Consider the following 115,343-nt stretch of genomic DNA (forward strand, 5'->3'; position numbering starts at 1 on the left):
GGGCACGAAGGCGCCACCAACCAAACACCGCATGTGTCTTGTTGCGCAGCAAAAAGACCCGCCGATTATGGGGCATGTGGGTACGCAAAAACACGGACTTTGCAGCGCAGGTGCTACAGTTTTTCCTGGGGTTTGCCCGTAGGAGCGGGCGTCGGGTGGTGTTTTCGAGGCTGCAAACTGATCCATAATGGCCGTTGATGCGCCGATTTGCCACCGCTTGCGGGCGCTTTATAAATCCAGCTAAAGACCCGTCCGCTGGCATGACACCACGCCCGGCCTCGTTTTTAGCGATGCCGGGTTTTTTCATGTCCATGCTTGCCACACCCCAATCCATGACGTTCGCTGCGCCCCTGGCCCTGCAGGGCGGGGGCAGCATCCGCGACTATCACCTGAGCTACGAAACCTACGGCCAGCTCAACGCCGACAAGAGCAACGCCGTGCTCATCTGCCACGCGCTCAACGCCTCGCACCATGTGGCGGGCCGCTACGCCGGGCAGGACAAGAGCGAGGGTTGGTGGGACAACATGATCGGCCCGGGAAAGCCCGTTGATACGGAGCGCTTTTTCGTCATCGGCATCAACAACCTGGGCTCGTGCTTTGGCTCGACCGGGCCTATGCATACCAACCCGGACACGGGCCGCATCTATGGCGCGGATTTTCCGGTGGTCACGGTCGAGGACTGGGTCAACGCGCAGGCGCGGCTGCTCGACGCCTTGGGCATCGCGCAGCTGGCGGCGGTGATGGGTGGCAGCCTGGGCGGAATGCAGGCGCTGTCCTGGACGCTGCAGTACCCGCAGCGTATGCGCCACGCCGTGGTGATTGCCAGCGCGCCCAACCTGACGGCGGAGAACATCGCCTTCAACGAGGTGGCGCGCCGCGCCATCGTCACCGACCCGGATTTTCACGGCGGCCACTTCTACCAGCATGGCGTGGTCCCCAAGCGCGGGCTGCGCATTGCACGCATGATTGGCCACATCACGTACCTGAGCGACGACGTGATGAACGAAAAATTTGGCCGCCAGCTGCGCGACGGGCTCGAACCCAAGTACAGCACCCAGGAGATTGAATTCCAGATCGAGAGCTACCTGCGCTACCAGGGCGACAAATTCAGCGACTACTTCGACGCCAACACCTACCTGCTCATCACCCGTGCCCTGGATTATTTCGACCCCGCCCGCCGCCACGGCGCCAGCCTGACGCAGGCGCTGGCGCAAGCGCAGGCCAAGTTCCTGCTGGTGAGCTTTTCCACCGACTGGCGCTTTGCGCCGCAGCGCTCGCGCGAGATCGTCAAGGCGCTGCTCGACAACCGCCGCAGCGTGGCCTACGCCGAGATCGACGCCCCCCACGGCCACGATGCGTTTTTGCTCGAAGACCCGCGCTACATGGGCGTGGTGCGCTCCTATTTTGAGAACATTGCGAAGGAACTGGCATGAGCGACAGCCCCCTCTTGCACGCCATTGCACGCCTGGTGCCCGAGGGCAGCCGGGTGCTCGACCTCGGTTGTGGCGACGGCGCCCTGTTGGCGCATCTGCAGCAGGCGCGCGGCTGCAGCGGTTACGGCGTGGAAATTGACGACGCCAAGGTGCTCGCCTGCGTGCGCCGGGGCGTGAACGTGCTGCAGCTCAACCTTGAAGATGGTCTGGCCATTTTTGAGGACAACAGCTTTGACGTCGTGCTGCAGATCGACACCCTGCAGCACCTGCGCAACGCCGAAGTCATGCTGCGGGAGACGGCGCGCATTGGCCGCGCCGGCATCGTCGCCTTTCCCAACTTTGCGCATTGGCCCAACCGCCTGTCCATCCTGCGCGGACGGATGCCGGTCACGCGCCGCCTGCCCTACCAGTGGTACGACACGCCCAATATCCGCGTCGGCACATTCAAAGATTTTGAAGTGCTCGCCGGCAAAAACCAGCTGCGCCTGCGCGACGCCTTTGGCCTGCAAAACGGGCGCGAAGTGCGCTGGCTGCCCAACGCCCGCGCGGGCACGGCGGTGTTCCACTTCGAGCACGGTTAATGCAGGCGGGCTCCAGGGCCGCAGATGCGGCAAGAAAGTCTGTCCTGGGGCATACTTGAAACGGATTGTTGCTTGTTTTTGGAGGCCGCTTGCAGCTTGATATCGCCACCATGCTGTGGATGATCACCGCGCATTCGGTGGTCATGGCACTGGCCCTGGCCATCGTAGGTTGGGGGCAGCGCCGTGACGGTGTGGCCTGGTGGGGTGCGGGGCTGCTGCTGCACGCGCTGGCTTATGCGCTGTACCTGCAGCGCGGGCGTATGCACGACGCCTGGTCGATTGGCCTGGCCAACGTGCTGCTCGCCAGCACCTTTGTGGCCCTGCTGGCGGCCATCAACCAATTCACCAAACGCCCCGTGCGCAGCCTGGAGATGGCGCTGCCGGTGCTGGCCATGGCGCTCGTCACCTCGATCTGGATCGACAACTACGTGGCCCGGGCGACGACTACCAGTCTGTGCCTGGCATTGCAAATCGGACTGCTGCTGCGCGCCCTGCAATCGCCGGTGCAGCCCATTGGCGGGCGGGGTGTGCGGCTGCTGCGCCTGGCGCTGTGGGGCGAGATGCTGGCGCTGCTCGGGCGCGTGGCCAGCGGCCTGTGGGGGCTGATGCACCCCAGCGGGCTGATGTACAGCGACAGCGGCCAGGCGCTGACCTTTTTCTTCGTCTTCATCACCGTGCTGCTGGCTTCGCTGGGCTTTGTCGTCATGACCAAAGACCGGCTCGACGCCAGCAACCGCCGCCTGGCAACCACCGACGCCCTGACCGGCGTCGCCAACCGGCGCTCCATCATCTTTGCCCTGGACCGGGACGCGGCGCGGGCCAAGCGCGTGGGCGAGCCGCTGGCGGTGATGGTGCTCGACATCGACCATTTCAAGCGCGTGAACGACGAGCATGGCCACCTCGGGGGCGACCAGGTGCTGCGCCACGTCGTCAACGTGCTGTGCGACCGCGTGCGCGCGCAAGACATGGTGGGCCGCTACGGCGGTGAAGAATTTTTGATTTTGCTGCCCGACACCGACCTTGCCGGCGCCCTGGTGCTGGCCGAGCAACTGCGCCAGAGCGTGCAAGACTCGGTCTGCCACTGGCAGGGGCAGGCGCTCTCGGTCACGATCAGCATAGGGGTATTTGCGGGCTTGCTCGAACCGCATGACCGCTGGGATATGCTGATCGACGCTGCCGACCGCGCCATGTACCGGGCCAAGCAAAACGGCCGCAACCGCGTTGAAGTCGAAACGCAGCTGCGCATCCCGGTCGTGGCGCCGCAGGCCATCGACGATCCGCACACCTTCCCCATGTCGCTGCAGTGACCGCCGTGGCGGCGAGCGCCGCCGCGCAGTGCCATGCCACACGCTGCCCAGAGAAACCGTTATGAACCGCCCCCCCGCCGCCCCCTTCACCGTCCCCGCGCTGCACAGCGCCGACGCCCTGGCGCACCTCAGCCGCCGCTGGGACGAGGACATCGTGCCCCAGCTGCACGACTACATCCGCATCCCCGCCAAATCGCCCCTGTTCGCACCCGACTGGCAGCAGCAGGGCCTGCTCGATACCGTGCTGCGCAACGCCGCCGACTGGGTGCAGGCGCAAAAAGTCGCCGGCCTGCAGCTCGAAATCGTGCGCCTGCCCGGGCGCACGCCGGTGCTGTTTTTTGAAATTGCGGCGCACAACCACCCCGGTAGCCAAACCGTGCTCATGTACGGCCACCTGGACAAGCAACCCGAGTTTGACGGCTGGCGCGCAGGGCTGGGCCCCTGGACGCCGCACTACGAAGACGGCAAGCTCTACGGTCGGGGCGGCGCCGACGACGGCTACGCGGTGTACGCCAGCATCGCCGCCGTGCAAGAGCTGCAGCGCCAGGGCGTGGCGCACCCGCGCATCGTCGGCCTCATCGAAACCGGCGAGGAAAGCGGCTCGCAAGACCTGCTGCCCTACATCGACGCCTTGAAGAGCCGCCTGGGCGACGTCGGCCTGGTCGTCTGCCTGGACTCGGGCGCGGGCAACTACGACCAGCTGTGGCTCACCACCAGCCTGCGCGGCATGGCCAGCGGCACGCTCAAGGTGCAAATCCTGACCGAAGGCATCCACTCGGGCGACGCCTCGGGCCTGGTGCCGTCGAGCTTTCGCATCATGCGCCAGGTGCTCGACCGGCTCGAAGACGCGGCCACGGGCCGCCTGCTGCCGGCGAGCTTTCATTGCTCCGTGCCACCCGAGCGCGCAGCGCAGGCGCGGGCCACGGCCGCCATCCTCGGGCGCGATCTGTTCAAAAGCTATCCCTGGGCGCACAGCGACTGCGGCGGCGCCAGCACCCTGGCCCTGCCCACCACCGACGACCCGGCGCAGGCGCTCTTGCGCCGCACCTGGGAGCCGACCCTGTCGGTCACCGGCGCCGAGGGCCTGCCCGCGCTGCGCGACGCGGGCAACGTGCTGCGCCCCTACACCGCCTTCAAGCTCAGCCTGCGCCTGCCGCCGTTGGTGGACGCCGCCGCCGCCGTGCAAGAGCTCAAAACCCTGCTCGAAGACAACGCCCCCTACCAGGCGCGCGTCACCTGGGAGAGCGAAGGCGCGGCCAACGGCTGGAACGCCCCCGCCGAAGCCCCCTGGTTCGAGCAGGCGCTGCAAAGCGCCAGCCAGGCGCAGTTTGGCGCCGGCCTGGGCTACATCGGCCAGGGCGGCACCATCCCGCTCATGAACATGCTCAGCCAGGGCTTTCCCAAGGCGCAAATGATGGTCTGCGGCGTGCTCGGCCCCAAGAGCAACGCCCACGGCCCGAATGAATTCCTGCACGTGCCCTACGCCAAGCGCCTGACCGCCGCCGTCGCCCAGGTCATCGCCGCCATGCCGTAATTTGCATGTTTTATGCCGCTAGCCCTTTGTGGGCAAGCGCAAGCAGCTCCTTTTTTGATAGTAAATCGTTTCCCGTTCCTGCGCCCGGCTGGCCACTGGCTGCTGCTGTGTGCCGGCAGCGGCGCGCTCGCCGTGCTGCTGCAGGCGCTGCACCTGCCCGCCGCCGTGCTGCTGGCCTGCATGGTCTGTGCCGTGCTGCTGGCCGTGCGCGGCGCGCAGCTGGCGCTACCGGCCTGGGGTTTTAACGCCGGGCAGGCGCTGCTCGGCTGCCTCATGGCGCAAAGCCTGCAGCCGCGCCAGCTCGCTGCCGTGTGGGCCCACGCGCCGCTGTTCCTGGGCGCCACCCTGCTGCTGATTGGCGCCAGCACCCTGCTGGGCTGGTGGCTCATGCGCCGCCAGGTCATGCCCGGCAGCACCGCGCTGTGGGGCATGACGCCCGGCGCCTCCGCTGCCATGGTGGTGCTCGCCGGCCAGTACGGCGCCGATATGCGCCTGGTGGCCTTCATGCAGTACACGCGGCTGCTGCTCATCACCCTGGTGGCGGCGCTGGTCAGCCGCGCCGTGCTGGGCGAGGCGCCCACTGCCGCGCCCGCCGCCATCGCCTGGTGGGGCCAGCCCAGTGCCGCTGGCCTGGGCTGGACGGCGGCGCTGGTGCTGCTGGGCACGCTGCTGGCGCCGCGCCTGCGCCTGGCCGGTGGCGCCATGGTGCTGCCGCTGCTGGGCGCCGTGCTGCTGCAAAACCTGTGGGGCCAGGCGCCCGCGCTGCCGCCGGCGCTGATGCTGCTGTCCTACGCCAGCCTGGGCTGGAGCGTGGGCCTGCGCTTTACGCGCGCCATCCTGCGGCACGCGCTGCGCACCCTGCCGCAGGTGCTGCTGTGCACGCTGCTGCTGATGCTCGTCGGCCTGGCGACGGGCGCGGTGCTGCACTGGGCCACGGGCCTGGATGCGCTCAGCGCCTTCCTCGCCACCTGCCCCGGCGGTGCGGACTCGATGGCCGTGATCGTTGCCGGCAGCGCGGTCGATACCGGCTTCGTCATGGCCATGCAGCTGGCGCGTTTTCTGCTCGTGCTGCTCATCGGCCCGGCGCTGACGCAGCGCGTGGCCAGGGCGTGCGGGCTGTAGCGCGGTCGGCCCACGCCCACAAGCACAATAGCGGGCCTGTGACCGGCCCCGCGCCCCTTTTTGTCTGTTTGTTATGCCCACCCTCGACTGGCTCAACCGCCCTGCTGCCTTTGCCACCGCCGCCCAGGTGCCTTACCGCCTGCTCGAACCCGTATCCACCCATGGCGACGCGGCGGCGGCCCAAGACAACCTGCTGATCCAGGGCGACAACCTGGAGGCCCTCAAAGCCCTGCTGCCGTTCTACCGGGGCCAGGTCAAGTGCATCTTCATCGACCCGCCGTACAACACCAAGAGCGCCTTCGAGCACTACGACGACAACCTGGAGCACAGCCAATGGCTGTCGATGATGCTGCCGCGCCTGCAGCTGCTGCGGGAGTTGCTGAGCGAGGACGGCTCGATTTGGGTGACCATCGACGACAACGAAGGGCATTACCTCAAGGTGCTGATGGATGAGGTGTTTGGGCGGGGGAATTTTGTGGCGGATATTTCCTGGCACAAGCGTGTCAGCCCCGCTAATGACGCACGCTATTTCAGCGGTGACCATGACCATGTGCTGGTGTACGCCAAGAGCAAATCACAATGGCAGCCCCGCCGGTTGCCGCGCAGCCAGGAGCAGACGCGGTACTACACCAACCCTGACAACGACCCGCGAGGCGACTGGAACTCCGCCGCCTACACCTGTGCGAAAACCGCCGATGAACGCCCCAATCTGTACTACCCCCTGATTCACCCGCGAACCGGCCAGGAGGTATGGCCCAAGCGCACCCGCGTCTGGGCCTATTCGCAAGAAGCGCATGCACAACATCTGCGCGACGGGATGCTGTACTGGGGTGTAGATGGCAATGCCAACACTCCCCGGATCAAAAAATTTCTCACCGATTCCGGCGATGTAGTGCCCCGATCCATTTGGGCGCATAGCGAATCCGGGCACAACCAAGAGGCCATGCTAGAAGGGCTGGCGTTGTTTGCCGAAGACCGTTTCGGCACACCAAAACCCGAACGCTTGCTCCAACGCATCCTGCACATCGCCACCCACCCTGGCGACCTCGTCCTCGACAGCTTCCTCGGCTCCGGCACCACCGCCGCCGTCGCGCACAAGATGGGCCGCCGCTGGATCGGCATCGAAATGGGCGAACACGCCGCCACGCACTGCCTGCCGCGCCTGCAAAAAGTCATTGCGGGCGAGCCGGGTGGCATCAGTCAGGCCGTGGGCTGGCAGGGCGGCGGCGGCTTTCGCTTCTGCGCCCTGGGCGCGCCCATCTTCGACGCGCACGGCTGCATCCACCCGCAAGTGCGCTTCGCCACCCTGGCGGCCTTCGTCTGGCAGCAGGAAACCGGCCAGGCATTTGACCCCGCCCAGGGCCGACCGGGCACGCCCTGGCTGGGCACGCACTCCGTTTTTGATAGCTGCTCGCGCTTGCCAGATGAGGGCCAGCAGCCCATTTCATCAGAAATTCCACCGCAGCCCATCCTGCGCAGCCGCAGCGCCTACTACCTGCTGTTCAACGGCATCCTGGGCGACAAGCGCCCGGCCAGCGGCAACGTGCTCACGCGCGCCGTGCTCGAAACCCTGCTGGAGCTGCACGCCCGCACGCCGCACCCGCAGGCCCCGCTGGTGGTCTATGGCGAGGCCAACCGCCTCGGCCCCGAGACGCTGGCGCGTGCGCGGGTGACCTTCAAGCACATTCCGTACGACGTGAAGGCGAGGTGAGGCCATGGACGATTTCGCCACGGCAGCCGATCTCCAGCAGTGGCTGCGCGCGCACTTTCCGAGGGAAAACGAGCGCCACGAGTGGAAGGAATGGCGCGCGCTCAAGTCCAACATCTCGGGCCGCAAGGGTGACGACCTGGTGTCTTATGTGAGTGCCCTGGCCAACATGGAGGGCGGCTGCGTGGTGATCGGCGCCCAGGACAAGACCTTGGCGCCCACGGGCATCCAGGACTTTGCCGACTACACGCTGGAAAACGTGGTGCACCGCGTGCTGGGCAAGACGCCGGGCCTGCCCTCCATGGGGCTGCACGTGCAGGAGCTGCGCGCCACTGACACCGGCGCCGTGGTGTGGCTGGTGCATGTGCCGCGCCACGCGCCGCGCGAGCTGGTGCTGGCGCACGACCAGGCCTGGCAGCGCGATGGCGACAGCCTGGTGCCGCTGCGCGAGGATCGGCGCCGCGCCATTCTGGCCGAACACCTGCAGGGTGAGGACTGGAGCGCCGCCGTGGTGCCCGGTGCTACGCTGGCCGACCTCGATGAAGCCGCGATTGCCAAGGCGCGTGAAAAATATTTTGAAAAGCACCAACGCGAACCCTGGGCAGCGCAGATACCGCAGTGGAGCACCGAAAAGCTGCTGGACAAGATCGGCCTGACGATTCACGGGCGCATCACCCGCGCCTGCCTGTTGCTGCTGGGCCTGCCCGAGCGCGCCACGGCGCTGCTGTCGCCGCACCCGGCGGAAATCACCTGGAAGGTGGCGGCGGAGCGGGTGGCGGAGCACTTTCACCCGCCTTTCCTGCTCACCACCACCGATGTGGCGCAGCGCGTGCGCAACCCCAACATCAAGCTGTTCCCGGCCAATGAGCTGCTGGCCGTGACCTTGCCGCGCTACGACACCCACACGGTGCTGCTCGAAGGCCTGCACAACTGCCTGGCGCACCAGGACTATGCCCAGGGTGGGCGCGTCGTGGTGGAGGAGTCCACCGGGTTGGTGCGCATGATCAACCTGGGGGGCTTCTTCGATGGCCAGCCCGACGAGTACGCCAGCGGTGCGCGCACGCCCGAGCGCTACCGCAACGAGCGCCTGGCCAAGGTCATGGCCGAGGTGGGCATGATCGACAAGGTGGGTTTCGGCATCCATGACATGGTGCTGGCGCAGCGGCGGCGCTTTTTGCCGCTGCCGGATTACGAGGGCTCGTCCCCGTTGCGCACGGTGTTCAACGTCTACGGGCAGCAGATCGACGAGAACTACAGCCATTGGCTGATGGAGCGCACCGACCTGCCCATCGAACAGGTGTTGTGGCTCGACCGGGTGCAAAAAAAGCACAAGCTGGATGCAGCCCAGGTGGCGCAATTGCGGCGGGCGGGTTTGATCGAGGGGCGCAGCCCCCACCTGAACATCTCGGCCCAATTGGCGGTTGCCACGGGGCAGGAGGTGGCGTACCTGAACCAGCGCCGCCCGGATGCGCAGGACTACCAGGCTGCCTTGTGCAAGCTGCTGGCCCTGGGGCCGCAACCGCGCGCCAAGATCGATGAACTGCTGCTGCCCAAGCTGCAACTGTGGATTCCAGAGCTGGCCCAGCGCAAGGAATACGTCCGAACCCTCCTCAAGGACATGTCCAAGGAAGGGCGTATCCAGAACATTGGCGGCAAAACCAAGGCGGCCCGGTGGGCGCTGGCGCCGGGCGGCACCACACCCAATGACCACCAATGACCACCCATCGCCACCCAATCAAACCCAGGTTTCTCCCAATGAAATTCTGAAAAATCATTTCATATCAATGGGTTGCATTTGGGAAAGTCTTTGCTCTTGTTCCAATCTTCCCTAATCTTTCCCTAATCCATGACCTTCCTCACCCTCAAAACCTACCAGGAACAGGCGCTTGCCACCCTGTCCACCTACGCCCAGGCCGCGCGCCTGCAGGGTGCGGCGCAGGCGTTCGCGCAGCCAGCGGGGCGGCCCTACCAGGCGGGGGCCTTTGGCCGCGTGCCCTGCGTGTGTCTGCGCATTCCCACGGGCGGCGGCAAAACGGTGCTGGCCGCGCACGCCGTGCCGCTCTTGGCGCGCGACTGGGCGGCGGTGGATGCGCCGGTGGCGCTGTGGCTGGTGCCCAGCGACGCGATTCGCACGCAAACCTTGAAGAGCCTGCAAACGCCCGGCCACCCCTACCGCGCGGCGCTGGTCGAAGCCTATGGCGAGGGGCTGCAGGTGTGCACGCTCGATGAGGTGGCGCAGATTGCCCCGCCCGACTGGGGCCGGCGCGCCGTGGTGGTGGTGGCCACCATCCAGAGCTTTCGCGTGGAGGACGCGGGGCAGCGCAATGTCTACAGCTTCTCTGAAGCGTTCGAGCGCCACTTCAAGGGCGTGGAGGAGCGCGCCCTTGCTGCCTTGCGCGATCTGCCCGATGCCCTGGTCACGCCCGAGGACGTGGCGCGCGATACCACTGGCGTGCTGGCGGGCTTTGCGGGCCAGCCGCGCTGGAGCCTGGCCAACTGGCTGGCGCTGCACGCGCCCCTGGTCATCGTGGACGAGGCGCACAACACCAAGACGGACAAGAGCTTCACCGCCCTGCAGCGCCTGAACCCCGCGTTCATCCTGGAGCTGACGGCCACGCCCCTGCCCGCGCAGACCAATGTGCTCTACCACGTGAGCGCGCAGCAGCTCGCCGCCGAGGACATGATCAAGCTGCCCATCGTGCTTGCCGAGCACCGCGAGGGCTGGCCCGCCGCCGTGTTTTCCGCCGTGCAGACGCAGCGCCAGCTGGAGGCCGAGGCGCTCAAGGACGAGGCCGCCGGTGCCGGTTATGTGCGCCCCATCGTGCTCTTTCAGGCGCAAAACGCGGGCGAGGAAATGCCGCCCGAGCAGCTGCGCGACTATCTGGTGGGTGAACTGAAATTGCCCGCCAACCAGATCGTGGTGGCCACGGGCACGCAGCGCGGGCTCGACGACGTTCATCTTGCCGCACGCGACTGCCCGGTGCGCTACGTCATCACCGTGCAGGCGCTGCGCGAGGGCTGGGACTGCCCCTTTGCCTACGTGCTGTGCAGCCTGCAAAAACTCAGCAGCGCCACGGCGGTGGAGCAGCTTTTGGGCCGGGTGCTGCGTATGCCCTACGCGGCGCAGCGTGGGCGCGCGGCGCTCAACCACGCCTACGCCCACGTGTGCGCAGCGGAGTTCTCGCAGGCGGCGCACGCGTTGGCGGATCGGCTGATCGAGCACATGGGTTTTGAGGCGCTGGACGTGGCCAGCATGGTGGCGCCGCTAGGCAGCCTGCCGCTGTGGGATGGATTGGATGAAAATTCCGCTCCAGCGCCCGCACAGCAAGCGCCAATAGCTACTCATTTTGTAGCAATTGAACCCACGCCGCAGCTGCTCGCCCAGCCTGGCGTGCAAGCCCTGCCCGATGGTGCGGGCCTGCGCGCCGTGGCGCACATCGGCGCCGATACCGAAGCCCTGCTGCTGGCCCAGGTGCGTGGCGCCAAAAAGCAGGAACAACTGCGCCAGCAGGTGGCGCAGCACAACGCGCTGCTGGCGGCGCAAAACGCGCCCGCCACCCACGGCCAGCCGTTTGCACCCCTGCCGCGCCTGGCCTACCGCCTGGACGCCCAGGCGCCGCTGTGGCCGCTGGAGCGCGAAGCCGTGCTGGAGGCGGTGGAGGTCGATTGGCTCGCGCCCGCTGCCGTGCAACTGCCCAGCCAGCAGTTGGTGCAGGAGCCCGATCTGTTCGAGATTGGCATGGACGGCCAGCGATTGAGCCTGCGCCTGGCCGACGGCGCGCAAATGCCCATGGACTGGCACACGAGCAGCATCGACGCCCAGACACTGGTGGGCTGGCTGGACCAATCCTTGTTCAAGGCGCTGGCCGACCTGACCCAGGCCCAGCGCCGCGCCTGGCTGGCGGCGGTGGTGAACCACCAATTGCACGCCTGCGGCGTACCGCTGGTGGCGCTGGCGCAGGGGCGCTTTCGGCTGGCACGGGCCATCGAGCACCACGCCGCCGATCTGCGCCAAAGCGCGGCGCAGCGCGCCTTCCGGCAAAAGGTATTGGGCGAAGGGGATGCCGCAGGCACCTGGCTGGTGGAGCCCGATTGGGCGCAGCCCCATGTCTTCGAGCTCAGCCGCTACCCCGCACCGGCGGCCACGCGCTACACCGGGCGCTACCGCTTTGCCAAACATTACTTTCCGGTGCTGGCGGATTTGAAGGACGGCGGCGAGGAGTTTGCCTGCGCCCAGCTCATCGACCGCCACCCGCGCGTGCGCCACTGGGTGCGTAACCTGGATACTGCCCCCTGCGGTTTTGCCCTGCCCACCTCGCGCGGGCGCTTTTTTGCCGACTTTGTGGCCGAGCTGGTCGATGGCCGGGTGGCGCTGCTCGAATACAAGGGCGCGCATTTGCAAAACGACCCGTATGAAATCGAAAAAAGCCAGGTGGGTGCGCTGTGGGCGCGCAAGAGCGGCGGGCGCGCACTGTTTGGCTGGCTGACCCAGCAGGCGCTGGCGCAGCAGCTGGACGCGGTGCTGGCGCCGGGCGCCGGCTAAAAAACCGTACGATGGTCCCCTTTTCTTTTCGCTTCCATTCCCATGTCCGCCTCCCAACTGACGACTTTCACCGCCAGCGATGGTGAGAACCTGGCCCTGCAGGACTGGCCCGGCGAGGGCGCGCCGCGCGCCACCGTGCTGCTGGTGCATGGCCTGGGCGAGCACGCCGGGCGCTACGACGCGCTGGCGCAGCAGCTCAACGCCTGGGGCTACGCGGTGCGCGGCTACGACCAGTACGGCCATGGTGAATCGAGCGGGCCGCGCGGCGCTCTGAACCACCCGCAGCGCCTGCTGGCCGATCTGGCCGATGTGGTCGATGCCACCCGGGCGCGCATGGCCGAGGGCGAAAAACTCGTGCTGCTCGGGCACAGCATGGGCGGCCTGGTGGCGGCGGCCTTCGTCGCCCAGGGGCTGCGCGCGGTCGATGCGCTGGTGCTGTCGTCCCCGGCCTTCGATCCCCGTCTGAGCGCCTGGCAGCGCTGGCTGCTCGGCTGGTTGCCGCAGCTGCTGCCGCAGTTGCGCCTGGGCAATGGGCTGGCGGCGCGCTACCTCTCGCACGACGCGGCGGTGGTGGCGCGCTACGAGAGCGACCGCCTGTGCCACGACCGCATCAGCACGCGCCTGGCGCAGTTCATCGCCCAAACCGGGCCGGCCACCGTGGCCGCCGCGCACCGCTGGCAGGTGCCCACGCTGCTGCTGTGGGCTGGGGACGACCGCATGGTCAACCCCGCCGGCAGCCGCGCCTTTGCCGCTGCCGCCCCGCGCGGCGTGGTGCAGGCGCATGAATTTGCGCCGCTGTACCACGAGTTGTTCAATGAAAGCCCGGAGCTGGCCGAGCCCGTGCTGGAAATGCTGCAGCGCTGGCTGCAAAAAACCATCAAATCAGCCGCAAACGATTGATGGATAAGCGTGAGTAGCTATCAAATTAATAGCGTTTTGGCGCATAGCTGAAGCCCAAAATCCCAGGGGCGGCGTGGGGTATTGTGGTGCGCCGTTGACCCACATCATGGCGTGCCAGCGTCCATCTGGCTAAGGTGCGCCCCCATGCGCGGCGCGTGGACGCCGCGCCGAGGAAACCACGTGACCGACACCGCTACCACCCTGGAGCGCCCCGCAGCGGGCGCCTCCAGCGCCAGCGCCCCCGCACCCGGCGCTGCGCAACGCTCCCCCGAACTCGTGTGCCCCGCTGGCAGCCTGCCGGCGCTGAAAAACGCCATCGACGGCGGCGCTGATTGCGTCTATCTGGGCCTGCGCGACGCGACCAATGCGCGCAACTTCGCCGGCCTGAATTTTGACGAAAAAGCCATCCAGGAAGGCATTGCCTACGCCCATGCGCGTGGCCGCAAGGTGCTGCTGGCGCTCAACACCTACCCGCAGGCGGGCAACCCCGCGCCCTGGCGCGCTGCCGTCGATCGCGCCCATGCCTGGGGCATTGACGCCATCATCCTGGCCGACCCGGGGCTGATGCGCTACGCCTGCGACAAGTACCCCGACCTGCGCCTGCACCTGTCGGTGCAAGGCTCGGCCACCAACCACGACGCCATCAACCTGTACCACCAGCAGTTCAACATCCAGCGCGCGGTGCTGCCGCGTGTGCTCTCGCTCGAGCAGGTCAAGCAGGTGGTGCAGCGCACGCCCGTTGAGATCGAAGTGTTTGGCTTTGGCAGCCTGTGCGTGATGGTCGAGGGGCGCTGCGCGCTCTCCTCGTACGCCACGGGCGAGTCGCCCAACACGCACGGCGTGTGCTCGCCGGCCAAGTTCGTGCGCTGGAAAGAGACGCCGAGCGGCGTCGAATCGCGCCTGAACGGCGTGCTCATCGACAAGTACGGCCAGGGCGAGAACGCCGGCTACCCCACGCTGTGCAAAGGCCGCTTTGACGTGGGGGACGAGAGCAACTACTACGCGCTCGAAGAGCCCACCAGCCTGAACACGCTCGAACTCTTGCCGCAGCTGGTGAAGATGGGCGTGTGCGCCTTCAAGATCGAAGGCCGCCAGAGGAGTCCGGCCTACGTCGCGCAGGTCACCAAGGTGTGGCGCGAGGCGATTGACCACTGCATGGCGCAGGGCCATTTGTACGCGCCCAAGACGGCCTGGATGGCCAGCCTCGACCAAGTGGCCGAAGGCCAGCAGCACACCCTGGGGGCCTACCACCGGCCCTGGAAGTGAAGCCTCCAATGCCTCTTTGCTCCCCTCCTCCTCTGGGGGAGAGCACCTTCTTGCTCCCTCCCCCTCTGGGGGAGGGTTGGGGTGGGGGCCAGCGGAGCAAGCCTCACCGCTGCGCTGCAACGAGCCGCCCCCATCCCAACCTTCCCCCAAGGGGGGAAGGAGCCATACCCCGAATACCGAAAGCCTTGCCATGAAACTCGCCCTGGGCCCGCTGCAGTACTACTGGCCGCGCAGCACCGTTTTTGATTTTTACCAAGCCATGGCCGAAACCGCCGTGGACATCGTTTACCTGGGCGAAGCCGTGTGCTCGCGCCGCAAGGAGCTGCGCCAAAGCGACTGGATCGACATCGCCCGCATGTTGCGTGACGCGGGCAAGGAGCCGGTGATGTCCACCATGGTGCTGCTCGAATCGACCAGCGACGTGGCCGACATGCACAAAATCGTGCGCGACGAGGCGTTTTTGATTGAAGCGGGCGACATGGGTGCGGTGCAAAACCTGGCGGGCAAGCGTGCTTTCGTCGCCGGGCCGCAGCTCAACATCTTCAACGCCGACACCCTGGCCTGGATGGCCGGCCTGGGCGCCACGCGCTGGGTCATGCCGCTGGAGATGAAGCACAGCGACCTCGCCGCCATCCTGGCGCACAAGCCCGCCGGCCTGCAGACCGAAGTCTTTGCCTATGGCCGGATGCCGCTGGCGTTCTCGGCACGCTGCTTTACGGCGCGCCACTACAACCTGCCCAAGGACGACTGCGGTTTTCGCTGCATCGAGCACCCCGACGGCCAGCTGCTGCAAACGCGCGAAAAAGAAAGCTTTTTGGTCATTAACGGCATCCAGACGCAGTCGGCCAAGGTACACAACCTGCTGGGCGACGTGCCCCAGCTCGCCGCCCTGGGCGTGGACGTGCTGCGCCTGTCGCCGCAGTCGCAGCACATGGACAAAATCGTTGCCGCCTTCGATGCTGCGCGCCACCACCAGGCCCCGGCCCTGTCCACGCTGCGCCCCTTCATGCCCGAAGAACCCTGCAACGGGTATTGGCATGGAAAACCCGGCCTCGATCTGGTAGAACCCGCCTTGTCCTGACGTTTTTTGCAAGGATTGCCCATGATGGCTTCCCCCGCCCCCTTCACCCTGCCCACGCCCGTGGGCGCTGTGCTGGCGCGCCTGCCCGCCTACCCGGGCTCCGTGCTGCTGGTCACAGCGATCAACTTTGCGCTCGCGCGCCAGCTGCCGCAGGACGTCAAAGACCTGCTGCAAGGCAAGCACCTGGCCATTCGCGTGCGCGATGCGCGCCTGGCGTTTGACTTCTCCTGGAACGGCCAGCGCTTCGTGCCCAGCAGCGCGCAGGCCGAGCCCGACCTGACCATCAGCGCCAACGCGCAAGACTTCATGCTGCTGGCGCAGCGCCGCCAGGACCCCGACACCCTGTTCTTCAACCGCCGCCTGGTGATGGAAGGCGACACCGAACTGGGCCTGGTGGTGAAAAACGCCCTCGATGCGCTGGAGCTGCCCGTGCTCGACCCCAGCCACTGGAGCCCGCGCGCCGTGCTCGCGCGCCGCGCGCCGCACCTGGCACGCCAGCTGCCGCCGCTGCCCACGTTCTCATCCCTGTTTGGAGGCCGGCCATGAGTGACGACCCTGCCACTTCCAGCGCGCACCTGCCGCTGGTGTATTCCTGCTCGGGCTGCTCCAGCGCGGCGCAGTTGGCCAACCATGTCGCGGTGCAAATGGACCGGCGCGGCGTGGCCGAGATGTCGTGCATCGCCGGCGTTGGCGGCGACGTGCCGCAGCTGGTCAAGCTCGCCAAATCGGGGCGCCCCATCATCGCCCTCGACGGCTGCCCGCTCGAATGCGTCAACCACAGCCTGGCGCGCCACGGCGTGCAGCCCGCGCGCCACTACCAGCTGCACAAATACGGCGTGAAAAAACGCAACCACCAGGACTTTGACGCCGAACAGGCCACACAGGTGCTGGGCCAGGTCGAGGCCGACCTGCTCGACAAACCCCTGCGCCAGGAGGCGGCATGAGCGCTGCGCGCGTCATCGTCGGCATCTCCGGCGCCAGCGGCGCGGTCTATGGCGCGCGCCTGTTGCAGATGCTGCGTGAAATTGGCGGCATCGAGTCGCACCTGGTCGTCTCCGACGCCGGCTGGCGCAACCTGCGCCACGAAATGGATCTGTCGCGCCCAGAGGTCGAGTCCCTGGCCGACGAGGTGCACGACATCGCCAACGTCGGCGCCAGCATCGCCAGCGGCTCGTTTGCCACGCTCGGCATGGTGGTTGCCCCCTGCTCCATGCGCACCCTGGCGGCCATCGCCCATGGCCTGGCCGACAACCTGCTGACGCGCGCCGCCGATGTCGTCTTGAAAGAGCGCCGCCGCCTGGTTCTGCTCACGCGCGAGTCGCCGCTGCACCTGGTGCACCTGCGCAACATGGCCACGGCCACCGAGCTGGGCGCCATCTGCTGCCCGCCCATGCCCGCCTTCTACCAGCGCCCGACCACGGTGGGCGAGATCGTCGATCACAGCGTGGCCCGCGCCCTGGACCTGCTGGGCATAGAGCACGACCTCGTCACCCGCTGGCCCGGCCTGCCGCTGGACGCTTGATTTTCGCTATTATTTTTATAGCTGCTAGCGCTTGATATACAAGCGCTAGCGCCATTTTTGACCCTGAAAATGCACTACCGCGATCTGCGCGACTTCATGGCCCAGCTCGAAGCCGCTGGCGAGCTGCGCCGCATCAGCGCCCCGGTCTCGCCGCACCTGGAGATGACGGCGCTGGCCGACCGCGTGCTGCGCGCCGGCGGCCCGGCGCTGCTGTTCGAGAATCCCACCGGTCACAAGATGCCCGTGCTGGCCAACCTGTTTGGCACGCCCGGCCGCGTGGCGCGCGCGCTGGGCGTGGCCGGATTGGGCGAAATTCGCGCCTTTGGCGAGGTGCTGGCGCAGCTCAAGGAACCCGAGCCGCCACGCGGCATGAAAGAGCTGTGGGGCAAGCGCGAGCTGCTCAAAACCCTGTGGAGCATGGCCCCCTCGGTCGTGCGCCGCCCGCCGTGCCAGCAAATCGTGTGGGAGGGCAGCGACGTGGACCTGGCCCGCCTGCCCATCCAGCACTGCTGGCCCGGCGACGTTGCGCCGCTGGTCACCTGGGGCCTGACCATCACGCGTGGGCCGAACAAACCGCGCCAGAACCTGGGCATCTACCGCCAGCAGGTGATCGGCAAAAACCAGCTCATCATGCGCTGGCTCTCGCACCGGGGCGGGGCGCTCGATTTTGCCGAGCACTGCCGCCAAAACCCCGGCCAACCCTACCCGGTGGCGGTGGCGATTGGCGCCGACCCGGCCACCATCCTCGGCGCCGTCACGCCCGTGCCTGATACGCTGTCGGAATACCAGTTCGCCGGCCTCTTGCGCGGCGCGCGCACCGAGGTTGCCCCCGCGCTGGGCGTGCCGCTGCAAGTGCCCGCCCAGGCCGAGATCGTGCTCGAAGGCCACATCCACCCCGACGCCAACCACAAAAGCGGCTGGCAGCACGCGCTCGAAGGGCCGTATGGCGACCACACCGGCTACTACAACGAATGCGCCGAGTTCCCGGTGTTCACCGTCGAGCGCATCACCCAGCGCCAGGACGCGCTCTACCACAGCACCTACACCGGCAAGCCGCCCGACGAGCCCGCCATGCTGGGCCTGGCGCTCAACGAACTCTTCGTGCCGCTGTTGCAGCGCGCCTTCCCCGAAATCATCGACTTCTACCTGCCACCCGAAGCCTGCAGCTACCGCATGGCCGTGGTGCGCATCAAAAAAGCCTACGCCGGCCACGCACGGCGCGTGATGATGGGCGTGTGGAGCCACCTGCGCCAGTTCCTGTACACCAAGTTCATCGTGGTGGTCGATGACGATATCGACGTGCGCGACTGGAAAGAAGTCATCTGGGCCATGAGCACGCGCATGGACCCAGCGCGCGACACGATGCTGATCGAGCACACGCCCATCGACTACCTGGACTTCGCCTCGCCCGTGGCCGGCCTGGGCAGCAAGATGGGGCTCGATGCCACCCACAAATGGCCCGGCGAAACCCAGCGCGAATGGGGCCGCACCATGGCCATGGACGCTGCCGTCAGTCAGCGCATGAACCAGCTGGCCGACGACCTGGGGCTGTAGCGCGAGCGCGGCAACGTTTACAGCGTATCGCGCTGCACAAAACCGGCCGCCGGCGCCGGCTCGGGCAGGTGGGCGCTGACCTCCACCCGCTCCACCCGCGCCGCCGACGGGCCCTGGTGCGCCCAGTCGATCAGCGCCTGCACCTGCGCCTGCGGGCCGCAGACCAGGGCCTCCACCGTGCCGTCGCTGCGGTTACGCACCCAACCGCGCAGCCCCCGCTGCAAGGCCTGGGCAATGGTCGATTGGCGGTAGTACACCCCTTGCACGTGGCCAAAAATGCGCAGGTGGCGGGCAGTGTCGAGAAGTTCGGCAGACATGGGTAAAGGCAAAGAAAAAATACGGGGGTGACACTGTACGCCTGCGGCGGCGCTCTGGCGGATGGAGGCTGCGTTGGCTGCTATGGTTTTTTCTTGGTGCTGCGGGAGCGCCTGGCGGGCGGCAGCGGGGAGGAGGACGCATCTGGGGGCGGCAGGTAGTTGGCGGCGGTGACCACGCTGTGCCCTGTTTGGTCTTCGAGCTGCTGGCGGGCGTTTTTGGCAATGCGGCCTCCGGCCTTGGCAGCGGTGGCGTTTTCTGCCATGCCGGTGGCCTGCTGGCGCTCGGCAATCTGGCGCGTAGAGAGCTCGGCCAGGGCGGTGAAGATGAGTTCCGCCTCGCTCATGTGGTCGCGCAGGTTGTGGCTGGACAGGCCCTTGGCCTCCTTGTGCTCGGCCACGGAGAGGCCCGACCAGGTTTGGTGGATGAGGTTGGTGAGGATGGCGTATTCGCGCCCCTTTTCCACACCGTGCTCGCTCCAGTAATCGGTGAGCTTGTTGCGCGTCTCCTGCCCGCCCATGCGCTGCTGTATCCATTTTTCGCTGCGCCCCTGCTGCTGCCAGGTCTGGCGGGCACGATCCAGCGCCTGGGCAGGGTCGGCAATCTCCTGCATACGCTCGTAACCCACCTTGGCCAGCCACCGCTTGATGGGCTCGGCCTTGGGGCTGGGGATGGATTGCACGATGCGCAACAGGCTTTCTGCCGTGGCGCAGTCGGTCAGCCGCTGCTTGCCGTCGGCGGCGGGTAGTTTGAACTGTCGACAATCTGTCGACAGTTCAGCCCCGTCCTCGGTTTTGACGCGCAGCTTCATCTTGAACCAGTAGTCGCGGGCGTTGTCACTGCCCGTCAGCACCTGAACGATGTCAATCACCGAAAACCACCAGGTCTCGGTGGCTTCGTCGTACAAGCGGCGGATGGCTTGGCCTTCGAATGCGCTGGGAAAAATTTTCATCAACAGCTCCTGTGGCGGGGGGCAGTACCCGATATTACTGTATGCATTACCAGTTGCGCGAGCCCGCCTATTTCCCCCAGCCAGGCCCCCCTGTGCCACACTCGCCCCCCTATGTCCCCCACCGAATGGGCCGAAGCGGCCCTGCAACAGTTTGACGCCGTGGTGCAGGCCGCCGACGGTTTTCGTCCCCGCGCCGGCCAGCGCAGCATGGCGGCGCAGGTGGCGCAGACCTGCAGCGCCGCGCAGCTGGGCAAGGTGGAAGAAGGCGAGGGCGAGGCGCCGCCGCAGCGCGCCCTGGCCGTGATCGAGGCGGGCACGGGCGTGGGCAAGTCGCTGGCCTACAGCGCGGCGGCCATCCATGTGGCGCTGGCGCGGGGCACGCGGGTGGTGATTTCGACCGCCACCGTGGCGCTGCAGGAGCAGCTCGTCCATAAAGATTTGCCGCAGCTGGCGGCGCGCATGGCGCAGCCCTTTGCCTTTGCCCTGGCCAAGGGGCGCGGGCGCTATGTGTGCAAGCTCAAGCTCGAACGCCTGGCCAGCGGCGTGGGCGAGGACGACGACGTGGTGCCCGACGACCTGCTGGCCGAGCAGGCCCAGGAGCAGCGCGCCGCCCTGCGCAGCAGCCGCGCCCACACTGAGCGCCAGCAGTTCTACACCCAGCTGGCCGACACCCTGGCCAGCAGCCAGTGGAATGGCGACCGCGACGAGTTGCCCACCCCGCCCGAGCCCGAGCTGTGGGCCAGCGTGGCCGCCGACGCGCACACCTGCACCAACAAGCACTGCCCGCTGTTTTCCAGCTGCAGCTACTTCGAGCGGCGCAAGGAGCTGGTGGCGGCGCAGGTGATCGTGGCCAACCACGATTTGCTGCTGTCCTCCATCGGCGCGCGGCTGCTGCCCGAGCTCGACAACTGCCTGCTCATCCTCGACGAAGCGCACCACCTGCCGGCCACGGCGCTGGCGCAGTTTGGCTCGGAGATGGACCTCTCGCGCCTGTCGTGGATCGACAAACTCGCCAGCCGGGCGCTGCGCATTGGCCAGCTCGTCGAGGTCGAAGAAATTGCCGACGTGCCCCAGCACGCCGCCCGCCTGCGCGCCGCGCTGCAAGAGGTGGCCCGCCTGGCGCTGGAGCTGCACGGCCACGCGCTGCAGGCGCCCGTGCCCGACAAAGGCCGGCGCTTTGCCAGCAGCCAGCCCACGCGCGCGCGCCTGCCCGGCGGCCTGCTGCCCGCCGCCCTGGCCGAGCCCCTGGGCCAGGCGGCGCACCATGCGGGCGGCTTTATCGACGCGCTGCGCGCCATCGCCAAGGCGCTGCGCAGCCAGCTGCGCGACAAGCCCGAGGACGCGCGCCGCCTGTCGCAGCTCTACGCCCAGGCCGGTGCGCTCGCGCCCCGGCTCGAAGGCGTGCACGCCTGCGCCCAGCTGCTGCTGCAAGAAGCCCCCGAGGGCGCCGTGCCCGCCGCCAAATGGTTCACCCTGGCGCAGGAGGGCGAGTTTTTGGTGCTGCGCGCCCACGCCAACCCGGTGCTGCCGGGCAACACCCTGCGCCAGCACCTGTGGTCGGGCGTGCGCGGCGCGGTGCTCACGTCGGCCACGCTCACGAGCTGCGGGCAGTTTGATTTCTTCCTGCGCGAAAGCGGCCTGCACGGCGACCCCGACGTGACCACGCTCACCGTGCCCAGCCCCTTCGACTACGCCCGCCAGGGCACGCTGGTCGCCCGCGAAACCCGCGCCGAGCCGCGCGACGCCGCCGCCTTCACCACCGAGATGGTGGATGCCCTGCTGTGCGACCTGGCGCAGGTGGCCTCGGGCGCGCTGGTGCTGTTCACCTCGCGCGAGCAGATGCGCCAGGCGGTGGAGGCCCTGCCCACCGCCCTGCGCGCCAGCGTGCTGGTGCAAAACCAGTGGCCGCGCCAGCAGCTCTTGCGCCAGCACCGCGAGCGCGTGGGCGCGGGCTTGCCGTCCATCATTTTTGGGATGCAATCCTTTGGCGAGGGGCTGGATTTGCCCGGCAGCCTGTGCGAGTCGCTCTTCATCACCAAGCTGCCCTTTGCCCCGCCCGACGACCCCGTGGGCGAGGCCCGGGCCGAATGGCTGCGCGCCAGCGGGCGCGACCCGTTCAGCGAACTGGTCGTGCCCGCCACCGCCATCCGCCTGGCGCAGTGGGTGGGCCGGGCGATTCGCACCGAAGACGACCAGGCCCATGTGTACTGCTACGACAAGCGCCTGGTGCGCACCAACTACGGCCAGCGTCTGCTCCAAGGGCTGCCACCGTTTGCGCTGCAGCGCAGCGAGGCGCTTGGCTAAACTATTGTTTTGATAGCTGCTTGCGCTTGTCTGGCAAGCCTTGCAGCCATTTTAACCCTTTTTTTCACCCCATGAGCACCACCATCCCCGCCTGCCCGCAATGCGGCCAGAACAACACCTACCCCGATGGCGCCCAGTACATCTGCCCCGACTGCGCGTTTGAATGGCCGCAGCAGGCCGAGGCGGGCACCGATGCCCCCGAGGCCGCCGCCGCCGTGCGCGACGCCCACGGCACCCCGCTGGCCGATGGCGACGCCGTCATCCTGGTCAAGGACCTGAAGGTCAAAGGATCGTCCTCGGTGCTGAAAAAAGGCAGCAAGATCAAGGGCATCCGCCTGGTCGATGGCGCCGACGGGCACAACGTGGACTGCAAGACCGAGCTTGGCCCGATGCTGCTCAAATCCGAATTCCTGAAAAAAGCCTGACCATGCCCGCGCCGATTGCCGTCATCGACTTTGAAACCACCGGCATGACCCCGGCGCAGGGCGCGCGCGCCACCGAAATCGCCATCGTGCTGCTCGAAGGCGCGCAGGTGGTCGATCGCTATGCCAGCCTGATGTACACCGGCGTGCCCATCCCGCCCTTCATCGAGCAGCTCACCGGCATCAGCAACGCCCTGCTCGAAAGCGCCCCGCCCGCCGCCGAGGTCATGCGCGCAGCGGCGCGCTTCGTCGGCAACGCGCCCATGGTGGCGCACAACGCAGCGTTCGACAGCAAGTTCTGGCAGGCCGAGCTGGGGCGCATTGGCCTCGAAGCCCCCCAGCCCTTTGCCTGCACCGTGCTGCTCTCGCGCCGCGTGTACCCCGACGCCCCCAGCCACAAGCTGGGCAATCTGGTGGCACACCTGGGTCTGCCGCGCGCGGCCCGGGCCCACCGCGCCCTGGCCGACGCCGAGATGACCGCCGCCCTGCTGGCGCGCCTGCAGGCCGACCTGGCGCAGCGCTACCAGGCCCTGTGGCCGGTGCACGCGCAGCTCATGCAGCTGCAGCGCTGCAAGCCCCAGGCCATGGCGCGGCATTTGCAGGCGGCGCTGCTTTAAGCGTCAGCATGTTCTAAGGAGTCTTCGCCCATGTCCGCCTCCGCCCTCGCGATCGGCCAGATCGACACCGTGCTCTGCGGCCGCGCCGTGCCCTGCCTGCGCCCCAACGGCAGCCCCGGCGGCCTGAGCGCCATCGCCAAGCAGCCCGTGGCCGGGCCGGTGGCGGTCGGGCCGCTGGGCCTGGCGGGCGATGAGCAGGGCGACACCCGCGTGCACGGCGGGCCGGACAAGGCCATCCACCACTACGCGCTCGAACATTACCCCGCCTGGCGCGCCGAGCTGGGGGCGCAGCCGGTGCTCGCTGCGCCCGGCGCCTTTGGCGAGAACCTGGCGAGCCGGGGCGTGACCGAGGCCAACCTGTGCTGGGGCGACCAGGTGCGCATCGGCAGCTGCCGGCTGGAGCTGGCGCAAAGCCGCCAGCCCTGCTGGAAGCTCAACACCCGCTTTGCCACCCCCGACATGGCGCTGCGCGTGCAGCGCACGGGCCGCACCGGCTGGTACTGGCGCGTGCTGCAAGAGGGCCAGCTGCAGGCGGGCGACGGCATTTACCTGCTGGCGCGCCCGCACCCCGAATGGCCGCTGGCGCGCGTGATTGCGCTGCTGTACGAGCGCGAGCTCGACCCCGCCGTGCTGCGCGCCTTTGCCCAGCTGGCGCTGCCGCCATCGTGGCAGCGCATCGTGCAGCGGCGCCTGGACAGCGGCCAGGTCGAGGACTGGAGCGCGCGCGTGCAGGGCGGCTAGCGCCGCCGCCTCACTTCCAGCGCAGCGGCTCCAGGTGCACGCTGCCGCGCTGGCTCGACAGCGTGAGCGCGCCCTCCTGAATGGTGGCCTGCAGCTGCATACTGCGCTCGGCCAGGCTGGCGAGCTGCTGCGCCTCTTCCGCTGGCAGGCGCCAGACCTGCAGCTTGTCGAGGCGCGAGAGTTTGTTCGTGATGCCCTTCCACCACACCTCGGCGGCGTGGTGGAAGGCGTATACCACCACCGCATCGGCACGGCTGCAGGCCTTGGTCAGGGGCTTGTCCTCGGGCTGGCCGACCTCGATCCACAGGCGCTTGCGGCCGGTGAAGTCGGTCAGCGAGGCGTCCGGATCGTCCGGGTCGGACAGGCCGGCGCCAAAGGCGAGCGTGCCGTCGCCCCGGCAGGTGTCTTGCAACGCGTGCGCCTGCAGCGCCAGCGCCACCAGGCGCACCATCATGCGCTCGTCGGTTTCGCTCGGGTGGCGCGCCAGGGTCAGCTGGTGGTCGGCGTAGTAGCCGTGGTCGATGTCGGCAATCTGCAGGTTGGCTTTGAAAATGGTGGATTTGATGGCCATGCGGCGCTCCAAAAAAGAGAGCTGCCAGCGCAAGCCTGGGCTTGTTTTGGCAGCTCTTTGTACTGCAAACGCTTTTTAGGCAACGCTAAAAAAGTCCCTCCCGCGCGTCGCATCCCCGGTTTGGGCGATCTGCGGCGTTGCAAATGCTCGCAATAGCTGCGGCTATTGCTGCGCTTTGCGCCTTGCAGCTCATCCCAAACCGGGGCGCATCGCATCGCGGGGACTTCTTCAGCGTCGCCTTAAATCAAGCGTGAGCAGCTATGGTTTTTATAGTTGGGTATTTACACCCGGCGCGCCAGCTCGGCGGCCTTGCCGATGTAGCTTGCGGGCGTCATGGCCAGGAGGCGCTCCTTGTCGGCCGCCGGAATGTCCAGGCTGGCGATGAGCTGGTGCAGCGCGGCGGCGGTGACGGTCTTGCCGCGCGTGACTTCCTTGAGCTTTTCGTACGCGCCCTGCACGCCGTAGCGGCGCATCACGGTCTGGATGGGCTCGGCCAGCACTTCCCAGGCGGCGTCCAGGTCGGCGGCCAGGGCTTCTTCGTTCAGTTCGAGCTTGTTCAGGCCCGTCATCAAGGCGCTGTAGGCCAGCGCGGTGTAGCCCCAGGCGACGCCGATGTTGCGCAGCACCGTGCTGTCCGTCAGGTCGCGCTGCCAGCGCGAGACGGGCAGCTTTTGCGCCAGGTGCGTGAGCAGGGCGTTGGCCAGGCCCAGGTTGCCTTCGGCGTTTTCAAAGTCGATGGGGTTGACCTTGTGCGGCATGGTGGACGAGCCGATCTCGCCGTCCTTGAGCTTTTGCTTGAAGTAGCCCAGGCTGACGTAGCCCCAGATGTCGCGTGCCAGGTCGATCAAGATGGTGTTGGCGCGCGTGGTGGCGTCGAACAGCTCGGCCATGTAGTCGTGCGGCTCGATCTGGATGGAGTAGGGCTGGAACGTCAGGCCCAGGCCCTGGGGCTCGGGCGTTTGCACCACTTTTTGGCTGAAGGCTTCCCAGTCAAAGTCGGGCCAGGCCGCCAGGTGGGCGTTGTAGTTGCCGACGGCGCCGTTCATTTTGGCGAGGATTTTGACCTCGGCGATGCGCGCGCGCGCCGCCTGCAGGCGCACGACGACGTTGGCCAGCTCCTTGCCCACGGTGGTCGGGCTGGCCGTTTGCCCGTGCGTGCGGCTGAGCATGGGCACGCCGGCGTGCTGGTGCGCCATGGTGCGCAGCTTGGCGATGATGGCATCGAGCTGCGGCAGCATGACCGCGTCGCGCCCGGCCTTGAGCTGCAGCGCGTGGCTGGTGTTGTTGATGTCCTCGCTGGTGCAGGCAAAGTGCACGAACTCGGCGGCTTTTTCGAGCGCCGGGTGGCCTTTGAACTGCTTCTTGATCCAGTACTCCACGGCCTTGACGTCGTGGTTGGTGACCTTTTCCTCGGCCTTGATGGCGGCGCAATCTTCCTCATCAAAATCGGTTACCAGGCTTTGCAGGTAAGCGCGATCAGCTATCGAAAGAGGAGCAAATTCAGCAAAGCCGGCATCCGACAGGGCGATGAACCAGGCGATTTCGACCTGCACGCGCCGGTGCATATAGCCGTACTCGCTCATGATCGGGCGCAGGTGGGAGAGTTTGGCGGCGTAGCGGCCGTCCAGCGGGGACAGGGCGGTGATTTCGGACATAGCCCGCCATTGTAGGTGGCGCCCCCAAGCCTGGTGCAAGCGTGGCTCGATAGAATCAGCCCCCATTCATTTGCAGGCCCATCCATGAAATTGATCGGTTCGCTCACCAGCCCCTACGTGCGCAAAGTGCGCGTGGTGCTGGCCGAAAAAAAGCTCGACTACCAATTCGTAGCCGAAAACGTCTGGGCCGCCGACACCCAGATTGCCCGCAGCAACCCCCTGGGCAAGGTGCCCTGCCTGCTGATGGAAGGCGGCGCGGCGCTGTTTGACTCGCGCGTTATCGTCGATTACCTCGACACCCTCTCGCCCGTGGGCAAGCTGCTGCCGGTGCCCGGGCGCGAACGCGCCGAGGTCAAGACCTGGGAGGCGCTGGCCGACGGCCTGCTCGACGCCGCCATCCTGGTGCGCCTGGAAAACACTTTTGAAGGCCGCAGCGCCGAGCAGCGCAGCCCCGCCTGGATCGCGCGCCAGATGGGCAAGGTGCACGCCAGCCTGCTGGCGCTGGCCCAGGGCCTGGGCGACAAACCTTACTACTGCGGCAACCACCTGAGCCTGGCCGACATCGCCGTCGGCTGCGCCCTGGCCTGGCTGGAGTTTCGCTTTCCTGAGCTGGCCTGGCGCAGCGAGCACCCGAACCTGGCGCGCCTGATCGACAAGCTCGCGCAGCGCGCCAGCTTTGCCGACACCCGCCCGCCGGCGTAAGCCCCCAGTTGCCTTGCCGGCAGATGCGCAAAAGGCCACCGAGGTGGCCTTTTTGCTGCAAGAAAAAAGTTGCGAAGCGTCCCGAAACGAAGAAAGAGAGGGAGGGAGGAGAAGCGTTCCAGGGTTGCAATCGATAAGTACCCGAAAGGCTTCGCAACGTCAAAACCGGTGCACTGTCAGGAGACTGTTTCTCTTGCGCCGTGCATGTTTCATAGAGTAGGGGCGCGCCACCAAAGTTCCAGCCCCTGATTGCAAGTAAATGTAAACAATTTCACACCAAGGCCAGAATGCGTTCGAGCGGCCAGCTCACGCGCACGTCTTTGTAGGCCATGGGGGCGGTGATTTTCCACTGCGCCAAAGTGGTGTCGCGCGGGATCATTTCCCCCGTCGGCGCGCCGCTGCGCGAGAGCACCACGGCGACGCGCGGCGTGGTTGCGCTCGCGCCCCGGCGCAGCACCACGGCCACCTCCTGGCTGGCCAGGCGTACCAGGGTGCCGGGCGGGTAAATGCCCAGGGTTTTGACCAGGGCGGCGCCGGCCTCATCGACCTGGCGCGTCTCGTCGTAGTAGCTGCCCTGCATGGCGGCGGTGGCCAGCATGGGGGTGCGCGAGGCGCGCGGCGCAATGCGGGCGCCAAACACGTCGGCGCGCTGGATCAGGCGCGCGAGCTGCTCGGCTGGGGTCTTGTCGGCCAGCGGGCCGGGCGTGCGCTCGTGGTGGCGGCGCACGGCTTCGAGCCACAGCGGGTCGGCCACGCCCAGGTGCTGCAGCTGCTGCGCCGACTGTGCGGCGTGGTTTTCAATCGCCATGATCTGCGGCCAGGACAGCGGATCGGTCTGCAGCGCCAGATGGTCTTGCAGCGCCGTCATGGCAATGTTCATGGACAGCGCCGCGCGCCCGACCTGCAGCGTGCGCTGTTCGTCCCAGTGCAGCGTCTCGCGCGCCGTCACCATGCAGGCTGCGGCCACCAGCACGGCGTGGGTGGCGCTGTACATCTGCGTCTCTTGCGCCGACAGCATGATCAGCGCCAGCAGCGTGGCGTCGGGCTGCTGCTGGCTGTGGCGTGCCAGCTCCTCGTGCAGCAGGTGAAAGCGCTCGCCAAAATCGTGCACCTGGGGCGCACGCAGCAGCTGGCTGGCCCGCATCTGCAGCTCCAGCCAGGCCGGCGGTCCCTGCTGGGCGCGCTCGCGTGCGCTGGCGCTGACGGTGTCGCGGGCGTTGATCTGCATCTTGGCGATCTGGCCCAGCGCCTTGTCCTCGCCCACCATCTGGTGCAGCTGGTGCAGGTAGGTGCGGTGGCTGTCGCCCGATTCATCGGTATCGACGCACAGATCAACGCCGCGCGCCTGCAGCGTTTCGAGCTCAGCACGGTTGCGGATGACGTAGCCGCGCTGCGCCAGCAGCGCCCCCTGGGCGCCGCGAAGGGCAAACGGCAGTGGCCGACCCAGCGGAATGGAGTCGATGTTGAGCGTAATCAGGTTCATGGCTGCGCCCGATTATCCCCGCTGGGGCTGTCTGTTACGAAATGTGCGTGAGGCCAAAAACCACGGCCCACAGCGCCAGGATGGCGTCGCGCTCGGCCTGCACGGGCGCCGGGTCAATTTGCAGCGAGGCTTCGTCCAGGCGCGCCTTGTGCTGCAGGCGGCGCAACTCGCGGTAGGCGTCGGCCGCCGTGCAGCCCACACCCAGGGGCAGCAGGCCGGCGCTTTCGGCGTGCTGCAGCAGGGCGATGTTGCCCCAGTTGCCCACCAGGCGCGGGTGCGCGCCCGAATGCGCCAGCACCAGGTATTGCAGGGCGAATTCCGCATCCACCATACCGCCCGCGCTGTGCTTGACGTCAAACGCGTCGGCGCGCACGGCGTGCGCGGCGCGCATACGCTCGCGCATGGCCATGATTTCCTGGCGCAGCGCCTGCGGGTCGCGCGGCGCGGTGATGACGGCCTCGCGCACGGCGTCAAAGCGTGCGCGCAGGTCTTCGCTGCCGAGCACGAAGCGTGCGCGCGTCATGGCCTGGTGCTCCCAGGTCCAGGCGGTGTTGCTGCCGCGCTGCTGCTGGTAGGCGGCGTAGGCGCCAAAGCGCGTGACCAGCAGGCCGGAGTTGCCGTTGGGGCGCAGGGCGGTGTCGATCTCGAACAGATCGCCCTCGCCGGTTTTCACGGTCAGCCAGTTGATGAGCTTGCGCACGAAGGCGGCGTAGATCTCGGGCGCGCGCTCGTCCTCGTCGTCGAAGACGAAAACAATGTCCAGGTCGCTGCCGTAGCCCAGCTCCTTGCCGCCGAGCTTGCCGTAGCCAATGATGGCGAATTGCGGCGCCTCGCGGTGGCGGCCCTTGAGGCGCTGCCAGCACCACTGCGCCGTCACGCGCAGCACGCTGTCGGCGAGCAGCGAGAGGTCGTCGGCCACCTGCTCGACGGTGATGCGCCCTTCCACGTCGCGCGCCAGGGTGCGAAAGACTTCGGCGTGGTGCGCGCGGCGCAGCAGGTCGAGCAGGTTCTCGTCGTCGTCCTCGCCGGTCGATTGCAGCGCCGCGCGGCGCAGCTCCAGCTCGTGTTCAAAATCCTGCGCCACAAAGCGCTCGGCCAGCAGTTATCACGCCCGGGTGTTGCTGCAGGTAGCGCGCCGGCCAGCGCGCCGCGCCCAGCAGGTGCAGCAGGCGCTCGTGCACCAGCGGGCGTTCGAGCAGCAGCGCCAGGTAGCTCTCGCGGCGCAGCAGCGATTCGAGCCAGTCGATCAGGCGCAGCGCAGCGGTTTCGCTCACGCGCGCCTCGGTCAGCCATTGGCCGGTGCGCTGTACCAGGCGCAGCAGGCGCTGGCGCGTTTCGTCGCGCAGCGCCTGCACGCGCGGGTGTTCGCGCCACTGCGCTACGCGGCTGCGCAGCTCGCCGTGCAGCTGCGCCAGCAGCGCATCGAGGTCGGGCGGGTTGGCGCTGCTGCGCTGGCCGTGGCAGCTGGGGCAGTCTTTGCGTTCGGCGCCGCCGAGCAGGGTGTCGAATTCTTGCGCCACCAGCTCGCGGTGCGCGTCGAGCTGCAGCAAGAAGGCGCTGGTGTCGAGTCCCAGGCTTTGTGCAATCCAGGCCAGGTCGTCGTCGCGCGTCGGCAGCACGTGGGTTTGCTGGTCGTCCAGGTACTGGATGCGGTGCTCGACGCGGCGCAAAAAGGTGTAGGCCGCGCCCAGCTGCTGCGCCGTCTCGGCCGGCATCAGGCCGGCGCGCACCAGGCGCGGCAGGGCTTCGAGCGTGGGCCGGCAGCGCAGCTCGGGGAACTGGCCGCCGCGCACCACCTGCAGCAGTTGCACGGTGAATTCAATCTCGCGGATACCGCCGCGCGAGAGCTTGACGTCGTTCGCGCGCTCGGGGCGCCCGGCGCTGCGCTGCACGGCGTGGTCGCGGATCTGGCGGTGCAGCGAACGCAGCGCATCGAACACGCTGTAGTCCAGGTAGCGGCGAAACACAAAGGGCAGCACGGCGCCGCGCAGGCCCTGCACCTCGTCGCTGCGGGTGCTCAAAAGCGGCGCGACGACGCGGCTCTTGAGCCAGGCAAAGCGCTCCCACTCGCGCCCCTGCACCTGCAGGTACTCCTCCAGCGCCGCCAGCGAGACGGCCGGTGGCCCCGAGTTGCCGTGCGGGCGCAGCGCCAGATCGACGCGAAAGACAAAGCCATGCTCGGTGGTGTCGCCGATCAGGCTGTAGATGGCCTTGACGGCGCGGGCGAAATACTCGTGGTTGGAAATTTTGCCGCGCCCGTCGCTCTGGCCGGCAGTCTCGCCGTCCTGGGCATAGACGTAGATCAGGTCGATGTCGCTCGATACGTTGAGCTCGCGTGCGCCCAGCTTGCCCATGCCGACGATCCACAGCGGCACCGCCTGGCCCTGCGGCCCCTGCGGCGCGCCGTGGCGCTCGTCGAGCTCGGCGCGCGCCTGCTGGCAGGCGCGGTCGAGCGCCAGCTCAGCGAGCTCGGTCATGCTGCGCGTGACCTCGGCCAGCGGCGCCTGCGCATCGCAATCGCACTCGACCAGGCGCGCGAGCACCAGCTGGCGCAGGATGCGCAGCCCCGCCCCCAGTGCGGCACTGGCGCCGGCACTCGTCTGGCGCGCTTGCAGCGTCGCCAGGGCCTGGGCCATGCCCTCGCGCGTGGGTGCACCCGGCGGCAGCAGCTGCAAATCGGCGCTGTAGCGGCGTTGTACGCGTTGGTAGAAGCGGGAATGGGCCGTCAGGGGCAGGTCAAAGAGGGCAGAGGACATGCGGTCACAGGGGTATCAAAACAGCAAAAATTCCCAGCAGGGGCGCCAGCGATAATCGCCGGTTCTCTGGCCCACCATGACCCAAGCCCCTACGACGCACCCGCCTTGTCTGCTGCGCTGGCTCGCAGGCCTGGCGCGTTGGTCGCTGGGCTTGCTGCTGGCGGCATGGTTGTTCCTCATCGTGGCCTGGGCCCTGCTGCACGGCGCGATTGTGCCGCGTGTGCAGGACTGGCGCCCGCAGCTGGAGCGATACGCCAGCGAGGCGCTCGGGGTTGCCGTGCGCGTGGGCGCGCTCAGCGCCCGCAGCGAGGGCTTGTTGCCCACGCTGGAGTTGCACGACGTTGCCCTGCTCAACCCCCAGGGCCAGGTGGCGCTGCAACTGCCGCGCGTGGTGCTGGCGCTGTCACCACGCGCGCTTTTGCAGCGGGGCTTTGCCCAGCTCTATATCGAGCGCCCGCAGCTCGACATCGAACGCGCTGCCGACGGCCAGGTTTTCATCGCCGGCCTGCCCTTCTCTCCCGGTGCCGAGGGCGATGGCGCCGCCGCCGACTGGCTGTTCTCGCAGGCCGAAGTCGTGGTGCGCGACGGCACCCTGCGCTGGCGCGACGCGCTGCGCCCGCAGGCGCCGCCGCTGGCGCTGCAGGCGGTCGATATCGTGCTGCGCAACCGCCCCTGGCGCCACGCCCTGCGCCTCGATGCCACGCCGCCGCCCGACTGGGGCCAGCGCTTTACGCTCATGGGCCAGCTGCACGAGCCCTTGCTCTCGGCCCACGCGGGCGCTTGGCAGCGCTGGAGCGGGCAGCTGTACGCCTGGTTCCCGCACGTCGATGTCGCCCAGCTGCACCAGTATTTGCACCTGCAAGATGCCGCCTTGACGCGTGGCCGGGGCGCGCTGCGCGCCTGGGTCGATCTGCACCAAGGCCAGGCCAGCGGCGGCGTGGCCGACCTGCGTCTGGCCGATGTGGACGCCCGCCTGGGCCCGGCGCTGGCGCCGCTGGCGCTGCGCCAGCTCAGCGCCCGCCTGCGCGCCAGCCGTTGGGAGCAGGGCTTTGAGCTGGCAACGCAAGATTTGCAGTTCGTCACCGCCGATGGCCTGCACTGGCCCGGCGGCAACCTGCGTCTGCGCCAGGAGCACCAAGGCAGCGCCCGCGCCCAGGGCACTTTGCAGGCCGAGCACCTGGACCTGGCCGCGCTGGCGCAAATTGCCAGCGCCTTGCCCCTGCCAGAGCCGGTGCACGCGGCCCTGCGCCGCTATACGCCGCAAGGCCAGGTGCCCAATTTGCAGCTGCAGTGGCAGGGCGAACTGGCGCAGTGGCGCAGCTACCGGGCCCAGGGGCGGGTGGAGCGCCTGGCCCTGGCCGCGCCGCCCGATGCCGGCGCCGACTGGGTGCCGCAGGACTTTGGCGTGCGCGGCGCCAGCGTCAGCTTTGACGCCAACGAGCAAGGCGGCAAGGCGCAGCTGGCGCTCAGCGATGGCGCGCTGCTGCTGCCGGGCGTGTTCGAGGAGCCCGTGCTGCCGCTGCAGCGCCTGAGCACCAACGTGCGCTGGACGCTCGACGGCGCGCAGATCGCCGTGCAGGCGAGCGACCTGCGCTTTGCCAACGCCGATGCCCAGGGCCAGGCGCAGCTGCGCTGGCGCACCAGCGACCCGGCGCAGGCCGCCAGCGGCGCGCGCTTTCCGGGTGTGCTCGATTTGCAGGGCCAACTCACGCGCGCCGACGGCACACGCGTGCACCGCTACCTGCCGCTGGCCATTGATGCCGAGGTGCGCCACTACGTGCGCGACGCCGTGCAGGCGGGCGAATCGCCCCTGGTGCGCTTCAAGGTGCGCGGTGATTTGCAGCAACTGCCGTTCGAGCGCCCGGAGCAGGGCGATTTCTACATCGCCGCCAAGATTCGGGGTGCGCGCTACGCCTACGTGCCGCCGCGCCTGCAGGCGGCGGGTGAGCCGCCCTGGCCGGTGCTCACCGACTTGAGCGGCGAGCTGGTGTTCGACCGCCACGGCATGGCCGTGCACCGTGCCAGCGCCCGTCTGCTGGGCAGCACGCAGCTGCAGCTCGGGAGCATCGCGGCGCAAATCCCCGACCTGCGCCACAGCGTCGTCGGCGTGCGCGCCCAGGGCAGCGGGCCGCTGGCCGATTGGCTGGCGCAGGTGCAGCATTCGCCCATCGCCGCCTTCACTGGTCAGGCGCTGGCACAGGCCCAGGGCAGCGGCAAGGCCGATTTGCAGCTGCAGCTGGCGCTGCCGCTGGCGGCGCTGGCGCAATCGCGCGTCAACGGTAGCCTGGCGCTGACGGGGGGCAACGAGCTGCAAATGGCGCCCGACATTCCCCGCCTGAGCAAGCTGCGCGGCAGCGTGCAGTTCAGCGAACAAGGGTTTTCTTTGCACGGCGTGCGCGCCCAGGCCCTGGGGGGTGAGCTGCGCCTCGAAGGCGGCCTGCGCAGCCCCGAGGCCCCGGTGCAGCTGCGCGCCCAGGGCCAGGCCAGCGCCGAGGGCTTGCGCCAAGCGCATGAACTGGGGCTGCTGGCGCAATGGGCGCAGCAAGCGAGCGGCAGCGCTCCCTACCAACTGGCGCTGACGGTGCGCCGGGGTGTGCCCGAGCTGCTCGTCAGCTCCAGCCTGCAGGGTCTGGCGCTGCAACTGCCCGCACCCTTGAATAAACCGGCCGATGCCAGCTGGCCGCTGCGCTTTGAGAAGCAACTCACGCCCGAGGCCGCCGCCAACAGCCAGGCGCCGCTGCAAGAGCGTCTGCATGTGAGCCTGGGCCCGGTGCTGCAGGCGCAGTTCCTGCGCGACCTGGGGACGGCCCAGCCCCAGGTGCTGCGCGGCAGCATTGCCCTGGGTCAGGGTAGCGACGAATTGCCGCCCTTGCCCGGTGCTGGCGTGGTGGCGCATGCGCGCCTCGATACGCTCGACCTCGACGTTTGGCGGCGCCTGCTGCAGGGCGAGACGGGCGCCGCTACGGCCGACAGTGCCATGACCGACTACCTGCCCACCCGCCTGGCCTTGCAGGCCGAGCAGCTGCAGCTGCAAGGGCGCAGCCTGCACGCGCTGGTGGCCGGCATCACGCGTGATGGCCCCATCTGGCAGGCCAGCCTGCAGGCGCGCGAGCTCGCTGGCCACGTGCAGTACCGCCAGGCCAGCACCAGCGAGCCCGCCGGGCGCCTGCAGGCGCGGCTGGCGCGGCTGGTGCTTGGGCCGAGCCAGGCGGCAAACGTCGAGCGCCTGCTCGACGCCCAGCCGGCGCAGCTGCCGGCGCTCGACATTGATGTGCAAAATTTTGAGCTCAACGGCCGCGCCCTGGGCCGGCTGCAGGTACAGGCGCAAAACCGGGGCGGCAGCGCGCAGCACCCGCGCGAGTGGCGCCTGTCGCAGTTCAACCTGAGCACGCCCGAGGCCGATTTCAGCGCCAGCGGCAACTGGGCCCAGCTTGCCACCCACACCCCCGGGGCGGCGGCAGCGCCCGAGCGGCGCACCGCCCTGACGCTGCGCCTGGAGCTGCGCGACGCCGGTGCCCTGCTCGCGCGCCTGGGGATGCCCGGCGTGCTGCGCCAGGGGCAGGGCCATCTGGAGGGGCAGCTCGCCTGGCGCGGCGCCCCCATCAGTCCCGACTACCAGAGCATGAGCGGGCAGCTGCACCTGGACATTGGCAAGGGCCAGTTCCTCAAGGCCGACCCCGGGCTGGCCAAGCTGCTGGGCGTGCTCAGCCTGCAGTCGCTGCCGCGCCGCCTGACGCTCGATTTCCGCGACGTTTTCAGCCAGGGCTTTGCCTTTGACTTCGTGCGCGGCGACCTGCGCGTGGACCGAGGCCTGGCGCAGACCAACAACCTGCAAATGAAGGGCGTGAACGCCGCCGTGCTGATGGAGGGCGAGGCCGACATCGTGCGCGAGACGCAGAACCTGCACGTGGTGGTGGTGCCCGAGATCAACGCCATGACGGCCTCGCTGGTGGCCACCGCCATCAACCCCATCATCGGCCTGGGCAGCTTTTTGGCCCAGGCAGTGCTGCGCGGGCCGTTGATTGCGGCGGCAACGCAGGAATTTCGCATCGAGGGCAGCTGGGCCGAGCCGCAGGTGGTGCGCCTGCAGCGGCACAACGAGCCCGCAGGAGAATCGCCATGAAAGTAGCCGCTATTCAGATGGTTTCTGGCCTGCAGCCCAATACCAATCAGCGTCAGGCGCTACAACTTTTAGAGCAAGCGCGGGACGCAGGCGCCGAGCTGGCGGTGCTGCCCGAGTACTTTGCCGAGATGGGCGCCGACGACGCGGCCCGTCTGCGCACAGCCGAGCCCCTGGGCTGCGGCCCGGTGCAGGACTTTCTGGCCGAGACGGCGCAGCGCCTGGGGCTGTGGCTGGTCGGCGGCACGCTGGCGCTGCAGACCGATTGCGCAGCGCAAGTGAGCAACAGCACCTTGGTGTTCGACCCCAGCGGCCAGCGCGTGGCGCGCTACGACAAGATGCACTGCTTTGCCTTTGACAATGGCCGCGAGCGCTACGACGAGGCCCGCGTGGTGCGCGCCGGGCGCCAGCCGGTGACGCTGGACATCACGGCGCGCAGCGGCCGGCGCTGGCGTCTGGGCCTGTCGGTGTGCTACGACCTGCGCTTTCCCGAGCTGTACCGGCAGCTGTCCCTGGCCGGGGCCGAGCTGCTGCTGGTGCCCAGCGCCTTCACCTACACCACGGGCCAGGCGCACTGGGATTGCCTGCTGCGCGCGCGGGCGATTGAAAACCAGGCCTACGTGCTGGCGCCGGCGCAGGGCGGGCAGCACGCCAATGGCCGGCGCACCTGGGGCCACAGCCTGTTGTGCGACCCCTGGGGTGAGGTGCTGGCGCAGCGGGTCGAGGGCGCGGGCCTGGTGCTGGGCACGCTCGATGCGCAGCTGCTGGCACGGGTGCGCCAGCAGCTGCCGGCGCTGGAGCACCGCGTCCTGTGAGCGCGCCCAGCCGTTGGCCCTGGCGTTCCTGGCGCCGCTGGTCTCTGTGGGGCCTGCTGGTGCTGCTGCTGGCGTGGATGTTGGCCACCCTGGTGTGGCTGGCGGCGCGCCATGAGAGCAACGAAATCCAGACCAGCCTCGAACGCGAGGCCGCCAGCGCCATCTCCGATCTGCGCTACGCCCTCGACCGCAACCAGCAAAGCCTGGAAGTGCTGGGCATGGGCGCGGCGCCGCTGGCGCTGTGGCAGAACCAGGCGACGGTGCTGCTGCGCGGCTCGCGCTCGCTGGTGCGCATCGAGGCGCGCGATACCCAGATGGGCCTGCTGGCGCAGGCGCAGTCGCCCTACCACCCGATTGATTGGGAGCCCAGCGCCCGGCTCGATCCGCACGGCGCCATGGCCCAGGCTTGCGCCAACGCCCGCCGCCAGGGAATGCCGGCCTACGGCGGTAGCTACTTTCAGCCCTACAGCGGCAGCCAGGGGGCCGAGTTGCTCGAGCTGTGCCTGCCGCAGGTCGTGGCCGGCCAGGTGCAGGGTTTTACGGTGGCCACCTACGCGCTGCAGGACATGCTGGCCGACACCGTCAGCCACAGCCTGGCGGGCAATCAGGAAGTGTCGTTCACCGACCCCGACGGCACGCGCCTGGCGGTGGTCGGCGCCGCCAAACGCGGCGCGCGCCTGTTCAGCACGCAGCAGCTGCTCACACTCAGCGGCGCCTCGCTGGTGCTGCGCATGGACAGCTGGCAAAGTGCGCCGCAGCTGTTTCCCAACCTGCTCACGGCCCTGGTGGCGGCCATGGGGCTGGCCTTGTCGGCGGTGGTGCTGCTGCTGGTGCGCGACAACCGCCGCCGCCTGCGCGCCGAGCAGGGCTTGGGCGAGGCGTTGGCTTTTCGCCAGGCGATGGAGGATTCGCTCGTTGCCGGCCTGCGCGCGCGCGACCTGCAGGGCCGCACCACCTACGTCAACCAGGCGTTTTGCGCCATGGTCGGCTACAGCGCGCAGGAGCTGATCGGGCACGATGGGCCGGCGCCCTATTGGCCACAGGAGCAGGCGCAGCGCTACTACCAGCGGCTGCAGGAGCCGCTGCGCGCCCGCAGTCTGCAAGAGGCGCGCGAGGGCTTTTCCGCCCAGTACCAGCACCGCGACGGGCGGCGCCTGGAGGTGCTGATTTTTGAAACCCCGCTGCGCAACGCCCAGGGCCAGCAGCAGGGTTGGATGAGCGCCATCCTCGACGTCAGCGAGCAGCGGCAAATGCAGGAGCAGTCGCGCGCGGCGCAGGAGCGGATGCAGGCCCAGGCGCACCTGGCCACATTGGGCGAAATGGCCTCGCTGCTCAGCCACGAGCTCAACCAGCCGCTGGCCGTGATCGCCAGCTACGCCACCGGCTCGCTCAACCTGCTCGCGCATGAGCCCCCGCCCGACGATTGCACCGCCCTGCGCCAGCAACTGCAGGATTTGCACGGCGCCATGCAGCGCATTGCCGACCAGGCCAGCCGCGCCGGGCGGGTGATGCTGGGCGTGCGCAACCTGGTGCGCCAGCGTGGTCAGGCGCGCGAGCGCGTGAGCGCTGCCGAACTGCTGGGGGCGGTGCTGCCGCTGATCCACCTGCAGGCGCGCGCCGGCGAGGTGCAACTTGTGAGCAGCGTCACCCCCGGCCTGGCGCCGGTGCTGTGCCAGCGCACCATGGTCGAGCAGGTGCTGCTGAACCTGGCGCGCAACGCCATCCAGGCGATGGAGGGTGTGCCGGCGGCGCAGCGCCAGCTGCAAATCCAGGTGCGCGCCATTCCCCGGGAAGATATGCTCGAATTTGCCGTCTGCGACAGCGGCCCGGGGATTGCCCCCGAGGTTGCCGCGCAGCTGTTCACGCCCTTTTTCACCACCCGCACCCAGGGCATGGGGCTGGGCCTGAACCTGTGCCGCACCGTGGTCGAGCAGCACGGTGGCACCATCGCTTTTACGGCCCGCCAGCCGCAAGGCAGTATCTTTACCTTTACCCTACCGACCGGCGGTGAGTTGCCGCCGTCCCATGAATAAAGTCCGCGTGAGAGAGCCCATGAACAATGCCACTGTTTTCATCGTCGATGACGACGCCGCCGTGCGCGAAGCCCTGGCTTGGCTGCTGCGTTCGCGCCGCCTGCACAGTGAAACCTTTGCCAGTGCCGAAGCCTTTGCCAGCGCCTTGCAAGAGCGCTGGCCGCTGGGGCACAGCGCCTGCCTGCTGCTCGACATCCGCATGGGCGGCATGAGCGGCCTGACGTTGTTTGACCAGCTGCTGGCGCAAGATCGTCTGGCGGGGCTGCCGGTGATTTTCCTCACCGGCCATGCCGACGTGCGCACGGCAGTCGATACCGTCAAGCGCGGCGCGTTTGATTTTTTTGAAAAGCCGTTCTCCGACAACGCCCTGGTCGATCGCATCGAGCAGGCGCTGGCGCTATCGTCCCAGGCCCTGGTGGCGCAGCAGGCCGAGGCGCAGCTGGAGCTGCGCCTGAAGGAGCTGACCGACCGCGAGCGCGACGTCATGGCGCTGGTGGTGGCCGCGCTGCCCAACAAGCTCATTGCCGACCAGCTGGGCATCAGCGTACGCACGGTGGAGGTGCACCGCGCGCGCGTGTTCGACAAGATGCAGGTCAAGTCGGCCGTGGAGCTGGCCAACTTGCTGCGCGGCGCCGAGGGCGCAGACGATCAGCCGCGCGGGCGCTCGCCGACGTAAATCTCCACGCGCCGGTTGCGCGCGCGCCCGTCGGCGCTGTCGTTGCTGGCGATGGGCTGGTGCGAGCCCCGGCCCTCCACCCAGATGCGCGCGCCGCTGACGCCGCGCATGGTCAGAAAATTGCGCGCACTCTCGGCGCGCGCCAGCGACAGCGGGTTGTTCACGGCGTCGCTGCCGGTGCTGTCGGTGTGGCCGACGATGCGCACCTCGGCGTTGGGGTTGTTGCGCAGGCCCTCGGCAAAGCGCTCCAGGATGGGGGCGAAGTTCGATTTGATGTCGGCGCGGCCGGTATCGAACGAAATATCGCTCGGAATATCGAGCCTGAGCTGGTTGTCTGCCGTCTGCATCACGCCCACGCCAGTGCCGCGCGTGGCCTGCTCCATGTCGCGGCGCTGCTGCTCCATGTGCTGCGACCAGATGTAGGTGCCCAGGGCGCCCACGCCCGCACCCAGTACCGCGCCGGTACCAACGCTGCCGCCCGTGGCGGCGCCGACCACGGCGCCAGCGACGGCGCCGACACCGGCGCCGGTGGCCGTGCGGCGTTGGGTGTCAGACATATTGGCGCAGCCCGCCAGCAGCAAGGCGGCGCCAGCCAGGGCCAGGGTAGAGCGGTGCAAAGTACGCATGGTCAATCTCCCGATGAAAAAAAGAGGGGGGGGTGAATGGCGCATTATTACGGCCAGCGCCCGGGGCTGCGGACGCTGCGTCCGTACCCATGAGGCTTGGCTGCCATCGCGCACAATCCGGGGCATGAAAACCGTCTCTGTGCGCCTGCTGTGCACGGCGCTGCTCGGCGCCTTGCTTGCCGCCTGCTCCACACCACCGTCGCCCCCCCCCGTTGTCAGCCCGCCGGCGCCGGTGGTTCCGTCGGCCGCAGCCTTGCCCACGCCGGGCCAGGGCAAGGCGCGCTGGGTGGCGGTGGGTTGGAGCGAGCTGCCCGGCTTTGCCAGCGACGATCTGCACGACGCCTGGAACGCCTGGCTCAAAAGCTGCGAGCGCCCGGCGCCGGCCTTCGCCCCGCTGTGCCCCGAGGTGCGCCGCCTATCCATCGCTGGCGACGCAGAGCAGCGCGCCTGGCTGCAGGCGCGCCTGCAGCCCTACCGCGTCGAGGCCGCCGACGGCAACCCCGACGGTCTGCTCACCAGCTACTACGAGCCGCTGCTGGACGCTGCACGCCAGCCCGGCAACGGCTTTGGCGTGCCCCTGTACCGCCCGCCTGCCATGGCGCGCAAGCCCTGGTACACGCGCCAGCAGATCGACACCCTGCCCGAGGCCCAGGCGCAGCTGGCCGGGCGCGCCATCGCCTGGCTGCGCGACCCGATCGACGCCCTGGTGCTGCACATCCAGGGCTCGGGGCGGCTGCGCATCACCGAGGCTGACGGCAGCCAGCGCCTGGTGCGCCTGGCCTTTGCCGGCACCAACGACCACCCCTACCAGAGCGTGGGCCGCTGGCTGCTCGACCAGGGGGCGACGCGCGATGCCTCCTGGCCCGGCATCAAGGCCTGGCTGGCGGCGAACCCGCAGCGGGTGAACGAGCTGCTGTGGAGCAACCCGCGCTATGTCTTCTTCCGCGAAGAGCCGCTCGATGGTCTGGATGCCGCCTTTGGCCCCAAGGGCGCGCAAGGCGTGGCGCTGACGCCGGGGCGCTCGATTGCGGTCGATCGCCACAGCATTCCGTACGGCACGCCGGTGTGGCTGGCATCGAGCGGGCCGCAGGTGCAGCTGGCGCGCCTGGTGCAGGCGCAGGATACCGGCAGCGCCATCGTCGGCGCGGTGCGCGCCGATTACTTCGCCGGCTGGGGGCCCGAGGCGGGTGAATTCGCCGGACGCCTCAAGCAGGGGCTGCGCCTGTGGGTGTTATGGCCACGGTAATGCTATAAAAAATATAGCTGTTCGCGCTTTGTGTGTAAGCCTTCGGGCCTGTTTCTATGCCTTAAATAGCCCTTGAAGATGGGCCTGGTACCGCTCCCGGACAGGGAACTGACGCCGCATACAATGCTCTGTTGTCCTGCCTGCAGCCTTGCTGGTTGCCGGCGGTTTTGCGAATTTTCACAACCGTTGTGGAGTTTTTCCCCGTGTTTATTTCTTCCGCTTTTGCCCAGACCGCCCCTGCAGCTGCCGCCGGCAGTGGCGACATGATGAGCCAGCTCACCGGCATGTTGCCGCTGGTGCTGATGTTCGTGGTGCTGTACTTCGTCATGATCCGTCCGCAGATGAAGCGCCAGAAAGAGCACAAGGCCATGATCGACGCCCTGGCCAAGGGCGACGAGGTGGCGACTGCCGGTGGCCTGCTGGGCACCGTCACGCGCATTGCCGAAGGCACGGTGCACGTGCAGGTCGCCCAGGGCGTCGAAGTGCAGCTGCAGCGCAGCGCCGTCACCCAGGTGTTGCCCAAAGGCAGCCTGAAGTAAGTCGTAAATTGTTTTTCCCGGGGCGGCCTGCCCGCCCCTGGCTACCTTGCCATTGTTGACACTGCTTGTTCAGTGAGCTGAGAGCGCCATCATGAACCGTTATCCGGTCTGGAAGTACGCGATCCTCGTCATCGCGCTGCTTGTGGGTGCGCTGTACACCCTGCCCAATTTCTTCGGCGAGGCACCGGCGGTGCAAGTCTCGTCGGCCAAAGCCACCATCAAGGTCGATCAGGCGCTGCTCGGGCGCGTCGAAGCCGCGCTGCAAGAGGCTGGTATCACGCCCGACGGCATCACGTTTGATGGCAACTCGGTGCGCGCGCGCTTTGCCACGCCCGACATCCAGCTCAAGGCCAAGGATGTGGTGCAAAAAGCCCTGGTGCCCGACGCCAGCGACCCGCCCTACATCGTCGCTCTGGGCCTGGTCTCGCGCTCGCCCGACTGGCTCAAGGCCATTCATGCACAGCCCATGTTCCTGGGCCTGGACCTGCGCGGCGGCGTGCACTTCATGCTGCAAGTCGATATGCAGGCGGCCTTGACCAAGAAGGCCGACTCCTATGCCGGCGATCTGCGTTCGAGCCTGCGCGAGAAGAACATCCGCCACGGCGGCATCAGCCGCGACGGCCAGGCAGTGGAAATCAAGCTGCGCGACGAAGCCCAGCTCACCGCCACGCGCAACCTGATCGCCGACCAGTTCCCCGATCTGCTGGCCACCAGCAGCCCCGACGGCGACGGCTTCAAGCTGCGCGCGGCCATCAAGCCCGAGGCCCTGCGCAAGGTGCAGGAGCAGGCGCTCAAGCAGAACATGGTGACGCTGCACAACCGCATCAACGAGCTGGGCGTGGCCGAACCCGTGATCCAGCAGCAGGGGCTTGACCGCATCGTCGTGCAGCTGCCGGGCGTGCAGGACACGGCCAAGGCCAAGGACATCCTGGGGCGCACGGCGACGCTGGAAGTGCGCATGGTCGATGAATCGACCGAGGCGCGCTCGGCCGAGCTCGGCAGCGGCCCGGTGCCGTTTGGCGATGAAAAATACCTCGACCGCAACGGCATGGCCGTGATCGTGAAAAAACAGGTCGTGCTCACGGGTGAGAACCTGACCGATGCCCAGCCCGGCTTTGACAGCCAGACGCAGGAGCCGACCGTGAACCTGGTGCTCGACGCCAAGGGCTCGCGCATCTTCAAGGACATCACGCGCGACAACATCGGCAAGCGCATGGCCATCGTGCTCTTTGAAAAGGGCAAGGGCGAGGTCGTGACGGCGCCGGTGATCCGCTCGGAAATCGGTGGTGGCCGCGTGCAAATCTCGGGCCGCATGACCACTGCCGAAGCCAACGATACGGCGCTGTTGCTGCGCGCCGGCTCACTCGCCGCGCCGATGGAGATCATCGAGGAATACACCATCGGCCCGAGCCTGGGCGCCGACAACATCCAACGCGGCATCCACTCCGTGGTCTGGGGCATGGTCGCCATTGCAGCCTTCATGTGCGTGTACTACATGCTGTTTGGCGTGTTTTCCACCATCGCCTTATCGGTCAACGTGCTGATGTTGCTGGCGATTTTGTCCATGCTGCAGGCGACGCTGACCCTGCCCGGCATCGCCGCCATGGCGCTGGCGCTGGGCGTGGCGATTGACTCGAACGTGCTCATCAACGAGCGCATCCGCGAGGAGCTGCGCGCCGGCGTCTCGCCGCAAGCGGCGATTGCCGCCGGCTACGAGCGTGCCTGGGCCACCATCCTGGACTCGAACGTGACCACGCTGATCGCCGGCCTGGCGCTGCTGGCCTTCGGCTCCGGCCCGGTGCGCGGCTTTGCCGTGGTGCACTGCATTGGCATTCTCACCAGCATGTTCTCGGCCGTGTTCTTCTCGCGCGGCCTGGTCAACCTCTGGTACGGCAGCCGCAAAAAGCTCAAGAGCCTGGCTATCGGCCAGGTCTGGAAGCCCGCAGAGGGCACGGGTGTGCGTTCGGTCGCTGCGCGTGGCGACAATCCATAAGGAGGAAAAGTCATGGAATTTTTCCGCATCAAAAAAGACATCCCGTTCATGAAATACGCGTTGGTGCTCAACGCGATTTCCTTCATCACCTTCGCCCTGGCGGTGTTTTTCCTGGTCACGCGTGGCTTGCACCTGTCGGTGGAGTTCACCGGTGGCACGGTGATGGAAGTGGCCTACCAGCAGACGGCCGACATTGGCAAGGTGCGCGAGACCGTCGCCGGCCTGGGCTATCAGGACGTGGTGGTGCAGAACTTCGGCACCTCGCGCGACGTCATGATCCGCCTGCCGGTGCAAAAAGGCGTGACCTCGGCGCAGCAAAGTGAGCAGGTGCTCTCGGCCCTCAAAAGCCAGGACGCCGAAGTTACCCTGCGGCGCACCGAGTTCGTCGGCCCGCAGGTGGGCGAGGAACTGGTGCACGGCGGCCTGATGGCGCTGGGCATGGTGGTGCTGGGCATCGTCATCTACCTGGCGCTGCGCTTTGAGTGGAAGTTCGGCGTCGCCGCCATCATCGCCAACCTGCACGACGTGGTCATCATCCTGGGCTTCTTCGCCTTCTTCCAGTGGGAGTTCTCGCTCTCGGTGCTGGCCGGCGTGCTGGCGGTGCTGGGATATTCGGTGAACGAATCGGTGGTGATTTTTGACCGGATCCGCGAGGCGTTCCGTAAATTCCGCAAGCTCTCCACTTCCGAGGTGATCGACCACGCCATCACCTCCACCATGAGCCGCACCATCATCACCCACGCCTCGACCGAGGCCATGGTGCTGTCCATGTTCTTTTTCGGTGGCCCGAGCCTGCACTACTTTGCGCTGGCGCTGACCATTGGCATTCTGTTCGGCATCTATTCCTCGGTGTTCGTGGCGGCGGCCATTGCCATGTGGCTGGGCGTCAAGCGTGAAGACCTGGTCAAGGTCAGCAAAAAGGAAGAGGGCGACCCGAACGATCCCAACAGCGGTGCCACGGTTTGAGCCGCTAAGATGACGGGCTATGCCCACTCCGCCCTCCGCACCCCACGCCCCTTTGGCCCGCATGGCGCGCCAGCGCTTTGTGCAGGGGCTGTGCACGGGCATCGTGCAGCTCGATAAGGCGCTGCTCGATTTTCTCAACCAGCTGATCGCGCAAACCGGCACGGCGCGCGAAATGCAGGAACGACGCGACAGCTGGCAGCGCTACCGCGATCAACGCCAGGCTTGGGCCCGGGCCCTGGCGCTTGCCTGGCAGGGCGCATTGGCGTCTGCGCCTACCGCGCGCAGCTCGGCGCCCGTGCCGCTGGACCTGGGGCTTTCTCTGCTGGGCGACGACGTGGTGGAGAACAAAATTCTCGCCTCGCGCATGGCGCTGCCGCTGATGGATGCGGCGGGTGCGGTGTTCGATCCCCTGCGCCAGCGCACGCAGCAGCTCGAGCAGCAGGATTTGCCCAGCAGCGACATCCTGCGCCCCGAAACCTGCTGCCTGTTGCTGGTCGAGCAATGGGTGGACAACGGTCTGCAACGCGGTGATTTGCACACCGTCATGGAGCCGCTGCAGCGCGCTTTGGGTGAATTGCTGCTGGCGCAGTACCAGGTGGTGGCGCAGCTCTACGACGAGCAAGGGGTGGTGCTCAATACCGACTTTCGCTCCCGCGTGCGCCGCGCTGCGGATGCTGGCCCGAGCAGCGCCCCGGCGGCGCCCCACAGCCGGCACAGCCATCTGGGCTCCGGGCCGGGTGGACTGGCATCGCAGGCATTGGTTCAGGCGCAGTCCACCGGACATGCTGCCTCAGGCATGGGCCGTCCGGCGGGTTATGCCATGTCGGCGCCAGCGGGCCTGCCCCTGGGGCCCACGCCCGTGGCGCGCGCGCGGATGCGGGCCCAGGGCGTGATGGCGCAGTTGCGGCGCCTGCTGTCGCAGCCGGTCACGGGTTTTGATTTGGTGCAGGCGCCACCCGCCACCCAGGCGTTGACGCAGGCCCTGGCGGCGCAGCGCCTGCAGGCGAGCGCGTTTTACAGCGGCCTCGATACCTTGCAACCCGTGCTGCCGCAAGGGCCACAGGTGGTGGTGCAGCTGGTAGGCCAGGCGCGCGAGCAGTCGAGCGAGCTGAAAAAAAAGGCCGCCAGTGCGAGCGAGAAAGCCATCATTGAGGTGGTGGCGCTGATGTTCCAGAGCATCCTGACCGAAGACCGCATCCCCTCGCAGGTGCGCGTGTGGTTTGCGCGCCTGCAGGTGCCGGTGCTGCGCGTGGCGCTGGCCGAGCCGGATTTTTTCAGCAACCTCGACCACCCGGCGCGGCGCCTGATTGACCGTATGGGCGCTTGCGTCATGGGCTTTGACGCCACTGCCATCGACGGTACAGCGCTTGAAGCCGAGGTGCGGCGCATCGTGCAGGTGATCGAGCAGTACCCCGAGACTGGCCAGCGCGTATTCCAGCTGGTGTACGACGAATTCGAGAAATTCCTCGCCAAATTCCTGACGGCGCGCCAATCCACCGCGCGCCTGGTGTCGGTGGCACAACAAGTCGAGCAGCGCGAGACGCTGGCCATCCAGTACACCATCGAGCTGCGCAGCCTGCTCAAAGATATTCCGGTGCGCGATGAAATCCGCGACTTTCTGTTCAAGACCTGGGCCGAGGTGCTGGCCCTGTCGGCCGTGCGCGACGGCGCCCAGCACGCCGACACCCTGCACTACAAGCGCACTGCCACCGATCTGGTGTGGGCTGCCAGCGCCAAACCCAATCGCAGCGAGCGCGCCCAGGTCATCCAGAGCCTGCCGGGCCTGCTCGCCCGCTTGCGCCAGGGCCTGGCGCTGATTGGCACCGAGGGCGAGGCGCAGGACGCGCAGATCAAGCAACTCACCGACACCCTGGCTGAGGCCTTCGTTGCCAAGACGGCGGCAATTCCAGCCGCGCAGATCGAGGCCATGGCCAAGCGCCTGGCCAACCTCGAAGACTTCATGGACGACGCCACGCTCGGCGACATGCCGCTGTCGGGCGACAACATCGAGATGATGCTGGGCATGGATGCAACGGGCCTGGTGGTCATTGCCGACACCGGCGCGCCGGTGGACGAGGCCATGCTCGCCTGGGCGCAGCAGCTGCCGCTGGGCGTGTGGTACCAGCTCGACCACAACGGCAGCACCGCCCAGGTGCAGTACGTGTGGCACAGCGCGCGCCAGCAGCTGCACCTGTTTGCGGCGGCGGTCGATGGCTCGTGCTACCTCATCCAGCTGCGCCGCCTGGCCGCTTATTTGCAGGCGGGGCTGTTGGTGCCCCAGGACGAAGAAGGTCTGACGGTGCGCGCCACACGCGACGCCCTGGCCAAGATCGACGCCAATCCCGAGCGCCTGCTCAGCTGAGCGCCAGACGCTGGAACAGCCCCCCGGGCAGGCGCGCGAGCTGCCCGTCAAGCTCTTGCTCGAGCAACCGCACCTGCAAGGTGGCGGTGTCGTAGCCCGTGCGCGCCAGCAGCGCATCGAGCCCGATCGGGTCCCAGCCCATGGCGGCGAGCAAGGGATCGTCGCTGGCGGCCCCGGGAGGCGGCGTTGCAGGCGCTGCTACTGCTGTAAGCGCTGCCGTTGTTGCTGCCAAGGTGGTAGGCGCCGGCAGTTCTTCGAGCACGTCCTGCGCCGTTTCCACCAGCTTGGCGCCCTGGCGCAGCAGGGCATGGCAGCCCCGGGATTGGGGCGCGTGGATGGAGCCTGGAATGGCAAACACCTCGCGCCCTTGTTCTGCCGCCAGGCGGGCGGTGATGAGCGAGCCCGACTGCAACGCGGCCTCCACCACCAGCGTGCCCTGCGCCAGGCCGGCAATGATGCGGTTGCGTTTGGGAAAATTTTGCGCCAGCGGCGGGGTGCCGAGCGGGTACTCACTGAGCAGCAGGCCCTGCTCTGCAATGCGGTGGGCCAGGGCGCGGTGGCGGCTGGGATAGACGCGGTCAAGCCCCGTGCCGACGACGGCAATCGTCGCCAGCTGGCCAGGGCTGGCGGCAGCCAGGGCGCCTTCGTGCGCCGCAGCATCAACCCCCAGTGCCAGGCCGGAGACGATGCACAGCCCCGCCTGGTGCAGGGCCTGGGCAAATTGCTGCGCCGTCTGCGCGCCTTGCGCCGTGGGGTTGCGGCTGCCGACCATGGCCAGGCAGCGCAGCCCCTGCAGCGGTGCGGGGGTTGCCAGCAGCGCCGCCGGCCCCAGGGCGTAGAGCAGCAGCGGTGGGTCTTCGGTGGCGAGCAAGGAGGCGGGGTAGGCGCTGTCGCCCAGGCTCCAGAGGCCGTGGGCGCGTCCTGGGGGCGGCTGCTGCAGCCATTGCCAGGTGGTGTCGAGCAGCGCGGCCAGCGCCGGCGGCTCTTGCGCCAGGGCCTGTGCCTGGGCGCTGGTGACGGCGCCGTGCCACAGCGCGGGCTGGGCAAACACCTGTTGCGGCAGGCCACACAGCGCCAGCAGGCGCCGCGCCGTGTGGTTGCCCACCCCCGGGGTGAGCGTCAGGCGCAGCCAGGCGGCAAGTTCGCTGCGCTCCATGCCAGGGGGTGTTAGTTGGTCGGGTTGGTCAGGCGGTCGCCCACGCGCACCCCGGTGTTGATTTGCAGGAGCAGGGCGTAGGAGACGCGGTCAAAGGTGCGGAACACCATGGCCAGACCGTTGCGCTCGCTCGGCAGCTTGATGGTGGCGCGCTCGGGGTCGGTTTTATCGACGATGCGCTCGCCCTTGGTCAGGATTTGCAGCACCTGGCCGGGCACCATGCCGTCGTGGATGCCCCGGTTGATGGCCACCACCTGGTTTTGCCCGGCGTAGGCCACGGGCGAGCTGCCGTAGATCGAGACCACGCGGGCATCAATCGGCACCTGCGGCGCGTGCGGCGTGTAGCTGGTGAAGGCGCGCGCCGGTGCTGGCAGCAGGCGATCGCCAGCGCGGATTTCTTCTTTGACCGATGTGATCTGCACGGTGGCTGGGACGTAATCGGCTTGCACGCCGCCCTTGTCGTCGGCCGATTCCTCCAGCCCCTCGCCGCGCAGCAGATCGGCCTTGCCCAGGTACTGCGCCTCGTAGCCCAGGATTTCGCCCGTCACTGGGTCTTTCAGGGCGGTGGCGTTGCGGTAGATCTGAAAGCGTCGGGGCTCGCCCGGTGCGCGCAGCAGGGGCTTGGCCGGGTCGCCGCGCACATAGGCTTTGTCGCCGCTGGCCATGAGCACGCGCTCCTCGGTGGTGGCGACCACGCGCGGGGCGTGTTCGAGCGTATCTGCATCGACGATGATGGGCTCGACCAGGAAGGGCTCGATCAGATGCGGCTTGAGCGTGGGCAGGGCCAGGTCCGACAGGCTTTCGGCGCGCGTGCGTGGCGACAGGCGCAGCACGTCGGTGCTGCCGTTGCGGCTGGTGGACAGGCGCGCCATGCCGTTGTTGCGTTCCAGGTACAGGGTCTGGCCGGGGTAAATCAGGTGCGGGTTGGCAATCGCCTGCATGTTCATGCCCCACAGCTCGGGCCAGCGCCAGGGGCGCTTGAGGTACATGCCGGAGATGCCCCAGAGCGTGTCGCCGCGCTTGACGACGTAGGTGTCGGGGGCGTTGGCGGCCAGCTCGGCCTCGGGAATGCCTTTGGCGGCGGTCTGCTCGGCGGTGGCGCGCTGTGCGGCGGTGACGGGGTAGCGCGCTTGCGCCCAGGCCGGCGCAGAGGTGGCGAGTGCGGCCGCCAAGCCCAGCGCGCAGGTAACGGCCTGGGTGTAGTTATTGGGTTGATGCATGGAAAACGCCCCCTCTCATTGGCGCCACCAGAGCCCAGTCTGGCGGCAAAAAGTCATGTCAAACGATCGCAGATTCTCAGCCCAAGCCCTTGATTGGGCAACGCTTATTGGAAAACGCAACTGCAAGCGTCCGTAAAAATAGCGAAAATAACGACATATTTTCATTCTGACCATGGCAATTCTCCCGATTCTTTGCTACCCCGATCCGCGCCTGCACAAGGTGGCTGCCCCCGTGCAAACGGTGGATGCGCGCATCCAGGCCCTGGTGGCCGACATGCTGGCCACCATGTACGACGCCAACGGCATCGGCCTGGCTGCCACGCAGGTGGACGTGCACGAGCGCGTGGTGGTGATCGACGTCTCCGAGGAGCGCGACCAGCCCATGGTCGTCATCAACCCCGAAATCGTCTGGGCCAGCCCTGAAAAGCAGCTCGGCGACGAGGGCTGCCTGTCGGTGCCTGGCATCTACGACGGCGTCGAGCGCTCGGTGGCGGTGCACGTGCGCGCCCTCGATGCCCAGGGCCAGGAGCGCGTGATCGAGGCCGAGGGCCTGCTCGCCGTCTGCCTGCAGCACGAAATGGACCACCTGCGCGGCAAGGTGTTCGTCGATTACCTCTCGCAGCTCAAGCAGGGCCGCATCAAGACCAAGCTGCTCAAGCAGCAGCGCGAAGTCGCCCGCGACTGAGCCCGGCCCCATGAAGCTGATTTTTGCCGGCACGCCGGAGTTTGCCCGCGTCGCCCTGGAGGCGCTGCTTGCCGCCGGCCATGAGGTGGCCCTGGTGCTGAGCCAGCCCGACCGCCCTGCCGGGCGCGGCATGAAGCTGCAAGCCTCGCCCGTCAAGCAATGCGCGCTGCAGCACGGCATTGCCGTGGCGCAGCCGCGCAGCCTGCGCCTCGATGGCAAGTTCCCCGAGGACGCACAGGCAGCGCAGGCCGCCATCGCCGCCGTGCAGGCCGAGGCCATGGTGGTGGCCGCCTACGGCCTGATCCTGCCGCAGTGGGTGCTCGACGCGCCGCGCCGGGGCTGCCTGAACATCCACGCCAGCCTGCTGCCGCGCTGGCGCGGCGCCGCGCCCATCCACCGCGCCATCGAGGCCGGCGATGCCGAGACCGGCGTCACCATCATGCAGATGGACGCTGGCCTGGACACCGGCGCCATGCTGCTGCGCGAGGCGCTGCCCATTGGCGCGCAAGAGAGCACCGCGCGGCTGCACGACCGCCTGGCGGCCCAGGGCGGGCGCCTGATCGTCGCGGCGCTGACCCAGGCCGACCAACTGCAGCCGCAGCCCCAGCCGGCCGAGGGCGTGACCTACGCGCACAAGATCGAAAAAGCCGAGAGCAGCGTGGACTGGACGCAAGACGCCGCGCAGATTGCGCGCCGCATCCGCGCCTTCGACCCGTTTCCGGGCGCCAGCACCACCCTGGGGGCTGAGGTAATTAAATTATGGTGCTGCGAAATTGATAGCGTCTCACGCTTGCCAGATGCGGCTTGCGGCCAGATTCTTTCTGCAAATGCAGACGGCGTCGTCGTTGCCTGCGGCAGCGGCCTGCTGCGCCTGACGCAGCTGCAGCGCGCTGGCGGAAAGCGCCTGGCGGCGGGGGAATTCCTGCGTGGCTTTGCCCTGCAGCCGGGGCAGGTGCTGGGCACTGGCGCCTGACGGTGGGGTCTGCGCCGTAGGTGGGGGCGGCCTGCCTACAATCGGCGCCGCAATTGAATTGTTGTTCTCCCACACCACACCGACCCATGAACATCCTGCGTTTTTCCGATTTGTGCGCCCAGGGCCAGGCCCAGGGCCAGCGCGTCTTCATCCGTGCCGACCTGAACGTGCCCCAGGACGATGCCGGGCGCATCACCGAGGACACGCGCATCCGCGCCTCCGTGCCCTGCATCCAGATGGCGCTCGCCGCCGGCGCCGCCGTCATGGTCACCAGCCACCTGGGCCGTCCGACCGAAGGCGCGTTCCAGCCCGAAGACTCGCTCGCCCCCGTGGCAGCGCGCCTGTCGCAGCTGCTGGGGCGTGAAGTACCGCTGGTGGCCGATTGGGTCGATGGCGTGAACGTGCAACCCGGCCAGGTCGTGCTGCTGGAGAACTGCCGCGTCAACAAGGGCGAGAAGAAAAACAACCCCGAACTGGCGCAAAAAATGGCGCAGCTGTGCGACATCTATGTGAACGACGCCTTCGGCACTGCGCACCGCGCCGAAGGCACGACCTACGGTATCGCCGAGTACGCCAAGACGGCCTGCGCCGGCCCGCTGCTGGCCGCCGAGATCGACGCCATTCAGACCGCCCTGGCGAACCCGAAGCGCCCGCTGGCGGCCATCGTCGCCGGCTCCAAGGTCAGCACCAAGCTCACCATCTTGCAAAGCCTGGCCAACAACGTTGACCAGCTCATCGTCGGTGGCGGCATTGCCAACACCTTCATGCTCGCCGCCGGCCTGCCGATTGGCAAAAGCCTGGCCGAACCCGACCTGCTCGACCAGGCCAAGGCGGTGATCGCTGCCATGGCCGCACGCGGCGCCGAAGTGCCGATCCCCACCGACGTGGTGGTCGCCAAGACCTTTGCCGCCGACGCTGTGGCGACGGTGAAAAAAGCCACCGAAGTCGCTGCCGACGACATGATCCTGGACATCGGCCCCGAGACGGCGGCGCGCCTGGCGGCGCAGCTCAAGGCCGCTGGCACCATCGTCTGGAACGGCCCGGTGGGCGTGTTCGAGTTCGAGCAGTTCGCCGGCGGCACCCGCGCCATCGCCCAGGCCATCGCCCAGGCCGAGGCGTTTAGCATCGCCGGCGGCGGCGACACCCTGGCGGCGATCGCCAAGTACGGCATCGAAAAGCAGGTGGGCTACATCTCCACCGGCGGCGGCGCCTTCCTGGAGGTGCTCGAAGGCAAGACCCTGCCGGCGTTTGAGATTCTGGAGCGCCGCGCCCGCGCTTGAGTGCCTGGGGGGAGGGGGTGCCACCCTCGGGTTGCAGCCTCTAAAATCCCCCCATGACCTTTCTCGACATGCTGCGCGACGCCACGGCGCGCAACGATTCCATGCTGTGCGTGGGGCTCGATCCCGAGCCCAGCCGCTTTCCTGCCGCTTGGCAGGGCGATGCGCACAAGATTTACGACTTCTGCGCTGCCATCGTCGATGCCACCGCCGACCTGGTGTGCGCCTTCAAGCCGCAGATTGCCTACTTTGCCGCGCACCGCGCCGAGGATCAGCTCGAACGCCTGATGCAGCACATGCGCGCCAGCGCGCCGCACGTGCCCATCATTTTGGATGCCAAGCGCGGCGACATCGGCTCGACTGCCGAGCAGTACGCACGCGAGGCTTTTGAGCGCTACGGCGCCGACGCCGTCACGCTCTCGCCCTTCATGGGCTTTGATTCGGTGCTGCCCTATCTGCAGTACCCGGGCAAGGGCGCCTTCCTGCTGTGCCGCACCTCCAACCCCGGTGGCGACGACCTGCAGGCGCAGCGCCTGGCGAGCGTGCCCGGCCAGCCGCTGGTGTACGAGCACCTGGCGCAGCTGGCGCAGGGGCCGTGGAACAAGAACGGCCAGCTCGGCCTGGTGGTGGGCGCCACCTACCCCGAGGAAATCGAGCGCGTGCGTGCCCTGGCGCCGACGCTGCCGCTGCTCATCCCCGGCGTCGGCGCGCAGGGCGGCGACGCCGTGGCCACGGTGCGCGCCGGGCTGCGCGCGGGCGGGCCGATCATCGTCAACTCCTCGCGTGCCGTGCTCTACGCCAGCAGCGGCGCCGATTTTGCCCAGGCCGCGCGCACCGTCGCCGAGCGCACCCGGGCGCAGCTCAACGCGGCAAAAAACTGATTGCACTCTCTTTTTGATAGCTGCTGGCGCTTGATCCATAAGCGATAGCAGCTGTTTTTGTTCTTAAACAACGTTGTGACCAGGCTGCGCGCAGGCGTTGACATGGGCTAAAACCATGATCAGAGTGTGAACCCACAGTCGCCGCTGCCTTTGAACCCCGCATCGATGCGCTCGCCGCACCCACCACCATGTCTTTGCTGTCCCGCCTGAGCCTGCTCCAGAAATTTTCCATCCTGGCCCTGATTGGGGTGCTGATGAGTGCGCTGCCCACCGCCCTCTACCTGCGCGAGGCGCGCGCCAGCATCGCCCAGGCGCAGCGCGAGGCCAGCGGCGCGGCGCCGCTGCAGGCGCTGGGCCAGGTGGTGCAGAAGATGCAGGTGCACCGGGGCCTGTCGGCCGGCATGTTGGGCGGCGACGAGGCCCTGGCCGGGCGCCGTCCGGCGGCGCGCGATGCGCTCAACCAGGCCTTCGATGCTGCCAGCGTCCACCTGCAGGCGGGCGGCCTGCCGGGCACGCTGCACAGCCAATGGCAAACCACCCGCGAGGGCTGGCAGCAGCTCGAAGCCGGCGTTGCCAGCCGTGCCCTGACGCAGGCGCAAAGCACGGCCCAGCATACGATGCTGGTGGCCAGCCTGTTGCGCATCAACGAGGCGCTGCTGGACCACTTTGGCCTGCAGCTCGAAGCCGATGAGCACACCTTTTCCCTGATCCAGGCGGCCATGGTCAACCTGCCCCTGCTGGGGGAAAAACTCGGCCAGATGCGGGCCCAGGGCTCGGGCTTTCTGGCGCGGCGCGAGCTGCCACCGCTGAACAAGGGCCTGCTGCTGGCGCAGGTGCAGCGCGTGCAGGAGCTGCAGGGCCAGGCGCAGCGCAATTTCGAGCACGCCCTGCAGGGCCAGGCGCAATTTGCCGCCGCCCTTGGTCAGCCGGTGCAGGCGGCTGCAACCCAGGTGCTGGCGGCGCTGGAACTGGCCGACAAGGAACTCATCAACGCCAGCGCCCTGGAGCTGGCGCCGCAGGCGTATTTCGACACCTACACCCGCACCATCGATGCGCTGTACGCCCTCAATGCCCAGGCCTACCGCAGCCTGGACGAGGCGCTGCAGGCGCGTGTCGCCGGCCTGCAGCGCACCTTGGTGCTGCAGGCGCTGGCGCTGCTGCTGGCGCTGCTGCTCGCCGGTGGCCTGATGGTGCTGTTCGTGCGCTCGATCACCGGGCCGCTGAACCAGGCCGTGGCGCTGGCGCACGCGGTGGCCGAGGGCGACCTGTCGGGCGCGCGCCTGGCGCACGGCAGCGATGAGGTCGGGCGCCTGCTGGCGGCGTTGCTCGATATGCGCGCGCACCTGACGCAGGTGGTCTCGCGCGTGCGCAGCAACGCCGACGGCGTGGCCACCGCCAGCGTGCAGATCGCGCAGGGCAACCAGGACCTGTCGGCGCGCACCGAGAGCCAGGCGAGCGCGCTCGAAGAAACGGCCGCCGCCATGGAGCAGATGACGGCCACCGTGCGCCAGAACGCCGACAGCGCCGCCCAGGCCAGCCAGGTGGCAGGCAACGCCAGCACGGTGGCGCAGCAGGCGGGCGAGCAGGTGGCGCAGGTGGTGGACACCATGGCCGGCATCCATGCCTCGTCGGGCAAGATCGCCGACATCATCGGCGTCATCGACGCCATTGCCTTCCAGACCAACATCCTGGCGCTGAACGCCGCCGTGGAGGCCGCGCGCGCCGGTGAATCCGGGCGCGGCTTTGCCGTCGTCGCCGGCGAGGTGCGCCAGCTGGCGCAGCGCAGCGCGCAGGCGGCGCGCGAGATCAAGGCGCTGATTACCGAGAGCGTGCGCAGCGTCGAGCAGGGCAACGCCCAGGTCGATCGCGCCGGCGCCACCATGGCCGAAGTCGTGGCCGCCGTGCGCCGCGTGACCGACATCATGGGCGAGATCAGCGCCGCCAGCCGCGAGCAAAGCCAGGGCGTGGCCCAGGTGGGCGAGGCGGTGACGCAGATGGACCAGACGACGCAGCAAAACGCCGCCCTGGTCGAGGAAATGGCCGCCGCCGCCAGCAGCCTGAGCAGCCAGGCGCAGGAGCTGGTGCAGGGCGTGGCCGTGTTCCGCCTCGATGCCGGCGCCGGCGCGCCGCGCACCAGCGCCCAGCAGCGCCTGCGATAGCTATCAAAAAGAGAGCTACTCGCGCTTGACTGGTAAGCGCTAGCGGCCTTTTTTCTGGCAATCGACGTTTGCCTGATGCGGGCTTTCACTCCCTCCCCCTCTGGGGGCTTATGTATGCACACATCTTTTTTGATAGCGCACAACGCTTGTTTGGCGCTGGTTTGCACTCCCTCTCCCCTTGCGGGAGAGGGTTGGGGAGAGGGGTGAATAGGCAAGGTGCTGCCAGCGCCCCCTCTCCCCCGGCCCCTCCCCCGCGAGGGGGGAGGGGAGCAAAAACCGCAGCGTGAGCAGACGGCAGGGCGCTGTCAAAAGGCCTGCAGCACACGCCCCAGGTAGCGCCCGGTGTGGCTCGCCGGCTGCGCCGCCACGGCCTCGGGCGTGCCCGTGGCCACCACCTGGCCGCCGCCGGCGCCGCCCTCGGGGCCCATGTCGATGAGCCAGTCGGCGGCGGCGATCACGTCCAGGTTGTGCTCGATGACGACGATGGTGTTGCCGGCGCCCCGCAGCTGCAGCAGCACCTTGAGCAGCAGGTCGATGTCGGCAAAGTGCAGGCCGGTGGTGGGCTCGTCGAGGATGTAGAGCGTGCGCCCGGTATCGCGCCGGCTCAGCTCCAGCGCCAGCTTGACGCGCTGCGCCTCGCCGCCCGAGAGCGTGGTCGCGCTCTGGCCCAGGCGGATGTAGCTCAGGCCGACGTCGCGCAGCGTCTGCAGCTTGCGCGCGATCGGCGGCTGGTCCTGGAAGAAGGCCAGGGCGTCCTCCACCGTCAGCTGCAAGATGGCGGCAATGTCCAGCCCCTTCCACTGCACCTGCAGCGTCTCGCGGTTGTAGCGCTGGCCGTGGCAGACGTCGCAGGGCACGTACACATCGGGCAGAAAGTGCATCTCGACCTTGACCACGCCGTCGCCCTGGCAGGCTTCGCAGCGCCCGCCGGCGACGTTGAAGCTAAAGCGCCCCGGGCCGTAGCCGCGCTCCTGCGCCGCCGGCGTTTGCGCCAGCAGCTCGCGGATGGGGGTGAACAGGCCGGTGTAGGTGGCCGGGTTGCTGCGCGGCGTGCGGCCGATGGGGCTTTGATCGACGTTGATGACCTTGTCGATGCCGTCGAGCCCCTGCAGCGCCTGGCAGGGCGCGGGCTCGTCGTGCGCGCGGTGAATGTGGCGCGCCGCCGCCTTGTGCAGGGTGTCGTTGACGAGGGTGGATTTGCCCGAGCCGGAGACGCCGGTGACGCAGGTCAGCAGCCCGAGCGGAAAGTCCACCGTCACGCTGCGCAGGTTGTTGCCGCTGGCGCCGACCACGCGCAGTGCCTGCGGTGCCTGCGTGCGCCAGGGCAGGCGCGTGGGCGGGCGCGCAATGCGGCGCGCGCCGCTCAGGTACTGGCCGGTGAGCGAGGCCGGCTGCGCGCACAGCTGGCGCCAGTCGCCCTGCGCCAGCACGCGCCCGCCGTGCACGCCGGCGCCCGGGCCCATGTCGATGCAGTGGTCGGCGGCGCGGATCATGTCCTCGTCGTGCTCGACGACGATGACGCTGTTGCCCAGGTCGCGCAGGCGCGTCAGGGTGGCGATCAGCCGGTCGTTGTCCCTCTGGTGCAGGCCGATGCTGGGCTCGTCGAGCACGTACATCACGCCCGTCAGGCCCGAGCCGATCTGGCTCGCCAGGCGGATGCGCTGCGCCTCGCCGCCCGAGAGGGTTTCGGCGCTGCGTTCGAGGCTGAGGTAAGACAGGCCGACGTCGTTCAAAAACCCCAGGCGCGCGGCGATCTCGTGCACCACCTTGGCGGCGATCTCGGCCTTGGCGCCCTGCAGCTGCAGCTGGCCGAACCAGGCCAGGGCGTCGGCCAGGGTCATGTGGTTGATGGCGTGCAGGCTGCGCGCCTGCGCCCCGTCGCCCACCTGCACGTGGCGCGCCGGGCGGCACAGGCGTGCGCCGGCGCATTCCGGGCAGGGCTGCTGGCTGCGGTAGCGCGCCAGGTCTTCGCGCACCACGGCGGAGGTGGTTTCCTGGTAGCGGCGCGCCATATTGGGCAGGATGCCCTCGAACGGATGCGCCTTGGTGACCGCCTGGCCCTTGCGGCTGCCGCTGTCGAGCAGGTAGGTAAAGGCAATCTGCTCCTGGCCCGAGCCGTACAGCACCACCTGCTGCACCAGCGCCGGCAGCTGCTCGAACGGCATCTCGATGTCAACGCCGTAGTGCGCCGCCAGGCTTTGCAGCAGCGAAAAATAAAAGCCGTTGCGCCGGTCCCAGCCCTTGATGGCGCCGCCCGCCAGGCTCAGGCTGGGGAAGGCGACGACGCGCGCGGCGTCGAACACCTCCTGCTGGCCCAGGCCGTCGCAGGCCGGGCAGGCGCCGCTGGGCGAGTTGAAGGAAAACAGGCGCGGCTCCAGCTCCGGCAGGCTGTAGTTGCACTGCGGGCAGGCGAAGCGGCTGGAGAACAGGTGCTCGCGGCCGCTGTCCATCTCCAGCACCAGCACGCGGCCCGAGCCCTCGGCGGCGCCCACGCGCAGCACCGCCTCCACGCTCTCGGCCAGGCGCTGGGCGATGTCGGCGCGCACCTTGACGCGGTCGATGACGACGTCGATGTCGTGCTTCTCGGTTTTTTTGAGTGCCGGCAGCGCGTCGTGGGCATACATCTGGCCGTCGATGCGAAAGCGCACATAGCCCTGCGCCTGCAGCTGTGCCAGCTGCTCGGTGAATTCGCCTTTCTTCTGCCGCGCCAGCGGCGCCAGCAGCATCAGGCGCGTGTCCTCGGGCAGCGCCAGCAGCGCGTCCACCATCTGGCTCACGGTCTGCGCTGCCAGTGCCACGCCATGCTCGGGGCAGTGCGGCGTGCCGGCGCGGGCAAAGAGCAGGCGCAGGTAGTCGTGGATCTCGGTCACCGTGCCCACGGTGGAGCGCGGGTTGTGGCTGGTGGCCTTTTGCTCGATGGCGATGGCGGGCGACAGGCCCTCGATCAAGTCCACATCGGGTTTATCGAGCCGCCCGAGGAACTGGCGCGCGTAGCTCGAGAGGCTCTCCACATAGCGGCGCTGGCCCTCGGCGTACAGCGTGTCGAACGCCAGGCTCGATTTGCCCGAGCCCGACAGCCCGGTGATGACGACCAGCTGCTGGCGCGGAATGTCCAGGTCGATGTTGTGCAGGTTGTGCGTGCGCGCGCCACGGATGCTGATGTGCGGCGTGCGCAGCACCTCGGACAGGGGGCGGCCCGCGTTTTCGTCTTCGGCGGCGGATGCAGTCTCGGCCATGGTGGGCGGCGTGGAGGGTGAAACCGAGCATCATAGGGACATGGGCGCGGCGCTGCCGGCGCGCGCGTCAGCCCCGCTGCGCCCGGGAAAACCCACCCTGGGCCAAAATATCGCTTTTGCCCGACTTCCCCAGGTTCGCTGCCGTGTCCGATACCGCTTTTCCTGCCGCCCCACCCATTCCCCCCACCGCCCCTGCTGCCCGCATGACGCCCGCCGAGCGCCGCTCCAGCTTCGGTCTGGCGGCGATTTTTGCCATGCGCATGTTGGGCCTGTTCCTGGTGCTGCCGGTGTTCATGCTGGAGGCCGGCAAATACCCCGGAGGGGACGACGCGGCCCTGGTCGGGCTGGCCATGGGCATGTACGGCCTGACGCAGGCGCTGCTGCAGCTGCCGCTGGGCCTGGCCTCGGACCGCTGGGGGCGCAAGCGCGTGATCGTGCTCGGGATGCTGGTGTTTGCCGCTGGCAGCCTGGTGGCGGCGCTGGCGGACTCGGTCATGGGCCTGCTCGTGGGCCGGGCGCTGCAGGGCGCGGGCGCCGTGTCGGCAGCGGTGACGGCGCTGCTGGCCGACCAGACGCGTGAGCTGGTGCGCACCAAGGCCATGGCGCTGGTGGGTATCAGCATCGGCCTGATGTTTGCCGTCGCCCTGGTGGCGGCGCCGTTCCTGACGGCGCACATCGGCCTGTCGGGCCTGTTTTTCGTCACCATGGCGCTGGCGCTCGGCGGCGTGGCCCTGGTGCTGTGGGTGGTGCCGCCCGAGCAGCGCCAGCCCCCCACGGACGCGCGCGCCAGCCTGGCGCAGGTCTGGCGCCATGCCGACCTGCGGCGCCTGAACCTGGGCGTGTTCGCGCTGCACAGCATCCAGATGGCAATGTGGGTGGCGGTGCCGGCGCTGCTGGTGCAGGCGGGCCTGCCCAAGGCGCTGCACTGGCAGGTGTACCTGCCGGCGCTGCTGCTGGCCATCGTCGCCATGGGGGGGCTCTTTGGCATGGAGCGGCGCGGGCGCCTGCGCGCGGCGCTGCTGCTGTCGATTGGCCTGGTGGCCCTGGTGCAGCTGGCGCTGGGGCTGTGGGCCGCTCTGGGGGCGGCGCCGTCGCTGTGGGGGCTGGGCGGCCTGCTGTTCGTGTTTTTTTGCGGCTTCAACATGCTGGAGGCGACGCAGCCGAGCCTGGTCTCGCGCATGGCGCCGGCAAGCCTGCGCGGCGCGGCGTTGGGGGCGTACAACACTTTGCAGTCGCTGGGCCTGTTTGCCGGCGGTGCCCTGGGCGGTGCGCTGGTGCACTGGGGTGGCGCGGGTGGCCTGTTTGCCGCCACCACGCTGCTGGCGCTGGCCTGGCTGGCGCTGACCTGGCCGCTGCAACCGGTGGCGCGCGGCGCCGGGCATGAACCTGTGTAATCGCCCCGATGCCGGGGCGTTGCAATGCGGCTATGCTGCGCACCTGCTGCCGCGCAGGGTGCGGCATGGCATTTCTCCATCTGGCCCGGAAACTCTCCCCTGCCGTCCGGGCTACCCCTAAGGAATTTTTATGGCATCCGTGAACAAGGTCATCATCGTTGGCAACCTCGGGCGCGACCCCGAGATGCGCACCTTCCCCAGCGGCGACCAGGTCGCCAACGTCACCATCGCCACCACCGACCGCTGGCGCGACAAGAACACCGGCGAGAACAAGGAGGCCACCGAGTGGCACCGCGTGGTCTTCAATGGCCGCCTGGCGGAGATCGTCGGCCAGTACCTGCGCAAGGGCAGCCAGGTGTACGTCGAAGGCAGCCTGCGCACGCGCAAGTGGACCGATCAAAGCGGCGTAGAAAAGTACAGCACCGAAATCCGTGCCGACACCATGCAGATGCTGGGCAGCCGCCAGGGTGCGGGCCAAGGCGGTGGCCAGGGCGGCTACGGCGGCGATGATGGCTACGGCGAGAGCAGCTACGAGGCCCCGCGCCGCGCCGCGCCGGTGCAGCCGCAGCAGCCGCCGCGCCCGGCGCCTGCCGCCCCGGCGGCCCGCCCGGCCCCCGCGCCCATGGCGCCGCCGCCGCGTGCTTCGGCGGACTTTGACGGCATGGACGACGACATTCCGTTCTGAGGCAGCCTTGCCTCTGCTGGATGAATCAACGGGCGCCTAGGGCGCCCGTTTTTTTGGGGATTGTTTGCTATTGTTTTTATAGCTGCTCGCGCACTCTGGATAAGCGTTAGCGGCCATTTTTACTTGTTTTTTGAGGCAGGGCCTATGCCCCATCCTCGGCGGCGCCGTGGTTGCGCAGCAGGCGGCGCACCACGTCGGCGCTAAAGCCGCGCGCGGCCAAAAAGCGCATCTGCCGTGCCTGCTCCGCTGGCGTGCTCGGGGGCTGGCCAAAGCGCTGCGCCCACACGGCCTGGGCGCGCTCGTATTCGCTGGCGCGCAGACCCTCGGCCTGGGCGCGCACCAGTTCTTCGCTCAGCCCTTTGCGCCGCAGCTCGTGCAGCAGGCGCTGCGTGCCCAGGCGCGGGGCGCGGCGGTGGATGAGCGACTCGGCCACCCGCGCCTCGTTGATGAAGTCCTGGGCCTGCAGCGCATCGAGTACGGCGGCCAGATCTTCGCCCTCTTGTACGTGGCGCGCGAGCTTGGCTTGCAGCTCGGCGCGCGAGTGCTCGCGCTGCGCCAGCAGGCGCAGCGCCCGGCCTTTGAGCGAGGGGGTGGGGCCGGCCATGGCTGCGTGGGTGCTCAGGCGGCGTCGGCGTCGGCAGCGGGGGCCGGGGCGTCGGCGCTGGCCGGGCGCAGGGCAATGCCCAGGCTCTCGCGCACCTTGTTTTCTATCTCCAGCGCCAGCTGCGGGTTCTCGCGCAGGAACTCGCGTGCGTTGTCGCGGCCCTGGCCAATTTTTTCGCCGTTGTAGGCGTACCAGGCGCCGCTCTTGTCGAGGATTTTGGCCGTGACGCCCATGTCGATGATTTCGCCCTCGCGCGAGATGCCGGCGCCGAACAGGATGTCGAATTCGGCGGTCTTGAACGGCGGGCTGACCTTGTTCTTGACGACCTTGACCTTGGTTTCGTTGCCGATGGGCTCGTCGCCCTTTTTGATGGTGCCGGTGCGGCGGATATCGAGGCGCACCGAGGCGTAGAACTTGAGCGCGTTGCCGCCCGTGGTCGTCTCGGGGCTGCCGAACATGACGCCGATCTTCATGCGAATCTGGTTGATGAAGATGACCGTGCAGTTGGTCTTTTTGATGGTGGCGGTGAGCTTGCGCAGCGCCTGGCTCATCAGGCGCGCTTGCAGGCCGGGCAGCTGGTCGCCCATGTCGCCCTCGATTTCGGCCTTGGGCGTGAGGGCGGCGACCGAGTCCACGACGATCAGATCGACCGCACCCGAGCGCACCAGGCTGTCAACAATCTCCAGCGCCTGCTCGCCGGTGTCGGGCTGGCTGATGAGGATGTCCGGCAGGTTGACGCCGAGCTTTTGCGCGTAGCTGGTATCGAGGGCGTGCTCGGCGTCGATGAAGGCGCAGGTGCCGCCGAGCTTTTGCATCTCGGCAATGACCTGCAGCGTGAGCGTGGTCTTGCCCGAGGACTCGGGGCCATAAATTTCGATCACGCGCCCGCGCGGCAGGCCGCCCACGCCCAGGGCGATGTCCAGGCCCAGCGAGCCGGTGGAGACGACCTGGATGTCCTCGATCTGCTCGCCCTCGCCCAGGCGCATGATGGTGCCTTTGCCGAACTGCTTTTCGATTTGCGCCAGCGCGGCCTGCAGGGCCTTGGCTTTTTCGCTCTGCTCAGCGGGGGCGGCGGTCTTGACGGGTGCGTCCATGGAATTGCTCCTCTTGGTGGCCATAGTAGATGGGGGCGCCAAGACTGTTTTGATGCACAGCCTGTACGCTTGAACAGTAGTTTAGAAGGGTTGTATTTTAACGGGAAGTGATTTTTTAGTCAGTTTGACTGACAATATGCCCCCATGGATTCATCCTCCTTCCCGTTCCCGGCGTCGTCCCCTGAGGCTTGGCGTGCCACCCACCTGGGCTATCTCCTCGGCCACGCGCTGCGCCGTTTTGATGCCCGCGTGCTGCAGCTCATGGCGCACGATGCGCAGGTGCCGCTGGCGCTGTCGAACCTGGCGGCGCGTGACCAGGTCAGCGCTGCGCATGTGCACATCACGCGCCATTTGTCGCTCGCTGGGGACAGGCCCACGGTGCTGGCGCAGCGCGCGGGCATGAGCAAGCAGGCCATGGCCGATGTGATCGAGCAATGCCTGGCCTGGGGCCTGGTCACGCGCGCGCCCGACCCGCAGGATGCGCGCGCGCGCCGGGTGTGCTTCACGCCGTTGGGGCTGGAGTGGCGCCAGGCGTTTGCGCGCGCGCTGGCGCAGGCGGAGAGCGAGTTTCGCGCCGAGGTGGGGGCCGAGGTGGCCACCGTCGTGGCCCTCGGGCTGGAGGTGTACGCCAGCGGCTAAATGGCGCTGCGCCCCCCCGGCAGCCACCTAAAATCGAGCATCAAACAAATAGATACCAGGAGACACCCCATGCGCATCCTCATTGCCGAAGACGACCAGGTGCTGGCCGACGGGCTGCTGCGCACCTTGCGTGCTTCGGGCGCGGTGGTCGATCACGTCGCCAGCGGCAGCGAGGCCGATACCGCCCTGACCACCGCGCACGAATTTGATCTGCTCATCCTCGACCTGGGCCTGCCCAAGATGCACGGCCTGGAGGTCTTGAAGCGCCTGCGCGGGCGCGGCTCGGCGCTGCCGGTGCTCATCCTTACCGCCGCCGACAGCGTGGACGAGCGCGTCAAGGGCCTCGATTACGGCGCCGACGACTACATGGCCAAGCCGTTCAGTCTGCAGGAGCTCGAAGCGCGCGTGCGCGCTCTCACGCGCCGGGGCATGGGCGCCACCAGCGCCACCATCAAGCACGGCCCGCTGGTGTACGACCAGGCCGGGCGCGTGGCCACCATCGACGGCAAGATGGTCGAGCTCTCGGCGCGCGAGCTCGGCCTGCTCGAAGTGCTGCTGCAGCGCGCGGGCCGCCTGGTGAGCAAAGACCAGCTCGTCGAGCGCCTGTGCGAGTGGGGCGAGGAGGTGAGCAACAACGCCATCGAGGTCTATATCCACCGCCTGCGCAAAAAGATCGAGAAAGGCCCGATCCGCATCGCCACCGTGCGCGGCCTGGGTTACTGCCTGGAAAAAATTCCGGGTTAATGCTATTAATTTGGTAGCTACTCACGCTTGCCTGATAAGCGCTAGAGGCCAAAACATTGAAACTCTTTCAGCGCGAGCAGCGCTCCCTGTTTGGCGAAATCCTCGACTGGATGCTGACGCCGCTGCTGCTCTTGTGGCCCGTCAGCCTGGCGCTGACCTGGCTGGTGGCGCAGAACCTGGCGAACAAGCCGTTTGACCGCGCGCTGGAGTACAACGCCCACGCCCTGGCCCAGCTCATCACGGTGCAGCGCGGGCGCGTGCAGTTCAACCTGCCGCAGCCGGCCAGCGAGATCCTGCGTGCCGATGAGTCCGACATCGTCTACTACCAGGTGCTCGGCCCCAGCGGCGGCCTGCTCTCGGGCGAGCGCGAGCTGCCGCGCCCGCCGCAGGACGCACCGCCGCAGACCAGCGAGGTGCGCCTGCGCGATGCCGAGCTGCGCGGCGTCGATCTGCGCGTGGCCGCCATCTGGGTGCGCCTGCCGCTGCCGGGCGAGCCGCTGGCGCTGGTGCAGGTGGCCGAGACGCGCGAGAAGCGCAGCATGTTGGCCACCGAGATCATCAAGGGCGTGATGCTGCCGCAGTTCGTCATCTTGCCGCTGGCGGTGCTGCTGGTGTGGCTGGCGCTGGCGCGCGGCATCCAGCCGCTCAGTCAGCTCGAAGAGCGTATCCGCGCGCGCCGCCCGGACGACCTCTCGCCGCTCGATCACAAGGCCGTGCCGCTGGAGGTGGCGCCGCTGGTGGATTCCGTCAACGACCTGCTGCGCCGCCTGGGCGACTCGATGGCGACGCAAAAGCGCTTCCTGGCCGACGCCGCGCACCAGCTCAAGACGCCGCTGGCGGGCCTGCGGATGCAGGCCGACCTGGCGCAGCGCGAGGGCACGAGCACCGAGGAGCTCAAACGCTCGCTGCAGCACATCGGGCGTTCGAGCATCCGCGCCACGCACACCGTCAACCAGCTGCTGGCGCTGGCGCGTGCCGAGGGCAGCGCCACCGTGCTGGCGCACCAGCCCTGCGACCTGGCCGAGATCGTCATGGACACCGTCAGCGACAGCGTGCCGCGCGCCATGGACAAGCGCATCGACCTGGGCTACGACGGCGTGGCGCCCGGGGCCAGCGGCGTTTGGGTCGATGGCAACCCGACCTTGCTCAAGGAGCTGGCGCGCAACCTGGTGGACAACGCCATCAACTACACGCCCCAGGGCGGCATGGTGACGGCGCGCGTGCTCGACGACCGCTTCAGCCGCGTGGTGCTGCTGCAGGTGGAAGACTCGGGCCCGGGCGTGCCCGAGGCCGAGCGCGCGCTCATCTTCGAGCCCTTTTACCGCGCCCTGGGCACCGAGGCCGACGGCTCCGGCCTGGGCCTGCCCATCGTCATGGAAATCGCCCGCCAGCACAGCGCCGAGGTGCTGATCGAAGACGCCCGCGCCGGCCAGCAGCCGCCCGGGGCCCTGTTCAGCGTGCGCTTTCCGTGCAGCCGCGAGGCGCCGCTCAACAAGGCTTGAGCGGCTTGCCCGCCAGCGGCAGGCTGGTGGCGAGCTGCTGGCGCTGCGCCGCCGTCACGGCCGGCAGGCGCAGCTGGTACAGGCGCGTCTCGGGGCGCTCTTGCACCACGCGCGCCGTGCGTACGCCTTGGCGGGCCAGGTCCTTGAGTGCGACTTCGGCGCGCTCTTCGTTCGAATAGCGCCCCAGCGACAGGCCGGGCTCCCAGGTGGCGCCGGGGCGGTCGAAGGCGATGCCCAGGGCGCGCAGCTCGCCGCGTTTCTTGTCCACCACGTCGGTATCGGGAAAGCGCCCCATGTACACCATCCAGCGCCCGCTTTGGGTGCTCGCTTCGAGCTGCCAGCTGCCCGCCGGCAGGCTGGCGGCGGCCTGGCGCAGGGCAGCGGCCTGGCGCTCGTCGAAGCTGCCGGCCTGCAGGCATTGCGTGGGCTCGGGTGGGGGGCTGGGGGCGTGCGCCGTGACCGGGGGGGCAGGTGTGGATGTGGGGTGGGGCGTGGCCGGCTCCACCGGGGCTTCAGCCTGCATCGGGGCGGGTGGCGCTGCGGGTGGCGTTGCTGGAAGGGTGCTGCCGCTGGGCAGCAGGCGCAAGGCCTCGGGGTGCAGCTGCTGCTGCAGGCGTTCGGGCTCGGACTGGCTGGCGGGCGCCAGCCCCCAGGGCTGCAGCAGGCCCTGGCGCCAGGTGTAGTAGCCGGCGTTGGCCAGCAGCAGGAGAAGAACGAGCAAACGCAGCATGGGGCGGGACTTTACATCGGGCGCACGCTGACGCTGGCGCTGGTGAGCGCCTGCAGGCCGGCGCCGTCGCGCAGCAGCAGCGCGCCATCGGCGGCCACGCCTTCGCACCAGGCCTGGCGGCCATCGCTCAGGCGCACATTGCGCGCGCGCAGCAGGTCGCGCGCGGCAAAGCGCGGCTGCAGCGGGGCAAAGCCCTGCTGGGCAAAGGTTTGCACGGCTTGCAGCAGGGCCGGCGCCAGGCGCAGCAGGGCGCTGCCGGCGTCGCTGCCGGGCAGCAGCTCTTGCAGGCTGGCTGCCGGGGTGGCCAGGTCGGCGCCGGGCGGGCAGTGGATGTTCAGGCCCACGCCGATGACGCAGTAGCGCTCGGCGGCGTCGCTGCCGGCGCTGCTGGCGGTTTCGATCAGGATGCCGCAGAGCTTGCGCGCGCCGTCCAGCCACAGATCATTGGGCCACTTGATTTGCACCGCCGGGTGCAGGCTCTCGGCCAGCGCCAGGCCCACGGCCAGCGACAGCCCCGACCAGTCGCGCGGCGCCAGCGGCAGGCCCAGGGAGAAGGTCAGCGCCTGCCCCGGCTGGCTGCTCCAGCTTTTGCCCAGGCGGCCCCGGCCCGCGCTTTGGCGCTCGGCGATCAGCAGCAGCGGCTCGTGCCAGCCGGCGCGCGCGCGGCGCATGAGCTCGGTGTTGCTCGAATCGACCTCGGGCAGCAGCTCCACGCTCAGGCCCGGCCAGAGCACATCGAGCTGCTGCCACAGCGCCTCCAGCGGCCAGGGCGGCTGCGCGCTGTTCATGGCGCCTCCCGGGGGCCGGGCGGGCTCCAGCCGCGCTTGGGCGCCAGCAGCGTGCCCCGGCATTGGGCGCTGGCGCAGTGGCAGGGGTACTCGGCCTTGAGCTTTTTCGTGTAGCGCTCTTCGATGATCAGGCCGTAGTCGTAGTTCAGCTCCTCGCCGGCGGCGATGGCGCGGCGCGCGGTGATGAAGATGCGCCCGTCCTGCTCGTCGGCCCAGCAGTTCGGATCGCAGCTGTGGTTGATCCAGCGCGCCGAATTGCCGCCAACGCTGGCGTCGATCACCCGGTCTTCATCGACGTGGAAGTAGAAGGTGTGGTTGGGCTGGCTCGGGTCATGCGGGTGGCGCCGCTGCGCCTCGTCCCAGGAGATGACTTCACCGACGTACTCGATCAGCACCTCGCCCTCGGCGATGTCCTGCAGTGCGAACACGCCGCGCCCGTGCACGCCCGAACGGCGTACCTGCAGGCGGCGGCCCGAGGAAGAAGGGAGGGTATTGCGGGGCATGGCGGGAAAAACTCTGCTACTTTAATAGGCATACGTGCGCGTGCGCGCGCAAGGCCCCGGATTCTAAAAGCGCCCACCCAGGCAGGCAGACATTCCCCATGAGCAAAACCCTCGTCATCGCAGAAAAACCCTCGGTCGCGCAAGACATCGTGCGCGCCCTCACGCCCGTGGCGGGCAAGTTCGACAAGCACGAAGACCACTTCGAGAGCGAGCGCTACGTCGTCACCAGCGCCGTCGGCCACCTGGTGGAGATCCAGGCGCCCGAGCAGTACGACGTCAAACGCGGCAAGTGGAGCTTTGCCCACCTGCCCGTGATCCCGCCGCACTTCGACTTGAAGCCGGTCGATAAAACCAAGAGCCGCCTGGCCGCCGTGGTCAAGCAGGCCAAGCGCAAGGACGTGACGGCGCTCATCAACGCCTGCGACGCGGGGCGCGAGGGCGAGCTGATCTTCCGCTTGATCGAGCAGTACGCCGGCGGCGCCAAGGGCGGTTTGGGCAAGCCCGTGCAGCGCCTGTGGCTGCAGAGCATGACGCCGCAGGCCATCCGTGACGGCTTTGGCCAGCTGCGCAGCGACGCGCAGATGCAGGGCCTGGCCGACGCTGCGCGCAGCCGCAGCGAGGCCGATTGGCTGGTCGGCATCAACGGCACGCGCGCCATGACGGCGTTCAACTCGCAGGGCGGGGGGTTCTTTCTGACCACCGTGGGCCGGGTGCAGACGCCCACGCTGTCGCTCGTCGTCGAGCGCGAGGAAAAAATCCGTGCCTTCAAGAGCCGCGACTACTGGGAAATCCACGGCAGCTTCGCCGCGCAGGCCGGCGACTACCTGGGCAAGTGGTTCGACCCGCAATGGAAGAAAAGCGACGACCCCGAGGCCCGCGCCGACCGCCTGTGGAACGCCCAAGCGGCGCAGCAGATTGCCGACGCCGTGCGCGGCAAGCCTGCCACCGTCACCGAAGAAGCCAAGCCCAGCACCCAGGCCAGCCCGCTGCTGTTTGACCTGACCAGCCTGCAGCGCGAGGCCAACGGCAAGTTTGGTTTTTCCGCCAAGACCACGCTGTCGATTGCCCAGGCGCTGTACGAAAAGCACAAGGCGCTGACCTACCCGCGTACCGATTCGCGCGCCCTGCCCGAGGACTACATCGGCGTGGCGCGCCAGACCTGCGAGATGCTCGCCGACTCGGGCATGGCCCACCTGGCGCCGTTTGCGCGCCAGGCGCTGGAGGGCAACTATGTGCGGCCCACCAAGCGCGTGTTCGACAACAGCAAGGTGTCGGACCACTTCGCCATCATCCCCACCACGCAGGCGCCGCATGGCCTGAGTGAGGCCGAGCAAAAGCTCTACGACCTGGTGGTGCGGCGCTTTCTGGCGGTGTTCTTCCCCAATGCCGAGTACCAGATCACCACGCGCATTTCCAAGATCGAGCAGCACAGCTTCAAGACCGAAGGCAAGGTATTGGTCAAGCCCGGCTGGCTGGCGATTTACGGCAAGGAAGCGGCGCTTGAGTCCGAGGACGGCAAGGCTGGCGAAAAAAATGGGGAAAAAGGCCAGCCGCTGGTGGCCGTGCAGCCCGGCGAGCGCCCGCTGGCCGAGCAGGTCCACCCCAAGGGCCTGAAAACCAAGCCACCGGCGCGCTACAGCGAAGCCACGCTGCTGGGCGCCATGGAGAGCGCCGGCAAGCAGATCGACGACGAGGAGCTGCGCAGCGCCATGCAGGAGAAAGGCCTGGGGACGCCTGCCACGCGCGCGGCCATCATCGAAGGGCTGCTGACGGAAAAATACATGCTGCGCGAGGGCCGCGAAATCATCCCCACGGCCAAGGCCTTCCAACTGATGACGCTGTTGCGCGGCCTGGAGGTGAACGAGCTGTGCAAGGCCGAGCTCACCGGCGAGTGGGAATACAAACTGGCGCAGATGGAAAAAGGCCAGCTCTCGCGCGCCGCCTTCATGCAGCAGATTGCCGCCATGACCGAGCGCATGGTGAAGAAAGCCAAGGAATACGACCGCGACACCATCCCCGGCGACTACGCCCAGCTCGCCAGCCCCTGCCCGAACTGCGGCGGTGTGGTCAAGGAAAACTACCGCAGATATGCCTGCGTCGGCCGACCAGCCGACGCGGGTGGCTCCGGTGAAGGGTGTGGCTTCTCGTTTGGCAAATCGCCCGCAGGCCGCACCTTTGAAACGGCAGAGGCCGAAGAGCTCCTGCGCCAGCGCCGCATCGGCCCGCTGGAGGGCTTTCGCTCCAAGGCCGGCTGGCCGTTCACGGCAGAGGTCGCCATCGTGCAGGACGACGAGGCCCCCGGCCGCTTCAAGCTCGAATTCGACTTTGGCGACGACAAAAACGCCGAGGAATCGGGCGAGCTGGTGGCCTTTACCGACGCCAGCCTGGGCCCCTGCCCGGCCTGCGGCAGCCCGGTGCACGCGCACGGCAGCAACTACGTCTGCAGCCGCGCCGTGCCCACGGCGGAGCAGCCCACGCCCAGTTGCAACTTCAAGAGTGGCCAGATCATCCTGCAGCAGCCGATAGCGCGCGAGCAGATGCAAAAGCTGCTCGCCACCGGCAAGACCGATCTGCTCGACAAATTCATCTCCAACCGCACGCGCCGCGCCTTCAAGGCCCACCTGGTGTGGGACAAGGAGGCCGGCAAGGTCGGCTTTGAGTTCGAGCAGCGCGAGAGCAAATACCCGGCGCGCAAGACAGTAGCTACAAAAACAGGAGCTGCTCGCGCAGCAGGGGCGGGCGCTGCAGCCAAAAAAGCCCCGGCAAAAAAGGCCACCCGCAAGCCCAGCACCGCCACCGGCAAAACGCCCAGCCCGGCATTGGCTGCAGTGATTGGCGATGCGCCGGTGACCCGCCCCGAGGCGGTGAAAAAACTCTGGGAATACATCCGCGCCCACAACCTGCAAGACCCGCAGGACAAGCGCCAGATCGTTGCCGACGACAAGCTGCGCGCCGTGCTGGGGCAGGACCGCATCGGCATGTTCGGCCTGGCGGGGGCGCTGGGGGGGCATTTGGGCTGAGGCCTGCGCCGCCGCCTGGGAGGGCGTCTGGCGGCGGGGGGCAGTAAGCTTGCCTGTCAATGCATTGGTATCTGCACGGCAATTTTGATAGCACCCCACGCTTATCTGGTGCGGGCTTTCACGCCCCCTCCCCTTGCGGGAGAGGGTTGGGGAGAGGGGTGAATAGGCAAGGTGCTGCCAGCGCCCCCTCTCCCCCGGCCCCTCCCCCGCGAGGGGGGAGGGGAGCAAAAACCGCCCTTTGACCAGGCGGATGGGAGCCGTCAAAAGATGTGTGCATACACAAGCCCACGAGGGGGGAGGGGAGCTGCAGCCGTCACGTGCTTGCGGGCCCGGCAAGCTGTGTAGATACCTATGCTGTCAATGACCGGGGTTGATAAGGGTTTTGCCGATTCGCGATGGATTTTCGGATCAAATGTTGAGCCGTATATTTCATAATACGGCTCATGCCAACATCCCCCACTCCCCGTCGTTACCTCTGGCAGCAACCCGGCTGGCCCGCTCTGCACGTCGATGCTGCCGCCTTGACGCCCGCGCTGGAGTCGGCGCGGCTGGAGCAAGGCAAGCTGCTGGGCCTGCTGGATGCCATTGGCCTGGTGCCTGCGCAGGATGTGGCGCGCGAGCTGTGGGTGCAGGAGGCGCTGGCCACGGCCCAGATCGAGGGGCAGCGTTTTGACCTGGCGGTGGTGCGCTCGTCCGTGGCGCGCCGCCTGGGGCTGGATGACACCGGCACGGCTGCGGCAGACCGCTCGGTCGAAGGTCTGATGGACGTGATGCAAGATGCCGTGGAGCGTTGCACCGCACCGCTGGACGCTGATCGGTTGTGGCGTTGGCAGTCGGCGCTGTTTCCAGGCGGCACCTCGGGCATTCAGCGCATTGCTGTAGGGCGCTGGCGCGACCACGAAGACCCCATGCAGATCGTCTGCGGCCCGCTGGGGCGTGAGGTCGTGCATTACGAGGCACCACCGTCGCGCCAGGTGGCGGGGGAGATGGCGCACTTGATCGACTGGTTCGAGTCCACCCGACCGACAGGTGACCAGGGGGCGTTGAACGGGTTGGTGCGTGCAGCGTTGGCGCACCTGTGGTTTGAGACGGTGCACCCGTTTGAAGACGGCAATGGCCGCCTGGGCCGCGCGTTGGCAGACATGGCGCTGGTGCAGGATGGGGTATCCCATGGCACCACGTTGCAGCACCTGGTGGCGCCCATTTTTGGCATGGCGCGGCGCATGTGGGTGCGGCGCGGTGAGTACTACGACGCACTCAACGCCGCGCAGCGCGGCAGCACGGACGTGACGGCCTGGGTGCTGTGGTTTGTGCACTCCTTTGCGCAGGGCTGCAGCGCATCCCAGGCCGTGGTGCGGCAGGCGGTGGACAAGGCGGCGTTTCGCAGTCGCATACTGCAGGCCGGGGTGAGCCCACGCCAGGCCAAGGTGCTCGAGCGCCTGTTGGCCGTCGGCAGTGTGGAACTGGGAGGCGGCTTCATGGGCGGGTTGACGGCCGACAAATACACCAAGCTGACCGGCACCAGCAAGCCCACGGCCACGCGGGATTTGGCCGATCTGGCAGCCAAGGGCCTGCTGCAGGTCAGCGGCCAGGGCCGGGCCACGCGCTATGCGATTGCGGTGCCGGGGTGGACGCAGCCGACGATCGAATAAAACATCCACCCACCACCCCAGACTACGATACGCACCCCCGCCACACCCGAGGCGGCACATTTTTCAGGAGATCAACACACCATGTTCAGCCATGTGATGCTGGGAGCCAGGGACCTTGAACAATCCCGGCAGTTCTACGACGCTCTTTTGGGCGCCTTGGGCCATGCCCCGGGGGTGGCCAACAAGAGCCGGTATTTCTACCGCAGCGCGGGCGGCAATTTCGGCATCACGCTGCCCATCAACGGCGAAGCGGCCTGCCATGGCAATGGCAGCACGCTGGGTTTTGCGGCCACCTCGCCCGAGCAGGTGGATGCCGCCCACGCTGCGGGCGTGGCCGCCGGGGGCGTGAGCTGCGAAAACCCGCCGGGCTGGCGCGAGTTGGGCAATGGCATGCGCCTGTACCTGGCCTACCTGCGCGACCCGGCAGGCAACAAGCTGTGCCTGACCTACCGCCCGGCGTGAACACGGGATGGTTTTGATGCAACTGCCAGAACAATGGGCGCTGGGCGCGCATTTGGCGTGATGGTGGGGCTTTGAACGGCGCGATTGTGCGTATTTCCACTAGGAAATAACGAAAAATGTGGGAATACATCCGAGCGCACAATCGGCCCTTTCCCCAGTGTTTGCAGGCCATCGGCAGCGGTGGCTGGCGCCCTGGGGGCGCACCTGGCTTGACTGCGTACCGCGCGTGGAGGAGCACATGGCACTGAACCACCCGATTACCGCCCAGTGGCCCGCGCGCCACCCCGACCGTCTGCAGCTGTACTCCCTGCCCACGCCCAACGGCGTGAAGGTGTCGATTGCGCTCGAAGAAATGCAGCTGCCTTACGAGGCGCACCGCATCAGCTTTGAGCGGGGCGAACAGTTCCTTCCGGCATTCTTGGCGCTCAACCCGAACAACAAGATCCCGGCGATCCTCGATCCGCACGGCCCTGGCGGCGCGCCGCTGGCGCTGTTCGAGTCGGGCGCGATCTTGCTCTACCTGGCCGAGAAAACCGGCCAATTCCTGCCCACCGAGGCCAGCGCACGCTACCAGGCGCTGCAGTGGCTGATGTGGCAGGTGGGCGGCCTGGGGCCGATGTTCGGCCAGCTCGGCTTCTTTCACAAGTACGCCGGCAAGGACTACGAGGACAAGCGCCCGCGCGATCGCTACGTGGCCGAATCGCGGCGCTTGCTGGGCGTGCTCGAACAGCATCTGGCCGGTCGCGCCTGGATGCTGGGCGAGCGTTACAGCATCGTCGATATGGCCATCTTCCCCTGGGTGAACAACCTCGTCACGCACTACGCGGCCGGCGAGTTGGTCGGCTGGGCGGAGTTCCCTCAGGTGCAGCGCGCCCTGGCCACCTTTTTGGCGCGCCCGGCCGTACAACGCGGGCTGCAAATGCCCGTTTGAATCATTACAACAACAAGGTTTTCGCCCATGGCAGCTACCTCTTTGACCCCTCCTAAAAAAACCATTCCCCCGGCCTACCTGATTTTGGTGGCGATGCTGGTTGGTATTGGCGTGGGCTATTTCATCTTCGTGCAGTTCCCGGACAAGCAGGCGGCCAAAGAGATCGCCGGCTACATCTCCATCCTCTCGGACGTGTTCCTGCGCCTGATCAAGATGCTGATCGGGCCGCTGGTGTTCTCGACCCTGGTGGTGGGCATTGCGCACATGGGTGATGCGGCCTCGGTCGGGCGTGTGTTCGTCAAGGCCATGGCCTGGTTCGTCACCGCCTCGCTGGTGTCGCTGGTGCTGGGTCTGGTGCTGGCCAACTGGCTGCAGCCGGGGCACAACCTGGGCCTGCCGCTGCCCGATGTGGGCGCGGCCACCAACTTGGCGACGGCCAAGTTCACGCTCAAGGAATTCGTCAACCACCTGGTGCCCAAGTCCTTCGCCGAGGCCATGGCGAACAACGAAATCCTGCAGATCGTGGTGTTCTCGATGTTCTTTGGCGTCGCCCTGGCGGCGCTGGGCGAAAAGGGCAAGCAGCTCATCGCCGTGACCGAGGAGCTGGCGCACGTCATGCTCAAGATCACCGGCTACGTCATGAAGCTCGCGCCCCTGGCGGTGTTTGCCGCCATGGCGGCGACGGTGGCCGTTAACGGCCTGGGCGTGCTGCTCAAGTTTGCCGTCTTCATGGGTGACTTCTACCTCGGCCTGTTCCTGCTCTGGGGTCTGCTGGTGCTGGCAGGCTTTACCTTTCTGGGCAAGCGCATCTTCAAGCTGCTGGCGCTGATCAAAGAGGCGTTCATGCTCTCCTTTGCCACCGCCAGCTCCGAGGCCGCCTACCCCAAGATCCTCGACGGCCTGGACCGCTTTGGCGTCAAGCGCAAAATTTCGAGCTTTGTCATGCCCATGGGCTACTCGTTCAACCTCGACGGCTCGATGATGTACTGCACCTTCGCCACGCTGTTCATCGCCCAGGCCTACGACATCCACCTCTCGCTGGCGACGCAGGTCACCATGCTGCTCATCCTCATGCTCACCTCCAAGGGCATGGCCGGCGTGCCGCGCGCCTCGCTGGTGGTGATTGCCGCCACGCTCAACCAGTTCGACATTCCCGAAGCCGGCCTGCTGCTGATCCTGGGCGTCGATACCTTCCTCGACATGGGCCGCTCGGCCACCAACGCCGTGGGTAACTCCATCGCCAGCGCCGTCGTCGCCAAGTGGGAGGGCCAGCTGTTGACTGAGGAGGAGGCTGCCGAACACGCGCGCAGCATGGACGAAGAAGCCGCCGCCCGCGCCCACCCCGTGCCCGGGCCGGATCTGGCATGAAGGCCGCCGTTCTTCTCCTGGGCGCCTGGCTCGCCCTGGGCAGCGCGCAGGCCGAGGACGGCCCCGAGAACAGCAGCCGCAACCCTGGCGCCCAGCCCCTGAGCGGCCTGCTGGCGCAGGTGCGCAGCAGTGGCAGCGTGGCCCTGGCGTACCGCACCAGCTCGGTGCCGTTTTCCTACCTGAACGCGCAGGGCCAGCCCGTGGGTTACTCGATCGCGCTGTGCCAGGCGCTGGTGCAGGGCATGGAGCAGGTGGTGCAGCGCCCGCTGACGGTTCGCTGGGTGCCCGTCACCGCCGCCACCCGCCAGGAGGCGATTACGAGCGGCGCCGCCGACCTCGAATGCGGCTCGACCACCAGCAACGTTGCACGCCAGCGCACCGTGGCGTTCTCACCAACAATTTTTGTTGCTGGCACGCGCCTCTTGGTGCGCAAAAAATCGGGCATCCGCGACTGGCGCGATTTGGCGGGCAAGAGCGTGGCCGTGACCGAGGGCACGACCAACGCCGCCTTGCTGCAAAAACTCGCCCCGCGCCTGCCGCAGCCGCCCCTGCTGCTGGTGCAGCGCGAGCACCAGGACGCGTTTGCCCAGGTAGCCAGCGGCGCGGCCGACGCCTTTGCCACCGACGACGTGCTGCTGCACGGCCTGGTGGCGCAAACCCCGGGCGCGCGCGAGCGCCTGGCCGTGGTCGGCGAGCTGCTGTCCTACGAACCCTACGCCCTCATGTTCCGCAAGGGCGATGCGCAGCTGGCCAAGTTCGTCACCGACCGCCTGCGCAGCCTGGCCGCTGACGGCGAGATCGAGCGCCAGTACGAACGCTGGTTTCTGCGCCCGCTGCCCGATGGCCAGCGTCTGAACCTGCCCATGAGCGCGCAGCTGCAGGCCATCATCGACAGTCTGGCCGCCGCGCAGGTGGAGTGAAATAGGCCGCTGGCGCTTGCTAGATAAGCGCTAGCAGCTATAAAAACAATAGCAAATTATTCCCATCCCAGCATCAGCTGCAGGTTCTGCACCGCAGCGCCGCTGGCGCCCTTACCCAGGTTGTCCAGGCGGGCAATTGCCACGGCCTGGCGCGCTGCCTCGTTGGCAAAAACGCGGATTTCCAGTTGGTTGGTGTCGGCCAGGGCGGTGGCGTCGAGCTTGCCGTCTGCCGTGGCGGGTAGCACCTGCACGTACTGCTGCGGCGTGTTGCTGCGGGCGTAGTGCGCGCTGTAGGCGGCCTGCAGGTCGGCGCCGCTGGGGCGGCCCGGCAGCTGATCGAGGTGCAGCGGCAATTGCACCAACATGCCCTGGCGGAAGTTGCCGACCGAGGGCAAAAACAGTGGGCGCGCCGTCAGGCCGGTGCAGCGCATGATCTCGGGGATGTGCTTGTGCGACAGGCCCAGGGCGTAGCTCTCGAACAGCGGCGCCTGGCCGGCCTCGTAGGCTTCGATCATGGGGCGTCCGCCGCCCGAGTAGCCGCTGACCGAGGGCAGCGACACCGGCATGTCCGGCGCCAGCAGGCCGGCGTCGATCAGCGGGCGCAAGAGCGCAATCGCGCCCGTGGCGTAGCAGCCGGGGTTGGCCACGCGCTCGGCGGTGGCAATGGCTTGCGCCTGGCCGGCCTGCAGCTCGGCAAAGCCGTAGACCCAGCCATCGGCCACACGGTGCGCGGTGGAGGCGTCGATGAGGCGCGGCTTTTTGCCCGGCAGGGCGTCGATCAGGGCCACCGATTCACGCGCGGCGTCGTCGTGCAGGCACAGGATGACGACATCGACTTGCGCCATCAGCGCCTGCTTGGCCTGCGCGTCTTTGCGCAGCGCCGGGTCAATGCTGACGAGCTCGATGTGGCCCATGGACTGCAGGCGTTCGCGGATTTGCAGCCCGGTGGTGCCGGCCTCGCCGTCGATGAAGATTTTGAACATGGCGGGCCCTCCGATCGGCAAAAAAAGAGACCCCGCGACGGTGCTGGGGTCGTAAGTTCCACAACAGGTATGGTGCGTCGCAGCATGATACATTCACCGGCTGCCATGTCCCCAGCCCGCGGCCAGACAAACCAATCATGGCAAACGGGTCAACGGGTTAGTACCACCCTTCCCCTGAGAGAGACCTCATGAAGATTCACGAATACCAAGGCAAGGAAATCTTGCGCAATTTTGGTGTGCCCGTTCCGCGCGGCATTCCCGCATTCACGGTGCAAGAAGCCGTGGAAGCAGCCCAGAAACTCGGCGGCCCGGTGTGGGTCGTGAAGGCCCAGATCCACGCCGGTGGCCGTGGCAAGGGCGGCGGCGTGAAGGTGGCCAAGAGCATTGACGACGTCAAGAAGCTGGCCGAGCAAATCCTCGGTATGCAGCTGGTGACGCACCAGACCGGCCCTGAAGGCCAGAAGGTTCGCCGCCTCTACATCGAAGACGGCGCCGACATCAAGAACGAACTCTACGTGTCGCTGGTCACCGACCGCGCGACGCAGAAGGTGGCCCTGATCGCTTCGTCTGAGGGCGGCATGGACATCGAGGAAGTGGCGCACTCCACGCCCGAGAAGATCATCACCGAGATGATCGACCCGCTCACCGGCATCACCGCCGACCAGTCCAAGAAGATCGCTGCGGCCATCGGCCTGACCGGCGGCTCGGTGGACCAGGCCGTGGACCTGTTCGCCAAGCTCTACCAGTGCTACATGGACACCGACGCGTCGCTGGTGGAAATCAACCCGCTGAACTGCGATTCCAAGGGCGACCTGATGGCCCTGGACGCCAAGTTCAACTTTGACGCCAACGCCCTGTTCCGCCACCCCGAGATCGTCGCCCTGCGCGATCTGGACGAAGAAGACCCGGCCGAAGTGGAAGCCTCCAAGTTCGACCTGGCCTACATCAGCCTGGACGGCAACATCGGCTGCCTGGTCAACGGCGCGGGCCTGGCCATGGCCACCATGGACACCATCAAGCTGTTTGGCGGCGAGCCGGCCAACTTCCTCGACGTGGGCGGCGGCGCCACCCCCGAGAAGGTCACCGAAGCCTTCAAGATCATGCTCAAGAACCCCAAGGTCAAGGGCATCCTGGTCAACATCTTCGGCGGCATCATGAAGTGCGACACCATCGCCACCGGCGTCATCACCGCCTGCAAGGCCGTGAACCTTTCCGTGCCGCTGGTCGTGCGCATGAAGGGCACCAACGAAGAGCTGGGCAAGAAGATGCTGGCCGAATCGGGCCTGCCCATCATCGCTGCCGACACCATGGCCGAAGCCGCCACCAAGATCGTGGCCGAAGTCAAGTAAGAAGCCCGGAGAACACCTATGTCGATCTACATCAACAAAGACACCAAAGTCATCACCCAGGGCATCACGGGCAAGACCGGCCAGTTCCACACTGAGAAGTGCCAGGAATACGCCAACGGCAAGAACTGCTTCGTGGCCGGCGTGAACCCGAAGAAGGCCGGCGAGTCCATCTTCAACATCCCCATCTACGGCTCCGTCAAGGAAGCGGCAACGCAGACCGGCGCCACCGTGTCGGTGATCTACGTGCCGCCGGCAGGCGCGGCTGCTGCCATCTGGGAAGCCGTCGAGGCCGACCTGGACCTGGCGATCTGCATCACCGAAGGCATTCCGGTGCGCGACATGCTCGAAGTGCGCAACAAGATGCGCGCCAAGGAAGCCGTTGGCGGCAAGCGCACCCTGCTGCTGGGCCCCAACTGCCCGGGCCTGATCACGCCCGACGAGATCAAGATCGGCATCATGCCCGGCCACATCCACCGCAAGGGCCGCATCGGCGTGGTGTCCCGTTCGGGCACGCTGACCTATGAAGCCGTGGCCATGTTGACCGAAGTCGGCCTGGGCCAGTCCAGCGCCGTGGGCATTGGCGGCGACCCGATCAACGGCCTCAAGCACATCGACGTGATGAAGGCGTTCAACGACGATCCGGACACCGACGCCGTCATCATGATTGGCGAAATCGGCGGCCCCGACGAAGCCGAAGCCGCGCAGTGGTGCAAGGCCAATATGAAGAAGCCCGTGGTCGGCTTCATCGCTGGCGTCACGGCCCCTCCGGGCAAGCGCATGGGCCACGCCGGCGCGCTGATCTCCGGCGGCGCCGACACGGCCGACGCCAAGCTCGCCATCATGGAAGAGTGCGGTTTCGTCGTCACGCGCAACCCGTCCGAACTGGGCAAGCTGCTCAAGGCGCAGCTCAAGTAAGCCCTGTGCTTGCCGCCCCGACGCCCGCAGTGCCAACGCTGCGGGCGTTTTTTTTCGCCGTCACACTGCGGTACAAAAAAGACAGTGGCGGCCCATTCAATGCCGATTCAAATAGCCCTCGTCTATGATGCTGCGCTACGCAACAGGGCAGAACATGGCGGATTTTCATTCCTCGGTCACGCAGCAGCCTTTTTTTATTTCCCCGTCAACGCAGATTGCCGCCGGCAAGAGGGCGCTATGAATTCGGTGGCCCGTTTGTCGTACGAGTTTTGCGGTCTGACCGATTGCGGGCGGGTGCGCAAGAACAATGAAGATGCGGTGGCCGTCGATCCCGCCCACGGCCTGGCCCTGCTGGCCGATGGCATGGGCGGCTACAACGCCGGCGAGGTGGCCAGCAGCATGGCCATTTCCGTCACTCAGCACGCCATGGTGCGCTGGCTCGAGCAGGCACAAGGCCGGCCCGCCAGCGCTGCCGTGCGCCAGGCACTGCAAGAGAGCGTGCAGCAGGCCAATCTGGCGGTGCTCAAAACGTCCATGCTGCAACCGCAATGCGCCGGCATGGGCACGACGCTGGTGGTGGCGGTATTCGGCGGCGATCGTCTGGTTTTGGGCCATATGGGCGATTCGCGTTGCTACCGCCTGCGCGCCGGACAGCTGCAGCAGCTCACACGCGACCATTCCTGGCTGCAAGAGCAGCTCGACGCCGGGCTGATGACGCCCGAGGAGGCCGCGCAATCGGGCTACGGCAATTTGGTCACGCGCGCCCTGGGGGTGGAAGAAGAAACGCTGCTGGACATCAACGAATTCCAGGTCGAGCCCCTGGACTTATTCTTGCTTTGTTCCGATGGTTTGTCCGATATGCTCAGCGACCACGAACTGCTCATGCTCAGTAACAGCTCCGATAGCCTGGAAGAAAAAACCCGCTGCCTGGTCGATACGGCCAACGCCATGGGTGGGCGCGACAATATCAGCGTCGTCTTGGTGCAAGCCCATACCCAGGGGCGCAGTAAATCGGGCTTGATCTCGCGGTTGTTGCATAAAAAAGCGGCATGAGCCTTGTCATTCATTGAAAATAGAATTTAGAAATCAGGAGTTGGCCATGCCCAAATTGATCGTCTCGATCGACGGTGTTGTCATCAAGGAAGTCGAGTTGACCAAAGAGCGTACTTCCTTGGGGCGCAGGCCGTATAACGACGTCGTTATCGACAACCTGGCCATCAGCGGCGAACACGCCGCCGTGCACCTGCACGGCGAGCAGGCCGAAATTGAAGACCTGGGTAGCACCAATGGCACGTTCATCAACGGCCATACCGTCAAGCGCCAGGCACTGCACAGTGGCGACATCATCGACCTGGGTAAATACAAGGTGCGCTTTTTGAACGAAGCCCAGCGACCGGACTTTGAAAAAACCATGATTTTCAAACCCGGCCAGCTGCCGCCCGTGGTGCACCGTCCGCCGCCGCCGCCGGCGCCCATCAGTGCCTACATCAAGGTGCTGTCCGGTTCGGCCTCGGGGCGTGAGGTCAATTTGGTCAAAATTGTCACCACCATCGGCAAGCCTGGCGTGGCCGTGGCCTCGATCACCAAGCGCCCGCATGGCTATGTGCTCACCCATGTGGACGGCGAGCAAAGCCCGACGCTCAACGGCAAACCCATTGGCGGCGAGCCCATTGCCCTGCACAGCGGCGACCTGCTCGATCTGGCCGGCACGCAGATGCAGTTCATGCAACGCTGACGGGCGCGGCACAGGGGGCGGCCCATGAAACTTCGCGTACTGGGTTGCTCCGGGGCCATCGCCCAGGGGTGCCGCACGACCTCTTTTTTACTTGGCGAGCAGCTGCTGGTCGATGCCGGCACCGGCGTGGGCGAGTTGCGTATGGACGAGTTGCTCGCCATCGAACATGTGCTGCTGACCCACTCCCACCTCGACCACATTGCCGCCCTGCCGCTGATGCTCGACGCCGTGGGCGCGCACCGCCAGCGCCCGCTGCAGGTCTACGCCCTGCCCGAAACCCTGGCCGCCCTGCGCCAGCACATCTTCAACGACACCATCTGGCCCGACTTCACCCGCCTGCCCACGCCGGCGCAGCCCTTTGTGCAGCTGCAACCCCTGGCCGTGGGGCAGCAGCTGCAGCTCGCTGGCATTGACATCGAAGTGCTGCCCGCCCGTCACAGCGTGCCCGCCGTAGGCTACGCCGCACGCGGCAGCCAGGGGTGGTGGATTTATAGCGGCGACACGGGCGGCGAAGAGCCCGCTTTTTGGCAGCGCGTCCATGCCCTGATGCGCGCTGGCGGCGTGGCCGCGCTGTTCATCGAGACGGCGTTTAGCAACCAGGAGCAGGCCCTGGCGCGCATAAGTCGCCACCTGGCGCCCGCGAGCCTGGCGCGCGAACTGCAGCACCTCGGTGTCGGCGCCACGTTTCCGATCTACATCACCCACGCCAAGCCGCGCGAGAGCCAGCGCATCATGCGTGAAGTGCAAGAGCTGGAGCAAAACGCCTTCACCCTCATCGACCTGCAGACGGTGGATGCACTTTTGCTATAAAAATAATAGCTGCCAGCGCTTGATAAATAAGCGCTGGAGGCATTTTTGGCTTGTTTTTCTGGCCTTGAGGGGTATGGGGTGCATGTGGGGCGCGCTGCGCCGCAGTACCATGCCGCCATGACCTCTGTTTACGCCCAGCGCCGCGCCCGCCTGGCTGCCCTTTTGGGCCCCGGCGGCGTGGCCATCGTCCCGACAGCGCCCGAGCGCCCGCGCAACCGCGACAGCGACCATCCCTACCGGCACGACAGCTACTTTTACTACCTCACCGGCTTTACCGAGCCCAACGCCTGGCTGCTGCTCGATGCCAGCGGGCGCAGCACCCTGTGGTGCCAGCCCAAGGACTTGGAGCGTGAGATTTGGGACGGCTACCGCCTCGGGCCCGAGGCTGCGCCGGCGGTGCTCTGGGTCGATGCCGCCCACTCGGTGGCCGAGCTCGATGCCCGCCTGCCGCGCCTGCTGGAGAACCAGCAGCAAGTCTGGTACCCCTTTGCCACCCACGAGGGCCTGGCGGCGCAGCTCGAAGGCTGGCTGCGCGCCGTGCGCGCCCGCACGCGCCAGGGCGCGCTGTGCCCGCAGCAGCAGGGCGATCTGTGCGCCTTGCTCGATGAAATGCGGCTGTACAAAGACGCGCACGAGCAGGCGCTGATGCGCCGCGCCGCGCACATCAGCGCAGGCGCCCATATCCGCGCCATGCAAACGAGCAGCCGGATGCTGCGCGCCGGCCAGGACCTGCGTGAATACCACCTCGAAGCCGAGCTGCTGCACGAGTTTCGCCGCCACGGCGCGCAGGCGCCGGCCTACGGCTCCATCGTCGCTGCGGGCGCCAACGCCTGCGTGCTGCACTACCGCGCCGACGCCGCCCCGGTGCGCGCGGGCGACCTGGTGCTGATCGACGCCGCCTGCGAGCTCAACGGCTACGCTGCCGACATCACCCGCACCTTCCCTGCCGATGGCCGCTTCACCGGGCCGCAGCGCGCGCTGTACGAACTGGTGCTGGCCAGCCAGGAAGCGGCGCTGGCCGCCACCCGCCCCGGTGCCCGCTTCAACGATCCGCACGAGGCCACCTTGGCGGTGCTGGCGCAGGGCCTGCTCGACCTGCGCCTGCTCGACGGCAACCAGGTCGGCACGGCGCAAGACGTGCTCGAAAAGCGCGCCTATCTGCCGTTTTACATGCACCGCACCAGCCACTGGCTGGGCATGGACGTGCACGACTGCGGCAGCTACGCCGAGCCCAGCGAGCTGCAGCAGGCGCAGGCGCACACCGACCCGGGCACGGGCGAGCCCCTGCTGCAGCGCCCCAGCCGCATCCTGCAGCCGGGCATGGCGCTGACCATTGAACCCGGCCTGTACGTGCGCCCGGCGCCCGGCGTGCCACCAGAGTTTCACGGCCTGGGCGTGCGCATCGAGGACGACGTGTTTGTGACCGCCGATGGCTGCGAGATCACTACGCGCGGCGTGCCGGTGCGCATCGATGACATCGAAGCCCTGATGCGTACCTGACCCCGCTGGGCTTGTGTATGCACACATCTTTTGACGGCTCCCATCCGCCTGGTCAAAGGGCGGTTTTTGCTCCCCTCCCCCCTCGCGGGGGAGGGGCCGGGGGAGAGGGGGCGCTGGCAGCACCTTGCCTATTCACCCCTCTCCCCAACCCTCTCCCGCAAGGGGAGAGGGAGTGCAACCCAGCGCCAAACAAGCGTTGTGCGCTATCAAAAAAGATGTGTGCATACACAAGCCCCGCTGGGGTGGGCTGCATGTAACCGGTTTCGTGCCAGAATTGAAACTGAATTACAAACCCTGTAGGAGCACCCTATGCAAATGACCCGCGCCACCAAAATCGTCGCCACCCTGGGGCCGGCATCGAGCGAGCCCGCGCTGCTCGAAGCCATGATTCGGGGCGGGGTCAACGTTGTGCGCCTGAACTTCAGCCACGGCAAGGCGCAAGATCACATCGACCGCGCCACCCTGGTGCGCGCCGCTGCGCAGCGCGCCGGGCGCGAGGTGGCCATCATGGCCGACCTGCAGGGGCCCAAAATCCGCGTCGGCAAGTTTGCCGACGGCAAGGTATGGCTCGAACCCGGCGCCGCCTTTGTGCTCGATGCCGCACGCACCGAGCCCGGTGACGTGCACGGCGTCAGCCTGGACTACAAAGACCTGCCGCGCGACGTGCGCGCCGGCGACACCTTGCTGCTCAACGACGGCCTGATCGTGCTCACCGTGGACGCCGTGCGCGGCGACGCCGTGCACACCACCGTCAAGCTCGGCGGCGAGCTCTCGAACAACAAGGGCATCAACAAGCAAGGCGGCGGCCTGACGGCGCCGGCCCTCACCGCCAAGGACATGGAGGACATCAAGACCGCCATGGGCTTTCAGGCCGACTACGTGGCCGTGAGCTTTCCGAAGAACGCCATCGACATGGAAATGGCGCGCCAGCTGTGCAACGTGGCGGCGGCGGAATACGGCCACCGCCCGGGGCTGATTGCCAAAATCGAGCGCGCCGAGGCGATTCCGCGCCTGGAAGAAATTTTGCGCGTCTCCGATGGCATCATGGTTGCGCGCGGCGACCTGGCGGTCGAGGTCGGCAACGCTGCCGTGCCGGCGCTGCAAAAGAAAATGATCCGCATGGCGCGCGACATGGACAAGGTGGTGATCACCGCCACGCAGATGATGGAGAGCATGATCACCAACCCCGTGCCCACGCGCGCCGAGGTCAGCGACGTGGCCAACGCCGTGCTCGATGGCACCGACGCCGTCATGCTCAGCGCCGAGACCGCTGCCGGCAAATACCCGCTGGAGACGGTGCAGGAAATGGCCAACATCTGCTGCGCCGCCGAGGCGGCGGAAGAGGTCGAGCTTGACGCCGACTTCAACAACCGCAGCTTTGGCCGCATCGACCAGAGCATTGCCATGGGCGCGCTGTTTACCGCCCACCACCTGGGCGCCAAGGCCATCGTTGCGCTCACCGACAGCGGCTCGACGGCGCTGTGGATGAGCCGCTACCGCATCCACATTCCGATCTACGCCCTGACGCCCAAAATTTCCACGCAGCGCAAGATGGCGCTGTACCGCAACGTGCGCCCGCTGCTCATGGACACCAGCGCCGACCGCGACACGGCGCTGGAGCAGGCCGAGCTGCACCTGAAGAACCGCCAGATCGTGCAAAAAGGCGACATCTACGCCATCACCTGCGGCGAGCCCATGGGCCAGCCCGGCGGCACCAACATGCTCAAAATCTGCAGCGTGGAGTAGGCCGCCTGAGGGGCATGGGCCTTGTCCTAAAATCGGGCGGTTACGAAGCGGTTACCGCCGCGCTTTTATCCACCCTCGAACGGACCCATACACCATGCCCCTCGTCTCGATGCGCGAACTGCTCGACCATGCCGCCGAACACGGCTATGGCATCCCCGCTTTCAACGTCAACAACCTGGAGCAGGTGCAGGCCGTGATGGCTGCGGCTGACGAGGTCGGCGCCCCCGTCATCCTGCAGGCGAGCGCCGGCGCGCGCAAATACGCCGGCGAGAGCTTTATCAAGCACCTGATCGCCGCCGCCGCCGAAGCCTACCCGCACATCCCGCTGGTCATGCACCAGGACCACGGCACCAGCCCGGCTATTTGCCAAGGCGCGCTCGACCTGGGCTTTGGCTCGGTGATGATGGATGGCAGCCTGCGCGAAGACGGCAAGACCCCGTCCGACTTTGACTACAACGTGCGCGTGACGCAGGAAGTGGTGGCCATGGCGCACAAGATCGGCGCCACCGTCGAAGGCGAACTCGGTTGCCTGGGCAGCCTGGAAACGGGCGAAGCCGGCGAGGAAGACGGCGTGGGCGCCGTCGGCAAGCTCGACCACAGCCAGATGCTGACCGACCCCGAGGAGGCGGCGCAGTTCGTCAAGGCGACGCAGCTCGACGCCCTGGCCATTGCCATTGGCACCAGCCACGGCGCCTACAAGTTCACCCGCCCGCCCACGGGCGACGTGCTGGCGATCTCGCGCGTGAAGGAAATCCACGCCCGCATCCCCAACACCCACCTGGTGATGCACGGCAGCTCCAGCGTGCCGCAAGACCTGCTTGCCATCATCAACCAGTACGGCGGCAAGATGAAGCAGACCTACGGCGTGCCGGTGTCCGAGATCCAGGAAGCCATCAAGCACGGCGTGCGCAAGATCAACATCGACACCGACATCCGCATGGCCATGACTGGCGCGGTGCGCAAATTCCAGGTCGAGAACCCAGACAAATTCGACATGCGCGAATGGATGAAGCCCGCGCGCGAAGCCGCCAAGGCGATTTGCAAGCAGCGCTACCTGGAGTTTGGCTGCGAAGGCCAGGCCGCCAAAATCAAAGGCATTGCGCTGTCCGTCATGGCACAGAAATACGGCGCGGGTGAATTGGCGCAACTCGTGCGTTAATCGGTAATACCGTCCGCCTAAAATCATCGCAACCCTTTCGGGTTAACCCTTAAAAGCAGCCTGCAGGCTGCTTTTTTTACGCCCGTTGGATGCACCAAATTGGGGAATGGCGCCTATAAAGTACGAACGTTCGCTTAATTGGCGGTAACTTCAAGTAAGCTTTTGGACAGTTTGATTGGAGGAGAAGCCATGTTGATTGGAGTGCCTGCGGAAACCCTGGTGGGAGAGCACCGGGTGGCCGCGACCCCCGAGACGGTCAAGAAACTCAAGGCCCAGGGCCATACCGTGCGGGTGCAACGCGGCGCGGGCCTGGCGGCCAGCGTCACGGACGCGCTGTATGAAGCGGCCGGCGCTGAAGTGGTGGATGCTGCTGCAGCCTGGGGCGCGGATTTGGTGCTGAAAGTGCGCGCGCCGCAGGCGCAAGAGGTTGGGCAGCTCCGACGTGGCAGCACCCTGGTGGGGATGCTCAACCCCTTCGACGCCGAGGGCTTGCTGCGCCTGGCGACGGCGGGCGTCACGGCCTACGCCCTGGAGGCTGCGCCGCGTACCACGCGCGCGCAAAGCATGGACGTGCTATCGAGCCAGGCCAATATCGCTGGCTACAAGGCCGTGATGATCGCTGCCGACCGCTACCAGCGTTTTTTCCCCATGCTGATGACGGCCGCCGGCACCGTGAAGGCGGCACGCGTCGTCATTCTGGGGGTGGGCGTGGCCGGGTTGCAGGCGATTGCCACGGCCAAGCGCCTGGGCGCGGTGATTGAAGCCTCGGATGTGCGTCCGAGTGTGAAGGAGCAGGTCGAATCGCTGGGCGCCAAGTTTATTGACGTGCCCTACGAAACCGCTGAAGAAAAAGAAGCCGCCGAGGGTGTGGGCGGCTACGCCCGGCCTATGCCACAAAGCTGGCTTGACCGCCAGAAGGCCGAGGTGGCCAAGCGCGTGGCCCAGGCCGACGTCGTCATCACCACTGCCCTGATCCCGGGCCGCGCCGCCCCTGTGCTGGTGACCGAGGACATGGTGCGCGCCATGAAGCCGGGCTCGGTCATCGTCGATCTGGCCGCAGCCCAGGGCGGCAACTGCCCACTGACCGAAGCCGGTCAGACGGTGCTCAAGCATGGCGTGACCCTGGTGGGCGAGACCAATCTGCCAGCCTTGGTGGCAGCCGACGCCTCGGCGCTGTATGCGCGCAACGTACTCGATTTTCTCAAGCTGGTGCTGACAGCCGAAGGTGGCCTGCAGGTGAACCGGGAGGACGACATCGTCGCCGCCTGCCTGATGGCGCACCAGGGCCAGCTGCTGCGCGCCTGAGTTCCTCTTGTGGGCGTCCGCTGCGGCTTTGCTGCTGCTGGCGGTGCCCGTTGTCCCCTTTTTTGCGAGCGAGAAGGAGGTCCGCCATGGACACCGTATCCCCCACCCTCATCAACCTCATCATCTTCGTGCTGGCGATCTATGTCGGCTACCACGTGGTATGGACCGTCACGCCGGCGCTGCATACGCCGTTGATGGCGGTGACCAATGCCATCTCGGCCATCGTCATCGTCGGCGCCATGCTGGCGGCGGCGCTGACCGAAACCACTCTGGGCAAGAGCATGGGCGTGCTCGCCGTGGCGCTGGCAGCGGTGAATGTGTTTGGCGGCTTCCTGGTGACGCGCCGAATGCTTGAAATGTTCAAGAAAAAAGAGCGAAAAGCGCCTCCAGCGCCCGCCAATAAAGCGTAAGCAGCTATTAAATCAGGAGCAATTCAAATGAGTATGAATCTTGTGACGCTGCTGTATCTGGTGGCCAGCGTGTGCTTCATTCAGGCGCTCAAGGGCCTGTCGCACCCCACCACCTCCATTCGGGGCAACGTCTTTGGCATGGTCGGCATGGCGATTGCCGCAGGTACCACGGCGGCGCTGATCTACAAACTGGCCGGTGGCAACGTGGTGGGCCTCGGTTATGTGCTGGGCGGCCTGGTGCTTGGCGGCGGCGCTGGCGCCGTGATGGCGCAGCGCGTGGAGATGACCAAGATGCCCGAGTTGGTGGCGTTCATGCACAGCATGATTGGCTTGGCGGCGGTATTCATTGCCATTGCGGCGGTGGCAGAGCCCTGGGCGTTTCAGATCGTTGCCAAGGGTGAGGCGATTCCGCATGGCAACCGTCTGGAACTGTTCCTGGGGGCTGCCATTGGCGCCATCACCTTCAGCGGCTCGGTGATTGCTTTTGGCAAGCTCTCGGGCAAGTACAAGTTTCGCCTGTTCCAGGGCGCGCCGGTGGTGTTCTCCGGGCAGCACCTGCTGAACCTGGTGCTGGGTCTGGCCACGGTTGGCCTGGGTCTGGTGTTCATGGCGACCGAGCGCTGGGATGCCTTCTTTGCCATGCTGGCGCTGGCCTTTGTGCTGGGCGTGCTCATCATCATTCCCATCGGCGGTGCGGACATGCCGGTGGTCGTGTCCATGCTCAACAGCTACTCGGGCTGGGCGGCGGCGGGCATTGGCTTTTCGCTCAACAACTCCATGCTCATCATTGCCGGCTCGCTTGTCGGCAGCTCGGGCGCCATCCTCTCGTACATCATGTGCAAGGCGATGAACCGTTCGTTTTTCAACGTCATTTTGGGTGGCTTTGGCGGTGATGCCGCTGCGGGTGCGGCCCAGGGGGCGCAGCAGCAGCGCAGCGTCAAAAGCGGCAGCGCCGACGACGCCGCCTTTGTGCTGGGCAACGCCGAGACCGTGGTCATCGTCCCCGGCTACGGCCTGGCCGTGGCGCGGGCGCAGCACGCCGTCAAGGAGCTGGCGCAAAAGCTCACCGACAAGGGCATTACCGTCAAATACGCCATTCACCCTGTGGCCGGGCGGATGCCGGGGCACATGAACGTGCTGCTGGCCGAGGCCGAGGTGCCCTACGACCAGGTGCACGAGATGGAGGACATCAACGGCGAGTTCGGCCAGGCCGACGTGGCCATCGTTTTGGGCGCCAATGACGTTGTCAATCCGGCGGCGCTGCAAAAGGGCAGCCCGATCTACGGTATGCCGATTCTGGAGGCGTACAAAGCCAAGACCATCATCGTCAACAAGCGTTCCATGGCGGCGGGCTACGCCGGGCTGGACAACGAATTGTTCTACATGGACAAGACCATGATGGTGTTTGGCGACGCCAAGAAGGTGGTCGAGGACATGGTCAAGGCGGTTGAGTAAGCTGACGCGCCCTGGATCTGGGGCGTTGCGAAGCGTCAACATTGCACCGCTTTTTGGTAAGGCGTGGGTAAGAAAGGGCTGGCTTGCGGGGACAATGCAGCTCACCTTTTGTGTCATGAAAAATAGGAGAGACAAGAATGCAAGACCGTCCCTGGCTGACCGCTTACCCCAAGGGTGTGCCCACCGACATTGACCCCGGAAAGTACCCTTCCCTGGTCGCGTTGATGGACGAGGCGTTCAAAAAGTACGCCGACCGCGTCGCCTACAGTTTCATGGGCAAGGACATCAGCTACGGCGAGACCGACTCGCTCAGCCGTGCCCTGGCCGCCTATTTGCAGGGCCTGGGCCTGACCAAGGGCGACCGCGTCGCCATCATGATGCCCAATACGCCGCAGTACCCGGTCACGGTGGCGGCGGTGCTGCGCGCGGGCTACGTGGTGGTCAACGTCAACCCGTTGTACACCGCACGCGAGCTGGAGCACCAGCTCAAGGACTCTGGCGCCAAGGCCATCGTCATCATCGAGAACTTTGCCACCACGCTGCAGGCCTGCATTGCCAACACCCCCGTCAAGCATGTGGTGCTGTGCGCCATGGGCGACCAGCTGGGCTTGCTCAAGGGCGCGCTGGTGAACATGGTGGTGCGCAACGTCAAGAAGATGGTGCCCGAGTACAGCCTGCCGGGCGCCGTGCGCTTCAATGAGGCCATCGCCCAGGGCTCGCGCGGCAGCTTCAAGCCCGCCTCCATCGTCCCGGACGATATCGCCCTGCTGCAATACACCGGCGGCACCACCGGCGTCTCCAAGGGGGCGGTGCTGCTGCACCGCAACGTCATCGCCAACGTGCTGCAGGCCGAAGCCTGGTACGCGCCCGTGATCAGCCAGGTGGCGCCGGGTGAACAAATTTGCTCGGTGTGCGCGCTGCCGCTGTACCACATCTTCGCCTTTACGGTGAACATGATGCTGTCCATGCGCACCGGCGGCAAAACCATTTTGATCCCCAACCCGCGCGACCTGCCGGCGGTGCTCAAAGAGCTTGCACGCCACACCTTCCACAGCTTCCCGGCGGTCAACACCCTGTTCAACGGCCTGGCCAACCACCCCGACTTTGACAAGGTCAATTGGAAAAACCTCAAAGTCTCGGTCGGCGGCGGCATGGCGGTGCAGGGCGCCGTCGCCAAGCTCTGGCTGGAGAAAACCGGCTGCCCGATCTGCGAAGGCTATGGACTGTCGGAAACCAGCCCCATCGCCAGCTGTAACCCCGTCACGGCGCACGACTACACCGGCACCATCGGCGTGCCCGTGCCCAGCACTTATATGAAGCTGCTCGACGATGAGGGCAACCAGGTCGAGCTTCAGGGCCAACCCGGCGAGATCGCCATCAAGGGCCCGCAGGTCATGGCCGGCTACTGGCAGCGCCCGGACGAGACTGCCAAAGTCATGACCGCCGACGGCTATTTCAAGACCGGCGACATCGGCATCATCGACGAGCGCGGCTTCTTCAAAATCGTCGATCGCAAGAAAGACATGGTGCTGGTCAGCGGCTTCAACGTTTACCCCAACGAGGTCGAAGACGTGGTGGCGCAGATGCCCGGCGTGCTCGAATGTGCCGTCGTCGGCGTGCCCGATGAGAAAACCGGCGAAGCGGTCAAGCTCGTCATCGTCAAGAAAGACCCGCAGCTCACCGCCGAGCAGGTCAAGGAGTTCTGCCGCGCCAACCTCACCGGCTACAAGCAGCCGCGCGTGATCGAGTTCCGCACCGATCTGCCCAAAACCCCCGTGGGCAAAATCCTGCGCCGCGAGCTGCGCGACAAAAAATAAGCGCACCCGCGCACGCCAATACCCGGGCGGCCCAGAGGCCGCCCTTTTTTTGCCCTTCTGCATCTGCCATGACCACCGCCATCCTCAGCGCCCTGCCCGAAGAACAATCCAGCCTGCTCCAATTGCTGCAAAAAAAAGAGCGCCTCACGCACGCTGGACGCACGTTTTGCCGAGGTTTCCTTTATGACCAAGCGGTGGTGCTGGCGCTCTCGGGCATCGGCAAGGTGGCGGCTGCCACCACCGCCACCACGCTGATCGAGCGCTTTGGCGCGCAGCGCATCGTCTTTACCGGCGTTGCCGGCGGCATCGGCGAGGGTGTGCAGGTGGGCGACGTGGTCATCGCCAGCGACTACTTGCAGCACGACATGGACGCCTCGCCCCTGTTCCCGCGCTGGGAGCTGCCCGGCTACGGCAGCGCCCGCCTGGCCTGCGATGCGGCGCTATCTGCTTCTCTTTTGATAGCTACTCGCGCTTATCTGGCAAGCGCTGTGGCCCATTTTGATGCCAAAAACAGGGCGCCCCAAGCCCACCAGGGCCTGATCGCCAGCGGCGACCGCTTCGTCGCCACCGCCCAGGAGTCTGGCGCCCTGCGCCAGGCGCTGGCCAATGCCGGCCACCCGGTGCTGGCCGTTGAAATGGAAGGCGCCGCCGTCGCCCAGGTGTGCCAGGACTACGGCCTGCCGTTCGCCGCCATGCGCACCATCTCCGACCGCGCCGACGACAGCGCACACGTCGATTTTTCGCACTTCGTGCAGCAGGTGGCGAGCCGGTATGCCGGGGGGGTGGTGGGGGCTTGGTTGGCGGCGGGGGGTGTGGGCGGTACCACTTACGCCGATTCCGCCCCCGCCTCGCTGGTGTAGCCGCTGACCAACGCGGTCAGCACCTGTTCCACGCCCGCCCGGTCTTCATGGCGCGCTGCGGTGCGCAGGGCTTGTAGCTGGGGCACCAGGTCTTGCCAGCCCACCAGGTTTTCGTGCGCTTTCATGATGCGGGGGTGTGTGGTGGACTCGGGGTTATCCCCTATCAAAAGCTCTTCGTAGAGCTTCTCGCCGGGGCGCAGGCCCACTACCTTGATCTCCACATCGCCACTTGGGTTGAGGGCATCGCGCACGCTCAGGCCCGAGAGATCAATCATGCGCCGTGCCAAATCAATGATTTTGACGGGCTGCCCCATATCGAGCACAAAAACCTCGCCACCTTGCCCCATGGCACCGGCTTGGAGCACGAGTTGTGCAGCTTCAGGGATGGTCATGAAGTACCGCGTGACCTCCGCATGGGTCACTGTCAGCGGCCCGCCTTGGCGCAATTGTTGGCGAAACAGTGGCACCACACTGCCGCTGCTGCCCAGCACATTGCCAAAGCGCACCATGCAAAACTGGGTGCGGTTTTCAAAAACAATGGGCTGTGGGCTTGAATCAATGGCGCTGAAATCGACTTGCCGTGCCTTCGCCAGGGCTTGGAGAACCAACTCCGCCATGCGCTTGCTTGCCCCCATCACATTGGTGGGGCGCACTGCTTTATCGGTAGAAATCAGCACAAAATTATCCACGCCGTATTCAATGGCGGCGCGCGCTGCATTCAGGGTGCCAAAAACGTTGTTGATAATCCCTTCTGCAGGATTGGATTGCACCAAAGGCACATGTTTGTAGGCTGCTGCGTGGAATACGGAATGCGGGCGGTGTGCCTGAAAAATGGCCCGCAGACGACGTAAATTACGAATGCTTGCCAGTTGCGGCAGTAGTTCTACTCCCAATGCATTTTGTTGGCACAATTGCTGCAATTCTTGGTGAATGGCATACAAGGCGTATTCGCTGTGCTCCAGTAAGACCAGACTTTCTGGTTGCTCTCGAACAATCTGGCGGCACAATTCGCTGCCAATGCTGCCTCCAGCGCCCGTAACCAAAACGCGCTTACCTTGCAAATTCTTTGCCAGCAAAGCCGTGTCGGGCTGCACGGGCTCACGTCCAAGTAAATCTTCAATATCCAATTCTTTGAAGTCTGAGACGGATACCTTGCCCAGGGCTAAGTCCAGCATTCCTGGCAAACTGCGTACGTGAACAGGAAGTGGTTGAAGCTGGGAAATAATAGTGCGGCGGCGTTGCCAACCCAGCGAAGGCATGGCTAATAAAATATCCGTAATACCATGGTTGCGGACAAATGCTGGCACGGATTCGAGCGCCATGATAGGGGTGCGGTTGATATGGTTGCCAATTTTTTTAATGTCGTCATCCACAAAGCCGCAGACGGTAAATTCTTGCATCACGTCCATAGCCAGTGCGGTTTGTACGCCCGCTTCGCCTGCGCCATAGATAAGTAGGCGCCCCTTGTGTTTGGTTTCTTTGGAGTTGTGGGCCAAGTCTTGCAGAAATTGGCGTGCCAACAGACGCCAGCCACCTGCCAATAATAAAAAAACTAGTGGCTGTATCAAACCCAGGCTGCGTGGCACCCCTTGCCATGAAAATGTGATAAGTAGAACGAAAAATAAAATGCCGTAAATGGCAGTGGCGATGGATGTAACGGCTATCGCTGAAATGCCTGCATAACGAAAAATGGCGCGATAAAGCCCCATCCGTATAAATATTGGGATGAAGAGCAGCACGGCGGCGTACACATAGCGCTGTTCTTGAATGGGCCATCCCCATTGTTCCAGGCGCAAGTAAAACGCCAGCCATAGGCCGACAAGGGCCATATGGGTGTCAATGAGCAGTGCCAAAGCCTGCTTGGTGCGGCGGGGCAGGGTGAGGAGGGGGGAGAGGCAGGAGGTGATTGACAAAGTTGTAACCTAAAATTATTTGGCTTGTGCGCGTCAATGTCGTGTCTGCACCTGGTTATTTTTTTGCGGCATCACCTTGCCCGCCACCGAGGACTGTTTGAATGATGTAGCGAAAATAGTTGGTGATGTTTAATGAAGCAAGCATTTTGGCATCGGTTTCTGCTAGCAATTCAGGGGTGGACATGTCAATGCCGCTGACCTGCGCCAGCCCCGTAATGCCCGGGCGGGCCGCATACACCCCCCTGGCCGCGCGGGCTTGCAGCAGCTCTTTTTGATTGAACAGCCCGGGGCGCGGGCCCACCAAACTCATTTCGCCCCGCAGCACATTCCACAACTGCGGCAACTCATCGAGCTTGGTGCGGCGCAAAAACTGCCCCATGGGCGTAATCGCCTGGGCATCGGCCAAATGGCTGGCCACCGACGCCGTACCCACGCGCATGGTGCGGAACTTGACCAAGGTAAAAGGCTTCTGATGCCGCCCCACCCGCTTTTGCCGAAACAGCGGCGCGCCCGTGTCAAACAAGCCCACCACATACACAGCCAGCAGCAGCGGAAACCCGAGCACCAGCCCCACCAGGGCGAAAAAAATATCCAGCAACCGCAACATCACACCCCCTGCCCCTTTAAAGACCGCATAGCCGTTTGCATATCCACTGGCGGCACCCAGCCCAGCAAAGCCTGGGTCTTGCCAATATCCACCTGCAAATCACTGCACACCTTATCCACCACCTGTGCCTTGCCCAATAGCGCCGCACCCGCACGCATCAACCACACCGGCACCGGCAACAAACGCGCAGGGCGTCCCACCGCCTGCCCGATGCGCTGCAAAAGCAGCGTGGTGGATACATCCTCTGCATCGCCCGCCATAAACACCTGATTGGCCGCAGCCGGGTGCCTGGCGCACAGTGCAATCAAATCCACCAAATTTTCCAGCGCCACCAAAGTGCGCCGGTTATGCACCGCCCCCAGCGGCAGCCAAGCCCCCCGCTGTACGGCAGACACTAACCGCCCAAAGTTTCCCGGTGCGTGCGGGCCATAAACCAAGGGAGGTCGAATGATGACCACCTCCAACCCCGTCTGGGCGGCGATGGCATGCAAGCCCTGTTCTGCCTCCCATTTTGAAAGCGCATAAGGCTCAGCAGGAGAAGGCGTATCGTCTGCAGAAAAAGGTTTGCCTGAGGTCGCAGAGCCATTGACCCCCACGGAACTGATGAATACGAAGCGCTTGACCCCAGCGGCCGCAGCCTGGCGCGCCAAGTTCAGCGAACCCTCTACATTCACTCGTCGGTATTCGGCCAAAGGGTCGAGCGCCTCATCGCGCATGATGTGGGCACGGGCTGCAGTGTGGATAATTACATCCACGTCGTGTAAAACTGCGTTCCAGTTGGTGCTCGCATCCAGGCCAGGGACAATCACCGCATCTTTCGTACCGGCAGTTTGCATGGCTGATCGAAATATCGGACGTACAAACACACCACACTGACCCAGCCTCCCAACCAGCGATTGGCCAATAAATCCTGAGGCACCAGTCAATAAAACAACTCTCATTAGAGTTTTAAATTGTCATAATGGCTACGAAATCCCTAGCCAGCTTGGAATACCGCCTATTATCAATCAACCATTTTTTCCCATTCTCCCCTATTTTTCGAAGATCCTCTCTCTCTCTCTTCGATAGCTCCAAAATCTTATCAGCCAAAGCAATACCATCACCAGCCGGGACAAAAAAACCGCCCTCCGCCTCATTGATCATCGACGGATACCCAGAATATGAGGCAAGGACGGGTTTGCCCGCAAGCATATAATCAATGAGTTTATTGAGAGATTGCCCATAATTCCAAACCTTGGAAGGGAAAGTAGAAAAATAAACAATATCACATCGCATCAAGACCGACTGGACTTGACAACGACTCACCCTGGGAAGGAAAATAACATTTTTCAGCCTAGAATATTTTTTTTGAAATTCATTTTTTAGGGGGCCATCACCTAGCACGAAAAATAATATATCGTCATTATCAACCAACATCTCGGCGGCCCTGAAAAATACATCCAATGCATTGGTAATCCCGATAGTCCCGGAATATATTATTTTCAACTTATTTTCCGGAAATAATTCTCCAGGGAAGATATCGTCATCTTCTTGACGTTCCACTAGAGAATTTTCCGGGATGCCCATTGGAATACAATAAACTGGAGTTTTTGTTGAGGACACGCTCTCAACATGTTCTTTCAAATTTGGCATGGTCCCTATAATACTATCCGCCTTTTCATAGCCAATTTTTTCTATAAAAGATAATATAAAAACAAAGGGGTTATATTTTGAAAACCCATTTTCTTCAATGATTGTCAATGGCCATATGTCTCTAACTTCAAATACAAATTTACACCCGTATCTCCTTTTTAAATATATGCCATTCAATACCGTCAACAATGAAAGACTAGATACAACAACCACATCCGGTGCTGGTAGATTTTTCTTATTTAAGAAAAAAATATTCCACTCAAAATGAAACCAGCTCAAAATTCTCTTAAATGATTTTGCAACACCATACTTCATTGTTCGGAGCCAAACAATATCAAGCCCCTCTCTCTCTTCTCTGACAACCGATTTGTCCAGTAGTTCTGTTTCCCACACTGAATTCGAATCAGACGCCAGAACAACGACTCGATAGCCCAAGTTATGAACTTCTTTGAGGAGATTCCAATCCCGACCACCAGGCGTCGAATGTGTTTTCGGAGCAAAATATTTATTAATGTACCAAATTGTTTTTTTCATGTTGTTTTTGATTTTCCGCTATTAATACAATCTGGGTATTGCATTGATAATGTTGATGACTTCCGTGAAGTCCATATTAAGCGCATCGAGATACCAGCGAATATTTTGATATCTGGGTTTGTTTTCTTCCTTGACCAGTACAAGCGCCTCCTCTCGGGTAAGTTCGCCTTCGCGAATTTGATTGCTACGGAACGTATCATGCTCAGTGAAGCCTGCAACCAAATAATAGATATAATTATATAAACCTGCAGTTCCATCGCCAATACGCCAGGTGGTACTTGTATCGGTTGCTAGCTCCCATTCATATTCATTAATAAGTGTGTCATCGATTATTTTTTCATCCCAGCGCCAATAATCGAAAATATGGTAATAATCTTTTTTCTCGGTAAAGCTACGGTAGTATTCGCCAGACAAGGTATCCCACAATGAACGATTGAAATAACCAGGGCTCTGCAACATGGCCTTGAAACGCAAGCTTTGATACTCTAACTGCTTGTGCCAGCCATGCATGTAAACACGCTTTTCTTCAAAATCAGGAGGTACTCCCAAAAAACCCGCCTTGAAGTGCGTCACCTCCAAAGGATTAACTCCCCACAGGTTTAAGTTTATGCCCGTTTGTTTTTTTATGGTTTCGATATGTCGGAAAAAATGCTTATCGCCAGCAGTTAAAATACTGATCATCCCTAGATGGGGCGATTTCAGCCATGCCTTTAAATTAATTTTTATGTTATGCCTTTTTTTGGAAATATCATCGGCGACAATAATATTTTCGATGCCTAATGCTGCACTAACACGACTAATATTGCGCCGTCCTAGATCGGTTACCATCCCCCAATCATACGTGTAAGTGATTGGATTCATCTTGAGCTCTTTGACAATCAGATGCAATCCGTAGCAGCTATCTCGCCCCCCGGAAAATGGTACGATGCAATCAGCCGTTCCCGTGCGGCGATATTTTTTTACAAGATTAAATAGCTCTTCCTTCGGTTTCGGTGTATTCCTCGGTGTGTAGTGGCGGCAGTAGTTGCACACGCCCTCCGCATCGAATGAAATAAAAGGCATAGTCTCCGGCAGAATGCAACAAGTGCAACGCCTTAAGTTATGCTGTGGATAGAGCAGCAACTTTTCCTCTGCCGAGATGGATTGAAATGGAGGAATAAGATTTTGAACGCGTTGCTTCTCGTCAGAAACATGAATTTCATCAGAGGTCGGCAAATCAATTGCAACGAAATCCTTCCGGATCTGCCTGATTTCAGGACAACCAATTTGGTCGAGCGGGAATTTCTCCGAAGAAAAACAAAAACTGTTCTTGGTCTCCCCAAAATAAAGGCTGCCGTTATTGGAAAACAAAAGCAGCTTTCCCAATCTGGGAATGACAAGCGCGCAAGCCACAACCCCCACACACAAGGAAAGAATCCTTTCCGGCAAGCCATTCAAATCGCCATCGGATTCCTCAATGTATTGTTCTGCAATGGCGGCGATCACTTCGCTGTCAATTTCCAATGTTCGCTGCGGCTTGATGACATTCCATACTTTCGCATCATTGACGATGATGCCGTTGTGCATGACGCAGATCCCACCACGGACAACTGGCTGGTTATCCGATAGGCCATTGGTGATCAGTCGGCTATGACCAAGCACAAAAGATGAATCAAACGGCTTGATAGTAGAAATCAATTTCTTAATGTCATAATCTGCCCGACTTACCTGATACCCTGAATCGCCAAAATAAATCAAGCCACTGGAGTCCCGCCCGCGCTGCCTGGCGTGCAAAGCCAAAGTCATCAGGCTTGATTTCTCTACTTTTTCTTTTGCAATAATTCCAAAAATTCCGCACATAAATTACTTTCAAAAGCAATAATTCAACCAGATAAACATCTGGAGATTTTGGCAAAATATTTCAACTCAAACAACATTCAAAATCGAATTCACCACCCGCCCCGCCGCATCCCCCACCCCATAAGGCTGCACATCCTGCCCTCGGCTGCCCAGCGCCCCAGCCATCGCCGCTTGCAACGCCTGCGCATCCACCGGCGGTGCCAGCCGGTTCCAGCCCGCCTGCACCAGCTCCACCCACTCGGTTTCATCGCGCAGCGTGACGCAGGGCACCTGGTAGAAGAAGGCTTCTTTTTGCACGCCACCGCTGTCGGTGGCAATCAGCGCGGCAAACTTTTCCAGCTGCACCATGTCCAGATAGCCCACGGGCTCGATCAGCTTCACCTGGCTGGCCAAGGCGTCCAGCAACCCGGCCTTTTGCAGCACGGCGCGGGTGCGCGGGTGCAGGGGCCAGACCACGGGCAGGGTGCGCGCGGTGGCCGTCAGCGCATCAACGATGGCGGCCAGGCGCTGGGGGTGGTCGGTGTTTTCCTGGCGGTGGATGGTGGCCAGCACGTAGCCTTTTTCTGTCAAGCCCAACTGCGCCATCAGGCCGGTGCCGGGTTGCACGCGGCTGCCGTGGTGCAGGGCCACGTCGTACATCACGTCGCCCACTTCGATGATCTTGTCGGCGGCATAGCCCTCGCGCTGCAGGTTGGCGCTGGCGGCTTGCGTGGGGGTAAACAGCCAGTGGGAGATGCGGTCCGTCAGGATGCGGTTGATTTCCTCCGGCATCGCCATATTGAAGCTGCGCAAACCGGCTTCCACATGCGCCACGGGGATGTGCAGCTTGGCGGCGGCCAGGGCGCCGGCCAGGGTGGAGTTGGTGTCGCCATAGACCAGCACCACATCGGGCTTTTCTTGCAGCATGACTTTTTCAACCGCCTCCAGCATGCGCCCGGTCATGGCACCGTGGCTGCCGCCGTGGATGTCCAGAAAGTAATCGGGCTTGGCCATGCCCAGCTCGGCAAAGAATACGTCGGACATGTTGGCGTCAAAGTGCTGGCCGGTGTGCACCAGCACTTCGGTCAGGCCCGGCGTGGTGGCAATGGCGTGGCTGACCACGCTGGCCTTGATGAACTGCGGGCGCGCGCCCAAAACGGTGAGGATTTTTCTCATATTTGATAGCTGCTAGCGCTTTCTGGGTAAGGGTTTAGAAGTTTTTTGACTGATATTTATGCATTCATCGCAAAGCTGCATAAAACCCCAGCAACTTTTGCTCTTCAATGCCCCAATTGTATTTTTCAGCCACCGCACGCTGGCCGTTACGGCCCATGCGCTCGGCTTCCTGTGGGTGGATGACCAGGTAATCAATCGCCTCAGCAATCGCCTGAGGGTTCAGCGGATCGACACAAATGCCGCATGCATTACCCTCCACAATCTCGCGCCACAGCGGGAAGTTGGAAGCAATGACAGGCACGCCGGCACTCATGTACTCAAACATCTTGTTCGGCTGAGCATCAATGTGATTGGGTGCGGGTAGAAAAGTTACCAAACCACCGACAGAACGTGCCAGCACCTGCGCCACTTCTTTGCGCCCCAGAAAACCCAGTGCATCCACTTGCTGCCAACCCGCATCGGCATGCGCTTGCGCTTCTACCGCTGGCTCACCAAACTGCCCAACCAACTGCAAACGCGCCCCGCTTTGCACTCGCCCCATGGCCTGCACCACCTCCAAAATGCCACGAATGCGGCCAATGCCGCCCACGTAGCACACCTGGTTTTGCTTGTGTTGCCAGTTCACAGCGCCGCTGGAGAGTTCGCCCAGCAGGGGAAAGTTGTTGATATCCACAGTGCGAATGCCCATAGCGGCAAACTTGTCGCGGATAAAGGGGGTGGCTGCAATCACCGCATCCAGCTTGCGGCAGGCCCAGCGCTCATACACGGCAAACACATGCGACAGTACATGCTTGGCCGGCTTATTCAAGTAAGGCTTGCCTAACAACTGCTTGGGCACATCCTCATGCGCGTCAAAAATCACCTTCTTGCCGCGCTTCTTTAATTGCAGGCCGATGGGAATCAGCTCAGGGTCATGCAGATGATAAATATCGGCATCCAAGGCCAGTGCCTTGGCCAACACCCGCCCCGGTGCGTGGCGCATACGGTCCAGGCGGCCACGCGATGCGCCTGCATCATAAATAGCGAAATTGTTCTTTTGCTCATCGCCTTTGCCATCGGCTACCACCAAGCTGACTTGGTAGCCGTGAGCGGCCAGCGAGGTGCATTCTTTGAGGAAGATGCGCGTGTCATAGCGGGGGTGGGCGGAGGTGAGGTGGGTAATTTTATTATGCATATTTTTCCAAAAATCTATCGAAAACAATAAACAAAATAATAATAAAAAACAGACCGTACGTTAGAAAAATGGTGGTTATAGAACTATTCGACAGAGCATAGCCTACTGTACTGATCATGGCTCCATAGAGATATTTGTTTTTTTCGGTTTTAAAAATATCGACGAATTTTAATGTTAGAAAGAATAGAAACATATTAAACACCAACCCCAACCAACCGGCGCGCGCCAGACCATCGCCAATCAACCCAGCATTAGCGGACCCGCTTGTTCCATAATATATTTCAGAAACTATGAAAGGCGCATTAGACCAGCCTTCGGAATTATTATTCACAAAATAATCAAAAAAATAATTTACATTCATTCCGGGAACTATAAATACACGTCGAATCCAATGCAATGCAACGATATTAATTAATGAAAACGGCAAGGCAAGATAAAAAGTATAAATGGTTATAGCGAGTAATGAGAGTATTTTTATTGCATAAAAATCTTTTGTTTTTAGAAATATATAAAATAAAATAACGGTGAAACTCGAAAAAGCTACACTCTTAAATCCGGTTGCCGAATAAATAACAAAAGACAAAAATATAGACGCGATAAACACCATTGCAGCCTTCCCTACCTTATCTCGATTCCAGAAGAGCAGCGCCAATACCATCATAAAAGGAGACAAAACATATCCAGAAATAACTGAGACATATCCTCCTAATAGAGAAGAGTTGTTCACAAAAGCCTCTCTCACGCCATAAACATCCGTAATATTAGGAGGCGATAAATTAAGCCCATTTTCTCGAAATATTAATAAGACACATCCAAAATAAAATATAAATAAAATAAAAAAACTTAAACCTATAGATAATTTTTTGACCGGCTTAAATCTAATATTTAAATAAGAAAATTTTATATTATTTACTATAATAACTAAAGTAAACGATAGGCAAACAATCGGGCGCCACCAATCAAATTGCGCAATATTTAAGTTGGGATATGTGATGATAATCCCTAAATAATGCATCAAATAGACCAGCAAAATTAACAAATCTGAAGGTCTAAATATTTTGTAACGGATAAAAAAACCTGGGATCAAACAATAAACAAGAGTGATCGCAGTGTCGGATATAGCTTGATTTTTATTAGGGCATTGATAGCCCTCTACCATTGAGAAAAAATCGCAAATTTCATAAAAATATAAATTCACCCCAATGACCACCAGGGTAAGCAAAAATAGAATATAAAGTCTTGGTAAATGGCTCATAACTTGGTTCGAAGACGCAAGGATCCGCACACATTTACCGTATAATTCGTTAACATCAATGTCAATACCCATGTGGCGATATAAGATAAAAGCAGATGCCAATATCCTGCGGTAACCGGCCCCTTTAAAAAGAAAAATAAACCAGGATTATCGAACCCCAATTTCCAAGATTTTTTTATCGAATCGACTTGATATTTGTTATTTCCCTCAATGTATGAATTTGGCTTGATATTATCTAGATCAGAAATTAATGCATAGGCAATTTTATGATATTTAATATTTGCCTTGCCCCCAATCATATCGTAATATGACCAGCCATTATCGTCGTAAAATTTTAAATTCTTCAAAATTGATCCGTAATATTTTTCCGAAAAGCCATTATCTATACCAAATTTATCTTCGTATGCTTTTATTCCCTTATACGCATAGATCATCCCATTCAAAACAAAAGCCATTCCATTATTTTTTGAGGGATCTACATATTCCTCAATCCATGGTAATCCATTTAGTTGAACAATACTTCCTCCGCTATTTATGTCTTTATTGATTGTTTTGTATATTTTATGAGCAACGGAAATATATCTCTCATCCTTAAAAACATCATACGCCCTTAATAATAATATAAGAGCATAACCATCAGTTAAACCCGACCACCACGGAGCAATTAACTTCCCGTCTTCATACCCCGCATACGGCCAATCAAATTTATATAGATAATGCCACCCTCCATTCTTATATTCAATATTTTGCACCGCCCAATCAGCCATATTTTTAAAGAATTTTTCTGACATTTTTTTATCATTATTGGGTGGAATGTTCCAATACAGCAAGGATGGATCGAGCCTCCAGTGGAACGACTGACTTTCGAAATTTATTTGTGATGAATATACGATTCCATAGTGCATGACATAAAATGGCGATACAAATTCACCGATTTTTGGCGAAAATGATTTATTGAACCCATTTTCATCAAAAATTCTGGCATCTATTTTTCCTGTTGTTGCAAATGTTCTGATTGCAACATTGAAATCATTGATTTCTCCTGCGAATTTATTGAATAATAATGAAATTATTAGTGATGCAAACAAAAGAACAAGTATTTTAATTTTCTTGAATTTCATGATTTGATTTGCACAAGCATTCATTTATCTTACAGATGCATCCATTTTGCAAAATTAACCCACCGCCACACCTGCCAAGAAAATTCTTTTTTGCCAGCCACTATTACATCAAACTCTTGCAGAATTTTAATTTGGTCTAAGAATGGTAAGCGCAAATCCTCTTGCAACCATTGGCGCAGCGTAGGAGCCACTCCCAACAACCAGTCTTTTTCAGGTGTTGCAAAACCAATTTTGTCTTTACGGTTCAATACATCATCAGGAGCAATGCCCCGCATGGCAGCTCGGAAGATATGCTTTGTTTCGCCAGTTTTTGATATTAAAAAATTCTCGGGCATAGAGAGCATTAAGTTCACCATGCCCAAAGTCAAAAATGGGACACGGCTTTCAATGCTAAAGCGCATCGAATTGCGATCGCCATGACGTAATAAATGAGAAAGCCCCCTGCGGGATAAAGAAAGTGCCAGTTCATCCATCACTCTGCGGCCTTTGGTCTGGAACTCTGGGCGAATGCGTGATTTACTGAGGTGCACGCCTTGCTCTAGTAGTGGGCCAGGGTTAATCCAGTGCGGAGTGGATGGTTTGCCATCTAATTTGCGTAGCGCCTCGTACAAACCACCATCGGTCAACTCTGCAACCAAGTACTTGGCAGCCAACATGCGGCTACGTCCTGGCCATTTGGCCCATTCATTCCAGAATTGCCAGGCAGCTGACATTTGCCCCGTCTCCAGCAAGCTGCGCAGGCGCTGCCCTGGATATCCGCTATACCCCGCCAACATTTCATCCGCCCCCTGCCCGTCCAGCGTAACGGTGATGCCGCTTTCTTTGGCCAGTTGAAACACGCGGTATTGCGCGTAGATACTGGTGCTGCCAAAGGGCTCGCCCTGGGCGCGGATCATGTCGCTTAAATCACGCGCCAGGTCTTGCCCGGTGGCGGTGACCTTGTGCGCAATGGCGCCCACATGACTATTGACGCAATCGACCCAGTGCTCCTCATTCACATCGCTGCCTTCGGCAATGAAGCTGAAGGTGTGTATGGGCAAGTCGGGCTCCACATGGCGCATGGCACAGACCACGGCGGAGGAATCGATACCGCCCGAAAGGGCAGCGCCCAGCGGTACATCGCTGCGCAGGTGCAGGCGGATGTTTTGCAAAAACTGCTCGCGCACTTGCTCCACAGCGTCGTCAAAGCGCCAGCCGGGGCGTTCTTGAATTTGTGGCACCCACCAGCGCTGCGGAGCAGTAGCTTGGCCGGTAGCGGCGTTCACTTGCAGCCAGTGGCCGGGGGACAGGTGGTGCACGCCAGCGTAAAAGGTGTCGGGCGTGCTGTCGTAGTCACCATGCACCAGGTAGTCGTAGGCGCGCTGCCAATTGAGCTGCGGTTTGCCGGGCAGCAGGGGCAAAAGTGCGGGCAGCTCGGACGCAAAGGCAAAGCCGCGCCCGCCATCGTGGCCTGCGGAATAAAAGAAGGGCTTGATGCCAAAGGCGTCGCGCACGCAGGTCAGGGTGGCCTGTGCTTTGTCCAGCACCACAAAGGCAAACATGCCGGCCAGGCGCGGCAGGCAGGCGCTGCCCCATTGCGCCCAGGCGGCCAGCAGTACCTCGGTGTCAGAGTCTGAGCTGAAGCGGTGGCCGTGCGCCTGCAGCTCGGTACGCAGCTCGCGGTAGTTGTAAATCTCGCCGTTGAAGATGATGGCCCAGCGCCCATCGGGCGAGTGCATGGGCTGGTGGCCGGCGGCGCTCAGGTCAATGATGGACAGGCGGGCATGGCCTAGCGCTACCACGGCATTGCCGACGGGGTAGAGCTGGTGGCCGCTGTCGTCTGGGCCACGGTGCTTTATGTTTTGTAGCGCGCTGCGCAATCTGGTGGCGGCTTGGTCAGGGTTTGTCCACCAGCCTCCGGCAATACCACACATCTTTTTTCCTTTTCAATTCAATCAGGTGCGCCACAACCAACGCGCCGGTCAATCAACTTCATCAGCACGACGGCGTAGATGCCATAACCGATCACATTGGCCAGACTGATGGCCAACAAAAACTCGATGAAGCTGAAGTCGGCGGCTTGCGCGAAAAAATAGGCGGCGACCAGGAGCATCAGGGCCGAAACGTCGTAAATCAGTTTGAACTCCTGCGCCTGTAAAACTGACAAAGCACGACTCAGCGGGCTGACGATAAGGGCGGCATAGAGCCATGGCGCAATAGCGGCTGCGGCGCTACCAGCTGCGGCCCACTGGTTGCCAAACACCCAAGGCATAAGCCACGGCGCGAGCACGATCACGACCAGCAGAGGGGCCAAACCGATCAGCGCCATTTTCTTGATCAGTGCGTAGAAGATGTGGTGTGCACGGCGGCCGTCGCGGTCAAGCACTGCTTTGGCCAGCTCCATCTGAAACACATCAGCCACGGCACTACCAATCTGGGAGTTGGGCACGCTGACCAACAGACGTGCCAGGCCAAACCAACCGGCGGCCTCGGCGCCGTACAAGCTGGCGACCATAGGCAGTGGCAGCGTAAAAGCCAGGGAGTCAATCCATGAGGACGGTGTCTCTAACAAGGGGAACTTGGAATACTTGCGCGCTACGGCCCGCAGGTCGTGGCGCGAGAATTGTGCGGGCCGGCTGGCAGCAAAATGGCGCCGAGTGGCGGTCGCCAGCCTGGCCATGGACACGCAGGCGCCCGCCAATTCGGCTACGAGCAAGGCCACCACCCCGCCACCAGCCAGGCCCAACCCGATGCGGGCGGTGGCGTTGGCAGCCGCCCGAGCGATCGCCGCCTGGGTGACCTGCCGGACCAAGCCCGCGCGTAGCGCCCACGAGCGTGACACCATGAACAGGCCGAAACCCAGAAAGATGGGGCCGGCAATCAGGGGGGCCCAAGGTGGCAGCAGACCGAATTCGAAAAGGTTGCTCGATTGCAGCAGCCACAGGAGCGGCATGCCCAGCAAGGCCATTACGACCACCACGATGACAGCGACGCGGTGCACAAGATGCGATTCGGCATCATCCTGCGCAATGAGCAGGGCGTACTCGTAGCGTAGCGACAGCGTGGAGGCCCAGTAGCCGAAGAAGGCAAGAAAGAGCGAAACGATACCGATCTGCGCGGGTGAATAGATCCGGGTCACGATCGGCATGGCGCAGATGCCGATAGCCTGCGAAGCAGCCGTGCCTCCCGCCAGCGTGCCGACCTTGCGGACGAAGGAGTGCGGTGGCAAGGCACGGTTGATCAGGGTCTTTATATGCACGGGCAACATCAATTTTGATAGCTGCTGACGCAGGTCAGGCAAGCGTCGTTGCTGTAGTTGATGCCAAAATCTGAACGACAACTTGAGTCACACGACTTTGCGCGTCGGTGTCCAGATACGGGTGCATGGGCAGGCTGACCACATGCTGGGCAATAGCATCTCTCACAGGCAATTGGGCGGCGGCGTCAGTCACGGCAGGCTGTTTGTTCAGGGGGATGGGGTAGTGCACGGCGGTGGGGATGCCTTGGGTTTGCTTTTACGAGGCTTGCCGCTGCCATTGGCGCATGGTTTGGTTGGCTTGTTCTGCCAAGGTATCCAGTTCTGCATCTGGCAAGTCGGTTCTGCGCGATTGCGTGTAGTCAAATTTATCGCGCGACAGGGCTGCAATGAATCGCTCTGCCTCTACCAGGCCCAATGCGGCAATCAATGCCTGCATGCCGGTTGTACGAATTTCCGCCTCAGTTTTCATACCAGTTCTCCAGTATCGCGAGTGCTTCGGTTGGCAAATAGGCGTTTTGTATCGCGTGCCGTCGCAGATTTTTGAGTAAACGGTCGTCAGTGGTCACAAACAAATCGCTTGCGTCTCCAGCCGTATGCGGGTCTGCGTTTGGTCGTCATACGGACGATTGAAGCAGCACATGTCGAGATAAAGGGTTTTCATGGGCGGGCGGTAATTACGCTATCGCGTCCATCAGCGCAGCCACGATGCGCCGTTGGTCGGCTTCGGCCAGATACGGGTGCATGGGCAGGCTGACCACGCGCTGGGCGATGGCGTCGCCCACGGGTAGTTGGGCGGCGGCGTCGGCCACGGCGGGCTGCTTGTTCAGCGGGATGGGGTAGTGCACGGCGGTGGGGATGCCTGCGGCCTTAAGGTGCTTTTGCGCCTGTTCACGGTGGGGCACCTGTAGGGTGTATTGGGCCCAGGCGCTGGTGTTGTGGGGTTCGATGTGGGGCAAGGTGATTTCCCCCTCTCCCCCAGCCCCTCTCCCGCGAGGGGAGAGGGGAGTGAAGAGCGCCGCGTAACGGGCGGCGACTTGCTGGCGTTGGGCGATTTCTTCATCCAGCACGGCCAGCTTGGGCAGCAGGATGGCGGCTTGCAGGGTGTCCAGGCGGCTGTTCACGCCTACGCGGATATGGTGGTAGCGGCGGTCTTGCCCGTGGCGGGCGATTTGGCGCATGACTTTGGCTAGCTCGTCGTCGTTGGTGAAGATGGCGCCGCCATCGCCGTAGCAGCCCAGCGGCTTGCTAGGGAAAAAGCTGGTGCAGGCTATGGTTGTGAGGTTGCAGCTTTTACGGCCACGATAGCTGGCGCCAAAGCTTTGCGCGGCGTCTTCAATCACCGGGATGCCGTGCCGGGCGGCGATGGTGTTGATGGCGTCGTAGTCGGCGCACTGGCCGTAGAGGCTCACCGGGATGATGGCTTTGGTACGCGGGGTAATGGCTGCTTCGAGCAGGGCGGGGTCGAGGTTGCAGGTGCGCGGGTCTACGTCCACATACACGGGCTTGGCGCCCAGCAGGGCCACGGTCTCGGCGGTGGCGATGTAGGTAAAGCCGGGGGTGATGACCTCGTCGCCCGGGCCTATGCCCAGCGCCATTTGGGCGATTTGCAGCGCATCGGTGCCGTTGGCTACGGTGATGCAGTGTTTGGCGCCCGTGTAGGCGGCGAGTTTTTCTTCCAGCTCAGCCACTTCAGGGCCGAGGATGTATTGGCCGTGATCCAGCACTTTTTGGATGTTGGCGTCAATTTGCGCCTTCAGGTGCTGGTATTGGGTTTTAAGGTCGATGAAGTCCATAGCTTTCAACAGGGTGTTTTATTTGGGCATTGCCTTGCGGCCCAATTCGGTCAGGCGGTATTGCTGTAGACGGCTGGTGGGTTTATGGGGCAGGGTGAGCTCAATTTTGGCCGTGGCGAGTAATGCTCTTATGATTTTGTTGAGCTGACCGGATATTTCTTTTTGCCCCAGTGCTTCAGAGATTTCACGCTTGCCCATGGGGGCCTTGGCCAAGGCCTGCAGGACGCGGACTTCCAGCGGAAGCTGTGACTCTGGCTGTGACTCTGGCTGTGACTCTGGCTGTGACTCTGGCTGTGACTCTGGCTGTGACTGGATAAAACTGGCCATTACGCCACCAGCAAACTCCTCAATGGAGAAAGTAATTTCAGGATAGTCCTGTAAGGCTCGGCGTATGCGGATGAAGCCGCTGCCGTATTTTTCAATGGCACGGGTCAGGTAAAAACCTTCGGCAACCAATTTGTTGCGCAGGCTGGAACGGTAGTTGTCAGCCTGAATATCAGCCAGGCTGATGCCGCCATAAAAAGTACCGGGGCTAAAAATGGTGATGCGGTCGTCAAAAATTTTGATTTGGATGTCGCTTGGATCGGTATAGCTGCGATGCACCACAGCATTGAGCAATGCTTCGCGTAAAGCGGGCAAAGGATAGGCAAAGCGTTCCTTGCGCTCAATGCTGCCATCAAATTCAAACGCGACGCTGATGTGGGAAATGATGAAGGCCATCGCCTGTTCAACCACTTCAGGCAAGGTGTCGGTGAATTGCCGGTCGTCGATGATCATGCTCGGCGTTTTGAAGCGTCCGATGTGAACATGGTGGCGCAAGGGCTCACTGGCAAACAGCAGCATGGCTGCCCAGGTGGGCTGGACGGTTTTGGTGACGTAGTTGAGTTTTTGCAGTGCTGCCAGTGGCGTACCTGCCTCCAGCGCAAACCGCCCACTGGCGTTTATGCGCTGGATGAAGTTTTCTATCTTGGTGGGCGATAGGTCTGCCATGCTGTACTGGGGGGCGGGGTGGGCATCCCAGGAGATTTGCAGGGTCTGCAAATACAGATCGGAGATTTCATTCAGCGCCAGCGCGTGGTTGGCGCTGGCAATGCGCTTGTAATAACGCCCACGGGTATTGACGGGTTTGACCGGAAATTCCGCGACTTCAATGGCAACCACGGTTTTGCCGTCGATGGTGTGGGCTGTCAGCTCCGGAATCAGCGCAGGGCTGGTGGCTGATTTGATCTGGCCCAGCCATTCGTTGAGGGTTTCCTTGCCCAGTGTCACGCCCTGCAACACACCTTTGTCGGTGATGCCCACCCACACAGTCCCGCCCCGGGTGTTGGCAAAGGCTACCAGTGCTTCAATCACTTCTTTCTGAAAAGAAGTTTTGAATTCAAGCTGGTCGCTTTCGCCTTGCTGGCATAGATTTTTAAAATCGACGGGGCCCATGGTTTTAATGCGGTTGCCAGGGGTTGATGATTTCCAGGTTATCAATACCTTCAAAATCCTTGGTGTTGCGGGTGACGAGTGTTAAATTTGTTGTGAGGGCAATAGCGGCAATTTGGGCGTCTGCGGTGTCTATGGGTTTGCCGGCAAGCTGACGTTGGGCGCGTACCTGGGCATAGTGGGCAATGGCTGACCCACTAAAGTCGAAGCAGCGCCCCAGAAAATCTTCTTCAAAAATTTGGCTGGCAGCTTCTGCCAAGGCATTGCGGCGCTTGCCTGGAGGCAAGAGAGCAATACCCGCCAAAATCTCTGCATGGGTTATCGAGCTGGTGTATAGCTGGGTAGAGGTTTGCAGGGCAAACCAGCCTAATACCTGCGTGGCCGGCTGGGGCCGCATGAGTTCAGACAGAACGTTGGTATTCAGAAGAAAACCTTTGCTCATGGCTGTGCCAAATCCGGTAAAGCCCGTGCAGGGGGGCGCTCGGGCAGCGTAAGTTGGTCAGCCTCCAAGCCCTGAAAGCGTTGGCGGATGCGTTGTGCAAATTCACTGCCATTGAGTGCAGCACTGTCTGCAGCCAAAGCGTTTTGCAGGATGTTGCGCACTTCCTGCTCCATCGACACGCCATGGCGTGCGGCACGCAGGCGCAGGCTGGCTTTCAGGCCCGGCTCCAGGTTGCGAATGGTGATGCTGGTCATGTCATTGGCCCTCAATTGATTGCAATGATTTCATTGTAATCAACCGGCTCGTACGCAACCGTCCTGCAGGGTGTAGCGCTGCCCGGTGGCGGGGCACACGGTTTGGGCATTGCCGGTCAAGGGCAAGTCGAGTTGTTCGCCAAACTCGCTCATCCAGCCAATCTGCCGCGCCGGAACGCCCACCATGAGGGCGTAGGCTGGAACGTCTTTATTGACCACGGCACCGGCACCGATGAAGGCGTATTGGCCAATCGTTACGCCGCAGACGACGGTGCAGTTGGCGCCCAGCGTGGCGCCCTTTTTGACCAGGGTGTTGCGGTATTCGCTTTTGCGCTCGATCAGCGAGCGCGGGTTGTACACATTGGTGAACACCATGCTGGGGCCGCAGAACACGCCTTCTTCCAGCGTGACGTTGTCGTACACGCTGACGTTGTTTTGCACCTTGCAGTGGTCGCCAATGACGACCTTGTTGCCCACGAACACGTTTTGCCCCAGGGACACGCCCTTGCCAATGCGGGCGCCGCCGCAGACGTGCACGAAGTGCCAGACGCGGCTGCCTTCGCCGATCTGCGCGCCGTCATCGACGATGGCGCTGGGGTGGATGCTGGGCGCGGTCATGCGCGTACCCTGTTCAGCAGGGGGTGGGCACGCTGGGGCTGCGTGGTGATGGGCGCGGTACGAATGACTTCCACCGTGGCGATGGCGGCGCGGTTTTCTTCGGTGCCGTAGCCCTTGCCCTCCAGCACGCGCTGGTAGCTTTGGGTGTGCAGGTCGGTGAAGCCACCGGAAAACTCCAGCTCTTCGCCCTCGATGGTGATGCTGCGGTAGGTAAGTTTTTCGCCCTTGACCGCATTGGCAGGCAGGTGGTTGGCGTCGATGGAGAGAAACCAGCGCACGCGGGCACGTTCATATTCCAGGTAGCCGGCGGCGGTTTTGTCGTCGCGGTGGTGCACTTCGTTTTTGAGCACGCGGCCAAAGATGAAGTGCAGCATGTCGTAGAAGTGCACACCGATGTTGGTGGCCACGCCACCGGATTTTTCGTCAAAGCCCTTCCAGGATTTGAGGTACCACTTGCCGCGCGAGGTGAGGTAGGTCAGGTCTACGTCAAACACCTTGTCTGCCGGGGCGCTTTGCACCTTGTCGCGCAGGGCGATGATGCTGGGGTGCAGGCGCAGCTGCAGGATGGAGTTGACGCGCGCGCCGTAAGCGGCCTCGTAGCGCTGCAGTACGTCCAGGTCTGCGGTGCGCAGCACCAAGGGTTTTTCGCAGATGACGTCGATGCCGTTTTGCAGCGCAAACTTCATGTGCGGCAGGTGCAGGTAGTTGGGCGAGCAGATGGCGATGTAATCCAGCTTTTGGCCCTGCTGCTTCAAATCCTCCACATAGGCGGAGAAGGCTTCGAATTCGGTGAAGAACTCGGCATCGGGAAAGTGGCTGTCCATGATGCCGACGGAGTCGTTGACGTCCATGGCTACAACCAGGTTGTTTCCAGTGTCTTTGATGGCCTTGAGATGGCGCGGGGCGATATAGCCGGCAGCGCCGATGAGTGCAAATTTCTTCATGGTGCGGGAAGGGGAATGGTTCACAGGCGGAAGACGTCAAAGCCCTGGGCGGCCAGGGCATGGCGGTCGTACAGGCTTTTCACGTCGGCCAGCACGGGCTGGGCGCTGCATGTCAAGGCCTTGAGCTGCCCGGGCGTTAAGTTGCGGTATTCGTTATGACCCACAGCCACCACCAGGGCATCGACGGGTTGCTCGGGGGTAATCTGCCCCAGGGTGATGCCGTATTCGTGCTGCACTTCGGTGGCATCGGCCCAGGCGTCGGCCACGACGACTTGGGCACCCCAGGCCTCAAATTCACGCACCATATCGGCAACTTTGCTGTTACGGATGTCGGGGCAGTTTTCTTTGAAAGTAATGCCCATCACCCCCACGCGGCAGCGCGGTACGTCCAGGCCGTTTTGCAGCATGCGCTTGATGGTGTTGCGCGCCACGTAGCGGGCCATGTTGTCGTTGATGCGCCGCCCGGCCAGGATGACCTGCGGGTGGTAGCCGACTTGCTCGGCTTTGTGCGTGAGGTAGTACGGATCGACGCCAATGCAGTGACCACCCACCATGCCGGGGCGAAATGGGAGGAAATTCCATTTGCTGCCAGCGGCTTCGAGCACGTCTAGCGTATCAATGCCCAGGCGGGCAAAGATCACCGAGAGTTCATTCACCAGGGCGATGTTCAGGTCGCGCTGGGTGTTTTCAATCACCTTGGCGGCTTCGGCCACTTTCAGGCTGCTGGCTTTGTGCGTGCCGGCGGTGATGATTTGGTTGTAGAGCGCGTCCACCGCGTCGGCCACCTCGGGGGTGCTGCCGCTGGTGATTTTCTTGATTTTGGTGAGGGTGTTGACCTTGTCACCGGGGTTGATGCGCTCGGGGCTGTAGCCGCAGAAAAAGTCCTGGTTGAATTTGAGGCCCGAGGCTTTTTCCAGCTCGGGCACGCACACTTCTTCTGTCGCGCCGGGGTAGACGGTGGATTCATAAATCACCACGTCGCCCTTTTTCAGCGCCGCGCCTACGGTTTGGCTGGCCTTGATGAGGGGGGTGAGGTCGGGCCGGTTGGCCTCGCCCACGGGGGTGGGCACGGTGACGATGAACACCTGACATTCGCGCAGGTCTTGTGCCTGGCAGCTGTAGCGCAGGTGGCGCGCGGCGCGCAGCTGCTCGGGGCTGCATTCCAGGGTGTGATCCTGGCCGCCTTGCAGCTCGGCGATGCGCGCCTGGTTGATGTCAAAGCCCAGCACCGGGCGGTGCTGGCCAAACTCTACGGCCAGGGGCAGGCCGACATAGCCCAGGCCGATGATGGCGATGGTGGCGTGTTGAAGATTCAGCATGGGTGGCAGGTGGTGATTTGGAAAAAGGGGGCTGGGGTCAGGCTGCACCCGTGCGGCCGCTTTTTTGAGCCAAGGCCTTCTTGGCGAATGCGACGCCAATACCGCTGAATAAGCCAAGCAACAAGCCCAGTACGGTCAGGAGTGATTTTTTGGGAGATATGGGTTTGGCCGGCTCCAGCAGTTGTCCGTCGATGCGGTACATGCCTATCGGCGCGGAGAGGTTTTGCCCCTGCAAGGCCACCAGTTTGGCCTGGGCCTCGCGCAGGCCGTCAACGAAGGCAGTTTCGTCCTCCCGGGCGCGCAACACGTCGATTTCTGCCCCCAGGGATCGGGTGCCACGGGCGTACAGGCCGGAGCCGTCGGCAAAGGAGGTGACGCTGTCTTGCTTGGGCAACTGGCCTACGGTCAGCTGTGGGGTCTGCTGGCCTACGGATTTGGCCACGCGCAGGGCTTCGCCCAGGCGTATTTCGCGGTCTTCGCGCAGTTTTTTGGCCAATGCCAGTTTTTCTGCGATGTCTTTTTCTGTGTTTTTGATGGTGGCATCAATCACCTTTTGGGCTTCTCCCGCCCAGCGCGCGCGCGCCGCATCTTGCACCTGGGTGAGGTAAGCATCCATCCACTGCACGGCCAATTCGCCTGTGGGGGCCTGAATGGTTACGCTGTACAGCTGCCGCCCTTTTTTAGGGACGGGTTCTTTGACGTCGATGAGTTTTTTAATTCGCGCGGCGTACAAAGCGTTTTTGTCTAGTGCACCTTCGGGTTGTGTGTCCAGTGATGGCAGATAGGTTTTCTCAAAAAACTCATACCTGCCTGCATCGGAGTTCAGCTGGGCCAAGAACTGCGTGTATAGCTCGTCACCCGTCACCCATTTCAGCCCTGTGAGTGAAGTGCGTCCTTCGTTCACGCTCCCGTATTGGGTTACTAGAGGCGGCTCCAGGTACACGGAGGTTTCGTAGGTCTTGGGCAGCACCAGCGCCAGGGCGATGCCCACGCCTGCGCCCAACGCCGAGAGCCCGGCGATGGGCTGCCAGCTGGCGCGCAGGGTTTCGTAGATGTCTGCCAGCGAGATTTCGTCGTCGTTTGGGGCGGGTTGATTGTTATTGGTCATGGGTAGGTCGGAAGGAGGTATCCAGCCAGGGGTTGATGACGCTTTGCACTATCCCATACACGCAAGCACTGAGTCATTTGCGTGTCAGATCAATGTCAGCAAATAGTGCGGGAGCGGTGCGTCTCGTTGCGAGATGGTTCGTGAGTGTTTGTAACTTTCGGCGGTTGCTTTGCCTGAGTGTACGGCACTTCCCTCCCCTGAACTAAGTAATACCCCTGAGCTACTTCAACCACCCCCGCTTGCGAAAGTACAACATCGGCACGATGGCGCTGGCCACCATGAGTGCGATGGCGTAGGCGTAGCCGTATTCCATTTCCAGTTCTGGCATGAACTTGAAGTTCATGCCGTAAACGCTGGCGATCAGGGTGGGGGGCAGCAGGGCCACGCTGGCCACGGAGAAGATTTTGATGATCTTGTTTTGGTTGATATTGATGAAGCCGACGGTGGCGTCCATCAAAAAATTGATTTTGTCAAACAGAAAAGCCGTATGGCTGTCCAGCGATTCAATATCACGCAAAATCTGGCGCGCTTCTTCAAACTGCTCGGCGTTGAGCATTTTACTGCGCATCATGAAGCTGACGGCACGGCGCGTGTCCATCACGTTGCGGCGGATGCGACCGTTCAAGTCCTCTTGGCGCGCGATGGCGCCCAGCACCTCGCTGGCCAGAGCGTCGGTCACGTCGCCTGAGAGCACTTGTTTGCTGGCTTTTTCCAGCTCGTCGTAAATGCCTTCGAGCGCGTCGGCAGAATATTCGGCGTCGCCGTCGAAAAGTTTCAGCAACACCTGGCGCGCGTCTGTAATTAAACCAGGGGCGCGGCGTGCGCGCAGGCGCAGCAGGCGAAATACGGGCACGTCTTCGTCGTGGATCGAAAAAAGCACGCCCTTGCTTTTTAAGTCGTCGTTGACCAGGTTCAGAATAAACGCCACACGCACGCCGCGCGGGTGTTCGTGGTCATCAATCAAAAAATCGCTGCGAATATGCAATTCGCCGTTGTCTTCTTCGTAGAAGCGCGCTGATTCTTCAATGTCCTCATCCATGGCATCGTCGGGAATCGACAGGCCATAGTGCTGTTTGATCCAGCGTTTTTCTTCGGGCGTGGGTGATTCTAAATCGACCCAAATGGGCTGGAATTGGGCCAATTCTTCCAGCGATTCAATTTCTTCTTGTACCAGGCGGCCATTGGCGAGCGAAAAGATGTTGAGCATGGCTGCTCACTCCTTGGGGGTGGGGGCGACGGGGGGCGAAAGAAAGGTGGGGGTGCTTTCAGCGCCTCGCTGCAGGCCAGGCACTGAAAGCTACCGACTGGGGTAGGGTTCCAAGAGGGTTCTCCAATGACAGAAGCGGCAAATTATCGCACCGCAACATAGGCGCTGCTGGTGCTGGTTTTGCTATCGTTTTAATAGCTATTCACGCTTGTCTGGTAAGCGTAAACGGCCATTTTTAATCTTTGTTGACGCTGCCCGCCAGGCTGTGGGCGCGGCACAGGTCGGCCCAGGCGGCGGCTTTGTGGGCGGGTGCGCGCAGCAGGTGTTGCGGGGCGTAGCTCACGACCACGGTCACGCCCCCGGGGCCGCTTTGTGGGCTGGCGCGCAGCCGCCCCAGCGGCGCCTGGCCGCCCAGTGCCAGGCGCGCTGCCGGCAGGCCCAGGGCCAGCACCACTGTGGGCTGGGTGTGCTGCAGGACGTCGGGCAGGCCCAGGCTGGCGCCGGGCTGGCCCGCTGCCAGTACCGGGGCGATGAAGACCTGCGGGTTGTGCTGCAGGCGCAGGGCGCGCAGCATTTGGTCGAGCAGGGCGCCGGCGCTGTCGGTCAGGGGCGCTTGCGCTTGTGTGCATTCGGCCAGCACCAGCCAG

At 64.5% G+C, this 115,343-nt stretch carries 96 protein-coding genes and 1 pseudogene (1 of these 97 running past the window's edge); 58 read left to right on the forward strand and 39 right to left on the reverse strand.

The window, feature by feature from the left end; all coding sequences use genetic code 11:
• The first annotated feature begins 305 nt into the window (after positions 1–305).
• From G7045_RS00005 to ubiD, 15 genes are all read left to right on the forward strand, one after another.
• Entirely contained in the window at positions 306–1,433 is a 1,128-nt protein-coding gene (locus tag G7045_RS00005) for a homoserine O-acetyltransferase (RefSeq protein WP_166155518.1), read from the forward strand.
• Positions 1,430–2,014 carry a methionine biosynthesis protein MetW gene (metW, locus tag G7045_RS00010; protein ID WP_166155521.1) on the forward strand — a complete coding sequence of 195 codons (585 nt, stop codon included), beginning with the start codon at positions 1,430–1,432 and terminating at the stop codon, positions 2,012–2,014. The genes G7045_RS00005 and metW overlap by 4 nt, the downstream gene beginning before the upstream one ends.
• 110 nt (positions 2,015–2,124) lie before the next feature.
• Positions 2,125–3,321, forward strand: a complete 1,197-nt coding sequence (locus tag G7045_RS00015) for a GGDEF domain-containing protein (RefSeq protein ID WP_166160301.1) — start codon at positions 2,125–2,127, stop codon at positions 3,319–3,321.
• Positions 3,322–3,382: 61 nt separating this feature from the next.
• Positions 3,383–4,855 (forward strand): M20/M25/M40 family metallo-hydrolase, encoded by a 1,473-nt coding sequence (locus G7045_RS00020; RefSeq protein WP_166155524.1) that lies wholly within the window; start codon positions 3,383–3,385, stop codon positions 4,853–4,855.
• A gap of 54 nt (positions 4,856–4,909) precedes the next feature.
• On the forward strand, positions 4,910–5,977 hold the full coding sequence (locus G7045_RS00025; protein WP_166155527.1) for an AbrB family transcriptional regulator: 1,068 nt from the start codon (positions 4,910–4,912) through the stop codon (positions 5,975–5,977).
• A gap of 73 nt (positions 5,978–6,050) precedes the next feature.
• On the forward strand, positions 6,051–7,688 hold the full coding sequence (locus G7045_RS00030) for a site-specific DNA-methyltransferase (protein ID WP_166155530.1): 1,638 nt from the start codon (positions 6,051–6,053) through the stop codon (positions 7,686–7,688).
• 4 nt (positions 7,689–7,692) lie between these two features.
• A complete protein-coding gene (locus G7045_RS00035) occupies positions 7,693–9,402 on the forward strand; it encodes an ATP-binding protein (RefSeq protein WP_166155533.1) in 1,710 nt (569 codons plus the stop codon).
• 129 nt (positions 9,403–9,531) lie between these two features.
• Positions 9,532–12,228: a DEAD/DEAH box helicase family protein gene (locus G7045_RS00040; RefSeq protein ID WP_166155536.1), complete on the forward strand. Its 2,697-nt coding sequence runs from the start codon at positions 9,532–9,534 to the stop codon at positions 12,226–12,228.
• A gap of 42 nt (positions 12,229–12,270) precedes the next feature.
• The gene (locus G7045_RS00045; protein WP_166155539.1) at positions 12,271–13,128 is read left to right on the forward strand and encodes an alpha/beta hydrolase; all 858 of its coding nucleotides are present in this window, start codon (positions 12,271–12,273) and stop codon (positions 13,126–13,128) included.
• Positions 13,129–13,272: 144 nt separating this feature from the next.
• On the forward strand, positions 13,273–14,394 hold the full coding sequence (locus G7045_RS00050; RefSeq protein WP_370521668.1) for a peptidase U32 family protein: 1,122 nt from the start codon (positions 13,273–13,275) through the stop codon (positions 14,392–14,394).
• Positions 14,395–14,584: 190 nt separating this feature from the next.
• Positions 14,585–15,475 carry a U32 family peptidase gene (locus G7045_RS00055; RefSeq protein ID WP_166155542.1) on the forward strand — a complete coding sequence of 297 codons (891 nt, stop codon included), beginning with the start codon at positions 14,585–14,587 and terminating at the stop codon, positions 15,473–15,475.
• Between the two features lie 21 nt (positions 15,476–15,496).
• Entirely contained in the window at positions 15,497–16,021 is a 525-nt protein-coding gene (locus G7045_RS00060) for an SCP2 domain-containing protein (RefSeq protein WP_166155545.1), read from the forward strand.
• Positions 16,018–16,419, forward strand: coding sequence for a putative zinc-binding protein (locus G7045_RS00065; RefSeq protein ID WP_166155548.1), 402 nt, complete (start codon positions 16,018–16,020; stop codon positions 16,417–16,419). The genes G7045_RS00060 and G7045_RS00065 overlap by 4 nt, the downstream gene beginning before the upstream one ends.
• Positions 16,416–16,997 carry a UbiX family flavin prenyltransferase gene (locus G7045_RS00070; RefSeq protein WP_166155551.1) on the forward strand — a complete coding sequence of 194 codons (582 nt, stop codon included), beginning with the start codon at positions 16,416–16,418 and terminating at the stop codon, positions 16,995–16,997. The genes G7045_RS00065 and G7045_RS00070 overlap by 4 nt, the downstream gene beginning before the upstream one ends.
• 69 nt (positions 16,998–17,066) lie before the next feature.
• Positions 17,067–18,551 (forward strand): 4-hydroxy-3-polyprenylbenzoate decarboxylase, encoded by a 1,485-nt coding sequence (gene ubiD / locus G7045_RS00075; RefSeq protein ID WP_166155554.1) that lies wholly within the window; start codon positions 17,067–17,069, stop codon positions 18,549–18,551.
• A 17-nt stretch (positions 18,552–18,568) separates the two neighbouring features.
• On the opposite strand, the gene G7045_RS00080 is transcribed toward ubiD, so the two are convergent.
• Complete coding sequence (locus tag G7045_RS00080) at positions 18,569–18,868, reverse strand: acylphosphatase (protein WP_166155557.1); 300 nt, start codon at positions 18,866–18,868, stop codon at positions 18,569–18,571.
• 80 nt (positions 18,869–18,948) lie between these two features.
• Positions 18,949–19,818 carry a Bro-N domain-containing protein gene (locus G7045_RS00085; RefSeq protein WP_166155560.1) on the reverse strand — a complete coding sequence of 290 codons (870 nt, stop codon included), beginning with the start codon at positions 19,816–19,818 and terminating at the stop codon, positions 18,949–18,951.
• A 111-nt stretch (positions 19,819–19,929) separates the two neighbouring features.
• Between G7045_RS00085 and dinG the strand changes: the two genes are divergently transcribed.
• The 4 genes from dinG (at position 19,930) to G7045_RS00105 (ending at position 23,902) form a co-directional block, all read left to right on the forward strand.
• Complete coding sequence (dinG, locus tag G7045_RS00090) at positions 19,930–22,122, forward strand: ATP-dependent DNA helicase DinG (RefSeq protein ID WP_166155563.1); 2,193 nt, start codon at positions 19,930–19,932, stop codon at positions 22,120–22,122.
• A 71-nt stretch (positions 22,123–22,193) separates the two neighbouring features.
• Positions 22,194–22,547, forward strand: a complete 354-nt coding sequence (locus G7045_RS00095) for a zinc ribbon domain-containing protein YjdM (RefSeq protein ID WP_166155566.1) — start codon at positions 22,194–22,196, stop codon at positions 22,545–22,547.
• A 2-nt stretch (positions 22,548–22,549) separates the two neighbouring features.
• On the forward strand, positions 22,550–23,161 hold the full coding sequence (locus G7045_RS00100; protein WP_166155569.1) for a PolC-type DNA polymerase III: 612 nt from the start codon (positions 22,550–22,552) through the stop codon (positions 23,159–23,161).
• A 30-nt stretch (positions 23,162–23,191) separates the two neighbouring features.
• Positions 23,192–23,902: an MOSC domain-containing protein gene (locus G7045_RS00105; protein ID WP_166155572.1), complete on the forward strand. Its 711-nt coding sequence runs from the start codon at positions 23,192–23,194 to the stop codon at positions 23,900–23,902.
• Between the two features lie 10 nt (positions 23,903–23,912).
• Here the strand turns inward: G7045_RS00105 and G7045_RS00110 are convergent, their stop codons facing one another.
• Both G7045_RS00110 and purB read right to left on the reverse strand, forming a co-directional pair.
• Complete coding sequence (locus tag G7045_RS00110) at positions 23,913–24,473, reverse strand: YaeQ family protein (RefSeq protein WP_166155575.1); 561 nt, start codon at positions 24,471–24,473, stop codon at positions 23,913–23,915.
• 281 nt (positions 24,474–24,754) lie between these two features.
• Positions 24,755–26,128: an adenylosuccinate lyase gene (gene purB / locus G7045_RS00115; protein WP_166155578.1), complete on the reverse strand. Its 1,374-nt coding sequence runs from the start codon at positions 26,126–26,128 to the stop codon at positions 24,755–24,757.
• Positions 26,129–26,212: 84 nt separating this feature from the next.
• Here purB and G7045_RS00120 point away from each other — a divergent pair, with 84 nt between their 5' ends.
• Complete coding sequence (locus G7045_RS00120; protein WP_166155581.1) at positions 26,213–26,830, forward strand: glutathione S-transferase C-terminal domain-containing protein; 618 nt, start codon at positions 26,213–26,215, stop codon at positions 26,828–26,830.
• Positions 26,831–27,101: 271 nt separating this feature from the next.
• On the opposite strand, the gene G7045_RS00125 is transcribed toward G7045_RS00120, so the two are convergent.
• Positions 27,102–28,313, reverse strand: coding sequence for an HD-GYP domain-containing protein (locus G7045_RS00125; protein WP_166155584.1), 1,212 nt, complete (start codon positions 28,311–28,313; stop codon positions 27,102–27,104).
• 34 nt (positions 28,314–28,347) lie between these two features.
• Positions 28,348–31,069: pseudogene (gene glnE / locus G7045_RS00130) on the reverse strand (bifunctional [glutamate--ammonia ligase]-adenylyl-L-tyrosine phosphorylase/[glutamate--ammonia-ligase] adenylyltransferase).
• Positions 31,070–31,145: 76 nt separating this feature from the next.
• On the opposite strand from glnE, the gene G7045_RS00135 reads away from it, so the two are divergent.
• The 4 genes from G7045_RS00135 to G7045_RS00150 are packed head-to-tail and all read left to right on the forward strand — an operon-like array spanning position 31,146 to position 38,713.
• Positions 31,146–35,192, forward strand: a complete 4,047-nt coding sequence (locus G7045_RS00135; protein ID WP_166155604.1) for a YhdP family protein — start codon at positions 31,146–31,148, stop codon at positions 35,190–35,192.
• Positions 35,189–36,004 carry a carbon-nitrogen hydrolase family protein gene (locus G7045_RS00140; protein WP_166155607.1) on the forward strand — a complete coding sequence of 272 codons (816 nt, stop codon included), beginning with the start codon at positions 35,189–35,191 and terminating at the stop codon, positions 36,002–36,004. The genes G7045_RS00135 and G7045_RS00140 overlap by 4 nt, the downstream gene beginning before the upstream one ends.
• Positions 36,001–38,037 carry an ATP-binding protein gene (locus G7045_RS00145; RefSeq protein ID WP_240919242.1) on the forward strand — a complete coding sequence of 679 codons (2,037 nt, stop codon included), beginning with the start codon at positions 36,001–36,003 and terminating at the stop codon, positions 38,035–38,037. The genes G7045_RS00140 and G7045_RS00145 overlap by 4 nt, the downstream gene beginning before the upstream one ends.
• Positions 38,038–38,056: 19 nt before the next feature.
• On the forward strand, positions 38,057–38,713 hold the full coding sequence (locus G7045_RS00150; RefSeq protein WP_240919243.1) for a response regulator transcription factor: 657 nt from the start codon (positions 38,057–38,059) through the stop codon (positions 38,711–38,713).
• Here the strand turns inward: G7045_RS00150 and G7045_RS00155 are convergent.
• Positions 38,686–39,339: an OmpA family protein gene (locus G7045_RS00155; RefSeq protein WP_166155613.1), complete on the reverse strand. Its 654-nt coding sequence runs from the start codon at positions 39,337–39,339 to the stop codon at positions 38,686–38,688. The two genes, G7045_RS00150 and G7045_RS00155, sit on opposite strands and share 28 nt — an antisense overlap.
• 124 nt (positions 39,340–39,463) lie before the next feature.
• Here G7045_RS00155 and G7045_RS00160 point away from each other — a divergent pair, with 124 nt between their 5' ends.
• From G7045_RS00160 to G7045_RS00180, 5 genes are all read left to right on the forward strand, one after another.
• Complete coding sequence (locus tag G7045_RS00160; RefSeq protein WP_166155616.1) at positions 39,464–40,585, forward strand: murein transglycosylase A; 1,122 nt, start codon at positions 39,464–39,466, stop codon at positions 40,583–40,585.
• Positions 40,586–40,788: 203 nt separating this feature from the next.
• Positions 40,789–41,124, forward strand: coding sequence for a preprotein translocase subunit YajC (gene yajC / locus G7045_RS00165; RefSeq protein ID WP_166155619.1), 336 nt, complete (start codon positions 40,789–40,791; stop codon positions 41,122–41,124).
• 91 nt (positions 41,125–41,215) lie between these two features.
• Entirely contained in the window at positions 41,216–43,117 is a 1,902-nt protein-coding gene (secD, locus tag G7045_RS00170) for a protein translocase subunit SecD (protein ID WP_166155622.1), read from the forward strand.
• Between the two features lie 12 nt (positions 43,118–43,129).
• Positions 43,130–44,083: a protein translocase subunit SecF gene (gene secF, locus G7045_RS00175; RefSeq protein WP_166155625.1), complete on the forward strand. Its 954-nt coding sequence runs from the start codon at positions 43,130–43,132 to the stop codon at positions 44,081–44,083.
• 19 nt (positions 44,084–44,102) lie between these two features.
• Positions 44,103–46,445, forward strand: coding sequence for a DUF1631 family protein (locus G7045_RS00180; RefSeq protein ID WP_166155628.1), 2,343 nt, complete (start codon positions 44,103–44,105; stop codon positions 46,443–46,445).
• Here G7045_RS00180 and dprA read toward each other — a convergent pair.
• Together dprA and G7045_RS00190 are read right to left on the reverse strand one after the other, a co-directional pair.
• Complete coding sequence (gene dprA, locus G7045_RS00185; protein WP_166155631.1) at positions 46,438–47,601, reverse strand: DNA-processing protein DprA; 1,164 nt, start codon at positions 47,599–47,601, stop codon at positions 46,438–46,440. The two genes, G7045_RS00180 and dprA, sit on opposite strands and share 8 nt — an antisense overlap.
• 11 nt (positions 47,602–47,612) lie before the next feature.
• Positions 47,613–48,821 (reverse strand): LysM peptidoglycan-binding domain-containing protein, encoded by a 1,209-nt coding sequence (locus G7045_RS00190; RefSeq protein WP_166155634.1) that lies wholly within the window; start codon positions 48,819–48,821, stop codon positions 47,613–47,615.
• 172 nt (positions 48,822–48,993) lie between these two features.
• Between G7045_RS00190 and def the strand changes: the two genes are divergently transcribed.
• The 5 genes from def (at position 48,994) to G7045_RS00215 (ending at position 54,796) form a co-directional block, all read left to right on the forward strand.
• Positions 48,994–49,506 carry a peptide deformylase gene (gene def / locus G7045_RS00195; protein ID WP_166155637.1) on the forward strand — a complete coding sequence of 171 codons (513 nt, stop codon included), beginning with the start codon at positions 48,994–48,996 and terminating at the stop codon, positions 49,504–49,506.
• Between the two features lie 10 nt (positions 49,507–49,516).
• Positions 49,517–50,479 (forward strand): methionyl-tRNA formyltransferase, encoded by a 963-nt coding sequence (gene fmt, locus G7045_RS00200; protein WP_166155640.1) that lies wholly within the window; start codon positions 49,517–49,519, stop codon positions 50,477–50,479.
• 86 nt (positions 50,480–50,565) lie between these two features.
• Positions 50,566–51,759, forward strand: a complete 1,194-nt coding sequence (locus G7045_RS00205; RefSeq protein WP_166155643.1) for a phosphoglycerate kinase — start codon at positions 50,566–50,568, stop codon at positions 51,757–51,759.
• A 53-nt stretch (positions 51,760–51,812) separates the two neighbouring features.
• A complete protein-coding gene (gene pyrF / locus G7045_RS00210) occupies positions 51,813–52,637 on the forward strand; it encodes an orotidine-5'-phosphate decarboxylase (protein WP_166155646.1) in 825 nt (274 codons plus the stop codon).
• A gap of 188 nt (positions 52,638–52,825) precedes the next feature.
• Complete coding sequence (locus G7045_RS00215; RefSeq protein ID WP_166155649.1) at positions 52,826–54,796, forward strand: methyl-accepting chemotaxis protein; 1,971 nt, start codon at positions 52,826–52,828, stop codon at positions 54,794–54,796.
• 305 nt (positions 54,797–55,101) lie between these two features.
• Here the strand turns inward: G7045_RS00215 and uvrA are convergent, their stop codons facing one another.
• On the reverse strand, positions 55,102–58,032 hold the full coding sequence (gene uvrA / locus G7045_RS00220; protein ID WP_166155652.1) for an excinuclease ABC subunit UvrA: 2,931 nt from the start codon (positions 58,030–58,032) through the stop codon (positions 55,102–55,104).
• Between the two features lie 203 nt (positions 58,033–58,235).
• On the opposite strand from uvrA, the gene G7045_RS00225 reads away from it, so the two are divergent.
• Together G7045_RS00225 and ssb are read left to right on the forward strand one after the other, a co-directional pair.
• Complete coding sequence (locus G7045_RS00225; protein ID WP_166160304.1) at positions 58,236–59,426, forward strand: MFS transporter; 1,191 nt, start codon at positions 58,236–58,238, stop codon at positions 59,424–59,426.
• Positions 59,427–59,556: 130 nt separating this feature from the next.
• Positions 59,557–60,111 carry a single-stranded DNA-binding protein gene (ssb, locus tag G7045_RS00230; protein WP_166155655.1) on the forward strand — a complete coding sequence of 185 codons (555 nt, stop codon included), beginning with the start codon at positions 59,557–59,559 and terminating at the stop codon, positions 60,109–60,111.
• Between the two features lie 142 nt (positions 60,112–60,253).
• Here ssb and recX read toward each other — a convergent pair whose 3' ends face one another.
• Entirely contained in the window at positions 60,254–60,715 is a 462-nt protein-coding gene (recX, locus tag G7045_RS00235; RefSeq protein ID WP_166155658.1) for a recombination regulator RecX, read from the reverse strand.
• 14 nt (positions 60,716–60,729) lie between these two features.
• A complete protein-coding gene (recA, locus tag G7045_RS00240; RefSeq protein WP_166155661.1) occupies positions 60,730–61,809 on the reverse strand; it encodes a recombinase RecA in 1,080 nt (359 codons plus the stop codon).
• Positions 61,810–61,953: 144 nt separating this feature from the next.
• Here recA and G7045_RS00245 point away from each other — a divergent pair, with 144 nt between their 5' ends.
• The 3 genes from G7045_RS00245 to G7045_RS00255 all read left to right on the forward strand — a co-directional run bounded on the left by G7045_RS00245 (position 61,954) and on the right by G7045_RS00255 (position 64,694).
• Positions 61,954–62,448: a MarR family winged helix-turn-helix transcriptional regulator gene (locus G7045_RS00245; RefSeq protein WP_166155664.1), complete on the forward strand. Its 495-nt coding sequence runs from the start codon at positions 61,954–61,956 to the stop codon at positions 62,446–62,448.
• Positions 62,449–62,517: 69 nt separating this feature from the next.
• Positions 62,518–63,192 carry a response regulator transcription factor gene (locus tag G7045_RS00250; RefSeq protein WP_166155667.1) on the forward strand — a complete coding sequence of 225 codons (675 nt, stop codon included), beginning with the start codon at positions 62,518–62,520 and terminating at the stop codon, positions 63,190–63,192.
• Between the two features lie 56 nt (positions 63,193–63,248).
• Positions 63,249–64,694, forward strand: a complete 1,446-nt coding sequence (locus G7045_RS00255; RefSeq protein WP_166155670.1) for a sensor histidine kinase — start codon at positions 63,249–63,251, stop codon at positions 64,692–64,694.
• On the opposite strand, the gene G7045_RS00260 is transcribed toward G7045_RS00255, so the two are convergent.
• The 3 genes from G7045_RS00260 to G7045_RS00270 are packed head-to-tail and all read right to left on the reverse strand — an operon-like array spanning position 64,681 to position 66,715.
• Positions 64,681–65,424 (reverse strand): SPOR domain-containing protein, encoded by a 744-nt coding sequence (locus tag G7045_RS00260; RefSeq protein WP_166155673.1) that lies wholly within the window; start codon positions 65,422–65,424, stop codon positions 64,681–64,683. The genes G7045_RS00255 and G7045_RS00260 overlap by 14 nt on opposite strands.
• Positions 65,425–65,435: 11 nt before the next feature.
• Positions 65,436–66,212, reverse strand: coding sequence for a biotin--[acetyl-CoA-carboxylase] ligase (locus G7045_RS00265; RefSeq protein WP_166155676.1), 777 nt, complete (start codon positions 66,210–66,212; stop codon positions 65,436–65,438).
• The gene (locus tag G7045_RS00270) at positions 66,209–66,715 is read right to left on the reverse strand and encodes an SET domain-containing protein (RefSeq protein ID WP_166155679.1); all 507 of its coding nucleotides are present in this window, start codon (positions 66,713–66,715) and stop codon (positions 66,209–66,211) included. Before G7045_RS00270 ends, G7045_RS00265 begins: the two co-directional genes overlap by 4 nt.
• A 98-nt stretch (positions 66,716–66,813) precedes the next feature.
• Between G7045_RS00270 and G7045_RS00275 the strand changes: the two genes are divergently transcribed.
• From G7045_RS00275 to G7045_RS00300, 6 genes are all read left to right on the forward strand, one after another.
• Entirely contained in the window at positions 66,814–69,735 is a 2,922-nt protein-coding gene (locus tag G7045_RS00275) for a DNA topoisomerase III (protein WP_166155682.1), read from the forward strand.
• 443 nt (positions 69,736–70,178) lie between these two features.
• Entirely contained in the window at positions 70,179–71,387 is a 1,209-nt protein-coding gene (locus G7045_RS00280) for a Fic family protein (protein WP_166155685.1), read from the forward strand.
• Positions 71,388–71,468: 81 nt separating this feature from the next.
• Entirely contained in the window at positions 71,469–71,849 is a 381-nt protein-coding gene (locus G7045_RS00285) for a VOC family protein (protein WP_166155688.1), read from the forward strand.
• Positions 71,850–72,087: 238 nt separating this feature from the next.
• Positions 72,088–72,780: a glutathione S-transferase N-terminal domain-containing protein gene (locus G7045_RS00290; protein ID WP_166155691.1), complete on the forward strand. Its 693-nt coding sequence runs from the start codon at positions 72,088–72,090 to the stop codon at positions 72,778–72,780.
• A gap of 27 nt (positions 72,781–72,807) precedes the next feature.
• Complete coding sequence (locus tag G7045_RS00295) at positions 72,808–74,148, forward strand: dicarboxylate/amino acid:cation symporter (protein ID WP_166155694.1); 1,341 nt, start codon at positions 72,808–72,810, stop codon at positions 74,146–74,148.
• Positions 74,145–75,068, forward strand: a complete 924-nt coding sequence (locus tag G7045_RS00300) for an amino acid ABC transporter substrate-binding protein (protein ID WP_166155697.1) — start codon at positions 74,145–74,147, stop codon at positions 75,066–75,068. Before G7045_RS00295 ends, G7045_RS00300 begins: the two co-directional genes overlap by 4 nt.
• A 56-nt stretch (positions 75,069–75,124) precedes the next feature.
• On the opposite strand, the gene argC is transcribed toward G7045_RS00300, so the two are convergent.
• Positions 75,125–76,051 (reverse strand): N-acetyl-gamma-glutamyl-phosphate reductase, encoded by a 927-nt coding sequence (argC, locus tag G7045_RS00305; protein ID WP_166155700.1) that lies wholly within the window; start codon positions 76,049–76,051, stop codon positions 75,125–75,127.
• Positions 76,052–76,239: 188 nt separating this feature from the next.
• On the opposite strand from argC, the gene sucC reads away from it, so the two are divergent.
• From sucC to G7045_RS00370, 13 genes are all read left to right on the forward strand, one after another.
• Complete coding sequence (gene sucC / locus G7045_RS00310; protein WP_166155703.1) at positions 76,240–77,400, forward strand: ADP-forming succinate--CoA ligase subunit beta; 1,161 nt, start codon at positions 76,240–76,242, stop codon at positions 77,398–77,400.
• 18 nt (positions 77,401–77,418) lie between these two features.
• Positions 77,419–78,315, forward strand: a complete 897-nt coding sequence (gene sucD / locus G7045_RS00315) for a succinate--CoA ligase subunit alpha (protein ID WP_166155706.1) — start codon at positions 77,419–77,421, stop codon at positions 78,313–78,315.
• 237 nt (positions 78,316–78,552) lie between these two features.
• Positions 78,553–79,368, forward strand: coding sequence for a Stp1/IreP family PP2C-type Ser/Thr phosphatase (locus G7045_RS00320; protein ID WP_166155709.1), 816 nt, complete (start codon positions 78,553–78,555; stop codon positions 79,366–79,368).
• 46 nt (positions 79,369–79,414) lie between these two features.
• A complete protein-coding gene (locus G7045_RS00325) occupies positions 79,415–80,050 on the forward strand; it encodes an FHA domain-containing protein (protein ID WP_166155712.1) in 636 nt (211 codons plus the stop codon).
• A 24-nt stretch (positions 80,051–80,074) separates the two neighbouring features.
• Complete coding sequence (locus tag G7045_RS00330; RefSeq protein WP_166155715.1) at positions 80,075–80,860, forward strand: MBL fold metallo-hydrolase; 786 nt, start codon at positions 80,075–80,077, stop codon at positions 80,858–80,860.
• 117 nt (positions 80,861–80,977) lie between these two features.
• The gene (locus G7045_RS00335; RefSeq protein ID WP_166155717.1) at positions 80,978–82,360 is read left to right on the forward strand and encodes an aminopeptidase P N-terminal domain-containing protein; all 1,383 of its coding nucleotides are present in this window, start codon (positions 80,978–80,980) and stop codon (positions 82,358–82,360) included.
• Between the two features lie 309 nt (positions 82,361–82,669).
• Entirely contained in the window at positions 82,670–84,106 is a 1,437-nt protein-coding gene (gene pyk, locus G7045_RS00340; RefSeq protein ID WP_166155720.1) for a pyruvate kinase, read from the forward strand.
• A 94-nt stretch (positions 84,107–84,200) separates the two neighbouring features.
• Positions 84,201–85,265, forward strand: coding sequence for a class II fructose-bisphosphate aldolase (gene fba, locus G7045_RS00345; protein WP_166155723.1), 1,065 nt, complete (start codon positions 84,201–84,203; stop codon positions 85,263–85,265).
• Positions 85,266–85,454: 189 nt separating this feature from the next.
• Positions 85,455–86,570 (forward strand): Re/Si-specific NAD(P)(+) transhydrogenase subunit alpha, encoded by a 1,116-nt coding sequence (locus G7045_RS00350; RefSeq protein ID WP_166155727.1) that lies wholly within the window; start codon positions 85,455–85,457, stop codon positions 86,568–86,570.
• A gap of 86 nt (positions 86,571–86,656) precedes the next feature.
• On the forward strand, positions 86,657–86,980 hold the full coding sequence (locus G7045_RS00355) for an NAD(P) transhydrogenase subunit alpha (protein ID WP_166155730.1): 324 nt from the start codon (positions 86,657–86,659) through the stop codon (positions 86,978–86,980).
• Between the two features lie 27 nt (positions 86,981–87,007).
• Positions 87,008–88,435 carry an NAD(P)(+) transhydrogenase (Re/Si-specific) subunit beta gene (locus G7045_RS00360; RefSeq protein WP_166155733.1) on the forward strand — a complete coding sequence of 476 codons (1,428 nt, stop codon included), beginning with the start codon at positions 87,008–87,010 and terminating at the stop codon, positions 88,433–88,435.
• Positions 88,436–88,572: 137 nt separating this feature from the next.
• The gene (locus G7045_RS00365; protein WP_166155736.1) at positions 88,573–90,252 is read left to right on the forward strand and encodes a long-chain-fatty-acid--CoA ligase; all 1,680 of its coding nucleotides are present in this window, start codon (positions 88,573–88,575) and stop codon (positions 90,250–90,252) included.
• A gap of 68 nt (positions 90,253–90,320) precedes the next feature.
• On the forward strand, positions 90,321–91,112 hold the full coding sequence (locus G7045_RS00370; RefSeq protein WP_166155739.1) for a 5'-methylthioadenosine/adenosylhomocysteine nucleosidase: 792 nt from the start codon (positions 90,321–90,323) through the stop codon (positions 91,110–91,112).
• Here G7045_RS00370 and G7045_RS00375 read toward each other — a convergent pair.
• The 23 genes from G7045_RS00375 to G7045_RS00485 form a co-directional block, all read right to left on the reverse strand.
• Positions 91,079–92,941, reverse strand: a complete 1,863-nt coding sequence (locus tag G7045_RS00375; RefSeq protein WP_166160305.1) for a nucleoside-diphosphate sugar epimerase/dehydratase — start codon at positions 92,939–92,941, stop codon at positions 91,079–91,081. The genes G7045_RS00370 and G7045_RS00375 overlap by 34 nt on opposite strands.
• A gap of 139 nt (positions 92,942–93,080) precedes the next feature.
• Entirely contained in the window at positions 93,081–93,632 is a 552-nt protein-coding gene (locus tag G7045_RS00380; protein ID WP_166155742.1) for a sugar transferase, read from the reverse strand.
• The gene (locus G7045_RS00385; RefSeq protein ID WP_166155745.1) at positions 93,632–94,573 is read right to left on the reverse strand and encodes an SDR family oxidoreductase; all 942 of its coding nucleotides are present in this window, start codon (positions 94,571–94,573) and stop codon (positions 93,632–93,634) included. The genes G7045_RS00380 and G7045_RS00385 overlap by 1 nt, the downstream gene beginning before the upstream one ends.
• A gap of 7 nt (positions 94,574–94,580) precedes the next feature.
• Entirely contained in the window at positions 94,581–95,798 is a 1,218-nt protein-coding gene (locus tag G7045_RS00390; protein WP_166155748.1) for a glycosyltransferase family 4 protein, read from the reverse strand.
• Positions 95,799–95,819: 21 nt separating this feature from the next.
• Positions 95,820–97,637 carry a glucosamine 6-phosphate synthetase gene (locus G7045_RS00395; protein ID WP_166155751.1) on the reverse strand — a complete coding sequence of 606 codons (1,818 nt, stop codon included), beginning with the start codon at positions 97,635–97,637 and terminating at the stop codon, positions 95,820–95,822.
• 66 nt (positions 97,638–97,703) lie between these two features.
• On the reverse strand, positions 97,704–98,792 hold the full coding sequence (gene wecB, locus G7045_RS00400; protein ID WP_166155754.1) for a non-hydrolyzing UDP-N-acetylglucosamine 2-epimerase: 1,089 nt from the start codon (positions 98,790–98,792) through the stop codon (positions 97,704–97,706).
• A gap of 64 nt (positions 98,793–98,856) precedes the next feature.
• Positions 98,857–99,966, reverse strand: coding sequence for a glycosyltransferase family 4 protein (locus tag G7045_RS00405; protein ID WP_166155757.1), 1,110 nt, complete (start codon positions 99,964–99,966; stop codon positions 98,857–98,859).
• The gene (locus G7045_RS00410; RefSeq protein ID WP_166155760.1) at positions 99,959–101,293 is read right to left on the reverse strand and encodes a hypothetical protein; all 1,335 of its coding nucleotides are present in this window, start codon (positions 101,291–101,293) and stop codon (positions 99,959–99,961) included. Before G7045_RS00410 ends, G7045_RS00405 begins: the two co-directional genes overlap by 8 nt.
• Positions 101,218–102,342: a D-glucuronyl C5-epimerase family protein gene (locus G7045_RS00415; RefSeq protein ID WP_166155763.1), complete on the reverse strand. Its 1,125-nt coding sequence runs from the start codon at positions 102,340–102,342 to the stop codon at positions 101,218–101,220. Before G7045_RS00415 ends, G7045_RS00410 begins: the two co-directional genes overlap by 76 nt.
• A gap of 29 nt (positions 102,343–102,371) precedes the next feature.
• The gene (asnB, locus tag G7045_RS00420) at positions 102,372–104,255 is read right to left on the reverse strand and encodes an asparagine synthase (glutamine-hydrolyzing) (RefSeq protein WP_166155766.1); all 1,884 of its coding nucleotides are present in this window, start codon (positions 104,253–104,255) and stop codon (positions 102,372–102,374) included.
• A 17-nt stretch (positions 104,256–104,272) separates the two neighbouring features.
• On the reverse strand, positions 104,273–105,622 hold the full coding sequence (locus G7045_RS00425) for a lipopolysaccharide biosynthesis protein (protein WP_166155769.1): 1,350 nt from the start codon (positions 105,620–105,622) through the stop codon (positions 104,273–104,275).
• Positions 105,615–105,821: a DegT/DnrJ/EryC1/StrS family aminotransferase gene (locus tag G7045_RS00430; RefSeq protein ID WP_205737219.1), complete on the reverse strand. Its 207-nt coding sequence runs from the start codon at positions 105,819–105,821 to the stop codon at positions 105,615–105,617. Before G7045_RS00430 ends, G7045_RS00425 begins: the two co-directional genes overlap by 8 nt.
• A 15-nt stretch (positions 105,822–105,836) precedes the next feature.
• Positions 105,837–106,049, reverse strand: a complete 213-nt coding sequence (locus G7045_RS00435) for a hypothetical protein (RefSeq protein WP_166155772.1) — start codon at positions 106,047–106,049, stop codon at positions 105,837–105,839.
• A 205-nt stretch (positions 106,050–106,254) separates the two neighbouring features.
• The gene (locus G7045_RS00440; RefSeq protein WP_166155775.1) at positions 106,255–107,373 is read right to left on the reverse strand and encodes a DegT/DnrJ/EryC1/StrS aminotransferase family protein; all 1,119 of its coding nucleotides are present in this window, start codon (positions 107,371–107,373) and stop codon (positions 106,255–106,257) included.
• A gap of 18 nt (positions 107,374–107,391) precedes the next feature.
• Entirely contained in the window at positions 107,392–108,807 is a 1,416-nt protein-coding gene (locus G7045_RS00445; RefSeq protein ID WP_166155778.1) for an RNA-binding domain-containing protein, read from the reverse strand.
• 4 nt (positions 108,808–108,811) lie between these two features.
• Entirely contained in the window at positions 108,812–109,246 is a 435-nt protein-coding gene (locus G7045_RS00450; protein ID WP_166155781.1) for a type II toxin-antitoxin system VapC family toxin, read from the reverse strand.
• Positions 109,243–109,500: a pantothenate metabolism flavoprotein gene (locus G7045_RS00455; protein WP_166155784.1), complete on the reverse strand. Its 258-nt coding sequence runs from the start codon at positions 109,498–109,500 to the stop codon at positions 109,243–109,245. Before G7045_RS00455 ends, G7045_RS00450 begins: the two co-directional genes overlap by 4 nt.
• A 39-nt stretch (positions 109,501–109,539) precedes the next feature.
• Entirely contained in the window at positions 109,540–110,118 is a 579-nt protein-coding gene (gene wbpD, locus G7045_RS00460) for a UDP-2-acetamido-3-amino-2,3-dideoxy-D-glucuronate N-acetyltransferase (protein ID WP_166155787.1), read from the reverse strand.
• The gene (locus G7045_RS00465) at positions 110,115–111,062 is read right to left on the reverse strand and encodes a Gfo/Idh/MocA family protein (RefSeq protein WP_166155790.1); all 948 of its coding nucleotides are present in this window, start codon (positions 111,060–111,062) and stop codon (positions 110,115–110,117) included. The genes wbpD and G7045_RS00465 overlap by 4 nt, the downstream gene beginning before the upstream one ends.
• 20 nt (positions 111,063–111,082) lie before the next feature.
• On the reverse strand, positions 111,083–112,381 hold the full coding sequence (locus tag G7045_RS00470) for a nucleotide sugar dehydrogenase (RefSeq protein ID WP_166155793.1): 1,299 nt from the start codon (positions 112,379–112,381) through the stop codon (positions 111,083–111,085).
• A gap of 37 nt (positions 112,382–112,418) precedes the next feature.
• Complete coding sequence (locus G7045_RS00475; protein WP_166155796.1) at positions 112,419–113,372, reverse strand: hypothetical protein; 954 nt, start codon at positions 113,370–113,372, stop codon at positions 112,419–112,421.
• 337 nt (positions 113,373–113,709) lie between these two features.
• Positions 113,710–114,696: a magnesium/cobalt transporter CorA gene (gene corA, locus G7045_RS00480; RefSeq protein WP_166155799.1), complete on the reverse strand. Its 987-nt coding sequence runs from the start codon at positions 114,694–114,696 to the stop codon at positions 113,710–113,712.
• Between the two features lie 235 nt (positions 114,697–114,931).
• Positions 114,932–115,343, reverse strand: partial view of a uracil-DNA glycosylase family protein gene (locus G7045_RS00485; RefSeq protein ID WP_166155802.1) — the 3' portion only. The gene runs 323 nt beyond the window's last position; 412 of the gene's 735 nt are visible here — the last part of the coding sequence; its start codon lies beyond the right edge, outside the window — the gene reads right to left on this strand; it ends in the stop codon at positions 114,932–114,934.

Origin of the sequence: Acidovorax sp. HDW3, from assembly GCF_011303755.1 — a bacterium.
Taxonomy (GTDB): domain Bacteria; phylum Pseudomonadota; class Gammaproteobacteria; order Burkholderiales; family Burkholderiaceae_C; genus Paenacidovorax.

What these genes read in the sequence shown, in the direction of transcription:
- G7045_RS00005 (WP_166155518.1), top strand. Translation starts at nt 306, where the DNA reads ATGTCCATGCTTGCCACACCCCAATCCATGACGTTCGCTGCGCCCCTG.
- metW (WP_166155521.1), top strand. Translation starts at nt 1,430, where the DNA reads ATGAGCGACAGCCCCCTCTTGCACGCCATTGCACGCCTGGTGCCCGAG.
- G7045_RS00015 (WP_166160301.1), top strand. Translation starts at nt 2,125, where the DNA reads ATGCTGTGGATGATCACCGCGCATTCGGTGGTCATGGCACTGGCCCTG.
- G7045_RS00020 (WP_166155524.1), top strand. Translation starts at nt 3,383, where the DNA reads ATGAACCGCCCCCCCGCCGCCCCCTTCACCGTCCCCGCGCTGCACAGC.
- G7045_RS00030 (WP_166155530.1), top strand. Translation starts at nt 6,051, where the DNA reads ATGCCCACCCTCGACTGGCTCAACCGCCCTGCTGCCTTTGCCACCGCC.
- G7045_RS00035 (WP_166155533.1), top strand. Translation starts at nt 7,693, where the DNA reads ATGGACGATTTCGCCACGGCAGCCGATCTCCAGCAGTGGCTGCGCGCG.
- G7045_RS00040 (WP_166155536.1), top strand. Translation starts at nt 9,532, where the DNA reads ATGACCTTCCTCACCCTCAAAACCTACCAGGAACAGGCGCTTGCCACC.
- G7045_RS00045 (WP_166155539.1), top strand. Translation starts at nt 12,271, where the DNA reads ATGTCCGCCTCCCAACTGACGACTTTCACCGCCAGCGATGGTGAGAAC.
- G7045_RS00050 (WP_370521668.1), top strand. Translation starts at nt 13,273, where the DNA reads ATGCGCGGCGCGTGGACGCCGCGCCGAGGAAACCACGTGACCGACACC.
- G7045_RS00055 (WP_166155542.1), top strand. Translation starts at nt 14,585, where the DNA reads ATGAAACTCGCCCTGGGCCCGCTGCAGTACTACTGGCCGCGCAGCACC.
- G7045_RS00060 (WP_166155545.1), top strand. Translation starts at nt 15,497, where the DNA reads ATGATGGCTTCCCCCGCCCCCTTCACCCTGCCCACGCCCGTGGGCGCT.
- G7045_RS00065 (WP_166155548.1), top strand. Translation starts at nt 16,018, where the DNA reads ATGAGTGACGACCCTGCCACTTCCAGCGCGCACCTGCCGCTGGTGTAT.
- G7045_RS00070 (WP_166155551.1), top strand. Translation starts at nt 16,416, where the DNA reads ATGAGCGCTGCGCGCGTCATCGTCGGCATCTCCGGCGCCAGCGGCGCG.
- ubiD (WP_166155554.1), top strand. Translation starts at nt 17,067, where the DNA reads ATGCACTACCGCGATCTGCGCGACTTCATGGCCCAGCTCGAAGCCGCT.
- G7045_RS00080 (WP_166155557.1), bottom strand. Translation starts at nt 18,868, where the DNA reads ATGTCTGCCGAACTTCTCGACACTGCCCGCCACCTGCGCATTTTTGGC.
- G7045_RS00085 (WP_166155560.1), bottom strand. Translation starts at nt 19,818, where the DNA reads ATGAAAATTTTTCCCAGCGCATTCGAAGGCCAAGCCATCCGCCGCTTG.
- dinG (WP_166155563.1), top strand. Translation starts at nt 19,930, where the DNA reads ATGTCCCCCACCGAATGGGCCGAAGCGGCCCTGCAACAGTTTGACGCC.
- G7045_RS00095 (WP_166155566.1), top strand. Translation starts at nt 22,194, where the DNA reads ATGAGCACCACCATCCCCGCCTGCCCGCAATGCGGCCAGAACAACACC.
- G7045_RS00100 (WP_166155569.1), top strand. Translation starts at nt 22,550, where the DNA reads ATGCCCGCGCCGATTGCCGTCATCGACTTTGAAACCACCGGCATGACC.
- G7045_RS00105 (WP_166155572.1), top strand. Translation starts at nt 23,192, where the DNA reads ATGTCCGCCTCCGCCCTCGCGATCGGCCAGATCGACACCGTGCTCTGC.
- G7045_RS00110 (WP_166155575.1), bottom strand. Translation starts at nt 24,473, where the DNA reads ATGGCCATCAAATCCACCATTTTCAAAGCCAACCTGCAGATTGCCGAC.
- purB (WP_166155578.1), bottom strand. Translation starts at nt 26,128, where the DNA reads ATGTCCGAAATCACCGCCCTGTCCCCGCTGGACGGCCGCTACGCCGCC.
- G7045_RS00120 (WP_166155581.1), top strand. Translation starts at nt 26,213, where the DNA reads ATGAAATTGATCGGTTCGCTCACCAGCCCCTACGTGCGCAAAGTGCGC.
- G7045_RS00125 (WP_166155584.1), bottom strand. Translation starts at nt 28,313, where the DNA reads ATGAACCTGATTACGCTCAACATCGACTCCATTCCGCTGGGTCGGCCA.
- G7045_RS00135 (WP_166155604.1), top strand. Translation starts at nt 31,146, where the DNA reads ATGACCCAAGCCCCTACGACGCACCCGCCTTGTCTGCTGCGCTGGCTC.
- G7045_RS00140 (WP_166155607.1), top strand. Translation starts at nt 35,189, where the DNA reads ATGAAAGTAGCCGCTATTCAGATGGTTTCTGGCCTGCAGCCCAATACC.
- G7045_RS00150 (WP_240919243.1), top strand. Translation starts at nt 38,057, where the DNA reads ATGAACAATGCCACTGTTTTCATCGTCGATGACGACGCCGCCGTGCGC.
- G7045_RS00155 (WP_166155613.1), bottom strand. Translation starts at nt 39,339, where the DNA reads ATGCGTACTTTGCACCGCTCTACCCTGGCCCTGGCTGGCGCCGCCTTG.
- G7045_RS00160 (WP_166155616.1), top strand. Translation starts at nt 39,464, where the DNA reads ATGAAAACCGTCTCTGTGCGCCTGCTGTGCACGGCGCTGCTCGGCGCC.
- secD (WP_166155622.1), top strand. Translation starts at nt 41,216, where the DNA reads ATGAACCGTTATCCGGTCTGGAAGTACGCGATCCTCGTCATCGCGCTG.
- secF (WP_166155625.1), top strand. Translation starts at nt 43,130, where the DNA reads ATGGAATTTTTCCGCATCAAAAAAGACATCCCGTTCATGAAATACGCG.
- G7045_RS00180 (WP_166155628.1), top strand. Translation starts at nt 44,103, where the DNA reads ATGCCCACTCCGCCCTCCGCACCCCACGCCCCTTTGGCCCGCATGGCG.
- dprA (WP_166155631.1), bottom strand. Translation starts at nt 47,601, where the DNA reads ATGGAGCGCAGCGAACTTGCCGCCTGGCTGCGCCTGACGCTCACCCCG.
- G7045_RS00190 (WP_166155634.1), bottom strand. Translation starts at nt 48,821, where the DNA reads ATGCATCAACCCAATAACTACACCCAGGCCGTTACCTGCGCGCTGGGC.
- def (WP_166155637.1), top strand. Translation starts at nt 48,994, where the DNA reads ATGGCAATTCTCCCGATTCTTTGCTACCCCGATCCGCGCCTGCACAAG.
- fmt (WP_166155640.1), top strand. Translation starts at nt 49,517, where the DNA reads ATGAAGCTGATTTTTGCCGGCACGCCGGAGTTTGCCCGCGTCGCCCTG.
- G7045_RS00205 (WP_166155643.1), top strand. Translation starts at nt 50,566, where the DNA reads ATGAACATCCTGCGTTTTTCCGATTTGTGCGCCCAGGGCCAGGCCCAG.
- pyrF (WP_166155646.1), top strand. Translation starts at nt 51,813, where the DNA reads ATGACCTTTCTCGACATGCTGCGCGACGCCACGGCGCGCAACGATTCC.
- G7045_RS00215 (WP_166155649.1), top strand. Translation starts at nt 52,826, where the DNA reads ATGTCTTTGCTGTCCCGCCTGAGCCTGCTCCAGAAATTTTCCATCCTG.
- uvrA (WP_166155652.1), bottom strand. Translation starts at nt 58,032, where the DNA reads ATGGCCGAGACTGCATCCGCCGCCGAAGACGAAAACGCGGGCCGCCCC.
- G7045_RS00225 (WP_166160304.1), top strand. Translation starts at nt 58,236, where the DNA reads ATGACGCCCGCCGAGCGCCGCTCCAGCTTCGGTCTGGCGGCGATTTTT.
- ssb (WP_166155655.1), top strand. Translation starts at nt 59,557, where the DNA reads ATGGCATCCGTGAACAAGGTCATCATCGTTGGCAACCTCGGGCGCGAC.
- recX (WP_166155658.1), bottom strand. Translation starts at nt 60,715, where the DNA reads ATGGCCGGCCCCACCCCCTCGCTCAAAGGCCGGGCGCTGCGCCTGCTG.
- recA (WP_166155661.1), bottom strand. Translation starts at nt 61,809, where the DNA reads ATGGACGCACCCGTCAAGACCGCCGCCCCCGCTGAGCAGAGCGAAAAA.
- G7045_RS00245 (WP_166155664.1), top strand. Translation starts at nt 61,954, where the DNA reads ATGGATTCATCCTCCTTCCCGTTCCCGGCGTCGTCCCCTGAGGCTTGG.
- G7045_RS00250 (WP_166155667.1), top strand. Translation starts at nt 62,518, where the DNA reads ATGCGCATCCTCATTGCCGAAGACGACCAGGTGCTGGCCGACGGGCTG.
- G7045_RS00260 (WP_166155673.1), bottom strand. Translation starts at nt 65,424, where the DNA reads ATGCTGCGTTTGCTCGTTCTTCTCCTGCTGCTGGCCAACGCCGGCTAC.
- G7045_RS00265 (WP_166155676.1), bottom strand. Translation starts at nt 66,212, where the DNA reads ATGAACAGCGCGCAGCCGCCCTGGCCGCTGGAGGCGCTGTGGCAGCAG.
- G7045_RS00270 (WP_166155679.1), bottom strand. Translation starts at nt 66,715, where the DNA reads ATGCCCCGCAATACCCTCCCTTCTTCCTCGGGCCGCCGCCTGCAGGTA.
- G7045_RS00275 (WP_166155682.1), top strand. Translation starts at nt 66,814, where the DNA reads ATGAGCAAAACCCTCGTCATCGCAGAAAAACCCTCGGTCGCGCAAGAC.
- G7045_RS00280 (WP_166155685.1), top strand. Translation starts at nt 70,179, where the DNA reads ATGCCAACATCCCCCACTCCCCGTCGTTACCTCTGGCAGCAACCCGGC.
- G7045_RS00285 (WP_166155688.1), top strand. Translation starts at nt 71,469, where the DNA reads ATGTTCAGCCATGTGATGCTGGGAGCCAGGGACCTTGAACAATCCCGG.
- G7045_RS00290 (WP_166155691.1), top strand. Translation starts at nt 72,088, where the DNA reads ATGGCACTGAACCACCCGATTACCGCCCAGTGGCCCGCGCGCCACCCC.
- G7045_RS00295 (WP_166155694.1), top strand. Translation starts at nt 72,808, where the DNA reads ATGGCAGCTACCTCTTTGACCCCTCCTAAAAAAACCATTCCCCCGGCC.
- G7045_RS00300 (WP_166155697.1), top strand. Translation starts at nt 74,145, where the DNA reads ATGAAGGCCGCCGTTCTTCTCCTGGGCGCCTGGCTCGCCCTGGGCAGC.
- argC (WP_166155700.1), bottom strand. Translation starts at nt 76,051, where the DNA reads ATGTTCAAAATCTTCATCGACGGCGAGGCCGGCACCACCGGGCTGCAA.
- sucC (WP_166155703.1), top strand. Translation starts at nt 76,240, where the DNA reads ATGAAGATTCACGAATACCAAGGCAAGGAAATCTTGCGCAATTTTGGT.
- sucD (WP_166155706.1), top strand. Translation starts at nt 77,419, where the DNA reads ATGTCGATCTACATCAACAAAGACACCAAAGTCATCACCCAGGGCATC.
- G7045_RS00320 (WP_166155709.1), top strand. Translation starts at nt 78,553, where the DNA reads ATGAATTCGGTGGCCCGTTTGTCGTACGAGTTTTGCGGTCTGACCGAT.
- G7045_RS00325 (WP_166155712.1), top strand. Translation starts at nt 79,415, where the DNA reads ATGCCCAAATTGATCGTCTCGATCGACGGTGTTGTCATCAAGGAAGTC.
- G7045_RS00330 (WP_166155715.1), top strand. Translation starts at nt 80,075, where the DNA reads ATGAAACTTCGCGTACTGGGTTGCTCCGGGGCCATCGCCCAGGGGTGC.
- G7045_RS00335 (WP_166155717.1), top strand. Translation starts at nt 80,978, where the DNA reads ATGACCTCTGTTTACGCCCAGCGCCGCGCCCGCCTGGCTGCCCTTTTG.
- pyk (WP_166155720.1), top strand. Translation starts at nt 82,670, where the DNA reads ATGCAAATGACCCGCGCCACCAAAATCGTCGCCACCCTGGGGCCGGCA.
- fba (WP_166155723.1), top strand. Translation starts at nt 84,201, where the DNA reads ATGCCCCTCGTCTCGATGCGCGAACTGCTCGACCATGCCGCCGAACAC.
- G7045_RS00350 (WP_166155727.1), top strand. Translation starts at nt 85,455, where the DNA reads ATGTTGATTGGAGTGCCTGCGGAAACCCTGGTGGGAGAGCACCGGGTG.
- G7045_RS00355 (WP_166155730.1), top strand. Translation starts at nt 86,657, where the DNA reads ATGGACACCGTATCCCCCACCCTCATCAACCTCATCATCTTCGTGCTG.
- G7045_RS00360 (WP_166155733.1), top strand. Translation starts at nt 87,008, where the DNA reads ATGAGTATGAATCTTGTGACGCTGCTGTATCTGGTGGCCAGCGTGTGC.
- G7045_RS00365 (WP_166155736.1), top strand. Translation starts at nt 88,573, where the DNA reads ATGCAAGACCGTCCCTGGCTGACCGCTTACCCCAAGGGTGTGCCCACC.
- G7045_RS00370 (WP_166155739.1), top strand. Translation starts at nt 90,321, where the DNA reads ATGACCACCGCCATCCTCAGCGCCCTGCCCGAAGAACAATCCAGCCTG.
- G7045_RS00375 (WP_166160305.1), bottom strand. Translation starts at nt 92,941, where the DNA reads ATGGCCCTTGTCGGCCTATGGCTGGCGTTTTACTTGCGCCTGGAACAA.
- G7045_RS00380 (WP_166155742.1), bottom strand. Translation starts at nt 93,632, where the DNA reads ATGTTGCGGTTGCTGGATATTTTTTTCGCCCTGGTGGGGCTGGTGCTC.
- G7045_RS00385 (WP_166155745.1), bottom strand. Translation starts at nt 94,573, where the DNA reads ATGAGAGTTGTTTTATTGACTGGTGCCTCAGGATTTATTGGCCAATCG.
- G7045_RS00390 (WP_166155748.1), bottom strand. Translation starts at nt 95,798, where the DNA reads ATGAAAAAAACAATTTGGTACATTAATAAATATTTTGCTCCGAAAACA.
- G7045_RS00395 (WP_166155751.1), bottom strand. Translation starts at nt 97,637, where the DNA reads ATGTGCGGAATTTTTGGAATTATTGCAAAAGAAAAAGTAGAGAAATCA.
- wecB (WP_166155754.1), bottom strand. Translation starts at nt 98,792, where the DNA reads ATGAGAAAAATCCTCACCGTTTTGGGCGCGCGCCCGCAGTTCATCAAG.
- G7045_RS00405 (WP_166155757.1), bottom strand. Translation starts at nt 99,966, where the DNA reads ATGCATAATAAAATTACCCACCTCACCTCCGCCCACCCCCGCTATGAC.
- G7045_RS00410 (WP_166155760.1), bottom strand. Translation starts at nt 101,293, where the DNA reads ATGGGTATTGACATTGATGTTAACGAATTATACGGTAAATGTGTGCGG.
- G7045_RS00415 (WP_166155763.1), bottom strand. Translation starts at nt 102,342, where the DNA reads ATGAAATTCAAGAAAATTAAAATACTTGTTCTTTTGTTTGCATCACTA.
- asnB (WP_166155766.1), bottom strand. Translation starts at nt 104,255, where the DNA reads ATGTGTGGTATTGCCGGAGGCTGGTGGACAAACCCTGACCAAGCCGCC.
- G7045_RS00435 (WP_166155772.1), bottom strand. Translation starts at nt 106,049, where the DNA reads ATGAAAACTGAGGCGGAAATTCGTACAACCGGCATGCAGGCATTGATT.
- G7045_RS00440 (WP_166155775.1), bottom strand. Translation starts at nt 107,373, where the DNA reads ATGGACTTCATCGACCTTAAAACCCAATACCAGCACCTGAAGGCGCAA.
- G7045_RS00445 (WP_166155778.1), bottom strand. Translation starts at nt 108,807, where the DNA reads ATGGGCCCCGTCGATTTTAAAAATCTATGCCAGCAAGGCGAAAGCGAC.
- G7045_RS00450 (WP_166155781.1), bottom strand. Translation starts at nt 109,246, where the DNA reads ATGAGCAAAGGTTTTCTTCTGAATACCAACGTTCTGTCTGAACTCATG.
- G7045_RS00455 (WP_166155784.1), bottom strand. Translation starts at nt 109,500, where the DNA reads ATGACCAGCATCACCATTCGCAACCTGGAGCCGGGCCTGAAAGCCAGC.
- wbpD (WP_166155787.1), bottom strand. Translation starts at nt 110,118, where the DNA reads ATGACCGCGCCCAGCATCCACCCCAGCGCCATCGTCGATGACGGCGCG.
- G7045_RS00465 (WP_166155790.1), bottom strand. Translation starts at nt 111,062, where the DNA reads ATGAAGAAATTTGCACTCATCGGCGCTGCCGGCTATATCGCCCCGCGC.
- G7045_RS00470 (WP_166155793.1), bottom strand. Translation starts at nt 112,381, where the DNA reads ATGCTGAATCTTCAACACGCCACCATCGCCATCATCGGCCTGGGCTAT.
- corA (WP_166155799.1), bottom strand. Translation starts at nt 114,696, where the DNA reads ATGCTCAACATCTTTTCGCTCGCCAATGGCCGCCTGGTACAAGAAGAA.